Origin of the sequence: Phocaeicola sp. RTP21359st1_B8_RTP21360_211022 (assembly GCF_040911965.1) — a bacterium.
Lineage (GTDB): Bacteria > Bacteroidota > Bacteroidia > Bacteroidales > Bacteroidaceae > Phocaeicola > Phocaeicola vulgatus.
The window spans coordinates 1-115,343 of the sequence record NZ_JBDFXP010000010.1 but is presented as its reverse complement, the minus strand read 5'-3'; the positions used below and the strand labels follow the sequence as shown (position 1 = coordinate 115,343).

Annotated in this window: 81 protein-coding genes, 2 tRNA genes, 2 rRNA genes and 1 pseudogene (1 of these 86 running past the window's edge); 28 read left to right on the top strand and 58 right to left on the bottom strand. The window is 42.5% G+C overall.

The genetic code is table 11. The annotated features are described in order from the left end of the window. The 3 genes from AB5062_RS07415 to AB5062_RS07405 form a co-directional block, all read right to left on the bottom strand. Nucleotides 1-1,264, bottom strand: partial view of a DUF5060 domain-containing protein gene (locus tag AB5062_RS07415; protein ID WP_005852913.1) — the 5' portion only. It extends 341 nt beyond the left edge of the window; 1,264 of the gene's 1,605 nt are visible here — the first part of the coding sequence; the start codon lies at nucleotides 1,262-1,264; its stop codon lies off the left edge, out of view. 164 nt (nucleotides 1,265-1,428) lie between these two features. Next, nucleotides 1,429-5,751, bottom strand: coding sequence for a hybrid sensor histidine kinase/response regulator transcription factor (locus tag AB5062_RS07410; RefSeq protein WP_032952708.1), 4,323 nt, complete (start codon nucleotides 5,749-5,751; stop codon nucleotides 1,429-1,431). 213 nt (nucleotides 5,752-5,964) lie between these two features. After that, nucleotides 5,965-6,645, bottom strand: coding sequence for a zinc metallopeptidase (locus AB5062_RS07405; RefSeq protein WP_005842367.1), 681 nt, complete (start codon nucleotides 6,643-6,645; stop codon nucleotides 5,965-5,967). 211 nt (nucleotides 6,646-6,856) lie between these two features. Between AB5062_RS07405 and AB5062_RS07400 the strand changes: the two genes are divergently transcribed. Beyond that, nucleotides 6,857-7,759: a helix-turn-helix domain-containing protein gene (locus AB5062_RS07400; protein ID WP_005842369.1), complete on the top strand. Its 903-nt coding sequence runs from the start codon at nucleotides 6,857-6,859 to the stop codon at nucleotides 7,757-7,759. Between the two features lie 104 nt (nucleotides 7,760-7,863). Here AB5062_RS07400 and AB5062_RS07395 read toward each other — a convergent pair whose 3' ends face one another. From AB5062_RS07395 to AB5062_RS07385, 3 genes are all read right to left on the bottom strand, one after another. After that, nucleotides 7,864-8,775, bottom strand: coding sequence for a nucleotidyltransferase (locus tag AB5062_RS07395; RefSeq protein WP_005842371.1), 912 nt, complete (start codon nucleotides 8,773-8,775; stop codon nucleotides 7,864-7,866). A 134-nt stretch (nucleotides 8,776-8,909) separates the two neighbouring features. Next, on the bottom strand, nucleotides 8,910-11,267 hold the full coding sequence (locus AB5062_RS07390) for a BamA/TamA family outer membrane protein (RefSeq protein ID WP_032952698.1): 2,358 nt from the start codon (nucleotides 11,265-11,267) through the stop codon (nucleotides 8,910-8,912). After that, nucleotides 11,264-15,913, bottom strand: a complete 4,650-nt coding sequence (locus tag AB5062_RS07385; protein WP_032952699.1) for a translocation/assembly module TamB domain-containing protein — start codon at nucleotides 15,911-15,913, stop codon at nucleotides 11,264-11,266. The genes AB5062_RS07390 and AB5062_RS07385 overlap by 4 nt, the downstream gene beginning before the upstream one ends. 708 nt (nucleotides 15,914-16,621) lie before the next feature. Between AB5062_RS07385 and AB5062_RS07380 the strand changes: the two genes are divergently transcribed. The 6 genes from AB5062_RS07380 to AB5062_RS07355 all read left to right on the top strand — a co-directional run bounded on the left by AB5062_RS07380 (nucleotide 16,622) and on the right by AB5062_RS07355 (nucleotide 24,783). Then, nucleotides 16,622-17,467 (top strand): peptidylprolyl isomerase, encoded by an 846-nt coding sequence (locus AB5062_RS07380; RefSeq protein WP_032952700.1) that lies wholly within the window; start codon nucleotides 16,622-16,624, stop codon nucleotides 17,465-17,467. A 12-nt stretch (nucleotides 17,468-17,479) separates the two neighbouring features. Further along, nucleotides 17,480-18,724: a pitrilysin family protein gene (locus tag AB5062_RS07375; RefSeq protein ID WP_005852901.1), complete on the top strand. Its 1,245-nt coding sequence runs from the start codon at nucleotides 17,480-17,482 to the stop codon at nucleotides 18,722-18,724. A 93-nt stretch (nucleotides 18,725-18,817) separates the two neighbouring features. After that, a complete protein-coding gene (locus AB5062_RS07370) occupies nucleotides 18,818-20,128 on the top strand; it encodes an MATE family efflux transporter (RefSeq protein ID WP_022508662.1) in 1,311 nt (436 codons plus the stop codon). Nucleotides 20,129-20,141: 13 nt separating this feature from the next. Continuing rightward, nucleotides 20,142-22,709, top strand: a complete 2,568-nt coding sequence (locus AB5062_RS07365) for an ATP-binding protein (RefSeq protein WP_008667667.1) — start codon at nucleotides 20,142-20,144, stop codon at nucleotides 22,707-22,709. Between the two features lie 101 nt (nucleotides 22,710-22,810). Next, a complete protein-coding gene (locus AB5062_RS07360; protein ID WP_057280210.1) occupies nucleotides 22,811-24,193 on the top strand; it encodes a sigma-54 dependent transcriptional regulator in 1,383 nt (460 codons plus the stop codon). A gap of 284 nt (nucleotides 24,194-24,477) precedes the next feature. Further along, nucleotides 24,478-24,783 (top strand): hypothetical protein, encoded by a 306-nt coding sequence (locus AB5062_RS07355; protein ID WP_005852893.1) that lies wholly within the window; start codon nucleotides 24,478-24,480, stop codon nucleotides 24,781-24,783. A 64-nt stretch (nucleotides 24,784-24,847) separates the two neighbouring features. Here the strand turns inward: AB5062_RS07355 and AB5062_RS07350 are convergent, their stop codons facing one another. The 3 genes from AB5062_RS07350 to AB5062_RS07340 are packed head-to-tail and all read right to left on the bottom strand — an operon-like array spanning nucleotide 24,848 to nucleotide 26,898. After that, entirely contained in the window at nucleotides 24,848-25,519 is a 672-nt protein-coding gene (locus tag AB5062_RS07350) for an RluA family pseudouridine synthase (protein WP_005840104.1), read from the bottom strand. A 1-nt stretch (nucleotide 25,520) separates the two neighbouring features. Continuing rightward, nucleotides 25,521-26,267: a 3-oxoacyl-[acyl-carrier-protein] reductase gene (gene fabG / locus AB5062_RS07345; RefSeq protein ID WP_005840106.1), complete on the bottom strand. Its 747-nt coding sequence runs from the start codon at nucleotides 26,265-26,267 to the stop codon at nucleotides 25,521-25,523. Nucleotides 26,268-26,298: 31 nt separating this feature from the next. Then, nucleotides 26,299-26,898 (bottom strand): TetR/AcrR family transcriptional regulator, encoded by a 600-nt coding sequence (locus AB5062_RS07340; protein WP_005840108.1) that lies wholly within the window; start codon nucleotides 26,896-26,898, stop codon nucleotides 26,299-26,301. A gap of 231 nt (nucleotides 26,899-27,129) precedes the next feature. On the opposite strand from AB5062_RS07340, the gene AB5062_RS07335 reads away from it, so the two are divergent. The 11 genes and pseudogenes from AB5062_RS07335 to AB5062_RS07285 all read left to right on the top strand — a co-directional run. Next, nucleotides 27,130-27,202, top strand: a tRNA-Met gene (locus AB5062_RS07335). Between the two features lie 322 nt (nucleotides 27,203-27,524). Further along, nucleotides 27,525-28,115, top strand: coding sequence for an RNA polymerase sigma-70 factor (locus AB5062_RS07330; RefSeq protein WP_005840110.1), 591 nt, complete (start codon nucleotides 27,525-27,527; stop codon nucleotides 28,113-28,115). 54 nt (nucleotides 28,116-28,169) lie between these two features. After that, nucleotides 28,170-29,105, top strand: a complete 936-nt coding sequence (locus AB5062_RS07325) for a FecR family protein (protein WP_016271376.1) — start codon at nucleotides 28,170-28,172, stop codon at nucleotides 29,103-29,105. 152 nt (nucleotides 29,106-29,257) lie between these two features. After that, nucleotides 29,258-32,611: a TonB-dependent receptor gene (locus tag AB5062_RS07320; protein WP_080705364.1), complete on the top strand. Its 3,354-nt coding sequence runs from the start codon at nucleotides 29,258-29,260 to the stop codon at nucleotides 32,609-32,611. Nucleotides 32,612-32,624: 13 nt separating this feature from the next. After that, nucleotides 32,625-34,166 carry a RagB/SusD family nutrient uptake outer membrane protein gene (locus tag AB5062_RS07315; protein WP_005852886.1) on the top strand — a complete coding sequence of 514 codons (1,542 nt, stop codon included), beginning with the start codon at nucleotides 32,625-32,627 and terminating at the stop codon, nucleotides 34,164-34,166. Between the two features lie 98 nt (nucleotides 34,167-34,264). Then, nucleotides 34,265-36,712, top strand: a complete 2,448-nt coding sequence (locus tag AB5062_RS07310) for a sugar-binding domain-containing protein (protein ID WP_032953220.1) — start codon at nucleotides 34,265-34,267, stop codon at nucleotides 36,710-36,712. Beyond that, nucleotides 36,709-38,790 (top strand): family 20 glycosylhydrolase, encoded by a 2,082-nt coding sequence (locus AB5062_RS07305; RefSeq protein WP_005840122.1) that lies wholly within the window; start codon nucleotides 36,709-36,711, stop codon nucleotides 38,788-38,790. The genes AB5062_RS07310 and AB5062_RS07305 overlap by 4 nt, the downstream gene beginning before the upstream one ends. Nucleotides 38,791-38,852: 62 nt before the next feature. Further along, entirely contained in the window at nucleotides 38,853-41,531 is a 2,679-nt protein-coding gene (locus AB5062_RS07300; protein WP_008782044.1) for a glycoside hydrolase family 2 TIM barrel-domain containing protein, read from the top strand. 114 nt (nucleotides 41,532-41,645) lie between these two features. Next, the gene (locus tag AB5062_RS07295) at nucleotides 41,646-43,244 is read left to right on the top strand and encodes an arylsulfatase (RefSeq protein WP_195257387.1); all 1,599 of its coding nucleotides are present in this window, start codon (nucleotides 41,646-41,648) and stop codon (nucleotides 43,242-43,244) included. A gap of 282 nt (nucleotides 43,245-43,526) precedes the next feature. After that, nucleotides 43,527-45,077 (top strand): DUF1566 domain-containing protein, encoded by a 1,551-nt coding sequence (locus tag AB5062_RS07290; protein ID WP_005852876.1) that lies wholly within the window; start codon nucleotides 43,527-43,529, stop codon nucleotides 45,075-45,077. 251 nt (nucleotides 45,078-45,328) lie between these two features. After that, nucleotides 45,329-45,675, top strand: a pseudogene (locus AB5062_RS07285) (NAD(P)H-dependent oxidoreductase subunit E); the annotation flags it as partial. A gap of 447 nt (nucleotides 45,676-46,122) precedes the next feature. On the opposite strand, the gene AB5062_RS07280 reads toward AB5062_RS07285, so the two are convergent. The 3 genes from AB5062_RS07280 to AB5062_RS07270 all read right to left on the bottom strand — a co-directional run bounded on the left by AB5062_RS07280 (nucleotide 46,123) and on the right by AB5062_RS07270 (nucleotide 51,053). Beyond that, nucleotides 46,123-47,427, bottom strand: coding sequence for a DEAD/DEAH box helicase (locus AB5062_RS07280; RefSeq protein ID WP_005840136.1), 1,305 nt, complete (start codon nucleotides 47,425-47,427; stop codon nucleotides 46,123-46,125). A 203-nt stretch (nucleotides 47,428-47,630) separates the two neighbouring features. Continuing rightward, complete coding sequence (locus AB5062_RS07275) at nucleotides 47,631-50,087, bottom strand: PQQ-binding-like beta-propeller repeat protein (RefSeq protein WP_032953216.1); 2,457 nt, start codon at nucleotides 50,085-50,087, stop codon at nucleotides 47,631-47,633. Nucleotides 50,088-50,114: 27 nt separating this feature from the next. Beyond that, a complete protein-coding gene (locus AB5062_RS07270; RefSeq protein ID WP_117699665.1) occupies nucleotides 50,115-51,053 on the bottom strand; it encodes an endonuclease/exonuclease/phosphatase family protein in 939 nt (312 codons plus the stop codon). A gap of 145 nt (nucleotides 51,054-51,198) precedes the next feature. On the opposite strand from AB5062_RS07270, the gene cysK reads away from it, so the two are divergent. Further along, nucleotides 51,199-52,149: a cysteine synthase A gene (cysK, locus tag AB5062_RS07265; protein ID WP_217755185.1), complete on the top strand. Its 951-nt coding sequence runs from the start codon at nucleotides 51,199-51,201 to the stop codon at nucleotides 52,147-52,149. Nucleotides 52,150-52,155: 6 nt separating this feature from the next. Further along, on the top strand, nucleotides 52,156-53,220 hold the full coding sequence (mnmA, locus tag AB5062_RS07260) for a tRNA 2-thiouridine(34) synthase MnmA (RefSeq protein ID WP_005840146.1): 1,065 nt from the start codon (nucleotides 52,156-52,158) through the stop codon (nucleotides 53,218-53,220). Here mnmA and AB5062_RS07255 read toward each other — a convergent pair. The 3 genes from AB5062_RS07255 to trpS form a co-directional block, all read right to left on the bottom strand. Beyond that, the gene (locus AB5062_RS07255; protein WP_008667703.1) at nucleotides 53,217-53,861 is read right to left on the bottom strand and encodes a response regulator transcription factor; all 645 of its coding nucleotides are present in this window, start codon (nucleotides 53,859-53,861) and stop codon (nucleotides 53,217-53,219) included. The genes mnmA and AB5062_RS07255 overlap by 4 nt on opposite strands. Before the next feature lie 77 nt (nucleotides 53,862-53,938). Next, nucleotides 53,939-54,013: transfer RNA gene (locus AB5062_RS07250), tRNA-Val, on the bottom strand. 216 nt (nucleotides 54,014-54,229) lie between these two features. Further along, a complete protein-coding gene (gene trpS, locus AB5062_RS07245) occupies nucleotides 54,230-55,324 on the bottom strand; it encodes a tryptophan--tRNA ligase (protein WP_005840166.1) in 1,095 nt (364 codons plus the stop codon). A 103-nt stretch (nucleotides 55,325-55,427) separates the two neighbouring features. Between trpS and AB5062_RS07240 the strand changes: the two genes are divergently transcribed. Both AB5062_RS07240 and carB read left to right on the top strand, forming a co-directional pair. Then, on the top strand, nucleotides 55,428-56,219 hold the full coding sequence (locus AB5062_RS07240) for a hypothetical protein (RefSeq protein ID WP_005840169.1): 792 nt from the start codon (nucleotides 55,428-55,430) through the stop codon (nucleotides 56,217-56,219). Nucleotides 56,220-56,473: 254 nt separating this feature from the next. Next, nucleotides 56,474-59,695, top strand: a complete 3,222-nt coding sequence (carB, locus tag AB5062_RS07235) for a carbamoyl-phosphate synthase (glutamine-hydrolyzing) large subunit (protein WP_057280741.1) — start codon at nucleotides 56,474-56,476, stop codon at nucleotides 59,693-59,695. Nucleotides 59,696-59,760: 65 nt separating this feature from the next. Here carB and AB5062_RS07230 read toward each other — a convergent pair whose 3' ends face one another. Then, nucleotides 59,761-62,565 (bottom strand): TonB-dependent receptor, encoded by a 2,805-nt coding sequence (locus AB5062_RS07230; RefSeq protein WP_032953684.1) that lies wholly within the window; start codon nucleotides 62,563-62,565, stop codon nucleotides 59,761-59,763. 20 nt (nucleotides 62,566-62,585) lie between these two features. After that, the gene (locus AB5062_RS07225; RefSeq protein ID WP_005840175.1) at nucleotides 62,586-63,086 is read right to left on the bottom strand and encodes a TlpA disulfide reductase family protein; all 501 of its coding nucleotides are present in this window, start codon (nucleotides 63,084-63,086) and stop codon (nucleotides 62,586-62,588) included. A gap of 87 nt (nucleotides 63,087-63,173) precedes the next feature. Between AB5062_RS07225 and yaaA the strand changes: the two genes are divergently transcribed. Both yaaA and AB5062_RS07215 read left to right on the top strand, forming a co-directional pair. After that, on the top strand, nucleotides 63,174-63,941 hold the full coding sequence (gene yaaA, locus AB5062_RS07220; protein WP_032953683.1) for a peroxide stress protein YaaA: 768 nt from the start codon (nucleotides 63,174-63,176) through the stop codon (nucleotides 63,939-63,941). Between the two features lie 106 nt (nucleotides 63,942-64,047). Further along, entirely contained in the window at nucleotides 64,048-65,247 is a 1,200-nt protein-coding gene (locus AB5062_RS07215) for an OmpA family protein (RefSeq protein ID WP_005852854.1), read from the top strand. A 77-nt stretch (nucleotides 65,248-65,324) separates the two neighbouring features. On the opposite strand, the gene AB5062_RS07210 is transcribed toward AB5062_RS07215, so the two are convergent. The 14 genes from AB5062_RS07210 to guaB form a co-directional block, all read right to left on the bottom strand. Beyond that, entirely contained in the window at nucleotides 65,325-66,431 is a 1,107-nt protein-coding gene (locus tag AB5062_RS07210) for a sulfotransferase (protein WP_005852853.1), read from the bottom strand. 27 nt (nucleotides 66,432-66,458) lie between these two features. Next, nucleotides 66,459-67,916: a sulfate adenylyltransferase subunit CysN gene (gene cysN / locus AB5062_RS07205; protein WP_008667718.1), complete on the bottom strand. Its 1,458-nt coding sequence runs from the start codon at nucleotides 67,914-67,916 to the stop codon at nucleotides 66,459-66,461. Nucleotides 67,917-67,952: 36 nt separating this feature from the next. Further along, nucleotides 67,953-68,864 carry a sulfate adenylyltransferase subunit CysD gene (gene cysD / locus AB5062_RS07200; RefSeq protein WP_005840186.1) on the bottom strand — a complete coding sequence of 304 codons (912 nt, stop codon included), beginning with the start codon at nucleotides 68,862-68,864 and terminating at the stop codon, nucleotides 67,953-67,955. Nucleotides 68,865-68,875: 11 nt separating this feature from the next. Next, the gene (gene cysC, locus AB5062_RS07195; protein ID WP_005840188.1) at nucleotides 68,876-69,490 is read right to left on the bottom strand and encodes an adenylyl-sulfate kinase; all 615 of its coding nucleotides are present in this window, start codon (nucleotides 69,488-69,490) and stop codon (nucleotides 68,876-68,878) included. Nucleotides 69,491-69,519: 29 nt separating this feature from the next. Continuing rightward, entirely contained in the window at nucleotides 69,520-71,073 is a 1,554-nt protein-coding gene (locus AB5062_RS07190; RefSeq protein ID WP_032946080.1) for an SLC13 family permease, read from the bottom strand. A gap of 15 nt (nucleotides 71,074-71,088) precedes the next feature. Then, nucleotides 71,089-71,898, bottom strand: a complete 810-nt coding sequence (cysQ, locus tag AB5062_RS07185) for a 3'(2'),5'-bisphosphate nucleotidase CysQ (protein WP_005852847.1) — start codon at nucleotides 71,896-71,898, stop codon at nucleotides 71,089-71,091. A 14-nt stretch (nucleotides 71,899-71,912) separates the two neighbouring features. Further along, on the bottom strand, nucleotides 71,913-73,121 hold the full coding sequence (locus AB5062_RS07180; RefSeq protein ID WP_005840194.1) for a BamA/TamA family outer membrane protein: 1,209 nt from the start codon (nucleotides 73,119-73,121) through the stop codon (nucleotides 71,913-71,915). A gap of 228 nt (nucleotides 73,122-73,349) precedes the next feature. Further along, nucleotides 73,350-75,218 carry a DNA mismatch repair endonuclease MutL gene (gene mutL, locus AB5062_RS07175; protein WP_005840196.1) on the bottom strand — a complete coding sequence of 623 codons (1,869 nt, stop codon included), beginning with the start codon at nucleotides 75,216-75,218 and terminating at the stop codon, nucleotides 73,350-73,352. Between the two features lie 21 nt (nucleotides 75,219-75,239). Next, nucleotides 75,240-75,536 carry a hypothetical protein gene (locus tag AB5062_RS07170; protein ID WP_005840198.1) on the bottom strand — a complete coding sequence of 99 codons (297 nt, stop codon included), beginning with the start codon at nucleotides 75,534-75,536 and terminating at the stop codon, nucleotides 75,240-75,242. Nucleotides 75,537-75,538: 2 nt separating this feature from the next. Continuing rightward, nucleotides 75,539-77,206, bottom strand: a complete 1,668-nt coding sequence (locus AB5062_RS07165) for an OstA-like protein (RefSeq protein ID WP_005840200.1) — start codon at nucleotides 77,204-77,206, stop codon at nucleotides 75,539-75,541. A 17-nt stretch (nucleotides 77,207-77,223) separates the two neighbouring features. Next, nucleotides 77,224-78,582: a peptidylprolyl isomerase gene (locus tag AB5062_RS07160; protein ID WP_005840202.1), complete on the bottom strand. Its 1,359-nt coding sequence runs from the start codon at nucleotides 78,580-78,582 to the stop codon at nucleotides 77,224-77,226. Nucleotides 78,583-78,586: 4 nt separating this feature from the next. Next, nucleotides 78,587-79,459: a peptidyl-prolyl cis-trans isomerase gene (locus tag AB5062_RS07155; RefSeq protein ID WP_005852843.1), complete on the bottom strand. Its 873-nt coding sequence runs from the start codon at nucleotides 79,457-79,459 to the stop codon at nucleotides 78,587-78,589. A gap of 36 nt (nucleotides 79,460-79,495) precedes the next feature. Then, nucleotides 79,496-80,833 carry a peptidylprolyl isomerase gene (locus tag AB5062_RS07150; RefSeq protein WP_005852841.1) on the bottom strand — a complete coding sequence of 446 codons (1,338 nt, stop codon included), beginning with the start codon at nucleotides 80,831-80,833 and terminating at the stop codon, nucleotides 79,496-79,498. A 12-nt stretch (nucleotides 80,834-80,845) separates the two neighbouring features. Further along, entirely contained in the window at nucleotides 80,846-82,321 is a 1,476-nt protein-coding gene (guaB, locus tag AB5062_RS07145) for an IMP dehydrogenase (RefSeq protein ID WP_005840208.1), read from the bottom strand. A gap of 227 nt (nucleotides 82,322-82,548) precedes the next feature. On the opposite strand from guaB, the gene AB5062_RS07140 reads away from it, so the two are divergent. After that, nucleotides 82,549-83,007, top strand: a complete 459-nt coding sequence (locus AB5062_RS07140) for a DUF6078 family protein (protein ID WP_224205190.1) — start codon at nucleotides 82,549-82,551, stop codon at nucleotides 83,005-83,007. Between the two features lie 123 nt (nucleotides 83,008-83,130). On the opposite strand, the gene AB5062_RS07135 is transcribed toward AB5062_RS07140, so the two are convergent. From AB5062_RS07135 to tig, 19 genes are all read right to left on the bottom strand, one after another. Beyond that, nucleotides 83,131-85,227 carry a BT4734/BF3469 family protein gene (locus tag AB5062_RS07135; protein WP_005852835.1) on the bottom strand — a complete coding sequence of 699 codons (2,097 nt, stop codon included), beginning with the start codon at nucleotides 85,225-85,227 and terminating at the stop codon, nucleotides 83,131-83,133. A gap of 756 nt (nucleotides 85,228-85,983) precedes the next feature. Further along, nucleotides 85,984-86,415 (bottom strand): hypothetical protein, encoded by a 432-nt coding sequence (locus AB5062_RS07130; protein WP_005852833.1) that lies wholly within the window; start codon nucleotides 86,413-86,415, stop codon nucleotides 85,984-85,986. Nucleotides 86,416-87,457: 1,042 nt separating this feature from the next. Further along, on the bottom strand, nucleotides 87,458-87,610 hold the full coding sequence (locus AB5062_RS07125; RefSeq protein ID WP_155268267.1) for a hypothetical protein: 153 nt from the start codon (nucleotides 87,608-87,610) through the stop codon (nucleotides 87,458-87,460). Beyond that, a complete protein-coding gene (locus tag AB5062_RS07120) occupies nucleotides 87,582-89,090 on the bottom strand; it encodes a hypothetical protein (RefSeq protein WP_022508955.1) in 1,509 nt (502 codons plus the stop codon). The genes AB5062_RS07125 and AB5062_RS07120 overlap by 29 nt, the downstream gene beginning before the upstream one ends. An 11-nt stretch (nucleotides 89,091-89,101) precedes the next feature. Then, complete coding sequence (locus AB5062_RS07115) at nucleotides 89,102-89,692, bottom strand: hypothetical protein (protein WP_005852827.1); 591 nt, start codon at nucleotides 89,690-89,692, stop codon at nucleotides 89,102-89,104. 91 nt (nucleotides 89,693-89,783) lie between these two features. Continuing rightward, nucleotides 89,784-91,937, bottom strand: coding sequence for a peptidase domain-containing ABC transporter (locus AB5062_RS07110; RefSeq protein ID WP_216951252.1), 2,154 nt, complete (start codon nucleotides 91,935-91,937; stop codon nucleotides 89,784-89,786). A 26-nt stretch (nucleotides 91,938-91,963) separates the two neighbouring features. Beyond that, a complete protein-coding gene (locus tag AB5062_RS07105) occupies nucleotides 91,964-92,407 on the bottom strand; it encodes a thioredoxin fold domain-containing protein (protein ID WP_171030609.1) in 444 nt (147 codons plus the stop codon). A gap of 62 nt (nucleotides 92,408-92,469) precedes the next feature. After that, nucleotides 92,470-93,123 (bottom strand): hypothetical protein, encoded by a 654-nt coding sequence (locus AB5062_RS07100; RefSeq protein WP_005852820.1) that lies wholly within the window; start codon nucleotides 93,121-93,123, stop codon nucleotides 92,470-92,472. Between the two features lie 272 nt (nucleotides 93,124-93,395). Beyond that, nucleotides 93,396-93,617, bottom strand: a complete 222-nt coding sequence (locus AB5062_RS07095) for a hypothetical protein (RefSeq protein WP_005852816.1) — start codon at nucleotides 93,615-93,617, stop codon at nucleotides 93,396-93,398. 31 nt (nucleotides 93,618-93,648) lie between these two features. Further along, on the bottom strand, nucleotides 93,649-94,677 hold the full coding sequence (locus AB5062_RS07090) for a hypothetical protein (protein WP_005852814.1): 1,029 nt from the start codon (nucleotides 94,675-94,677) through the stop codon (nucleotides 93,649-93,651). Beyond that, entirely contained in the window at nucleotides 94,661-95,908 is a 1,248-nt protein-coding gene (locus tag AB5062_RS07085) for an O-antigen ligase (RefSeq protein WP_032952398.1), read from the bottom strand. Before AB5062_RS07085 ends, AB5062_RS07090 begins: the two co-directional genes overlap by 17 nt. 3 nt (nucleotides 95,909-95,911) lie before the next feature. Next, the gene (locus AB5062_RS07080; RefSeq protein ID WP_032952399.1) at nucleotides 95,912-96,985 is read right to left on the bottom strand and encodes an efflux RND transporter periplasmic adaptor subunit; all 1,074 of its coding nucleotides are present in this window, start codon (nucleotides 96,983-96,985) and stop codon (nucleotides 95,912-95,914) included. A gap of 1 nt (nucleotide 96,986) precedes the next feature. Then, on the bottom strand, nucleotides 96,987-98,213 hold the full coding sequence (locus tag AB5062_RS07075; protein ID WP_032952400.1) for an ABC transporter permease: 1,227 nt from the start codon (nucleotides 98,211-98,213) through the stop codon (nucleotides 96,987-96,989). Between the two features lie 15 nt (nucleotides 98,214-98,228). Further along, nucleotides 98,229-98,663: a DUF3244 domain-containing protein gene (locus tag AB5062_RS07070; protein WP_005852810.1), complete on the bottom strand. Its 435-nt coding sequence runs from the start codon at nucleotides 98,661-98,663 to the stop codon at nucleotides 98,229-98,231. Nucleotides 98,664-98,848: 185 nt separating this feature from the next. Beyond that, the gene (locus tag AB5062_RS07065) at nucleotides 98,849-100,612 is read right to left on the bottom strand and encodes a lipopolysaccharide assembly protein LapB (RefSeq protein WP_005852806.1); all 1,764 of its coding nucleotides are present in this window, start codon (nucleotides 100,610-100,612) and stop codon (nucleotides 98,849-98,851) included. Between the two features lie 138 nt (nucleotides 100,613-100,750). Then, a complete protein-coding gene (recQ, locus tag AB5062_RS07060) occupies nucleotides 100,751-102,931 on the bottom strand; it encodes a DNA helicase RecQ (RefSeq protein WP_005840213.1) in 2,181 nt (726 codons plus the stop codon). A gap of 157 nt (nucleotides 102,932-103,088) precedes the next feature. Then, nucleotides 103,089-104,339: an ATP-dependent Clp protease ATP-binding subunit ClpX gene (gene clpX, locus AB5062_RS07055; protein WP_005840215.1), complete on the bottom strand. Its 1,251-nt coding sequence runs from the start codon at nucleotides 104,337-104,339 to the stop codon at nucleotides 103,089-103,091. Between the two features lie 123 nt (nucleotides 104,340-104,462). Then, complete coding sequence (gene clpP / locus AB5062_RS07050; RefSeq protein ID WP_005840217.1) at nucleotides 104,463-105,134, bottom strand: ATP-dependent Clp endopeptidase proteolytic subunit ClpP; 672 nt, start codon at nucleotides 105,132-105,134, stop codon at nucleotides 104,463-104,465. A gap of 180 nt (nucleotides 105,135-105,314) precedes the next feature. Beyond that, on the bottom strand, nucleotides 105,315-106,670 hold the full coding sequence (gene tig / locus AB5062_RS07045; RefSeq protein WP_005840219.1) for a trigger factor: 1,356 nt from the start codon (nucleotides 106,668-106,670) through the stop codon (nucleotides 105,315-105,317). A 381-nt stretch (nucleotides 106,671-107,051) separates the two neighbouring features. Here tig and AB5062_RS07040 point away from each other — a divergent pair, with 381 nt between their 5' ends. Then, the gene (locus AB5062_RS07040; protein ID WP_005840220.1) at nucleotides 107,052-107,297 is read left to right on the top strand and encodes an RNA-binding protein; all 246 of its coding nucleotides are present in this window, start codon (nucleotides 107,052-107,054) and stop codon (nucleotides 107,295-107,297) included. A 74-nt stretch (nucleotides 107,298-107,371) separates the two neighbouring features. Here AB5062_RS07040 and lptB read toward each other — a convergent pair whose 3' ends face one another. Next, nucleotides 107,372-108,193 carry an LPS export ABC transporter ATP-binding protein gene (gene lptB, locus AB5062_RS07035; protein ID WP_005852797.1) on the bottom strand — a complete coding sequence of 274 codons (822 nt, stop codon included), beginning with the start codon at nucleotides 108,191-108,193 and terminating at the stop codon, nucleotides 107,372-107,374. A 128-nt stretch (nucleotides 108,194-108,321) separates the two neighbouring features. On the opposite strand from lptB, the gene AB5062_RS07030 reads away from it, so the two are divergent. Both AB5062_RS07030 and AB5062_RS07025 read left to right on the top strand, forming a co-directional pair. After that, nucleotides 108,322-109,065, top strand: a complete 744-nt coding sequence (locus AB5062_RS07030; protein WP_032935144.1) for an ABC transporter permease — start codon at nucleotides 108,322-108,324, stop codon at nucleotides 109,063-109,065. Continuing rightward, nucleotides 109,062-109,826, top strand: coding sequence for an ABC transporter ATP-binding protein (locus tag AB5062_RS07025; protein ID WP_032952402.1), 765 nt, complete (start codon nucleotides 109,062-109,064; stop codon nucleotides 109,824-109,826). The genes AB5062_RS07030 and AB5062_RS07025 overlap by 4 nt, the downstream gene beginning before the upstream one ends. A gap of 77 nt (nucleotides 109,827-109,903) precedes the next feature. Here AB5062_RS07025 and der read toward each other — a convergent pair whose 3' ends face one another. The 7 genes from der to AB5062_RS06990 all read right to left on the bottom strand — a co-directional run. Continuing rightward, nucleotides 109,904-111,217: a ribosome biogenesis GTPase Der gene (gene der, locus AB5062_RS07020; protein WP_005840228.1), complete on the bottom strand. Its 1,314-nt coding sequence runs from the start codon at nucleotides 111,215-111,217 to the stop codon at nucleotides 109,904-109,906. 33 nt (nucleotides 111,218-111,250) lie between these two features. Beyond that, the gene (gene era, locus AB5062_RS07015; protein ID WP_005840230.1) at nucleotides 111,251-112,132 is read right to left on the bottom strand and encodes a GTPase Era; all 882 of its coding nucleotides are present in this window, start codon (nucleotides 112,130-112,132) and stop codon (nucleotides 111,251-111,253) included. 82 nt (nucleotides 112,133-112,214) lie between these two features. Beyond that, nucleotides 112,215-113,219, bottom strand: coding sequence for a beta-ketoacyl-ACP synthase III (locus AB5062_RS07010; protein ID WP_008655190.1), 1,005 nt, complete (start codon nucleotides 113,217-113,219; stop codon nucleotides 112,215-112,217). A 104-nt stretch (nucleotides 113,220-113,323) separates the two neighbouring features. Then, entirely contained in the window at nucleotides 113,324-113,509 is a 186-nt protein-coding gene (gene rpmF, locus AB5062_RS07005) for a 50S ribosomal protein L32 (protein WP_002562387.1), read from the bottom strand. A gap of 11 nt (nucleotides 113,510-113,520) precedes the next feature. Next, complete coding sequence (locus tag AB5062_RS07000; protein WP_080510721.1) at nucleotides 113,521-114,054, bottom strand: DUF177 domain-containing protein; 534 nt, start codon at nucleotides 114,052-114,054, stop codon at nucleotides 113,521-113,523. Between the two features lie 575 nt (nucleotides 114,055-114,629). Next, nucleotides 114,630-114,740, bottom strand: a 5S ribosomal RNA gene (gene rrf, locus AB5062_RS06995). 78 nt (nucleotides 114,741-114,818) lie between these two features. Further along, nucleotides 114,819-115,343: ribosomal RNA gene (locus AB5062_RS06990) — 23S ribosomal RNA — on the bottom strand; the annotation flags it as partial.

Sequence of the window (115,343 nt, the reverse complement as noted above, 5' to 3'; positions counted from 1 at the left end):
TCGTTCTTAAAAATTTCACACGTTTCCAGCTTTCACCTTTTAAAGATCCCCCTTGCGCCCAAAAGATAGGTTCGTTCCCCTGCTGATAACATTCACCGTGAGTGACATAAATTCCACCCAACAAACCATTCAAAATAAAGCAAGTCATCTGCTGCGGACTTAACCTTCCCCAACGATAAGGTAGATTCCCTTCATACCCAACCTCATCACATATAACCGGTTTGCGATAAATTTTTCTTAAAGTAGCAGAAGCGGTAGAACTCAGTACCGGTGCCTCATCCTGTATGCTGACATGGGTAAATTCAGGCATCCAATAATCAAAATAAGTAGCCGTCGCTCCATGAATAGAACATAAATGGCGATAAGGATCATTCTCAACCACAGTTTTCGTCAACAGCTTCCAATCATCCACAGTTTTCGCTTTTACATAATCCCACTCGTTTGCCATAGACCACCATACATTTCTAAAAGAAGCCAAACGAGCAGTAATATATTTAATATAACGTACATTCACCTCATTCGACATAGCATCAAAGCCCCATCTTCCCTTATCATAAGGATGGAAAAGGATCAAATCCGCCTCAATCCCCAAACGGTTCAGTTGGTCTATCCGTTTCTCCAAATGCTGAAAAAAAGCCGGGTCAAATCTGTCAAAGTCCCATTCTTTCCTTTCATTTCCTTCCTTATCTTTTATCGTCTTCCTTATTTCAAAAGGATAAAGCGCAGGCTCGTCTTTCACTAAAGAATAGTTTTTAGGAAACACACACATCCTTACCTTATTAAAACCGGCTTCACCAAACGATTTCAAAGTAGCCTCCTGAGTCGTTTCCTTCATATGTGTCCATGCATAGGCCGTCGTACCCATCGGATAATAACGGGTACCGTCCGCATATTTAAAATTATGTTCTCCGTCCACCAATACCATGCCATGATTATCTTTTCCGGCAGGTATCACTGTGAATGTACCTTTCCGACCATTCATAGCCCCTATACTGGAAGATGTAACATACCTCCATTCCCCGGCGACAGCAGGCATAAACCGTATCCTATAAGTATTCTCACCATCATAAAACCCTTCCACCGTTTTCTTTTCCTTTCCACAAACGAAAGTAGCGGAAAGACGTGTATCAAAAGGATTCCCTTTGGTCACCTGTTTAAAACTCAACTCAAACCGGTCCCAACATTCCACTTTGTCTTGTGCATTTACTTTTACCACAAAACTTAACAGCGTCCAAACAGCTATTACATAAAATTTTGTACTCATCCTATCATGTTTTAAAAATTATACTCATAAAAGTTTTCCGGAACATTTTCATACTGTGTCAATGAGCACAAAGATAGATTTTACCCTTGAGAGCCAAAGGTAAAATCTTACGTCAATAAGGTATTTTCTTGCTATTTACCTTCATAAACAGCACAAAACGGAACTTAGTTATTATTTTTATACTCAGTCAAAGTCTGATTAAATGCTTTTTTAAACGCCTTGCCAAAGTAACCGGGATCAGAGAAGCCGACGGCAAAAGCGACCTCAGAGAAAGACATACCACTTTGTATAAAACTTTTCGCTTTATTCAACCTATAATTCTTTATATATTCTATCGGAGAAATCCCCATGATACCATTCACTTTCCGATTGAATACAGAGCGGCTCATATTCATGAACTCTGCCAGATCATTCACCCGCAGCCCCGGATTACTGTAATTCTCTTCCATAAATCCTACCAGCTTCTGCATAAACAACTCGTCCAAAGGAACAATTTGCGACACAGGATAAGCGACGGCTTCTAAAGGTTCTTTCTTCGGTTGAGCACCATACTTTGACAAAAAAGCCGACTGAAGCACTTTTCTTTGCCTGATCAAGTTCTCAATTCTCGATTTTAAATAATCGCTGCTGAAAGGTTTAGGTATATAATCATCAATCCCTAATTGTAAACATTGAATACGATCCTCAACAGACGATTTTGCAGAAAGGATAATAAGAGGGATATCACAGGTATTGACATTCTCCTTGATGTGCCTTATCAATTCAATACCATCCATACGCGGCATCATAATATCCGTAATAATAAAATCCGGAATTTCCTCTTCTATCTTTTCCAATGCCATCACCCCGTCGGCAACTCCAACAACACGGTAAGTGCCCGACAATATTTCACATATAAATTGACGCAACTCCGCATTATCCTCCACTACCATCACTTTTACTAAAGTTTCTTTTGTTGCCGGAGGCATGTCCGGCAAAGATATTTTATCATTTTGTTCCGGTTCCGCCAAGACCGTTTCCTGTTCTTCCGAAGTGTCGTTCAATATATATTCAACATTTTTATCCTGAGCATATATTTCTTTTCCTTTATGCAAAACCAGTTTGAATACACTTCCTTTCTTTACTTCACTTTCGACCTGAATTTCCCCATGCAGCATTTTAACCAACTCATTCACCAGCGAAAGCCCTATACCCGATGAAGGCTGCATGTCATTTTCCTTGGACACTGTAGTGAAACGTTCAAATATGGATGGCACTTTATCTTTAGAGATGCCAATACCTTCATCTTTTACAGCAATCGAAACAAACTGTCCGCTTTCCATCACAATCAAGGTAATCGACTTGTTATCAGGTGTATACTTAAAGGCATTGGAAAGCAAGTTAAAGATAATTTTCTCGAACTTATCACTATCTATCCACAAAAAAACAGAAGGCAACGTTGTCTGAAGAGAAAAATTTATATTTTTTTCTGTTGCCAACAACCGGAAATTATCCATTATATTATGAAGCATGATAATGATATCCCGGTATTCAATAGTCAAGCCCATTTTTTTATTCTGTATCTTTCTGAAATCCAATACTTGATTAATGAGCAATAACATACGATTGATATTTTTCTGAACCAATTGAAGATGATGCCGGGTCCGGGAAGTCAAAGGCTCCTGGGACAACACTTCGGATACCGGACCGGATATAAGGGTTAAAGGAGTACGTAGTTCATGTGAGATATCAATAAAAGAACGTACTTTTATTTCCGCCAATCTTTGTTCCATATTTACCTTATGCTTCAAATAGTAAATATAGAAAAAAATATATCCGATAGCTAAAGATATCACCAAGACAACAACTAGATAAAAAGCCTTAGCCCAACCGGTTTCCCAAAAGGTGGGTAATACCTGTAAAGTAACCGTTTTCACAGTGTTCATCCAAATACCATCCCCATTGGTCGCCTTTATCTGAAATTGATATTTTCCTGCCGGAAGACTTACAAAACTAACCGAGTTCTTCTTACCTATATAATACCATTGATTATCATCCAACTTATAAGCATACTCGATATCCAAGGAATTAGTATAATCCAACGCAGCAAATGAGATGGTAAAATTCCTCCGCCGGGTAGGGATCTCTAAATAATCCGCATCACTCAATACATGAGACAAATTATCCTCCGAATATTTTATACCTGTCACTACAATAGGAGCTTCATAAGTCTGCTTAACGATACTATCCGGAGAAAAGACAAGCATACCGCCTTCTGTACCCATTAAGATATCCCCTTGCCTGTCTGTAACCGGAAGACATTCACTATAATTAAAAGAGCGATTGAAAAAAGTTTCTCCAAAAGACTCAAAAGTCTGATCGTGCACATCAAACAGAGTGATATCCGTTTCCGAGCCGATCCATATATTATGATTTTTATCTTCAATCAAGGCTCTAGCCAACGGAGATGTCTCTTTGCCGAACGACCGGAACCGAAGTTCATCAGATAATAAATTTGACGAAACCAACTTACAAAGGCCACCTCCATAACAATAACAATAGATAGTTTCATCCGTCGCTCGTAAAACAGACATCACATCAGCACTACACAATCCGTCAGCCACCTGCGGACGAGGAAGGTTAAGATAAAAACGAATATTTTCGTAATCCGAAAAATCAGAAGAAAAAGTGATCAAACCTTCTATAGTACCCACCAGCATAGTATGACCGGGTCCCTCCACCATACAACGAATACTGTTGGTACGATTAATAGGAAAACCGGACAATTTATTCTCCGCATGAATAAAACGTATCGCCCCATCTTCCTTTTCCTCAACCAAATTCAATCCGCCACCGTAAGTACCAATCCAAATACGTCCGTTATGATCCTCATCAATGCATGATATTTTATTGTCACTGATGGAATAAGGATCCGACGGATTATTCATATAATGATATACCTCATAATGATAAGGACGATTCCGAGGAACAAGTCTGAACAATCCGTTTTCCTTACTGCCAAGCCATATTGTCTGCGCCTGATCCTTCAGCATGACATAGATTCCACCTTCTGCAAAAACTGTTTCCGTTTGAGCCAGTTCCCCATCAGGCGACAAATAACCCAACAAGTTTTTCTGTGAATCCATAATACGTATAATCCCTTTCTTTGTTGCAATCCATAAATGTTCGTCGCTATCAAACAGAAATGATTTTGTATCAAAATAATTGTCCAACTCCCTATAAGTATAGGGACTGGGCGGAAAGAACATTTTTATAAATGAGCGCTGGGATTTGATCCACAAATTATTTTGTTTGTCAACATAAGTTGTTTTAATAATAGGAGAATAAGGTATATGATTCCTTCCCGGTGTAAAATAGACTTTTAGCTCCCGGCTCTTTTCGTCATAATAACTGAATATACCTTTATAAGGAATAGTCCAAACCACTCCGTTAGGATCTTCATAAATAAAGAGTTCATTTTCCGGAGAAGAAGCCATGTATCCGGAAGGAGTATTCAAATATTGTTTCACTCCGGTTTCCGGATCAAGCCGGATAATTCCCGGCAATCCGGTAAATATCCATAGAAATCCTTTAGAATCCTGATAGACTTTTCTCACAGCCGCATCATCACGCCCCGGAAGAGAGAAATCATATTTCTCCATCGCCAGTTCAGGGAAACGGCATAGGTACAAACCTTTATCAGACAAAACAGCCAGCTGATTATCTTTCAACACTTTAATTCCGTTTATATGCTGAATCTTCTCTTGAAAAGGAACGATGTTGAATTGCATGGTATTTACATCATAATAGGCTAGCCTGCCATTCTGTGATGCAAGAAAAACAAGATTATCCATTGTTTCGAACATAGAAAAGGGATATGAACTAATGGTCCGCTTGCCAAATATGCTAACTCCCTTGTCACTAAATACCCATTCCTCTCCCTGTTTATCTTCAAAGACCCTACTGACTTTCCCCAGTTCCACATCATCAATAGCTGTAATATACTGAATCCCTGAAGAAACAGTACACTCTTTATCTGAAATTCTGAAACATCCTCCATTATTTAAAGTAACCCAAGTAATCCCTTTGGATAAAGGATACAAATTTTCTATTTGCAACGGAGTATTAAAATGTTGTTCATACTGTTTCAGAACATTGATCAGCTTATTTTCACGAATATCATATAAATACAGGCTATGACGATCGTATGCAATCATCCATAAATTGCCGTCGGCCGTATTCTCCAGCCGCTGCATGTGCTGGTTCAAAAGAGAATCAAACTGAAAAGTTTCGAAATCGCGTCCATCAAACCGGCTTACCCCATTCCAAGTACTGACCCATATAAAACCATTATGACTTTGAAGAATCTGCGCCGGATTACTTTGAATCAATCCGTCTCTCACTGTATATTGGCGTGCAACACAAATAGGCTGTGCTTTGACAAAACCCCAATGAAGAAGTAAAAACAAAGTACACCATATATATTTTAACTTTATTGTGTTTCTCATCATCAAATTATTCTAAATGACCAAGTATTTGATGGCTCCCAAATGTTTTTTCATAGGTATTATCTCATTTTGCTGACAGGGCAAAAATACAAATTAAAACGAAAAGAAAAAGAGATTAAAACAAAAATTATTTCGAAACTAATCAAAATATAACTAGAAAAGGCTGCCCGCAAGCAGCCTTCTATAATAAAAATATATTTCCCTTATAAGGTCTTAGTCACGACGTCCCATATAAATCATTATATAGTAAATCAGTGTAGCCAACGAACTAAGTGCCGCAACCACATACGTATAAGCAGCTGAACGCAGCGCATCCTCTGCCGCATGATGGTTATATGAATTTGTAATTCCGGCCTTGCTCAACCATACCAACGCACGCTGGCTGGCATTGATCTCAACAGGCAACGTAATAAAGCTGAAAAGAGTAGTCATGGCAAAAAGACAAATTCCTGCCAACAATAACTGCGGGAAAGTATTCACCATCAAAATACCTGCCAGTAACACCCAAGTCATAATAGAAGATGAGAACTGCACCACAGGCACCAAAGCCGAGCGCATCTTTAGCGGAGCGTATGCACGCGCATGTTGCACGGCGTGTCCGCATTCATGGGCGGCAACTGCCGCAGCAGCCACACTGTTGCTTCCATATACCCCTTCACTAAGGTTCACCGTTTTGTTTGCCGGATTATAATGATCGGTCAGCATACCCGGAGTGCTGGTTACACGCACGTCATAGATACCGTTATCATGCAACATTTTTTCAGCCACATCCTTTCCTGTCATACCGCTGGCCAAAGGCATCTTCGAGTATTTCTTAAACTTGCTTTGCAGACTATTCTGTACAATATAGCTGATTACCGCGATTCCAATAAATAAGATCCAATACATTGACATAGTTTTGTTCTTTATAATTCTGTTGTTAAATATACACGTTATTATGTACAAATAGTTTGCCAGCATCCCCCTTTTAAATAGAATTAAGAATTCCTGCCATCACACGCCTCCGAATTCACATCCGTCAATTTCAATTAAAAAATGATATTATGAAAAAAAAAGAGTGGATTATTGACTTTTGATTTATACATTTGAGGCAAAATTAAGAAATATGGAACATGAAATAGGAAATATATCCATAGCCCGTATCCGACAGATGAATCCCAGTCTAAAAGGGATTAACAATGATTTCGTAATGGATAGAAGCGAACATTACATCCCCGAGAATATGAACCCCATCTTTAAATACCCATTACGGCTGGATGGAATCATTATCTCTATCCGTGAAAAAGGCTCTGCCAAAGTCAATATCAATTTACGGGAATACGACATTGAGCAAAACGATCTGATTATTTGCGCTCCCGGCGATATTCTACAGTCCATGTTATCACCGGGCATTCATTTGTCACAAATGTTTTTAATATCATCTGATTTCTTAAAAGAGATGTATATCAACCTGAACAGTTTCATGCCATTTTTCATCTCATTGAAAGAGAATCCCAAATTTCATTTGATGGAAGAAGAGGTACAGGAACTGAAATCATTCTATGAACTGATAGAAGAAACCGTAAGCCGGAACGATAACTTCAGGACAGAAATCGTACGCAGACTAATGGGGGCCTATTTATATAAGATAGGTTCCATCCTTCATAGAAAACAACCGGAATTCCTTTCCGAGAATCCGAAATCACTGAAAAGGGAAGAGGTATTGTTCAACCAGTTCATCAACTTGCTGACCGAACATCACCGTAAAGAAAGACGCGTAGATTTTTATGCGGAGCAATTATTCCTGAGTCCCAAACATTTCTCCACCGTAGTAAAGAAAGTGAGCGGAAAAACTGCCGGAGAGTGGATTGACGAATATGTGATACTGGAAGCCAAAGCACTGTTGAAATACTCCGTCATGTCTATTCAGGAAGTAGCTTATTTTATGAACTTCCCGAACCCTTCCTTTTTTGGCAAATACTTCAAGCACCATACCGGGTTATCTCCCAGCGAATACAAGATGCAATAATGAAAACAGAAGATAAAAAATAGTAATCCAACGGGGGCTGTCCGAAAAAAAACGGACAGCCCCCGAAAGTAAATTATATAAGTGTGACTACACTACCTCTCATCTTAAAATAATTTTGCAGGATATTCACCGGCATCCACCAATGCCTGTATCTTGTCAACCACACTCTGACGGTCTTCAGGATAAGTTACTCCAAACCATTTGCTGGTAGTATCCAATACCTCAACGGTAGCAGTACCGTCATTAATCAGCTTGTCCACCATCAGCGGAATAAAGAATTCGCTCTTCAAGTTTTCCATATTTTTAGGATCGCTCAAGAATGCTTTAAAGAATTCCTTGCTGTAAGCAAAGTAATCAGGAGTAAAGCCCCAGAAGTTCATGCTCACCGGAGTTGTGTCAGGGGTAGCTGTCCATTCGCCATTGTCGTCAATATACTTCACTTCTCCGTCTATGCGCTGAATTTTGGTACGTTCTACCACGGAAGTCAACAAATGATCCGCATTGGTTCCACAGATGCCGCGGGATACCGTTCCACTCTCGCTCAATGTATTTCCTACACGGAAGCCCACCATAGCATACGTGTTTTTAGCACCTTCGGGCAATGCAGAAAGGAACTTGCCCATTACCTGGAACGAGTCACGGCCATAGAAGTCATCGCAATTGATCACCGCAAACGGTTCCTGTATCACATCAGCTCCCATCATGACAGCATGGTTAGTTCCCCAAGGTTTTGTACGCTCCGCAGGACAAGTAAAACCCTCCGGCAGATTGTCTAAAGCCTGGAATACCAGTTCGCAAGGAATATGACCTTCATATTTAGAAATAATCTTTTCACGAAAATCTTGTTCAAAATCTTTACGGATAACAAAGACCAGTTTTCCAAAGCCGGCGTTGATAGCGTCATAAATAGAATAATCCATAATAGTTTCGCCGTTAGGACCCAGACCATCCAATTGCTTCAATCCTCCGTAACGGCTGCCCATACCAGCCGCCAATAAAAATAAAGTTGGTTTCATAGTTTATTTATTTAAAATTGAATATTTGATGGTACAAAGCTACAAAATAATACGGAGGAAAAAAGCTACATTCCATTCAAATTCGAGCATAAATCAATCATTTCCCTCCTTTTGACGCAAATCAAGCCCTATTTCTAGAAAGGATAGCCGATGGCAAAGTGCAATCCCAGTCCATCCTTAAACTTAGGAATATTATAATATCCTTTCTTGCCGGTATCATACGGATCATGAAGAGCAATACCCAGATCCAGGCGGATTACCAGGAAAGTAAGGTCATAACGCAATCCCACCCCAGTACCCAAAGCTATACTTTTAGCAAAATTACGAAGAGTAAGCAAACCGCCGGGACGTATATTCTCACCTTCCTCATTCTTTTGTTCACGCAGCAGCCACACATTTCCCGCGTCCAGAAAAGCTGCCCCGTACAAATCACCCAGGATAGGGAAACGGTATTCCACATTCGCTTCCAGCTTCACATCTCCGGTTTCATCCAGATAACCATACTGTTTATCTTCGGGACGATAAGAACCGGGGCCGATAGAGCGCACTGTAAACGCACGGATACTGTTAGCTCCCCCAATATAGAACTGCTCGCTGTAAGGCGCTACAGTCTGGTTCCCATATGCATACAAAATTCCCCCCATCAAACGAGTGGCTATATGCTGTTTCTCTCCGACTTTAAACAAACAACGCACTTCGGATGTCATTTTCAGGAATTGCGCATAAGGACTGTTTAATAACTTCTTATCTGTTTCCTTGAATCCCTTCCCAAAAGCAGCATACACCAACGAAGTCAGATTACCTGCCGAAGTAAAGGAAGTTTCCCACCATAAATTATTGCGTTTCTTCAACGGGGCGTTATCATACGTAAACGTATAACTCATAGCTGGGATAAACTGATTTCCCAAACTGATTTTCAAGCTCCGGTTCTTGTCCACTATCGTATCAAAACGTGTAGTAGTATGCTGCAACGTATTAAATGCCAGTCTGAAAGGAGTCACAGTATGTTTCCATACTCGCGAAGGCTGGAAATCGTATGACACCGTTCCACCGAAAGAAAGCATTTTAAAGAAGCGGGCACGGTTCAACTGACTGGCATACAACTTGAATGAGGTATGCTGCGGAAATCGCGAGCTCATCATTTTTTTACTCATCCACGGCAACACCAAGCGAGGATACTCCAATGAAAAAGAAGTCCCCAACTCGTATGAGTTCAATTTAGAACTGTTCCCGTCCGCCGTAGAATTGGTCTGCCATTCGTATGACCCTTTCAACTGGAAAGAAAGCGTGGCAGCTGTACGCATGAAATTCTTCCGCGAGAGGCTGAAAATCGCTCCGGGACCAGTCTGATCCGTACTTTTGGTAGTCACATTGAATTCCAGTTCTCCGTCATACGGCAAATCGAATGTAGCATTCATCCGCACATTCAGCGTATCACACCCCGGCAATGTATCTTGCGGGGCATAGCGGAACTCGGCAAATTTGAAAATGCCCAAACGCGCCAAGGCTTCCTGCGTGAAATTCTGACGGGCCTGAGAATAAAGCTGCCCTTTCTGGTAAAAGAAGCGCTTAGCCAATACTCCGGGGCGGATACCGGGTTTCTTACCGCTATAGTGTAAAGTCATTCCCGGAAAGACGATGGAATCAGTAGGTTCCTCTCCTTTATATCCGGTAAGATAAACAGAAGTATTCCCTATATAATAAGGTCTTTTCGCATCGGCAGGCACTCCAGCTTTCGGAACAACCTGCAAACTGACCATTCCCGGTTTGCGCAAGGTATCCGCACGGAAAGTAATGAATTCGGGACGGAAATAATAATAACCATTGTTACGGAAAAGGGTACTCAGCCGCTGGCGCTCCTCCTCCAGTTTCAACACACTGAAATTATCTCCTTTATGCAATACCCTCTGGTCATAAGCAGCCCTGATCAGACTATCGGCGCGAGGAGGATATTTCAGATACATGACAGAGTCCAGATAATAAGGGTTCGCCATATCAATCTTATAACTTAACTTGGCTTTCCGAGGATTCTTCAACGAGTCTACAGAATAAGTCACAGCACCATTGAAAAAGCCATAATCATGCAACAGATTGGTGGCCACCTTCACACGGGTTTCCGGATTCACCGTAGACAAATACACCGGAGTAGACCCCAGCTTGTTGAAGATCCAATGCCCCACCCCCTTTTTATCCTGGTATTTCACAAAATCATTGTATATCCACAAACCGAAAGGAATGGGAAAACGCAAGGAGTTGCTTCCCAAAATGGCATTATTGGGAGGATAAGACAAAGCAGCCTCCACCTCTTCCAAGGTCTGGACACCGGCAGGGGTCTTGTCTTCATTCAGAATCTCCATATTTTTCACACCGACATATAGCGTTTCGTCTTCCGGCAAATTCCTGGTAGTAGAGCAGGAAACTGTCATCAGCAACAATACCGATAATAGAAACAGGTTTATGTTATGTTTTCTCTCCATATCTCCAACAATCATTTTTTCTTCTTAGACTTGAAAATAAACAGTTCGCCCAGGTGACTCATCTTCTTGCGAAGCACAATACCCACACCGGTTTCTATGATCTCACCTTCCAGCACACTCTCATAGTTCTTGTCGTGGAAGAGCTTGACATACCGGGTACCGCTGTTGTCCAAGCGGTATTCTATGGATACATTATCAATAAAGGTTTCATCCTGCTGTACCGTACTTCCGGTAGACACTTTACCGCCTACCACTATACGGAAGCGGTTATTCCAGAAACGTTTGGCGAACTGGAAATTATAATCCGTGCGTTTCCCGCCGCTATCGGCGTCATCCACCGTTTCCATGCCCACATTGATATCAAGTGCTTTCCCGGCAATATTCGAGATTTCGCTCTGCAGGAATGAGTTCAAGGCATTATTCACATTAAATCCTCCCGTAGAGTTTCCTTCAGCCATATACATTCCGGTCACCAGCATGGTGACAGCCAGTTTTCCCCGTTCCTCCACCGACATGGCATTCAGCTGGTCTTGCACAGACGCATCCTCGGGAGCCGAAAGGGTAAACGCCAGCCCCAGATTCTCCAGACTCTGGCTCAAAGCGATCCCTACATCAAACCCGACGATACGCGAAGTCTTTCCATCCTCGCCCACCGAAGCACGGACCCTTTCGGTCGCGGTAATGTTCAGTTGCGGATTCATGATATTTCCTGTCCACTCCACATAACTGCCATTTTGAATATTAAAAGTCTTCAGCGGAATAATCGGAATCTGGTATTTCATCTCCCCGCTCATCAAGGAATAACGCCCGGTCAGCAACATATCCCCCTGAGGAGTGTACTGGAATGACAAGTCTCCGCCTCCTTCCAGCAACATATAGTTGGAGCCGTCCGGCACCAGATCCACACGTGCCTGCACCGCCTGGTCTATATGCATAGTCATGGCCACATCCATCCCTCCCAAAGAGATTTGCTGGACAGAGGACTCCTCTACCGAAGTTGTGTCGTTGAAATTGACAAAAGTTACCATATCCCCCAAACGGTCGTTCACCGTCAAGGGAGAGTCTTTCAGGACATAGGTCACATTGGTCTTCCCCAATATGTTCATGTTCCCCCGCATCACCAGTTCCTCCACAGGACCGCGCAGCGTTGCGTTAAAATCCACATACATCTTGCCGTAAACCATAGCCCGCTTGGTACGGGGAGCATTCAGCAACTCATAATTCTCGGCATGCATTTTAAGGTTCACCGCCGTCCGTTCCAAATCCGAGAAGTCCACCTCGCCGTTAATGGTAAAAGGAGTCTTGCCTTTGGTGAATATATCGAACTCCTTGAACATCATCTTACTGTTCACCACCTGCACCGGTTCATTATCAAAACGGAACATGGCAGACATCTCCGGCATGAAGAAAGTCACGGAATCCAATGCCAGTTCCCCATTCAGCAAGGGTTTGGCCGGATCACCTTTCATGGACAATGTTCCATCAATATCCCCGTCCAGTTCCACCATGCGGTCGGGCACAAACGGATTGGCGACATTCAGCGGAAAATGTTCGAAGGCTATATCCGCGCTCAGGCTTCCCGTTCCTTCCTCCGCGGGCAGATAGATACCTCCCAAATGAGCTATCTCCTCACCATCATGGCGTATATAGGCATCCAGATGATGATCCTTTGCCTCACCGGGCAGATACACACCACCCAGTTCCCAATTTCCCAACGCACTGCCTTCATATTTGAATTCATCTATACGCAAATCACTGCTCACCATCATATACGGACCGGAATCTATATAATGCGCTTCTGCTCCGATCCATCCTTCCATATCAGGCATATAGGGAAGGATACGCCGGAATTCTTTCAGATTGATGCGTGAAAGCTCCACCGTCATATCCTGTTTGGCTATGGTATCTTCCCGATTGGTATAGAAACTGAGTCCGGTCCCCTGCTCGTCATGCAAATCCAGATTTGCATGAATCCGCCCGTTGTCAGCCAGATAAATATAGTTATTTTTATTCACGGTAAAAGGACGGTATACCAACGTGGGATGCTCCGGAAAAACCTTCATGCGTATGCCGTGGCGGCGCAGGTCGGCCATCACTCCCATATATACTCCCTGTTCTTTACGGGCATTCAGGTATTGAACCAACAACTGGGCGCTGTTGTTTCCCACATTTCCCTCCAGCGTCACATCAAACGCCTCCTGTCCCGGTTTGGGTCCGTTCACCACTCCGCTCAACATATTTATGCCATTCAGGTCCTGCTGTACATCCAGATAAATGGTATCCAAAGTCAGGCTGTCTGTACGCAATCCATATAAATAAGCCTCCCCGTTCAATCCCTCTGCCGGAGATGAATCCACATCCATAAACAGACGAGTGTATGACAACCCCATCATAGAAAGGTAATTGGCTATCGGATTATCGGGACCTGAAGATATCCTCAGGCAAAGCCCCGGAAGGAATTCCCGAAGTTCTTCCTGCTCAATATGTTTACTATTCCATTGTTCCGTCAGTTTCTTCATCAGCATCTCCGCCCTGCCGGAAATAGATTCAATGTGCCCTGCTCCTTCCAGGCTCAGATCAAGGTCACCTGCACGTAAATAAGCAGAAGTAGAATCTCTGGAAGTGCTGAATCCGACAAACAGGTCCTTGGAATGGGAAGTACGTTTGGCAGTGACAATCGTGGCATTTGTCATCTCGGCCTCTACGGCATACCTTTTTCTGAGATCACTGCTGAAGCGGACACCCAAGTGCTGGGAGGTCTGAAAACGGGTATCCATCAGATGAAGCGCCTGCCAATCCAAATGAGCCACATCCATTTTCAAGTCGCCCGAAACATCATGAGGTTTCAAGATACCATCCAAATGCGCCTTAATATCCATGGTCCAGTTTTTCACTGCCAGTGAAGCATGCACCTTCGATTTCTCCAGTCCGGCAGCCAATGAAATTCCTGTCAAATGATAACTGCCATAATGGAAACGGTCTATGCCGCCCTCCGCATTGAAATAAGTACGGGGAGAGAAAAAGTCAAAACCTTCCCCCTCCACTTTCAGACGGGTGGACAAGGCGTACAAAGAATCGGCAGGCATAAACTGGTGCAGGTCAAAATGATTGACAGCCAAGTCTGCCTCATACCTGTCACGCGACAAGTCGTATTTGGCAAACAGACGGGCTGCCCGTTCCATCTTGAAATCATCCGCTACGGAGATGCTGTCATTATAAACCGTTATAGGAATAGTATCGGCCGCAACCACCGCCTGGGCTTCGGGCTGCATCAGCAGCAGGTCCGTGCCCATTTTAGTGCCCGCCATCGTAAATTTGCCTTCCAAGCGCGTTCCGTATGGAATTTCTATTCCTTCAGCCAACGTGGAAACAAACTTCAAATCCTTGGTTTCAGCTTCCAAAGTGATATCCCCCCCGCGCAGCAGACTGTCTGTCAGATGGGTTAGCTCCCCCCGGGCGAACAATCCCAATGCACCGGGCAGCTCGGCAGTCAGCGTAGTCAGTTTCAGCTTGTTCAAATCACCGTCGATCCCTGTACGGATGCGCAAGGGTTCGGAAGGATACTGCCGGATAAACTTTTCATCCATACTTCCCATGAATCTCACCACATCCGGCTTTCCTATATCAGCCATCAGCCGTGCGGACACCAAGCCTTCATCCTTAAAATCCAAGGCATTCCAATCCATCGCAGCGTTCAGTTCCAGATAAGAATCCCGGGTTTCCAGTTTCAATGAAGGCACACGCAGCACCTTGTCATTGGAAACCATCCGCCCTGTGGCAGAAACGATTTCCACTCCCGAACGCTCTTTCAGCACAAACTGGCTGATTATGGCTTTCATATTCCTACCTCCGTAGTATAGGGAGTCCAGTTTCACACCGATATCCGTCAGTGCAATATGGGACGGGTCCAGTCCGGAGGGCAGGCTGTCGGCAGCCAGCGGCTTCCCGCTGTCGTAGCGCACACGTCCGTTCTTTATCCGGAACGTTTGCAGCGAATAGGCCGATTTATGCAAGTCTATCAGCCCGTCGCGCAGTATGGCATTATCCAGCGAAGCCGCCAATGACAGGCTGTCCAAAGGCATATCCAGCGCAAAGGACACATTCTGCAAATCAATATCCTGCAATATTATTTTCCAATAAGTGGTGTCGCTTGCAGCCGTATCGGCCGCAGCAGTGTCATTCAGGCAGAGAGATAAATCCGTATCTTTCAACAAGACTTTGTTAACGATGGCAGTTTCGGGGTCCAGTGCCACTCCATGACTGGAAATGAACAATTCCCCCAAAGTACCGTTCAACTTCATGCCATGTATCAAGTCATTAGAATTCACTGTGGCTCCTTGCAGGGATATGCCATCCACTTCCACCTGCTTTTTCAGCAGTGGCAGCAACTGCACATTCACTTGCAGGCGGCGTACACTGAGCAACGTATCATTATGCGGGGAAGCAGCATCTACATTGGTCACCACCAGATTCAACGGAAAAGACAAAGAGATACGTCCCACGGAGATATTCATACCAGTAGCTTCCGAGGCATATACAGCAGCTTTGTCCACCAGAAAATTCTGAATAGGTGGCAAATAAATCAATATACATAAAATGATGAACAGAATGAACGGAGATGCTATCGTCCACAATGTCCAACGAACATATTTTTTCTTCATCGAGTGTCTGTACAAGTATTCCTGCAAATTTAAACAATTTTATCGGCATAATGGTTGAAAGAACGCAGCTTTTATCTTTTGTTTCCCATAATTTATTAAAAAAGAACTTACGGACTACCTGTTGCCACTAGGAAAGATCTATAATCTTACCCCCGCAAAATTTAAATCTTTCAGCTCTCCCGTCTGTTCCCATAATATGAACAATACGGACAAGCCGACAGATTTCCAAGAAGACGGAAGCTACTTCCAACGTAGACGCAGTTCCTTTTTCTCACACACGTGCGCGCATATTATGATATGGTATAAATCCGGCATCCTTCATCAAAGACTTCCCTCTGAAACGATGGATGCCATACTACTATTCAATGCAAATTTCAATACTTATGCAAACCATGTTATTCAGAAACTTTTTTAATTTTCTTTTTTCAAGTCTTATCATCTTCCGGTTTTGCCGCCAGTCTTTTTATCTATTTTCTTTCGTCTTTTCTCTTTCCGGTGCTTCTCTTCCCCTCACTCTGCCCCATTTACTTTTCTTCTCTACAAATTATAAGAACACGCACGTTTGTGAGGAAAAAAGACCTGGATCTGCCGCGTCTACGTCTGAAGTATTCCTCCGCTCTCTCCCTTTTTTATCCTTCCTTTCTTCGCTTTTCCGCTCTTACTCTCAATTTTATTTCCTATCTTTGTCCGATAAATAAAAAATAGCTCATGACTTCAAACAAAATTTTACTAATATGCCTGGCCTTCATTGCATTGACTGCATGCAACGCCGGCTCGAAAAGACAAACAAATCATCATATGGAAAATGAAAAGCGTACCTTGGTAAAACTGGAAACCACCATGGGAAATATCACAGTGGCCCTGTATAATGAAACGCCGAAACATCGTGATAACTTTATCAAACTGGTAAAAGAAGGAGTATATGACAGTACATTGTTCCACCGGGTTATCAAACAATTCATGATCCAAGCTGGCGATCCGGACAGCAAAAACGCATCGGATACTGCCATGCTGGGCAGCGGTGATGTGGGTTACACCATTCCCGCTGAGTTCAATCCGAAATTCTTCCACAAGAAAGGAGTATTGGCGGCAGCACGCCAGGGTGATGATGTGAACCCCGAAAAGGCTTCATCGGGTTGCCAGTTCTATATTGTTACCGGACGCAAGTTCACCGAACCGCAATTGCTGGGCATGGAGAACAAAATAAACGAACAGCGTGAAGAGGCTCTGTTCGACAGTCTGGCACGCCAGCACATGAAGGAAATATACAAGATGCGCAAGGCAGGAGACAATGCCGGGTTACTGGAATTACAGGACACCTTGGAAGCCCAAGCCCGTGAGCTGGCGGACAAAGAAGAGAAATTCCGCTTCACCCCCGAACAGATCAAAGCATACAGCACCATAGGCGGCGCTCCCCACCTGGACGGTTCTTATACCGTATTCGGTGAAGTAACCGAAGGTATTGAAGTAGTGAACAATATTGAAATAGCAAAAACGAACCGCGCAGACCGCCCTATAGAGAATATCCGGATTCTCAAGGCAAGTATTCAGTAATTTGCAACTCAGATGATTAACATTAACCGATACACCTTGTCCAACGGGCTGCGTGTGATACACAATGAGGACAATACGACTCAGATGGTGGCATTGAACCTACTGTACGATGTGGGCGCACGCGATGAAGATCCTGATCATACCGGATTCGCCCATCTGTTTGAGCACCTGATGTTCGGAGGTTCCGTCCATGTGCCCGACTATGACACTCCGGTACAAAATGCCGGAGGCGAAAACAACGCATGGACAAATAATGACATAACCAATTATTACATCACCCTCCCTCGTCAGAATGTGGAAACCGGATTCTGGTTGGAGAGTGACCGTATGTTGTCCCTCGACTTTAACCCGCGCAGTCTGGAAGTGCAACGGCAAGTGGTAATCGAAGAGTTCAAACAGCGGAACCTGAACCAGCCATACGGAGACGCCTCACATCTGCTACGCGCCCTAGCTTATAAGGTGCATCCGTACCAGTGGCCTACCATCGGCAAAGAAATCAGCCACATAGCCAATGCCACCCTTGAAGAGGTGAAAGCCTTTTTCTTTAAATATTATGCACCGGACAACGCCATTCTGGCTGTAACGGGACATATTACTTTTGAAGAGACAGTGACATTGGCTGAAAAGTGGTTCGGCCCTATCCCGCGCCGCAACGTAGCCCCCCGCTCACTGCCGGCAGAACCCCGGCAAACGGAGGAACGCCGACTGACAGTAGAGCGGAACGTGCCTGTAGACGCGCTCTTTATGGCATTCCATATCTGTGAACGACGCCATCCCGACTACTATGCTTTTGATATGCTAAGCGACTTGCTGAGCAGCGGACGTTCCTGCCGTCTGGTGCAGCATCTGGTACAAGAGAAACAGGTATTCAACAGTATCGACGCCTATATATCGGGCAGCATTGACGAGGGATTGTTCCATATCACCGGCAAACCCGCCCCAGGCGTCACGCTGGAAGCTGCCGAAGCTGCCGTATGGCAGGAACTGAAGGCATTGACAGAAGAAAGTGTGGATGAAGACGAGCTGGAAAAAGTAAAGAACCGCTATGAAAGCGAACAGATATTCAATAACCTGAATTACCTGAATGTGGCTACCAATCTGGCTTATTTTGAACTGACCGGCAAAGCGGAAGATATTAACAATGAAGTAAACAAATATCGCTCGGTCACTGCCGGCCAGATAAAAGAAGCTGCACAAAAAACATTTGTGCGAGAAAATTGTTCCACACTCTACTATAAAAGTAATTTGCCGACCTGATAATATGCTAATTTGCCAACTGGCTGCGCCATGCGGAACACAGCACAGCCAGTTGGCAAATTAGCATATTGGCACATTAGCAATTTATTAACCATGCAACATTACAAAGCACTTTTCACTTTAGGTATCCCTATCGTTATCGGCCAGATAGGTGTCATCATTTTGGGTTTTGCCGATACATTGATGATAGGCCATCACAGCACGAATGAATTAGCCGCCGCCAGTTTTGTCAACAATATGTTTACTTTGGCCATTATTTTCGCTACCGGATTCTCATACGGGCTGACTCCTATCGTAGGGAGTCTGTTCGGACGGGGAGAAACCCATGTAGTGGGACGAATGCTGAAGAACAGCCTATTTGCCAACACACTGCTGGCCGTATTGCTCACACTCATCATGTGGATACTTTATCTGAATATCCACCGACTGGGGCAACCCGAAGAACTGCTGCCTTTAATGCGTCCCTACTTCATCGTTTTGCTGATATCCTTGTTGTTTGTACTGCTTTTCAACGGTTTCAAGCAATTTGCCGACGGCATAACCGATACCCGCGTTTCCATGTGGATCTTATTGACAGGAAATGTAATGAACATTATCGGCAACTACATTCTGATTTACGGTAAACTGGGAATGCCCGAAATGGGATTGCTGGGAGCGGGAATTTCCACATTGGCCTCCCGTATCATGATGGTGGTCGTGTTCGCCGTCATTTTTTTCTGTACCCGACGTTATCATATTTATAAAGAAGGATTTCTACACAATACGCTCAACCGGGCAGACTTCCTGCACCTGAACAAACTGGGATGGCCCATTGCCATGCAGATGGGAATGGAAACTGCTTCGTTCAGTCTCAGTGCCATTATGGTGGGATGGATCGGGACTACTGCTCTGGCGGCCCACCAAGTGATGCTCGCCATTTCCCAAATCTGCTTTATGATGTATTATGGCATGGGAGCAGCCGTTGCCGTGCGGGTTAGCAACTTCCGCGGACAGAATGACCGGATGAACGTCAGGCGCTCTGCATACGCCGGATTCCATATCATGCTGCTCATCGCACTGATAGGCGCCCTGCCCATCTTCCTGCTGCGTAACGAACTGGGAGGATGGTTCAGCGACAGTCCGGCGGTCAGCGTAATGGTAGCACAACTTATCATTCCGTTCATCATCTACCAGTTTGGTGATGGATTACAGATAAATTTCGCCAATGCCCTTCGTGGAATCGCAGATGTGAAACCCATGATGTATATCGCATTCATCGCCTATTTCCTTATCTCCCTGCCGGCCGGCTATTTTTTCGGTTTCATCATGGATTGGGGAATCATAGGAATATGGATGGCATTTCCTTTCGGACTGACTACAGCCGGAATACTCTATTACCTGCGCTTTAACCGTGATACGAAATAAAAATAAAACTACCATGAGCCTGCCCAACCGTTCCACCAAGCTGAAAGTTGCATTCGGCTATATTCTGCTGACTGCACTGCTCTTTATATCTATCGGATATATCTATCAAGAAATGAAGTCACTGTCCGGAACCGGTGATGATGAAGCCATCCTGAGCCAACGGCGCCATGTCACCAACCAAATTATCGGCCAGCTCTATCAGGCGGAAGTCATCGGACAATCGCTCAGTACGGGACAAATAGAACAATACTACCGATACCAACGAGCCATGAAACAAGCCACCACGGCACTTGACTCCCTACGCACGTTGCTGACAGACAGCATACAACTGGCGCGACTGGATACTGTAGGAATGCTTTTCATGGATAAAGAACGGAATATGCGCAACCTGCTGAAAGCAATTCAGGACGGTGGGACAGATATACTTTACAAACAGCATATAGACGAACTGATCGCCCAGCAAGATTCCTTGCTCAGCCTTCCCCATGTACGAAAAAAAGTAATCACACACACCAATTCTTATATTATTCGTAAAAAGCCCAAAAGCTTCTTCAAACGTTTGGGAGAAGTGTTCTCGCCCGGAAAAGCAGATTCCACACAGGTCAACAATGTGATTCAGGAAGAATATACCGATACGCTGACCGAGGCATACAGTCCGGCAGATACTGTGGTCACCATGTTGAAAAACATACAGAGCCGAGTAACCGATACCCAACAAGAACGTATGGAAATGGTCAATCGCCGCACCCAGTCCCTGCGCCTCAGCGGCTTGAAACTAAGTCAGAAAGTCAATCAGCTATTAAGTACTATAGAGGAGGAAGAGCAAGCTTTGGCCCAAAACAAACATATACAAGAGGAATATATTCGCCAAAGCTCTATCCGCACAGTGGCGGGAATCGCCATTGTCGCTGTGGTTCTGGCTATTTTCTTTCTGGTCCTGATATGGAGAGACATCACTCGCAGCAACCACTACCGCCGAGAACTGGAAAAAGCCAAACGTCGCGCCGAAGACTTATTGGCGGCGCGTGAAAAACTAATGCTGACCATCACCCACGATATCAAAGCTCCCGTGGGTTCCATCTTGGGCTATACCGACCTGCTGGAGCGGATCACTACCGAAGAACGCCAGCGTTTCTATCTGAACAATATGCAGAGTTCAGCCAATCACCTGCTCAGCCTGGTCAAATCCCTGCTGGATTACCACCGGCTGGATGCACATAAAATGGACGTCAACCAGGTATCGTTCAACCCCCATCAACTGTTCGACACCATTTATATTAGCTTCAAACCGATGGCAGACTCCAAACAGCTGGAACTGAACTATCATTGCAACGAATCATTGAACCGCGTATACATAGGAGACCCGTTCCGTATCCGCCAAATAGCGGAGAATCTGCTATCCAATGCACTGAAATTCACTAAAGAAGGAGGCATCACCCTGCGGGCAGCATTGGAAAACGGCCAATTGCATTTCAGTATCAGTGACACAGGATGCGGTATCAGCCAAGAAGAGCAACAACGTATCTTTCAGGAATTCACCCGGCTCCATAATGCACAAGGACAAGAAGGATTCGGCTTGGGACTGGCCATCACCCGTAAACTGGTGCTTCTGCTCGAAGGGGATATCAAGATAGAAAGCGAACAAGACAAAGGCAGCTGCTTCCATGTATATCTGCCTTTGCCTGAGGGTCCTTCCCATCCGGATGAAAATCTTTCCGGACCGGGAGCAGAACATACTCCTGCTTCCCCTGACGCAACCGGGATCCGGCAAACAGACACTCCACGCGAAGACAGTGAGCCGATTCACCTGATTTTAATTGACGACGACCGCATACAGTTACAGCTTACCACCGCCATGCTGGAACGCCCCGGAGTGACTGTGACCTGCTGCCATCATCCCGAAGAGCTCCTCAACCAATTGAAAGAAAAGCGCTTCGACGTCTTACTCACGGACATACAAATGCCTGCCATGAACGGATTCGACTTATTGAAAGCCATCCGCACGCTGGACACATCATGGGTGCAAACCCTGCCGGTGATCGCCCTGACCGCCCGTAGCGATATGGACGAAAATTATTTCTGTTCACATGGCTTTGCCGGTTGCCTGCACAAACCTTTCACCATAAACGAATTGTTTACAGCCATCTTCCAGGTCACAGGAAAGGATGTACCCGCCACAGGAAATCCGACTCCCCATATAGCACCGGCCAAAGAAAATCATCCCCAACAAGAGACGTTGGATTTCTCCGCCCTGACCGCCTTCTCGGAAGATGATCCGGAAGCAGCCTCAGAAATACTCCGTACCTTCATCAGCGAAACAAAAAAGAACCGAGAGTGTATGGAAGAAGCATTGGCGAAAAAGAATATGGAAGACATCACGGCAATAGCTCATAAACTGTTGCCACTGTTCACCATGCTGGGAGCTACCCGTTGCATTCCTGCACTGACATGGATGGAACAAAGACGAGGGACAACCGAAATCGGTGAAGAAGCGATAGAGAAAACAAACTTTATAATAGAAGAAATAGAAAAAGTAATTGATGAAGCAAAAAAGCAGATCGAAATACCGAATGAAGCATGAAGAATTAAGCCCTGTTAAGTTAAAAGGTATTAGAAATAGAGTCCGTGTTTCGGTACACCGTGAAAAAAGCTTATTTTTGCACGAATAAAAACCACATAAAGATGCCACATTCCATTCTGATAGTAGAAGATGACTTGACTTTTGCCACCATGTTGAAAACTTGGCTGGGTAAAAAAGGATTTTCGGTTGATACAGCAAGCAGTAATGCGCGCGCACGCAAACAACTGGATGCACAACCATACGATCTTGTTTTGTCTGATCTGCGCCTGCCTGATCAAGATGGTATCTTCTTGCTTTCATGGATGAAAGAACAGAAATATAACATCCCACTCATCATCATGACAGGCTATGCTGACATCCAAAGCGCTGTACAGGCTATAAAACATGGAGCCAGTGATTACATTTCAAAGCCGATACAACCGGATGAGTTGCTGAAGAAAATTAATGAGGCATTGCAAAACAAAGCTTTACCCACACCGGTAGGAATAGAAAAGAACACAGTCGCGCCCAAAGCATCTAAGAACAAAGCCGTTCCCCACAGTGCAACCGTTCCTTCCTCTAATTTTCTGGAGGGGGAAAGCGAGGCAGCGCGCCAACTCTACAATTATGTAGGTCTGGTAGCCCCCACCCCCATGTCCGTGCTGATAAACGGTGCTAGCGGAACAGGTAAAGAGTATGTGGCGCACCGTATTCATCAGCTAAGCAAACGGGCCGACAAGCCATTCATTGCCATAGACTGCGGTTCTATCCCCAAAGAGCTGGCAGCTTCCGAATTTTTCGGTCATGTCAAAGGCTCCTTCACAGGGGCGTTAAACGACAAAACAGGAGCATTCGTAGAAGCCAACGGAGGTACTTTGTTTCTGGATGAAATAGGCAACTTAAGTTATGAAGTACAGATACAGTTGCTCCGTGCCTTGCAGGAAAGACGTATCCGTCCGGTCGGCTCCAATAAAGAAATAGAGGTAGACGTGCGACTGGTCAGTGCTACCAATGAGAACCTGCAACAGGCCATTGAAAAAGGAAACTTCCGCGAAGATCTTTACCACCGCATCAATGAATTCACCCTTCGTATGCCGGCATTAAAAGAGCGGCAAGAAGATATCCTGCTATTCGCCAATTTCTTTTTGGATCAGGCAAACAGGGAACTGGACCGTCAGCTGATAGGGTTTGATACCGCTGCCAGCCAAGCTTTACAAACGTATTCATGGCCCGGAAACCTCCGGCAATTGAAAAATATAGTAAAACGTGCCACCCTATTGGCACAGAGCAACTTCATCACCCTTGCCGAATTAGGTTATGAGCTGCAGGAACCTATAAGGTCCGCCGGTCCGCAGACATTCAGCCTGCATGATGAAGCGACAGAAAAGAAACGTATCCTTGAGGCATTGAAGCAGACAGGAAATAATAAAAGTAAAGCCGCCATCTTATTAGGCATAGACCGGAAAACTTTATATAACAAATTGAAGCTGTACGATATTCAATAACTTTACCAACAAGAATCTACTGTACCGTAAGGCTGTTACCCCTGCTGTTCCAGTAGGGCACAATCTTACAGTATATACTCCATTCCCCCATCGGTCATGTGGAATAATTCCACAAGATATTCCCCATATTCCACACTTTTTCCCATCTTCCTTTCATCCCAATCGAAGGCAATTTACTAAATATCAACATTTTAAAGAATAATCCCGTTTTCTGGCACAGATATTGTTTTTCTGTTATCAGAGAAAACTAAACAACATAGTATTAACAGTAAAAACCTACAATTATGAAAAAGTTATTTGTTGCAGCAGCATTGGTAATGGGATTAGGAACATCAGCAGCATTCGCCGACAACTTTATGGTGGACTCTGTGACCGTAACTATGATAAATGATTTTACCCCTATTGAAGTGAAAGACCTTCCGGCTGCCGTGCAGGAAGCTATCACAAAGAACTATGCAGAATCTACTATCAAAGAAGCTGCCGTAGAAGCGAACGAAGATGGAACTAAAACTTACAAGGTTGTTTTAACTGATGAAGAGGGAACTGAAAGCACTGTACTTTTCAGCGAAAGCGGAGAAGTTTTGAAGTAAATGAAAGATGCCTAAAAGTAAGAAAAGGGAATGCTGTGAAGCATTCCCTTTTTGCTTTCTATCTTTAATCCATCTCAAAGCCGTTCCACAAATTACCTTCGGGTACCGGTGCAGTCAACTGGATCATTTCCTTCGACACAGGGTGAACGAACTGTACCGTCCGAGCATGCAGGCAAATACTGCCATCCGGATTGGAACGTGGAAAGCCATATTTCAAATCACCTTTAATGGGACATCCCATCTTGGCCAACTGGCAACGAATCTGATGATGCCTTCCGGTTTTCAGATCCACCTCCAATAAATAATAATTCTGAGAATGGCCGATAAGCTTATAATGCAGTACAGCTTTCTTGGAATTTTTTACTTCCTTATCGTATGCATAAGACTTATTCTGTTTCTCGTTACGTACCAGATAGTGTACCAGCTCACCCTCCGTTTCCTTGGGGCACTCTTTCACTATCGCCCAATAGGTCTTTTTCACCTCACCGTTACGGAACATCTCATTCAGCCTGGGCAATGCCTTGCTCGTTTTGGCAAACACCACCAATCCGCTGACGGGACGATCCAAGCGGTGGGTCACCCCAATGAAAACATTGCCCGGCTTATTATATTTCTCTTTCAGGTATTGTTTCACCATCTCCGACAAAGGAGTATCACCGGTCTTGTCTCCCTGAACGATTTCAGAAGAAGTCTTATTGACTACAATAATATGATTATCCTCGTAAACAACTATCATATTACATGTTCATACCGCCGTCAACCTGGATAACCTGTCCTGATACATACGAAGACATATCAGAAGCCAAGAAAGTAGCCACATCCGCCACATCTTCAGGAGTACCTCCACGACGCAAAGGAATCTTCTTAGCCCACTCAGCTTTTACTTCGTCAGACAATTTGGCTGTCATATCCGTAATGATGAATCCCGGAGCGATGGCATTGGCACGGATACCGCGAGAACCCAATTCCTGAGCGATGGATTTAGCCAAACCGATCATACCGGCTTTTGAAGCAGAATAGTTACATTGACCGGCATTTCCGTGAACACCCACTACAGAAGCCATGTTAATAATGCTCCCACTCTTCTGACGCATCATGATCGGAGTACATGCGTGGATAAAGTTAAAGGCAGACTTCAAGTTCACAGCGATTACCGCATCCCACTGTGCCTCACTCATACGCATCATCAAGCCATCTTTCGTGATCCCTGCATTGTTTACCAGAATATCAACAGAACCAAAATCATCCTTAATCTGATTAACCACTTTCTCAGTATCCTCAAAATTCGCAGCATTAGAAGCATAACCTTTCACCTTTACACCCAACGCAGCAATTTCTTTTTCTGTATTCTGACCGTTTTCATCAATTACCAAGTCTGTAAAAGCGATATTTGCTCCTTCGGCAGCAAACTTCAATGCAATCGCCTTACCAATACCACGAGCGGCACCTGTCACAATCGCAGTCTTTCCTGTTAATAATCCCATAATTTTTGATTTTATAATTATAAAGTTAATTTTATTCCTTATTCTGTTCTTTGCGTCCCAATGCGCCATACACAATTTTTGCCACGTATGCCCATCCTGTTTCATCGTCCAGCTCCTCACCTATCTGACCACGTATATAAGGCGCTTCAATTCCCTTCACGCAATAGTGCACAATATCCGCCACGATATTCACATTGTCTATATCAAAGATTCCCTTTTCCTTTCCTTCCGTCAACACCTGCCTGAACAGCTTTGTTTCCGTTCGGTCAAAATTCTTCCGCACTGCCTCCACTCTCCATATATCACGGAAAAAGCCGGCACGCAAAGTTCCGTTCCTGAACACCACCATCTTGATAGAGTCCAGATGTGTTTCTATCAGCCGCAGTATTTTCGTATCAGGAGCGATATCCTGTTCAGCCACTTTCTCCATAGCGCCCGACAGCATCTCTAACTCCGACTCCACCACTGCCATATAAATGTCTTCTTTGCTCTTGAAATACGTATAGAGCGTGCGTCTTCCTTTCTTGGAAGCCACCGCTATATCATTCATTGTCGTATCATCCACCCCATTCTTCGCAAAAAGCTGACGGGCGACGTCTACCAATTTAGCCCTAGTCTTTGATACTGCCATATAAGTTCAATTGCACATTACATATATATGTGAGCAAAATTACATTTTTTCTTTGTACCACACAAACAAATAAAGTATAATCTTAAAGTAAATGTTAATTAACATATTACATACACTCTATATATCAACACATTAGATAAAAAGATTATTTTATTTGAGAAAAAGATGCAGAAATAATTTGGAGATTAGAAAAAAAGCCGTACCTTTGCACCCGTAATCAAAACACAACATCGCGGAGTGGAGCAGTTGGTAGCTCGTTGGGCTCATAACCCAAAGGTCGTCTGTTCGAGTCAGGCCTCCGCAACTAAAAAGAGGATAAATGATTGAATCACAATCTTTTATCCTCTTTACTTTTAAAACAGTCGGACAAAAGTCGGACAAAAATAATTGAATTCATTAACGGTATACGTTTTCGGGCTCGAAAAACGTATAAAAAAATGTTTTCAGAAAGAAAAAGAAAAGGAACTTCAGGTCAGCGGAAAGCGTACCTTCTGATACAAAATAAGCATATCCCCCTACACTCTCCATATTTTTACAGGTGATTCATACGTTTCACATTCGAAAAATTGTAGTACTAATAAAAAAAATATATTTTTGTACTAATCATGAATCAAACAACGCATAAGATGACCGACCCCATCCAGATAAAGCACTATAAAGAAGACATTACCTCTTTTAACCAACTCTACAAGGAGTTTCAAAGACGTTTTGTACGCTTCGCCAATACTTATGTCAGAGATTTAACCACAGCAGAAGATATTACTATTGAGGCGATGATGTATTATTGGGAAAACAGGCAATCCTTAAGCGAAGATTCCAATATTCCAGCCTATATCTTAACAATTATAAAAAACAAATGCCTGAATTATCTGCGTCATCAGCAAATTCATGAAGAATACTCGGATAAAATAAAAGATTACTATGAATGGGAACTGAATACCCGGATCGCCACTTTACAAGCATGCGAACCTTATGAGCTTTTTATTTCCGAAATTCAAGAACTCGTCCAACAAACCCTCACCGACATGCCCGAAAAAACCCGTACTATCTTCATGTTGAGCCGATACGAAAACAAATCCTATAAGGAAATTGCAGTTCTCATGAATATCACCCCCAAAGGAGTAGATTTCCATATAAACAAGGCATTAAAGATGCTTCAGACTAACTTAAAAGATTATTTTCCACTCTTTCTCTATTTTTTTATGAAATGCCACTAGGAATTTTCCATTCTGAAGTGCTGTTTATATAGAAGCATAAAAGAATGCAATAAAATGGAAAAAGAGAAACTACATCGTTTTTTTGCCGGAACTACTTCTATACAAGAAGGCATGGACATAAGAGCATGGATGGAAGCATCCGAAGAGAACAAGCGCATTTTTTACAAAGAGCGTAAATTGTTCGATGCCCTCATGGTGCATGATGACCAAACTACAAATAACTGCATTTCCACCAAACGAATTCCCAAAATTATTCGTCAATGGCTGAAAATAGCTTCCGTCATCATACTGACGCTTACCATTAACTATTTATATCAGAAATATAAATCGGAAAATGAAGTCATTGCCATGAATACAGTATCTGTTCCGGCAGGACAACGTACCAATATTACTTTACCAGATGGAACTAATGTATGGCTGAATGCCCGTACCACTTTACAATATCCGGTCACTTTCAGCCAAAAGCAACGAACAGTTTTTTTAAAAGGAGAAGCTTATTTTGATGTAACCAAGAAGAAAAAAACTCCTTTTATTGTACGGACAGACAAATATGACATTGAAGTTTTGGGTACACAGTTTGATGTAGATGCTTATCCTGACCAAACGGCGTTTGAAACAACTTTAATGAAAGGTAGTGTAAAAGTTACCTCACAGCACTTTCCTGAACAGACAATAACCTTGAAGCCTCATCATAAAGCATATGTAAAAGACGGGCAGTTGGCAGTTACCAAAGTAAACGATTTCACTCCTTACCGCTGGAAAGAAGGTTTGATCTGTTTTAAAGATGAACCTTTCCAGACCATCATGGAAGATTTTGAAAAATATTATGGCATCCGGATCATCATCAATAACAAAAAGGTATTGAAATATTCCTATAATGGCAAGTTCCGTCAAGCAGACGGTATTGATTATGCACTAAGAGTGCTGCAAAGGGATATCCATTTTAAATATGAAAAAGCCAACGATGAAGAAATTATTTACATCAATTGACCAGACAATACTAACCTAAAAACAACAAGCCTATGAAGAAAAGCTCAAGTTAACCTTAAAAAGAAAAATGCCGATAAGTGTTGCCACACTTACCGGCATAGACTCAAAACAATTTTTCAAGTAAAAAAATCTATTTAAATCAACGCAAAGGTATGAAAAATAACACTTTGTCGGGGAGATATTGCTTCAAAAATCCCCGATTTAAACAAATCTTTAGAATTATGAGAATTTCCACTTTCCTATTGATGGTCTGTGTGTTCTGTTCGTATGCTGGGAATGCCCATTCTCAAAATGCAAAAGTCAGCATACATATGAATAATGTTAAACTGGATAAGATCCTGAATGAAATTGAAAACCAAACTGATTATCTTTTTATCTACAATAACCAAGTAGATATTAACAAAATTACTTCCGTAAAGGTCAAAAATGAAGCCGTAGCACAAGTACTGGACAGAATTCTGTCAGGGACCGGTATCAACTATGAACTGGAAGGTACACACATTATTTTAACTACAGAAGCTATTAAAGACTTGCATGCTCAACAACAAGCTAAAACAGTAACGGGAACGGTAACAGATGTCAGCGGAGAACCCATTATCGGAGCCAACATCCGTATAAAGGGAACCACAACAGGTACAATCACAGATATAGATGGCAACTTCAGTATTGAAGCCAAACCACAATCTGTTATCGAAGTTTCCTACATTGGTTACCTCACACAAGAAACGGTTATCAACAACCAAAAAAGTATCCGTTTTCTATTAAAAGAAGATACAAAAACTCTTGATGAAGTGGTAGTCATTGGATACGGTGTACAGAAAAAAGCAGACTTGACAGGATCTGTTGCAAACATTAACACAGAAAAACTAAATACACAAAGTAACGCCAACATCGGCCAGGCGCTGCAAGGCAAAATTGCAGGGGTAGACATCGTATCTCAAGGTGGTGCCCCAGGTTCGGGAACCCGTATCATGGTCCGCGGTATTGGTACGCTAAACAACGCCTCCCCTCTTTACATTGTCGATGGCATGTATATGAACAGTATTGATCATATCAACCCCAATGATATTGCCAGCATTGACGTATTGAAAGATGCCTCATCCGCAGCTATCTACGGTTCCCGTGCAGCCAACGGTGTTATCATTGTCACTACCAAAGAAGGAAGTAACACAGAAGGAAAACCTATCATTGATTTATCTGTCAACTTAGGTATATCAACTGCCAGCAAATTTCTTGATATGCTAGATGCCAAAGGATGGGCAGAAGTTACCACTATAGCCCGTCAAGCTATCGGCAAACCGGCATTAGACATGGCTACCGATCTGGCTAACAAACCAGACAATGACTGGCAAGACATCATGTTTCGCCCCGCACTGATGCAAAACTACAATTTGTCTGTAAAAGGTGGTGGAAAATATTCCACTTATTACACCGGCTTAGGTTATTTCAACCAAGACGGTATTGTAAAAGGTACCAATTACCAACGGTATAATATCCAATCCAAGAATGATTATAAAAGAGGGATATTCTCTGCTGGAACAAATCTCATTATTTCATTCAGTCATGACAAGCCCCTTCACCAGGAACTTCGAGGCGGCATGATTGGCACCATTCTGCAAAGTGTTCCTACTTTGGAAAAATATGATGATACTCGTGAAGGTGGATATGGTGGCACATATGGTGATGTGGTAAACATTCCTCACCCATTGGCCATTATTGATGACAACATCATGGACCGTTATAACGAAAATGTAAAAATATTCGCTAACTTGTATGCACAAATTGAACTTTTTAAAGGACTAAAATACAAACTGAATTTAACTCCAGACTTTTCTTTCGAAAGATATAAGAATTATCTCAATAAATATGATTTTGGATTAGCGACCAACAGCATCACCCAATTAACAGAAAGACAAAGAAGGAGACGTAATATACTTGTTGAAAATTTATTAACTTTCGACCGTACGTTCGGAGAGCATAAAATTTCAGCATTGGCAGGTTATACCTATCAAGACAGCAGATTCCGCCACATACAAGCCTATGGTGAAGGATTACCCCAGGGATTAGAAGAAATAGATGCAGCCACAACCAATCGCAGCAACGAAGGCAATTCATGGAGAAGTGTCCTTACCTCTATTCTCGGACGCGTATTCTATTCCTACCAAAATAAATACTTATTCACCGCCACTATCCGCCGGGACGGTTCCTCCAAATTCGGTAAGAACAATCGATATGGTTACTTCCCCTCTTTTTCATTAGGATGGAATGTGGCCGAAGAAAAGTTCATGGAAAACGTGCATTGGCTTGATCAGCTAAAGCTTCGTGGCGGATATGGCGTTTTAGGAAATCAAGAAATCGATAACTATCAATATTCCTCCACCATCACTACCGGCATCAATTATCCCGATGGCAACGGTGGTCTGCTTCAAGGAGCATTTCCTAAAAATTTTGCCAATCCGGATATAAAATGGGAAGAAACCGCTATGACTAATGTCGGCATTGATTTTATGGCTTTTAATAACCGACTAAGCTTAACAGCAGACTATTATGTGAAAAATACAAAAGATATCTTGCTGACCGTTCCTATTCCTATCTCTTCCGGTGGTGCCAATGACCCTATACGCAATGCGGGCAAGATACGTAACAATGGCTTTGAATTCAATTTAGGATGGATGGACCAACCCAATCCGGATATTTCGTATGGCATCAACTTAATTGGGTCTTTCAATAAAAACAAAGTAATAGCCATGGGAAGTGAAAGCGGATCTATCAAAGGCGGTTCTACCAACCAAAACATCACTACCAGTGAAACCAAAGCCGGATATCCTATTGGAGGTTATTGGCTTATCTCTACAGCCGGATATTTCAATAGTCAGGAAGAAGTAGACGCATATGCCAAAGACGGTAAAAAAATACAACCAGCCGCCGAACCGGGTGATATAAAATTTGTAGATGCCAACAACGATGGCGTTATCAATGACGACGACCGTGTATTTCAAGGCAGTCCTTTTCCCGATTTTACTTTCGCGCTGAATGGTAATATGAGATACAAAAATTTCGACTTATCAATCGGACTGCAAGGAGTGTTAGGAAATAAAATTTATAATGCAACCCGTCAGACATTAGAAGATGTAACCAAAGGTTCCAATTTTCTGGCAAGTTGCCTGGATTATTGGACTCCTGAAAACAAAAATGCCTCCCATCCACGTCTGACATGGGATGATCCTAACCGTAATACCCGTGCAGAATCCGACCGTTATCTTGAAAATGGTTCTTATTTGCGTCTCCGCAGTGTTCAATTAGGTTATACATTTCCTCAGACATGGTTTAAAGGTGCCATACAGCATGCCCGTGTGTATATTAACGCTGAAAACTTATTTACTATCACCAGTTACAGCGGATATTCACCGGATGTCAATGCAGACAATGCCAATTATCGGGGATTTGATAATTTTATTTACCCGACTAACCGTACTTTCATGTTAGGACTAAATGTAACATTCTAAAAATAAACATCTTATGAAAACATATATTAAAACGACATTGACCATATTGATTTCAGGCATGCTATTCAGTTCCTGCGAAGATCAATTAAACCAGGCCAATCCCAACCAAGCAACAGAAGATACTTTTTGGAAAGATGAAACCGATTTCAATCTGGCCTTGACCTCTTGCTATACTCCACTGAAGAATGCCCTAAACGGCGGTTATTATGGAACTCGCGGTGTAATGCTGAGAATAGCCCGAGCCGATGAAGTCGACTTCCGCAACGATATTTCGGATGTATATACAGTAAACCGTTTTACTAATAGTAATACAAACTCACTGACACAAGGCATGTTCTATCAATTTTACAATGCCTTGTACCGTACCAACTCCATTATGCAAAAACTGGAAGAAAAGAAAGAACAATTTTCTACCGATTTTCAAAATTCGGTAAAAGGAGAATGTCTTTTCATACGTGGCTTCTATTTATTCCAGTTAGCCAAAGAGTTTAAAGACGCCCCTCTCCGCCTGACAGCCTCCCAATCTCCCTCGACTTTCCCTTTAGCAAAATCATCACAAGCTGATATATGGGCACAAGCCAAAGAAGATTTAAAAACCGCTGCTTCCCTATTGCCCATAACGAATAAAATAGGAAAGCCTACACAAGGAGCCGCTTATGCCGCTTTGGGTAAAATATATGTCTATGAAGAAAATTGGCAAGAAGCGATAAACGTCCTCGAGCCTCTGACGCAGAATCCTTACACCTACAAACTAGTAGAGGACTTTAATTGGAATTTTGATGACACTCATGAAAACAATGCCGAAAGTATTTTCGAGTTATTGATAGAAGATGTGGGTGGAACAGATCTTTGGGGAGATGGAGAAAATATCAATTCCACCCAATCCAATACCCGCCCTAAAGAATATGCCGCTGCTGAAGTCGGAGGATGGTATGAAGCAAATCCTACCCAGCAAATTATGGATATCTTCTGGAAGGAAAAAGACAAAGACGGCAATTTTGATTATCGTGCCCGCTGTTCTGTGGCATGGGACTATGAGGGATGCACTTACTACCAAAGACCTTTCCGGGAAGTTTTTGCACAAGACAAGTGGAAAACATACTGGATTTTGAAATATCAGAACTGGAAGACTCAAAAAGATGAACCGGCACCTCCCAAGTCATTCATCAATGAAAGAGCCATCCGCTATGCCGATGTATTATTGATGCTGGCAGAAGCCTATATGAACAAAGGGGCTTTAGACACATCTATCGGATATATTAATCAAATCCGCCGACGCGCCAACCTGAATGACTATAGCGGCCCAATAACCAAAGAAGGGGTTTTTGAAGATCTGGTACACCAACGCGCCATTGAATTCTTTGTGGAAGGCGAACGTTTCTACGATTTACGCAGATGGGGATTGTTAGAGCAGACATTAAAAACTTGTGATGATACCCGCTATAAAAACTATCAGACTGGCAAATCCGGTAATATCAATAAGTTCAACTACTTCCCGATACCAGCCAAAGAACTTGACACCAATCCACTTTGTACGCCTAGTGAAGGATGGTAAATCAACAGGTATTAGCTTATATATAACATCAGTAAATTAGTTCTAGGGCTGATTGTTCTTCAAGCAACATTCAGCCTCTCTTTCTCTTCACACTAACCATGAAACGTATCCTTTTATTTGTTTGCATACAATTTTTCTTATTGGCATCTTTTGCCGGAGAAACCATAAATTTCTGTAAAAGCTGGAAATTCCATCTAGGAGATGCAGGCAAAGGAGCCTCTTCTTCCTCATATAACGATTCTCAATGGCGCATATTGAACATTCCTCATGACTGGAGCATAGAAGGCACTTATAAACAATTTGAAAACGGAACCGACTGGCAAAGCGGCTTCCTGCCTGCCGGAATAAGCTGGTATCGAAAAACTTTTACCATTCCTTCCAAATGGAAAAATAAAAAAGTACAAATCCTATTTGAGGGCGTATATCTGAACAGCGAAGTATGGATAAACGGTCATTGGCTGGGCAAACGTCCTAATGGGTATATCAGCTTTGTATATGATTTAACTCCATATTTGCAAGAAGGCAAGAACCAAATCGCTGTAAAAGTAGATCACAGCAAAGCATTAACCGGACGTTGGTATACAGGATCAGGAATATATCGTCCTGTATACCTGCTGGTCAGTAACCCCACCCACATTCCTTATTCCGGAATCCATTTCAGATCCAAGCTACAAAATAAGCAATCTGCCACCTACACCCTATCTATAGAAATTGAAACACAGGAGAAAAAGCCAATCAAAGTAAAAACATATCTACAAGCTCCCAACGGTAGCATAGCCGATACTTCTGAAAAAATATTTGTCTCATCTGCAGATTCTCTTTGCTTCCTGTCAGGGAGCATCAGGAAACCATTATTATGGTCGCCTGATTCTCCTAACGTCTATACACTTATATGCCAACTGACAAGAGATAACAAGATACTAGATGAATGTAGATTACCTGTAGGCTTCCGTCAATTAGAATTCAACCCGGTCAGCGGATTCCTGCTCAATGGCAAATCACTAAAGATAAAAGGAGTATGCGATCATCATACAGCCGGTGCTGTAGGAGCCGCCGTACCCGACGACCTACTTCATTATCGTCTCAAATTATTGAAAGATATGGGATGTAATGCGATACGCACCAGTCATAATCCCTTCTCTCCTGCTTTCTATAATTTATGCGATACGATGGGAATCATGGTACTAAACGAAGGATTGGACGGATGGAATCAACCTAAAGCCGCCGATGACTATGGAAATTACTTTGATGAATGGTGGCAAAAAGATATGACTGATTTCATAAAACGAGACCGTAACCATCCCTCTATCATTATGTGGAGTATCGGCAACGAAGTAACGGGAGCTACCCCCGAAATCCAACACAACCTGGTCAGCCTATTTCACCAACTGGACCCTGACCGCCCTGTCACTCAAGGAGGAACTGATCCTACTAGAGGTATGAAGACCGATTATCAAAAAAAATTCAACTATCTAGACATTATCGGCTTCAATGGAAATGGAGAAGAAATAGGAGAACTAGAACACTTCCACAAAAACTACCCAACACTTTGTGCCATTGCTACAGAGGTACCCCACACTTATCAAACCCGTGGCGTATACCGAAGCCAGACACAATGGAGAAGACGGGATTTCCCCGCTCCTTGGGAAAAAGGAAACATAAACTGGGAACAATTTAAACATCGGGTCTTTCCTATACCTGACCTGACGGAAAAAGAATGCTTCCCCGAAGAATCCGATTATCCCTATTATCAATCGTCCTACGACAATGCTTCTGTACGTATCAGCGCCCGTAAATCATGGCAACGCACCTGTTCTTTCCCTTGGTTAATGGGAGAATTCCGATGGGGCAGTTTTGACTATTTAGGTGAAGCCGAATGGCCTCAACGATGTGGCAATTTCGGTATTATCGACATAGCTGCCATTCCGAAAGACGCCTATTTCCTCTACCAAAGTTTATGGACCGACAAACCAATGGTACACCTTCTTCCGCATTGGACGCATCCGGGAAAAGAAGGAAAAACAATTCCCGTAGTCATTTATACCAACTGTGATGCAGTAGAGTTATTTATAAATAATGTATCTTTGGGCAGTAAACCTTATACAGGGGAGCAACTGATATGGTTAGTTCCTTATTCGCCCGGAAAAATAGAAGCCCGAGGCATAAAAAAAGGAAAAATCGTGGCAACAGACTGTTATCAAAGTGCAGAAGCACCTCATTCTGTCGCCCTTGCCAGTAACAAGTATTCTGTAAAAGCCGGTTCGGATGAAGTCATACGCATAGAGATCGACATAACAGATAAAAACGGAATTCCTTGTCCTTATGCCTCCAATGAACTCAGTTTCCACGTAAGTGGACCACTCCGGCTATTAGGGGTAGACAACGGAAACCCTACAGATATGTTTCCATACCAACAGCCCCACTGCCGTTGCTTTCGGGGAAAATGTGTAGTATTATTACAATCTGACGAAGAAAAAGGAAAAGGAACCCTGACTGTACAAGGAACAAAATTAGTAGAAAAAAAATTAATCATCGAAGTGATATGAAAAAAATTCTTTTATTACTCTGTTTATGCTTATTCATAGAAGAGGTTGCTTCTCGAGAATTAGACAAGACATTCCAGTTGCTTCCACAACCACAATCCATAGAACTGACTTCTGGAAAAGGAATCAATTATTGGGAGTTATCCTATATTCTGTCATCAGACACAACTTCCATCCCCATATTGGGAGATATGCTCAACAAACTTCCCCGTTGCCCACGAAAAGGGAAACCCATCCGGCTCCAACTCACCAGCCAGCATGTTCCTGCTTCTCCGGAAGGATACATGATGGAAATTAATGAAAAAGGAGTCTGTATATCAGCCAGAACCATGACAGGTATCTTCTACGGTTGCCAAACTTTAGAACAATTAATGGAAGACAGCCGGGATTTCAACATACTTATTCCAGCCATGCTAATCATCGATTATCCGGCCATTTCCTATCGGGCCGTGCACTTTGATGTAAAACATCATTTAGACCGCATGGAGTATTATTATCAGGAAATAGACAAACTGGCCCGATACAAAATAAACGCAGTTATTTGGGAGCTGGAAGATAAACTGCGTTATACCCGACGCCCCGAAATAGGTGCCCCCAATGCCATCAGCAAGCAGGAAATGCAAGCCTTATGCCGCTATGCCAAAGAACGGAATATTGAAATAACCCCCTTGGTCCAAGGTTTGGGACATGCCGGTTTTATTTTAAAACATCATTGGGAACTACGTGAAAACCCCGACAGCGACTGGGAGTTTTGCCCATCTGACCCTCGTACCTATGATTTGCAATTCGACCTTTACCGGGATGCTATCGAAGCCATGCCTTACAGCAAATACTTACATATAGGAGGAGATGAAATTACCGCCATAGGCATAGACCAACGCTGTAAAGCCACCGGAAAAACTCCATTTGAACTACAAATGATCTGGTTGAAAAAAGTATGCGATTTCGCAACAGCTCACAACCGCATTCCTATTTTCTGGGATGATATGCCATTAAAATACGGCGGTGTATGGGATTTGGTCAACAGTAATGAAACCCAGGATGAAATAGCAGCAAAATGGAACGATAAAAAATTGAATGAAAGCATCAAATTATTCCCCAAAGAATGTGTGTATATGCGATGGAACTACAAAGATGCCACCCAACCGGGGCATCAACGCATTTTACAATGGTATCATGACAAAGGACTGAAAGTAATGGGAGCTACCGCTGCTTCGTGTGGCAGTTCTCCATTTATACCGCGTGAAAATTCACTGGCCGGCTATATCAAAGGATTCAGCAAATTAGTTGCTCAAAATCAACTGGAAGGAATTTTGGCCACAGCATGGGATGATGGTTCCCCACACTCTGAAACGGTGTGGCGTGGATACATCGCACAGGGAGAATATGGCTGGAACCCAACAGCACGGACAGTCGAAGCCTTCAAAGCCGCACATGCCCAACGAGAATTTGGCTTTCATCCAAATGACAACCATATGGCTTTTCTGGATGAACTGGAACAAGAAGCATTTTTCTTTGATGATGCCCTGGTCAATTCGGGAAGGCGCAATCCGGCATGGGGAACTACTGATTTTACTTTAATCAGCCTACCGGATCCAGACGCACCGGGAGCATGGAGCCGTACCTACCAACAAAAAATAGCCCAAGCAAAGGTGGAACAAAAACGATATGAAAAAATATGCCAAGGCATAAAAGAGGCTAAACAACATGCTTTACGCAACCGCTATACATTAGAGGTATACGAACAGACAAATCACTTGTTCAACTTCCCTGTCCGTCTGATTCTAGCCTTGCACAACTATGATATCACTATACATGAACAAGACAAACAGACAGCATTGCAACAAATAAATGAAGTGTGCAATGACTTTCAGACCATGAGAAAACAATTGGAAGAGACCTATTCACAGACCCGTTTTATGGAACAACCTGACGGTTACATTGCTGACCAAAACCACCACAACCATCTTGCCGCCAAAACCAACAACAGCGACTGGTGGTATTATTATGAAATTCCAATGATAAGGAAGACAAGAACATGGATGAACTCTCAGACCGCCCGACAGAAAAACATTCCATAAGAAACAACGAATGAAACTTTAATATAAAAAATAATATGAACCTTATAATACAACACTACTTTATGAAACAACATTTTTTATCTTATCTCATCGCCCTGCTGCTATTTCCTCTCTATGAGATGCAAGCAGCCTACCAGCCTGAGTTTTCTACTGCCGGTTTCTATGAACTGGCAAACTCCGGACGTGAAGTATATTCCATGAATCCGGCATGGCGATTCCACAAAGGAACCGCTACAGGTGCGGAAACCACCGACTTTAATGACCAGGACTGGAAAGTGGTTTCCCTGCCCGACGGAATTGAATATGTACCGACTGAGGCCAGTGGATGTATCAACTATCAAGGTGAGGTATGGTACCGCAAACATTTCACTCCGGCAAATGAATTGAAAGGCAAAAAACTTTTCCTGCATTTCGAAGCTATCATGGGAAAAAGCAAAGTTTTTGTAAACGGCAATTTATTGACCGAACACTTTGGCGGATACCTGCCTGTAGTCATTGATGTCACCGATGCACTGAATTGGGGGACAGACAATGTGATAGCTGTATGGGCAGACAACAGCAATGACCCCAGTTATCCTCCCGGCAAAGCACAGGATGTACTGGATTATACTTATTTTGGCGGCATCTATCGTGACTGCTGGCTCATAGCCCATCGTCCGGTTTTCATCACCGATCCCAATTTCGAAAACGAAATGGCAGGCGGCGGGCTTTTCGTGGCATACGACAAAGTTTCCGACACTTCCGCAGAAATAATCCTGAAAGCCCATATACGTAATGACAGTAAAAAGAACTTCAAAGGAGTAGTAGAATATGAACTTCAGCAACCCGACGGCACACAAGCCGCATTTCTGAACGATGTCATTCAAGTACGTCCGGGCAAGGCAGTCACTTCAAAAGATAAAATAACGTTGAAGTCTCCTCTGCTTTGGAGCCCTGAAACGCCTACGTTATATAACCTGATTGTCCGTATCCGCGACAATGAAGGAAATGTAGTGGACGGCTACCGCCGCCGTATCGGTATCCGCAGCGTAGAATTCAAAGGCAAGGACGGATTCTGGCTGAACGGCAAACCTTATCCAAGCCCGCTGATTGGCGCCAACCGCCATCAGGATTTTGCCGTAGTAGGCAATGCCGTTGCCAACAGCATTCATTGGCGCGACGCTAAAAAGCTACGCGACACAGGTATGAAAGTTATCCGGAATGCTCACTGCCCTCAAGACCCCGCCTTTATGGATGCATGTGACGAACTGGGGCTGTTCGTCATTGTAAACACACCGGGATGGCAATTCTGGAATGACGCTCCTGAATTTGCACAACGGGTTTATAGCGATATCCGCAACCTGGTACGGCGTGACCGCAATCACCCTTGTGTATGGTTATGGGAACCTATCCTGAATGAAACCTGGTATCCGGCAGACTTCGCCAAAAATACCCTCGATATTGTCAATCAAGAATACCCTTATCCGTATTGCTATTCCGGTTGCGACAGCGAAGCACGGGGACATGAGGTATATCCGGTACTCTTCACTCATCCGGCCAATGCAGACAAGGACTGGGCCATCAAAAGCCTCGACCCTAAAATAACCTATTTCACCCGCGAGTGGGGAGATAATGTAGACGACTGGAACTCGCACAACTCCCCCAGCCGTGTGGCACGCAACTGGGGGGAACAGGCTATGCTCATCCAGGCACAGCATTATGCCGCCCCCCGTTATCCTTTCACCTGTTACGATGTACTCTGCCGTACTCCGCGCCAACACGTCGGCGGCTGTTTGTGGCACTCGTTCGACCACCAGCGCGGCTATCATCCCGATCCCTTCTATGGTGGTGTGATGGACGTATTCCGTCAACCCAAATATGCTTATTATATGTTCAAAGCCCAGCGCTCGCCCGAAAAGCAAGACCGTCTTTTCGAAACAGGACCGATGGTGTACATCGCCCATGAAATGACTCCCTTCTCACCCAAAGACGTTACTGTGTACTCCAATTGTGACGAGGTGCGGCTTACTTATAATAAAGGTGGCAAGACATGGACTTACACCAAGCCGGCAACAAAAGAAGGAATGCCCTCACCCGTTATTACATTCAAAGATATATACGACTTCATGATAGACAAAAACATGTCTATGAGAAAGAAGAAACAGGACGAGGTGTTCCTACTGGCCGAAGGCATCATAGATGGAAAAGTAGTTGCCACGCACGAAGTACGACCGGCCCGGCGTCCCGAGAAAGTGCTACTTTGGGTTGACAATGAAAACACCGACTTAAAAGCTGATGGCTCCGACTTTGTAACCGTAGTAGCCGCCATAGCCGATAAAAACGGGAACATCAAACGTCTGAACAACTATTATGTGAAATTCCATGTAGAAGGCGAAGGACGTATTTTGGGCGGAGCGAATATACTGGCCAATCCGGCTCCGGTAAAATGGGGAACAGCCCCCGTGCTGATACAATCCACCTTGAAGCCGGGTAAAATCAAAATCACTGCCAGCGTATTGTTCGAAGGCTCGCAAATGCCTGCCAGCGCAGTGTTGGAATTAGAAAGCAAGCCGGCGGCTCATCCTCTCATCTACACCGAAAGTGAAGCTGCGCTGATTTCCATGAACAGCGACTCACCTTTCGGGCAATCAGCCGCCAAATCGGCTTCCGAACTGGAACAGGAACGTTTGCTGAAAGAACGGAATGCACAAAAGCTGAAAGAAGTGGAAAAACAGCAAGCTGATTTCGGTGAAAAGAAGTAAACCTTTCCATCCGGTGTGGGGAAGAGGCAGAAAGAGAAAAGCAATTCAAAGCCTCTTCTACTCCATCCCCACAAGGGATGGAACAAAATGAAAAAACTAAAATACAAATCACCCATGACATATAAGTTAACCGTTACAACCTTGGCACTAACTGCCATAACCTCCACTGTAGCAGCTACTCACACCAAACCAGACACGGAACATTCCCATATCGTATTGATTTTATGCGATGATATGGGATTCTCTGATTTATCCTGCTACGGAGGAGAAATACATACCCCCAATATAGATTATCTGGCCGAACAAGGCATACGTTTCAGCCAATTTAAAAACACAGGACGAAGCTGCCCCAGCCGTGCCGCCTTACTCACCGGACATTATCAGCACGAAGCGGGAATGGGATGGATGACCGCGGTAGACGAACATCGTCCGGGGTATCGGGGACAGATTTCGGATCACCTGCCCACCCTTGCCGAAGTACTGCGCGACCAAGGCTATGCCACTTACATGAGTGGCAAATGGCATGTTACCTTAGATGCGGCCTTTGAAACCCCCAATGGAAGTTATCCAGTTCAACGGGGATTCGACAAATACTACGGCTGCCTGCATGGAGGGGGAAGCTATTACAAACCAGATCCCGTTTATCATAATCTGCAACGGATTACCGAGTTTCCGGATGATTATTACTATACCACCGCTATCACAGACTCTGCCGTTAGTTTTATCAAACAACATCCCACGCAGACTCCCATGTTCATGTACATAGCACATTACGCACCTCACTTGCCCCTACAAGCCCCCCAAGACAAGATAGATGCTTGCCGTGAGCGCTATAAAGCCGGCTACGATGTTCTACGCCAACAACGTTTCGAACGTCAAAAAGCCTTAGGGCTGATAACGCCGGAAATGGTTCTTCCAGTCTTCCAAAAAGAATTTCCGGACGGTAAACGACCCGCCTGGACCGAACTTACTCCACAGCAGCAAGAAAAATGGATAACCGATATGGCTACCTATGCCGCCATGATCGAAATCATGGACAGCGGCATAGGAAAGGTAATACAGACCTTAAAAGACAAAGGAATGTATGAACATACCCTGTTTCTGTTTATGAGCGACAACGGCTCTACCAGTGAAGGGGGATTCATCAAACAGCTGATGGCTGATTTAAGCAATACCCCCTATCGCAGTTACAAACAATGGGTATTCCAAGGAGGAACCAGTTCCCCTCTCATCCTTACAGACGGAAGAAGCAAAAGCCAGACAGAAAAAGGCAGTATCTGTCGGGAACCCAGTCATATCATTGATATTTTTCCCACCTGCCTGGATATTGCTTCCGCACATTACCCCGACACGTTTCACAATCAAAAAGTGAAATTGGCCGGAACCAGTCTCCTGCCGGCTATACGAAAACAAAAAATACAGCCGCGCGATCTTTTCTTTGAACATCAGACCTCATGCGCCATCCTGTCTGACGGTTGGAAACTAGTACGTGCCAACGGCAGACAGCCTTGGGAATTGATTCACCTCACCACCGATCCTTTTGAGACACAAGATCTTTCCGAACAATTTCCTTTAAAAGCAAAAGAATTAGAAAACAAATGGACACGATGGGCAGAGCAACAACACGTTTATCCTTTTGAATACCGTCCATGGACAGAACGAATCAATTATTACCAGTCACTATATCCCGATCAAAAAGGCAAAGAAAACTAAAAAGTTTCCATAAAAATCCCTGTTTAAATTTTCATTCATACAATTCCCTTCATTCAAAACAACAAAAAACTATGATTTTCAATGAGAATTTAAACAGGGAGACAATGCCCCCCCCCTGCCATCTCCTCAAATTTCCCCTTATTCCCCTAATTTATCGAAAAAAAATCAGCTTTCGCCGAATAGATTAGAAAAATCGGCCGAGAACATTTACCTTTGCTGTCTAAAATTAAATAATAAATACCATTCAAGTTTTAATCATAAAACAGCAAAACGAAAACGATGATGAAAAAGACAACAACTATTCTCTGTTTGGGCATCGCTCTATGCATGTTGGGGTGTAGCGATGACGACGATCAAGTTACGACAACCTCCACCGTTCCTTTTTCTCTCACAGCATCTCTGTCTCCCCGTTCTTCAGATGCAGAGGATACAGGCATCCTGCAAGGCAACTGGGACGCCAACAGCCAACTGGCCGTAATAAAAACCGGTTCCAGCGGCGTTCCCAAAAGCATTCTCACAAGAAAAACCGACTCTTCTGACACCTTTACGGGCAATCTTTCGACACTGGTAAAGAATGAGAATGAAATTGCCGTATTTTACCCGGCGGCAGCCATCACCGCGAACAGCAGTGACACCCTGACCCAAACCCTCAACCTGAGCGGACAGGACGGAACACTGGCAGGTATAACAAATTATGATTACTTATGGGCACAATGTAAAGCCGGCATGAACGAAACCACAGGCTCTTCCGCCTGCGAAATGACCAGTTTGGTCACTATCGGTAAATTCCAGTTCACCGTCAACGGTGGCAGTCCTTTGAACAACATCACAAGAATTACCATAACCGCCACTGCCGGAACCCTCTACTCCAGTGCCGTTATGAAACTAAAAAACGGAGAGTTCAGCAGTACCCAAACAGGAAATATCACTATTAAAAACAAAGCCGGTATTTCCGGAACCACCTACATCTCCTTCTTCCCTTCCGAAGCACAGTTGCATTTCACTCTTGTTACCACCACCGGTGAAGTGTATGAGGCAGCTACTTCGACAACCATCAAATTGGAGAAAGGCAAAGTATACGAAGCTCCGGCACTCACTTGCACTCTTTTACCTTCTGCCAAGGTAGGCGATTATTACTATAGCGACGCTACTTTCTCCAGCGAGAAGAATGAGAATAAAACCTGCATCGGTATTGTCTATGCCCTGGATGATGCGGACGGCAATCTCTCGCCCACCCTGTCCACTTCTCCATTCGGACGCATCGTGGCATTAGGCGACAACCAGTCCAGTACCAAATGGATCAGCAAAGCAGAAGATATAGAAGGCATCGAAAACTATACCACCGCCGACGGCACATTGACAAGCGGTGTCCTCCCTTATTATAACGGAACCGCCGATTCTTTCTTCTCCGATAAGGACGAGGAACGTATCAAGGGGGCAACCATTCATGTTGAAACCGGACAACCTGCCACCTGGGTGTCAGAAGGAGCCATCAGCGACTTCAATGGAAAGGCTCACACCGCCTACCTCGGTAAAAGTTCTTCCAGCTACCCGGCAGGAGGCTACTGCTACCAATACAGTACCAGCGGCAAATCGGCAGGTGAATGGTATTTACCGTCGGCAGGCGAGTTGACTTTGTTGTGGGAACTTCAAAAAGCCGGAATCATTTGCAAAGACAAACAAGATTGTTTCAATGATTTTGCACGCAAAGCGTACTGGTCTTCTTCCGAACACTCGGCAGAATCCGCCTGGCATCTGAATTTTGTAAGTGGTGCGATAGTTGCCAACAGTAAAGCCAGCAACTACGCCACACGCCCTGTCGCACAATTCTAAAGGTCCGATGGAGGCACAGCAGTTCCCATTGGCTATAAATGGTTGACAAATTGATTGTAAAGCCCGGTCCGTTCACCACCAAACGGACCGGGCTTCTTTTTTTTCATATTTTCCACTCTTCCTTTATCAACCCGGACATTTTCCGATCTTTGCAACACACTAATTCTTATGCCCATGAAAATACGCCCCACCTGTAAATTACAAGCAATCATGAAGAAAACGGAAAGATTGGCAATAAGCATGGGAACCAGCCTGAAGAGATGTAACGTATCATCGCCCGCAAACTGAACATGCCCGTATAGAAAGTGTATGGCATGGTTGCTTGCTATACGTTCTTTGTCATGATCCCCAAAGGAAAAACATCCCATCTCCGTATGCATGGGAACGGTCTGCCGTGTACGTGGTTCCGAAAAACTACCGGAAGAATTTAAACGGATATTGGGAATAGAAGCAGGAGAAACAACTCCCGATGGTAAGTTCTTTCCGGACTGTCTGTGGTGTGTAGGCGCCTATGGATTGCTCCCTGTAATAATGATAGAAAGTCTATGACCGACTGCAACCTGTGGATATGGAGAAGATTATTGAAGACTTGAAATGAAATGCAATCCTTTTTTCTTATTATTAAAATCTTTCTTTTTAATCATTAAGCGTTTTCTTCCTTTTATGTTCTATCTCCCAAGCTTGCGGAGTTAACTCCATAGCCTTTGGAGTTATCTCCATAAGCTTGGGAGATAACTCCAAAGGCTATGGAGATAGAACACATCCTTTCAAAAAGGCTTACTCTTACGGTCAAAAAGAATTAGCTATTCCTATACTATCACTAAACCCTACAATAAAGTTAAATGAGGAAAAGCCGCATAAACAACGAATAATGCAAAAGTTTGATAAACCGGTGAAAGAATACCACAAGATATCAGAAGAGTTCCCCGTTTTCCAAACAGATGGAAAGCGGGGAACTCTTCTGCATTAATAAATGCATTCAGTTTAAACAGGTTATAAAAACAAGTATAAACTATTTTATAATGAAACGCAGACAAGTTATTCTTTATCCTTGTCTGCCGGAAGCCTTTCTATCCGAACTCTGCCTGCCTTGCCCTTGTCTGCTTTGAGCCTGTTTCTTCCTGCGCCAATAATCACCATTGCTTTTGCTGCCCCGGTACACCTTATTGGCTTTTGCTTTTTCTTTCAGTTCTTCGGTCTTGCCGGCCTGCGCTTTTTCCCCTTCCACGGTCACCCAAGGATGGTCTTTCACAACAGGAATCTGTAGTCCTATCAGTTTTTGGATATCCTTTAAATAAGGCAATTCTTCCGATTCACAAAAAGAGATGGCTATTCCGTCGTGTCCGGCACGCCCGGTACGACCGATGCGGTGCACATAAGTTTCCGATATATTGGGCAGTTCATAGTTGATAACGTGAGAAAGCTGGTTCACATCAATGCCTCTGGCTGCAATATCTGTGGCTATCAGCACTCTTGTGGTATGATCCTTGAAGTTTGTCAACGCCCTTTGGCGTGCGTTCTGCGATTTGTTTCCATGAATAGCTTCCGCCCCGATCTCACTCTTGTTCAAAATCCTCGCCAATTTATCCGCACCATGCTTGGTACGGGTAAAAATCAACACTGACTCTATCTCAGGATTCTTCAGCAAATGCAGCAACAAGTCCTTCTTTTCCTTCTTCTCTACAAAATAAACACTCTGCCGGATAGTATCAACAGTAGATGAAACTGGAGTCACCTCTATCTTCTCCGGATTAGTCAACATGGAATCTGCCAGCTTCTCTATTTCAGAAGGCATGGTAGCCGAGAAAAACAAAGTCTGTCGCCGGGCAGGAATCAGTTTCAATACTTTCTTGATATCGTGTATGAAGCCCATATCAAGCATACGGTCTGCCTCATCCAATACAAAATACTCCAACCCCTTCAATGAAATACAGCCTTGCGACTGCAAATCAAGCAAACGTCCGGGAGTGGCAATCAATACCTGCACACCTCGTTTCAAAGCATCAACTTGCGCCTTTTGGGGCACTCCACCGAAAATGACGGCATGCTTCACTCCGGTATATCCGGCATATTGGTCAAAGTTCTCGCCTATCTGTATAGCAAGCTCACGCGTCGGGGTGAGTATCAATGCTTTGATACCTTTTTTATGGTCTGATTGATAAAGTCGTTGTATAAGGGGGATAGCAAACGCTGCTGTTTTTCCTGTTCCTGTCTGGGCGCATCCCAGCAAATCTTTACCTTTTAATAATACAGGAATTGCTTGTTCCTGAATGGGGGTCGGCGTTGTATAGCCGGTTTGTTGTAAAGCCTTCAAAATAGGCTCTATAAGATCTAATTCTTTAAATGTCATGTGAAATAATTAAATTGGGCCTCACGGCCTGTATCTATTTTATGGGAACAAAGGTACAGTAATGATTCTGCCCGAAAGTATTTCCGGGCAGACTTTATGGTTATTTAACTAGATAGTTCCTGTTTGATCCATTGAATAGTTCCATCATAAGAAAGAAGATGCTTCACACTTACCGCCCATATCATATCGTAATCTACGTAACTCTACTTACAGAACAAATAAACATTTCCACCAAAGTCCGAAACCACCAATGCATTACCCGACAGGGCTACCGACCCGAACATAGGAGCTCCTGTAGCATGTTTCCATACCACCTTGCCATCCTCTTTATTAATTCCGTATACCGTACCGTCCGAAGCGGCTACATAAACAATATCTCCCGCCCATACCGCACTGGTTTCAATCGTAGCGGAAGGCTGACGGCTATAAGGACAGGTATAAACCAAAGCATCCCCCACAGGACAAGTCCATTTTTCTTCCAATGTCTCACTATCCAAGGCTATCAGCCCTTTCTGTGCAGAACCAAAGATAATCTCCTTGTCAGTGAGTAAAGGAGTAGAAGTAACGTCCACATTATAAGGTAATGGTTTACGGACTATTACTTTTCCGGTAGCAGCCTCTAATATAAAGAAAGACTTATCTGAGATCAGATACAACAAGGCACCATGCATGGCAGGAGATGCTCCCCGATTACGCAAGCCGTTATCGCTGACCGCCCAAAGTTTCTCACCTGTTTTGGCATCATTGCCGTAAAGGGCATTCCATTGTGCACCGGCAACCAGCAGGTTGTTACCCAAAGTCAGCGTGCTCGTAGTCCCTTCTCCTTGTCCCCAGCCTTCATTTTTCCAAAGTTGTTTGCCCGTTCGGGCTTCAAAAGCACAAAGCCCCTTTCCGGTTCCCGCATAGACCACTCCTTCACCGGCCACCAGTCCGTCAATAAGGGCCGGCAAGCCATTTACGGGCAATTGCTTTTCCCAACACAATTTGCCGGTTTCGGTATCAATGGCATACAAAAAGCCTTGGGCATCCTGGGCAAACACGATGTCACTATCAACCGCAATGGAGTTTTTAATAGAATTACGAACAGGACAACTCCAAAGAATTGTACCGTCCTTCCCATTCAAAGCATACACATGGCCTACACCTTTCAGATCCTCATCCACAGAGGCAACAATTACTTTTCCCTTGTGTATCAGTGGAGAAGTCATATAAAGATTAGCTCCGACATTGTTAGTCCATGCCAGCTGCAAAGGCAAATTCAATGGAGCGGAAACGGGGGCGGAATGTTTCGCATTGCCTGACAGATTATCCCAGTCAGCAGAAAACAAAGGAACGGCCTTTTCAGTCCGGCAGATAAAATTACTTTCTGCTTCAGCTATCTCTCCGTTATTAAAACGGGCTGTTACCCGCAAAGTAAGTTCCTTACCCACATATTTATGAGACAAGGGAAGCTCCCCGTTCCATGACCAGTCAGTACTTTGCAGCAATCGCTTGTTTTTCAGCACAGGTTTCCCGTCGGCCAGACAAGTATAGAGCACTTCTCTCACCGGCGACACGGAAGAATACACATTGACAGCCACCGGAAGGACACCCGAAGCCATTACTCCTGCAGGCGAAGCGATACAGATATTCTTGTCCAAATAGGTATAACGGAGCTCGGAAGTGAAATCTCCTTTACTATCTACGTGCATCACACGAAAAGCAGTAGTGGAATGATCTATGCCTCCTTTATCCAATGAAGAGGTACAAACACTGTAAACATCTCCCTGTTTCTTCATATAGTTAATATGCCAATGACCATATACCCATGCTTTCAAGTTGTACTCATTCAGATTAATGCTTCCGGCATTCTTGCTCTTAAAAATAAAGGTATCTTCGTATGTCAGCAAATCATGATTGAAAACAACAACAGGAGTTCCGGGGCGGATATGAGCCAGGTCGTTCTTCAACCAACGACAGACGTCATCGGAAGTATAGCCTGGAGCATGGTCTCCTCCGGGCATCGGCGTAACAACATAGTGCACATTACCTGCATCAAAAGAATAATATACCGGCCCATAAATGCTTTCAAAAAGTTCTTCGCCATACTTCCCCTTTACCAAATCATGATTTCCGATACAATAAAAGACAGGACAGTCCATATTTTCCGTATTCATCAGTTTGATATGAGCCTTCAAGCCTTTTTCATAGCAGATATCCCCGGTATGAATGATAAAAGCCGCCTGTTCATTCCTGGCATAGTCACGCACATTATTCACCCAGTCTGCATGGTTTTCCGTATTAAATATCTCTGTATCAGCAATATGAATATACCTGTGGGAGCCGTTTTTACGAATCCGTCCACTGTAAGGGATCAAACCGAAATCATAACCGGACTGTTTCTTTTCTATTTTATGATAATGACGGTTAAATGTTTTATACCCCGAAGGAGTGGTAATGAAAATAAAACGTTCACGCTCATGACCGGGTAAAGTAAAACTACCGTCGGCAGCCGTTTCAACCACATTCAAGCCATCGGATACTTTGATGCCCGCCAGCGGTTTTTCACTTTGGTCAAATACGCCATTCTTGTTTTTATCTACATATACATGGCCCGTGTAAGCAGCCATCACCGGCATTGCGGCCAACATCAGGCACGATAATAAAAAGGTCTTTTTCATGAATATCTATTTTTATCAACTCTTATTTTAATCAAGTTCGAATTTCGAAAGGACAAAACCATGATCTGAAGGATAGAAAAAATCTTCTCCTTTAAAAGTAAAAGTTTTACCCAAACTATTGTCATAACACTCAGATGCTATCGCCTGAATGGTTTTTCCCTGATAATAAATAAAATCAATGCGGTCCATACGACACTCGGTTTCCAACGAATCCGCATCTGTCAGCCACGTTACTCCCAGATTGGCCACCGGATTGGGGTTCATCTCACGGAAACTATCTTTAAATCCCGCCTCTTCCATAGCAATGGAAACAGGCCAATCCACCACTGCACCACCATGAAGATACAGGTTACGGGTAGCTTCCGTCCAATCCAGATGAGAATGCACGTTAAAATCACCGCCCATTATAATTGGAATACTGTCGGCCTCTGCCAACAAGGGTTGAAGAACAGACAAAATCTTATGTATTTCCTCATCACGTGTTCCCTCCATCTCCCAAGCCAATATTTCTTCCTTGGATTTATCCGTCGGGACCAAACGCATATCAGGAAGATAATGCAACCAAGTATTAAAAACACGGACGGGTTTCCCATCCACATCTATCATCACTCCGCCAAAATTAAAGGTACTTATGCTGTCGGCAAAAGCATATTTCCGAATAATGGGATAACGGCTATAAATAGAAAGATTATCAGAAATGAGATTGTACGAATATCCCAATGAGTCGGCTACCATCGGGGCAGCTCCATAAGTTTCAATCATCAAGACCACATCAGCCTCACTTTTTTTCAGAATATCAATAGTTCCCTCACACCCTTTTCCGGAATAAGTTTTTGAATGACCGCCATGCCATACATTCCATGAAAGGACAGTCAGCGTCTTTTTCGACTCTTTTGAAGATGTGCAAGCTGCCAATGCACACAAGCAAAGGACTACTACCCCAATAAAATTTCTTGTTATCATCATAGATTAGACTTGTTAATTCCGGACAAAGATAGTGAATTATTCAGGAGACAACACTATAAAATATACCCTAAATAGGGTATTTCCGCCATGAACATCTTCCCCTATCTTTGCATTATAAAATCAGAACCCACTAAATGAAAAGATTATGGCAAGAATAAAAAAAGAATTGACCGAACTCATCGGAGGAACTCCCTTGTTGGAACTGTCACGCCTTAGTAAAAAACACGATGCGAAAGCGCAAATAATTGCCAAACTGGAATACTTCAATCCCGGAGGAAGTGTAAAAGACCGTATAGCCCTGGCAATGATAGAGGATGCAGAAGCCAAAGGAATCTTGAAACCCGGAGCGGTTATCATTGAACCAACCAGCGGCAACACCGGCGTAGGGTTAGCATGGGTTGCCAGCGTGAAAGGTTACAAAGCCATACTGACCATGCCCGAAACCATGAGCGAGGAACGCCAGAACCTGTTAAAAGCCATGGGAGCACAATTGGTACTGACCGAAGGTGCAAAAGGAATGAAAGGAGCCATAGAAAAAGCGGAGGAATTGCGTGACCGGACTCCGAGAGCCGTCATTCTGGGACAATTCGAAAACCCGGCGAATCCCGCCGCCCATGCACGTACCACTGCGCAGGAAATATGGAACGACACGGACGGAAAGGTAGACATCTTTGTTGCCGGAGTCGGTACAGGCGGCACTTTAAGCGGAGTAGCGGAAGGATTAAAAAAACAGAATCCCCATATACAGATTGTAGCTGTAGAGCCGGATAACTCCCCCGTCCTTTCGGGAGGAAATCCGGGACTGCACAAGATACAAGGTATCGGGGCCGGATTTATCCCTCATACCTACAATGAAAAATTAGTAGACAAGATAATCCGGGTGAAAGACGATGACGCCATCCGCACAGGACGCGAACTCTCTCTGACGGAAGGGTTATTGGTCGGAATATCTTCGGGAGCAGCTGCCTATGCCGCATTGGAACTGGCCAAACTCCCCGAAAATGAAGGAAAACAAATTGTAGTAATCTTGCCCGATACGGGGGAACGATATTTGTCTACCGTGCTTTATGCTTTTGAAGAATACCCATTATCATAAAATGAGATGAACATAGCTGCATTAATTTCAGGAGGAGTAGACAGCGCGGTTGTCGTACATCTCCTCTGCGAACAAGGATACAAACCGGATCTTTTCTATATTAAAATCGGAATGGACGGTGACGAAGATCTCACCTGCACGGCAGAAGAGGACATTGAACTATGTACCGCCACCGCCCGCAAATACGGTCTGAGCCTGAATATCATTGACCTGCACCGACAGTACTGGGATAATGTAGTGGCATACGCCATCGATAAAGTGAAACGCGGTCTTACTCCCAACCCGGATGTAATGTGCAACAAGCTCATCAAATTCGGATGTTTTGAGCAGGAAGCAGGGCATTTATATGACAAGACAGCTACCGGACATTACGCCAGTATTCTTGAAAAAGACGGGAAAATATGGCTGGGAACCGCACAAGACCCCGTCAAGGACCAAACAGATTTCCTGGCACAAATAGATTATCTGCAAATTTCAAAACTGATGTTCCCTTTGGGAGGTCTGATGAAGAATGAGGTCAGGGATATCGCCCGCATTGCCAAACTGCCCAGTGCACAACGCAAGGACAGTCAAGGTATCTGCTTTCTAGGAAAAATCAACTATAATGAGTTCCTCCGCCGTTTCTTGGGTGAAAAAGAAGGGGATATCATTGAAATGGAAACAGGAAAACGGATTGGCACTCACAAAGGATATTGGTTTCACACCATCGGACAGCGCAAAGGATTGGGACTAGGTGGAGGACCATGGTTTGTTATCCGCAAAGATATAGACGAGAATATCATTTATGTCTCACATGGTTATGATACAGACAAACAATATGGGACAGACTTTGCCTTGCATGATTTTCATTTCATCACAGAGGACTTATGGAAGGGAGCACCTTCCGCAGATGTTTCTTTCAAGATCCGGCATACAGACACTTTCATGAAAGGAATATTGACACGGGAAGATAACTTGTTCCGAATCCACAGCCACGTCCCCTTACAGGGTATAGCCCCCGGACAGTTCGGTGTGCTGTATGACAAGAATGCGGAAATCTGTGTGGGAAGCGGTGAAATCACTTTATCCTAAATATAATATTCCACCACATCCACAATCCCTGCACGAAGGGCATATTTTGTTGCTTCGTGCACATTGTTCACTTCCAGCTTGCGAAAGATATTTTTGCGGTGAGTCATTACCGTATATACACTTAGGAAACGCTCAGCCGCAATCTCTTTCGTAGTCTTGCCCAATGCCATCAGTTTCAGAATTTCACGCTCCGTGACCGTAAGCGGTGAAACTAACTTATCTTTTTTGTCTTCTTTATGCTGCAACAGCCAGACTGCACGCGTACACATGTATTGTAAATGCTGTTTTGCCTTCCGCAGCCCTTCCTCTATCTCTATCATCGGCGCATCTTTCATCACCACGCTGAATGAAGTTCCGCTAAAAACCATACGCCGGATGAAATCCTCACTCAGATTATCGCTGAACAGAACAAAATGTGCCTCCTTAAACCGTTCCTGCAATATAAGCAAATATTCAGCCGAAGTATCAAACAATGTATAGTCCAACACTGCAACGGCATTGGGATTATCGACAAGAAGTCCGGTTAATTCACTCTGACTGCCGGCTTCCTTTATTGCGGCGAACCCTCCTATCCGACCGGCCACCGTTTTCATACCTTCACGGGTAATATCCTGATTATCGATAAGTAGCAATGTTTTCATGCCCATACATTTTAACTAGGGAAACTTACTGAAACAAAAAAGCCTTGCATCATTGTGTGCAAGGCTTCATTCTTCGGTGGGCGTTGACGGATTCGAACCGCCGACCCTCTGCTTGTAAGGCAGATGCTCTGAACCAGCTGAGCTAAACGCCCGATAGCCTCTTGTTTCAAAAGCGTTGCAAAGATACGGCTATTTCCGATAACTGCAAATTTTATGCACACTATTTTTTTATTTATTTTTCAATCCAGCACTTAACACACTGAAATACAGAGGATAAATTACAAATCCTGTCTTATCATTCAAGAAACAAAAAAGGGAAACTATACCTTAATTATATATAGTTTCCCCTTTTTCCTTTTGAATTTATTTTATTCCTGCCCGAAACGCTTTGCCTGTTCGGCAATCAATTCCACATCATCAAAATAGTTAATCTTCATCGCCTTGCGTACTTCATCCAATGTAGCGGTTGCCGTAGCACGGGCTGTTTCGCATCCCTTACGTAACATATCGTAAATAGCCGGAATATCCTTTTCAAACTCTTTACGACGTTCGCGGATAGGCGTCAATTCTTCTTGCATAATAGCGGCAAGGAACTTCTTCACCTTCATGTCTCCCAATCCACCACGGGTGTAATGTGCCTTCAGTTCATCCAAATTAGGATAATCGGGCAAATAACGTCCAAAATGCTCAGGCTTACAAAAAGCATCCAGATAAGTGAATACTGTATTTCCTTCCAATTTACCCGGATCAGAAACTTTCAGGTGAGTAGGGTCGGTATACATGCTCTTCACTTTCTTTTCCACCTCGTCGGCTGTGTCCGACAAATAAATACAGTTACCCAATGATTTGCTCATCTTAGCCTTTCCATCCGTACCCGGCAGACGCAGACAAGCCGCATTGTCCGGCAACAGGATTTCGGGTTCTACCAACGTATCACCATAAATATGATTGAAACGACGTACAATTTCACGGGTCTGCTCAATCATCGGCTCCTGATCTTCACCCACCGGAACGGTAGTTGCTTTGAAAGCGGTAATATCAGCAGCCTGACTGATAGGATAAGTGAAGAACCCTACCGGGATGCTGGTTTCAAAATTACGCATCTGGATTTCGGTTTTCACTGTCGGGTTACGCTGCAAGCGTGACACTGTGACCAAATCCATATAATAGAAAGTCAATTCGCACAATTCGGGAATCTGAGACTGGATAAAGATGGTGGACTTCATCGGGTCCAGACCGACAGCCATATAATCAAGCGCCACCTCAATCACATTCTGACGCACCTTCTCGGGATTTTCTATATTATCGGTTAATGCCTGCGCATCGGCAATGAAAATAAAAGTCTTGTCATACAGTCCGGAATTCTGAAGTTCAACTCTGCGCTTCAACGAACCTACGTAATGACCGATATGCAATCTTCCCGTAGGACGGTCACCGGTCAGTATGATTTTTTCTTTTCCCATATCTCTTAAATATTATCTTATATTAAAAATTACGCAAAGATAGGAATATTCTGACACAAACACTTAACTTTGAACCGCTATTTCACATATAATAATTGTTTCGATGAATAAACTAAGACCGACCATTAAACTAGCTCTATTTATTTCTGTAGCAAGCCTGTTCTTTGCCGCATGTTCCGATGATGACGATAAAAGTATTCCCGTACCGGAACCTTCACGGATGATTACCGGAATTAAAGTGCATAAGATTTCGGATGTTATCACTTATCAGGGAATGATAAGCCTCACTTACGACAACAACAAACGGCTGACCCGCATTTATAGCAGTTCACCGTTAGCGGCAGTAAATTACACGTACAAAGAGAACTCTGAAGTCAGTTATACTTACTCTACGGAAAATTCTCCTTTGGTAGAAATAAGCACCTCGTTGGAAAACGGCAGAAGTTATGTATGCAAATTCTCCAACCGGGAAAATCCGGTAACCTATTCTTATGACAATGAAGGTTATCTGAAAAGCTGCAATAACAATGGAACCGTATTGGAATACAATTGGGAAAGCGGAAATCTATCTTCCATAACCACTACTCCAAGAGGAACTTACAACAGTGATTACAGAGTTTCCAATATCGCCAATGATTATAGTCTGGACTTGAACACACTGGCACAATGGATTGATGACCGCGAAAACTATACCACCGTAATGAACACTTTCGGACAGATGGCCGAAATTCTAGGGAAAAGAAGCGCCAATATTCTGGAAGACACTTATTATATATACGACTATAGTTTCCGGCAGGATGGAAGACTAAAAGATATGACCCTGATGGGCGGATCGGAAAATATAGGATATTCATTCCGCTTTTCGTATGCCGATGATACAGAAGTATCCGAATAAATATACAAAAAACAGAACATTCGGAGAGGATTTCAGACTTTTATTTTAATTTGTGTTGACAAAGATCTTGATTTATTTTGTTATCTTGGAAATAAGTCGTTACTTTGCACAAAATTTAGTAATGCTATGTATCCTACAGGAACAAAGATAATATAGACATACGAACAAATGCGTTAGTCCTCGTACGAGGATGGACGCATTTTTTTTAATATTTAGCGACATTAAAACAACTATTATAATAAAAGAAACTTTCAATGAAAAAGGATTTAAAGAAAGTCCTGGTATTGGGTTCGGGTGCACTCAAGATAGGCCAGGCAGGAGAGTTTGACTACTCAGGTTCACAAGCGCTGAAAGCATTGCGCGAAGAAGGCATTCATTCGGTGTTGGTAAATCCTAACATCGCGACTATCCAGACTTCGGAAGGCATAGCCGACAAGGTTTATTTTCTTCCTGTCACTCCCTTCTTTGTTGAAGAAATTATCAAAAAAGAACAACCGGACGGTATTTTATTGGCTTTCGGTGGACAAACTGCATTGAACTGCGGTACCGAACTTTACCTGAACGGTACACTGAAGAAATATGGTGTAGAAGTATTGGGTACTTCGGTAGAAGCCATCATGTACACTGAAGACCGTGATTTATTCGTAAAGAAGCTGGATGAAATTCCGATGAAAACCCCGAAGAGCCACGCCGTGGAAAGTATGGAAGAGGCTCTGAAAGCTGCCCGCGAAATCGGTTATCCGGTTATGGTACGCTCCGCATACGCACTAGGTGGTTTAGGCAGCGGTATCTGTCCGGATGAAGAAGCTTTCATCAAACTGGCTGAAAGTTCATTCGCATTCTCTAAACAGATCCTGGTTGAAGAGTCATTGAAAGGTTGGAAAGAAATAGAATTCGAAGTAATCCGCGATGCCAACGACCATTGTTTTACAGTGGCAAGCATGGAAAACTTCGACCCGCTGGGAATCCATACCGGTGAATCTATCGTGGTGGCCCCCACTTGCTCTCTGACAGAAGAACAAGTAACAATGTTGCAAGATTTGTCTACAAAATGTATCCGTCACTTGGGTATTGTGGGTGAATGTAATATCCAGTATGCTTTCAATGCAGAAACGAATGACTACCGTGTTATCGAAGTAAATGCACGCCTGAGCCGTTCTTCTGCCTTGGCTTCTAAAGCAACCGGATTCCCTCTGGCATTCGTTGCCGCCAAAATCGCTTTAGGCTACACACTAGACCAGATTGGCGAGATGGGTACTCCCAACTCAGCCTACGAAGCTCCCCAGTTGGATTACTTGATTTGTAAAATCCCCCGTTGGGACTTGACTAAATTCGCAGGTGTATCACGCCAGATTGGCTCCAGCATGAAGTCTGTGGGTGAAATCATGTCTATAGGCCGTTCTTTCGAAGAAATCATTCAGAAAGGTCTTCGTATGATAGGTCAGGGTATGCATGGTTTCGTAGGAAATGACCATACTAAATTTGAAAACCTGGATGAGGAACTGGCCAACCCGACAGACCTCCGTATTTTCTCCATCGCCTCGGCATTGGAAGAAGGATACAGCATTGAACGCATCCACGAACTGACCAAAATCGACCCGTGGTTCCTGGGTAAGTTGAAAAACATCGTTGACTATAAGGCCAAACTTTCGACTTATAATAAGATTGAGGATCTGCCCGAAGATGTGCTTCGCCAAGCTAAAGTATTAGGCTTCTCCGACTTCCAGATTGCACGCTTCGTATTGAAAGCCAGTGGCAATATGGAAAAGGAGAACTTGGCTGTACGCGCCCGTCGTAAAGCTTTGAATATCCTTCCGGCTGTCAAGCGTATCAATACCGTCGCATCTGAACATCCCGAATTGACCAATTACCTGTATATGACATACGCTACTACGGGTTATGACGTCAATTATTATAAAAACGAAAAATCGGTAGTTGTATTAGGTTCAGGCGCTTACCGCATCGGTTCATCCGTGGAATTCGACTGGTGCTCTGTAAATGCTGTCCAAACCGCACGCAAGTTGGGTTACAAATCCATCATGATTAACTATAACCCCGAAACAGTTTCTACCGACTATGATATGTGCGACCGTCTGTATTTTGACGAACTTTCATTTGAACGTGTACTTGACGTGATTGATCTGGAGCAGCCGGGTGGTGTCATTGTATCGGTAGGTGGACAAATACCTAATAACCTAGCAATGAAGCTTCACCGTCAGTCGGTACCTGTATTGGGAACTTCTCCGCTTTCTATCGACCGTGCGGAAAACCGTCATAAATTCTCGGCCATGCTTGACCAACTGGGTATTGACCAACCGGCATGGAAAGAATTGACCAGCCTGGAAGACATGGAAGAATTTGTAAACAAAGTAGGTTACCCGGTATTGGTCCGTCCTTCCTATGTACTCTCGGGCGCTGCCATGAACGTATGCTATAACGAAGATGAACTGAAGGAATTCTTGCAGATGGCTAAAGAAGTTTCTAAAGAATATCCGGTAGTCGTATCCCAATTCATGCAAGATACTAAAGAAATAGAATTCGACGCTGTAGCCCAAAACGGTGAAGTAGTGGAATATGCCATCTCCGAACACATTGAATATGCAGGTGTCCATTCAGGTGATGCCACATTAGTATTCCCGGCTCAGAAAATTTATTTCGAAACAGCACGCCGTATCAAGAAGATTGGTCGCCGTATCGCTAAAGAATTAAACATTTCCGGTCCGTTCAACATGCAGTTCCTGGCTAAGAACAATGAAGTGAAAGTGATTGAATGCAACCTGCGCGCATCACGTTCATTCCCGTTTGTTTCCAAAGTATTGAAACGCAACTTCATTGAAACCGCAACCCGCATCATGTTGGGTGCTCCATACAGCCAACCGGACAAGTCGGCATTCGATATTGACTGGATCGGTGTGAAAGCTTCCCAGTTCTCTTTCTCCCGTCTGCACAAGGCAGACCCTGTATTGGGTGTAGATATGTCTTCAACAGGTGAAGTGGGTTGTATCGGTGATGACTTCCATGAAGCTTTGCTGAACTCTATGATTGCTGTCGGTTTCAAGATTCCTACAAAATCTGTCATGTTCTCGTCAGGTGCCACCAAATCCAAAGTAGATTTGCTGGAAGCAAGCCGTATGCTGGCAGAAAAAGGATATGAGATCTATGCAACTGCCGGAACCGCAACTTTCTTGAATGCACACGGAGTAAATACCACACCGGTTTACTGGCCGGATGAAAAGCCCGATGCAGAAAACAATGTCATGAAGATGATTGCCGAACATAAATTCGACCTGATAGTCAACATTCCGAAAAACCATACCAAACGTGAGCTGACTAATGGTTACAAAATTCGTCGTGGAGCAATCGACCACAATATTCCTTTGATTACCAACGCCCGTTTGGCAAGTGCTTTCATTGAAGCATTCTGTGAAATGAGTGAAAAGGATATTCAGATAAAGAGCTGGCAAGATTACAAATAATCTTTCTTAGGGATATTCAAAAAGGAGCTGATTCGTTTTTCCTGAATCAGCTCCTTTTTTATCTCCTAACGGGAAAGATCATTAAAACGATAAGTAAAAGTAGCCATCGCATAACGTCCCAATCCCCAAGTCCAAGTTTCTCCCTGTCCGGTATCATTCATCCAACGATTGACAAAATCCCGTTGTTGCAGAATATCAACAACCTGAAATTTAAGCAACCCTCTTTTCCCTTTCAGAAAACTGTAAGTCAGCTCACCGTTCCAAAGCCACTGCGTCGTATTGGAGGCCTCATCCTTATATCCCCTGCGATTCATACTTCTCACAACGGTATAAAGATTCAAGTTGAGAGGTAACTTCAGTCGACACTCCGCGCCATAATAAAAGTCATACGTCCTGTAATCCGAATTGTTTGTATAACTGTTATCGGCTTGCTGATAAGTGATTGCTCCATTTATCTTAAACTCATGCTCTTCCAATTTATAGGCAAACTCCACATCCTGCATCAAGGAAAGCATTTGGGAGGTGTTACGATCATTCTCATTGGCTTCTCCCATTATCTGCACATACGAAACCCTCCGGTTATAATTTGCATTAGTAGCAAGACGAGCGAAAATTTTCTTGAATAATTTATTCGTATAATATATATTCCCGCCAATGCCCCAATTACCATTTATATTCTCGGGCCGACTGGTATATACCCCACTCTTCTCATCATAGGTTCTTTTCCGGCTTATATCATTTATCGTATTATTATATCTCAAACCACAATATAACATTTCCTGCTTTTCCATATTTCCTCCTCTGTAATTCACAGATATACTTTGCCCGAAAGCGGGTTTCAGCCCCGGATTCCCCATTGTTATGTTCAGAGGATTAGTATAATCGGGCACAGACAACAAATCATAAATGGAAGGCTGCCGGGTGTATCCGCTATAATACACACTCATATTATGGTTATTGCCCAAATCATAATCAAAATGCAGTTCGGGCACTATGTTCAACACGGTAATGGTCGTATCTATCTTCACTTTTCCCCTGTTGCTTTTCGTCGTAGACTTCTGAGGCGACAGCCCAAACCGGATATTCAACCTCACTTTTCTCCAATTAAGTGTGGTACGCAGTCCGAATTCATTGGAATGAAGATCATTACGAGTATAATCACTTAAACTATCCACCCTTCCTGCCTCATAACCAGATGGAAGACTTCCCCACAAAGCATCCTCATCCAAATTGTACGTAACCGCATTATTACTCTGCCGTTGATACTCATGCCGATAATAAACCTGAAGCATTTGTTTTCCTATTGGCTCCGTATAGCTGACCTCCCCCGCCAATAATAAATTTCTGGCAGGTGACTCCCGGTATTGATTTCTATATAAAACCGAATCTGCCCCCAGGTCATTCTTCAATTGATAATAAGTAATAGACGATTGCTGATAATTACCACTCGCCTGATTACTATAATCATTTCTTAACTCTATGGAGAGTTTCCGGCCGATATCATTCAAATTATGAGTGAGCAAAAGATTATTGCCTATCATCAGATTGTTCGTCTTATTTTGAGAATTTCCCGTATTTTTATTTATCCTGAACTCAGGAGGAATCATTGCATCGTCCCTCCAAGGCTCTGAAACATAGTCCAAAGGATTGGTACTGAAAGTCGCCGAAATATTTTCTGATACCGAATTTAACCGGCTATGATTGATGTTATGCCTGAAATTAATTTCCGTCCGGTCACTCAAACTTCCCGTCAGATATATATTCTCCCAAAAAGAACTATTCCTACCCGTACTCAAGCCTTTATTATAGGCATATTGGCTACCGTTAGGCAGATATTCTTCTGACTGGCTTCGCGATTCATCCGCGCTTTTATTATTATTATATGAAGCACTGACATTGAGGTTGAGCTTCTTTATTTCCGTTCCCAAGCTAAAACCAATATCCTTCATTTGAGCAGGATTATCGGCCATATCACTGATAAAATTACCATATCTGGGGAGTTTTCCTAAATCACCATACAAGGACATCCGCCATTTTCCGACAAATTTATTCAAACTCATTTTCGCTCCATACATATCCCCCGAACCTTTCAAAGCTGAAACGTCCCCCATTAATCCATCTGTCAAATCCTTCTTGGTCTTCACATCCATCACCGTTTTCTTCTTACCGTCTGACACCCCTGTCATTTGCTCTTTATCCGACTGCTGCTCGTATACCTTTACCTCTTTCAAAGCATCTACCGGCATATTGTTCAAAGCAACTTTGCTATCTGCAAAAAACTCCTTTCCATTTAATAAGATCTGAGTGATTTCCTTTCCATGAAAATTCATCTTGCCGGATTTCTCGTCTAATTCCAATCCGGGAAGCTGCCTCACCAAATCCTGCAGAACAGCTCCTTCCGATGTCTTAAAGGCTCCGGTATTATATACTAATGTATCTCCGGACATCTTCATTTTCTGCAGTTCGGCCTTTATAACCGTTTCATCCAATACAATACTGGAAGGTTTCATCATCAGAGCACCTCCATAAACTTCTTTCCGATAAGCAGGAATATTCACTTTTTTTTCAATGGTTTCATATCCTAAAAAAGAAGCCCTTATTAAATAATTACCGGGATTCATAGGGTACAAACGGAAAACACCCTTCTTATCGCTCACCGTACCTTCTATAAAACTCGTATCAGGCAAAGAATAAAGTTGGATATTTACATCCGGCAAAGGATCGGGATAAGGGCGTTCTCCCTGTTCTCTGACAGAACCCGTCAAATGATAAGCTTTTTCTTTTCTTGCTTTATCTGAATCAAGCTTTTCCTGTCCACTAACCGGGAGAACAAAAGACAATATAATAAACAACGAGAACAGTTTAGTCATCTTGAAATATCAACAGGGTCCTATTTCAATGCTTCCGCAATGGCATTCATCAGATATCCAAATTCTTCTTTCTCATACCCGATGGAAGTATAAACGGCTTCTCCTTCTTTATTGAAAAGATAGGCGCGAGGAATTGACTTTTCAGCAAATAAAGAGAACACCTCACGTTTAGGATCGGGATATAACGGGAAAGTGAATTTCTTCCGTTCATTATAAGCCCTCAACTGTTCATCCGTATGCTCACGACCAATTACTAATAATACGAAGTCCTTGTTATCTTTATATTCAGGCCACAAAGTCTTCTCTATTTCAGCCAGTTCCAGCTGACATGGCCCGCACCAAGTGGCAAATAAGCTCACCAAAACGACCTTACCTTTCAATTCAGCCGAAGAAACATCTCCATATACCGCAGATTTTAGATGAAAATCAGGTAATTTATCTCCTTTTTTCAATTCTTGAGCATTTACGGCAAATACCATGCAAAGCATCATGAACAATAATCCTAACTTTTTCATTTTCATAGTTCTCAATATTTAATTATGGAATAACAAAGACAAATATATCTGTTTTTCTTATATTTGCCGCCAGAAAATATTATTTTTTAGCCTATGATGACTTTTATTTCATGTGCCAAAACAATGACCGGACGGAGCAAAATACAAACTCCTGTTACCAGCACACCACAATTCCAAACCGAAGCAATACAGAATGCACTTGATATGTCCCAATTCTCTGCTGAAGAACTGGAACGACTTTTACGTGTGAACAGCAAAATAGCAGCGGAGAACTATATGCGATTTCAAGATTTCTGTTCGGACTCTCCCTCGGCTTTAGCTGCCTTACTGGCTTATACCGGTATAGTATATAAACGTATCCATCCACAGGACTTTACTCCTGAAGATTTTCAATATGCACAGGATCACTTGCGGATCACTTCTTTTCTTTACGGATTACTCCGCCCGTTAGACCAGATCAAGAATTACAGAATGGAAGGAGATATCAAACTGCCCGAACGTGGAGGAATATCCATGTTTGACTATTGGAAGCCGATTCTGACCGACACCTTTATCAAAGAAATTAAAGCAAGAGGAGGAATACTAATCAATCTGGCAAGTGGGGAGATGAAAGATTTATTCGACTGGAAACGCGTGGAGCAGGAAGTACAAGTGATCACGCCGGAATTTCAGGTATGGAAAAAAGGGAAATTAACCACCGTTGTGGTTTATGCAAAAATGTGCCGTGGAGAATTGACACGCTTCATCATTAAAAACCGGATAGAGAATCCTGGGGATTTCAAAGGATTCAAATGGGAAGGATTCAGTTTTGATGCCGGACACAGCACAGATACCCACTATCTTTTTAGCCTTCTTTCATAAAAAAATATTAAATAGTCAACCTACTCAAACTTTTTATCAGCACTCATGTTATTTAGTTGAATTTGGGAAGATAAACCTGGACAATAATTAACTAATAGAAATGAGTATGAAAAAATTAATGTTTTTGCTGGCTGCGGCCAGTTTAAGTTCTGTAGCGTTTGCGCAACAGAAAAGCAATTCACAAAACGTCCTTGTAGGCGAGAGTGTAGATGTAATGGAGGTACCTGTGGATAAGTACAAGGTAGAGACCAATCACTTCTTCGATAATTGGTTCTTCTCTGTTGGTGGAGGTGCACAAGTACTGTTCGGCGATCAGTCCGATCTTGGTAAATTCAAGAAACGTATTGCTCCCGCTCTTCAAATATCAATCGGCAAATGGTTTACTCCCGGCTTAGGATTACGTTTGCAATATAGTGGTTTGCAGTCGAAGAGTTTTTCCAGTGAACCTTCCGCATATTCCAAACCTCACATGTTAAGCGAAGGATACTATCAGGATAAGTTCAACTACATGAATTTGCATGGTGACATCTTATTTAATGTCAGTAACATGATAGCCGGATATAATGAAGACCGCATATACGACTTCGTGCCATTCGTAGGTTTCGGTTTTGCCCACTCATATGATGCTCCACGTCGTAATTCACTGGCATTCAATTTCGGTATCATCAATACATTCCATCTGGCCAGTGCCTGGGACTTGAATCTGGAACTTTACGGAATGGGTACAGAAAACAAATTTGATGGAAAAACCACCAGTAAAGGCCCTGATTTTATGGCAGGTGCTACAGTGGGTATCACTTATAAATTTCCACAAAGAGGATTCAAACCTGCTCCGGATGTAGATGCTATCATGGCACTTACCTCTTCACAAATGGATGCCATCAATACCGCTTTGGCTCAACAGATAGAACAAAACCGTCAATTAAAGGCCCAACTTGCCAACCAACCCACTGAAGTGGTTACAGAACAAGTGACAGTGAACCAAATTGCTCCGGCTCCTCAATCTGTATTTTTCCAGATCGGTTCAGCGGTTCTTCCTACCAACTCTACTGTAAATTTGCAACAAATCGCAGATCTGGTAAAAGACAACCCGGGACTAAAATTGAAAGTAACCGGTTATGCTGATAGTGATACAGGTAGCGCTGCATGGAACAAGCAGTTAAGTGAAGACCGTGCCAACAACGTGGCTAATGAACTGGTTAAATTGGGTGTCAACAAAAACAATCTGATTATCAGCGGAATGGGTGGTGTCAACACCTTAACTCCTCCGGCATTCAACCGTCGTGTAATTATCGAAGCCCAATAATATACACTGATTTCTGTCAGCAGAAGATAATCATGCCCGCAATTCCTTATAAAAACAGTATTGCGGGCATTTATTTTTTAGATGGAATAGCCCCACTGATCCAGTGCAAACTTCCAATTCTCTTCCACTAACCGGACCGTACGGTCGTCATACTTATACTTATTCTTCTTATATCCCTTCTTTCCGCCTATATATTGGCTGATAGCCGGAGCAGCTGCTTCGAATCCGGGAATAGAAAGAGATTTATAGATATGCTCGGTCATAGCCATTGCATCCGCTTCAAAATCCTCGAACTTCACTTCCATCAAATTTCCTTCAGGAATGAATTGTTTATCCGCCTCATATTTATGATACAGCTTGGCATAAATGGAAAGCACATTCTGTTCCAACGCCTCTGGAGAAATATCCTCCAGTTTCAACGGCTGGATTGTATTGGTGAAGAAATTCCTTGTAGATTCGAATACCGTATACGGATTACGCATCAAATAGATGAATTTGGCATTCGGAAACATCTTGACCAACTCTTTTACACGGCCTGTATGAGGCGGATTCTTACTTAAGAATTGTGTTCCGCCTGTATTCCAAAGAGAAATTTTAATAAGTTTGGTGAATATATCCTCAAACACTTTCAATTCCTCATCACTGATATCATTGAATAACAAATATTTATCAGCATATTCCTGTTGGTACTTAGGCAGGAACCAAAAGTTATAATAGGTATAGGGCATCATATTGGCCAATGCAAACTCTTCCTCCTGAGGCAAGTCTACAGCCAGTTCCATATTATCCGTCGGACGCTTGTCGGGCATCAGCCAACTCATATTCTTCTTGAAAAAAGGCTGTCCCCACATCATCAGGTGAGGAAACACCGTCTGATAAGTAGTATTATATCCGAAATGTTTGTCACAAGAGAACACATTATGCATAAAGGTAGTCCCGCTACGCCAATGTCCGAGGATAAAGACCGGATCGTGTTCCAAAGGCTTGTCGGCCAACAGTTTCCTGTATCGCTTTTCCTGCAATGGAGCCAAGGTGGAAAGCAAACGGCATACTGCTTTCGTCAAACGGTATTTTCCTCTATATGCCGGATCAATTTCCCTTCCCGCAGTAATCGCCTTGAACGTTTTCCAATCGGCGCCTACCAATGTATTAATCGGCAGCTTGTTGAATTCAAGTAATCCCATTACTTTTCTTTTTTTAATTGTACGCTGTTATTTTTCTATCTTGACTGAAATGCCTTGACGGTCCAATTCTTTCACCACCTTTTCTATGGCTTCATAATGTTCCTCACCAATACCCATAGCTGCCAGATTCAAAGTAGGAACTTCCATGGCATTCAGCATATCTTTGGCTTCCACTCTGTCTATAATCATCCCCACCGCACTGGTGTTATTGGTAATGGGGTCAATCAGAATAAAAGAACCGCAAGCTTTATTCTTTTGATAAGAATCAAAGAAAAGCGGCTTGGCGGTAGTAAATGTCACACGGGCAATCTGATTCAATTGCAAAGGCAGATCCTCCTTTTTCAATTTACCGTTTTCAACAGACAGATGCTCCATCGTATTCACATCCACTTTATACTTAATGCTATCTATACGGGTACGTCCTGTATTGGTGGTATGCTTGATAAAGAAAGATTTGTCAAGGTCCATCGCCTCCTCATCCATCCATACCAACATGGCTTCAAAGTTACGATCTATCACAGGCACATTATCGGCATGCACCAACATATCTCCGCGAGACACGTCAATCTCATCCTCCAAAGTCAATGTCACTGCTTGCGGCGGGAAAGCATACTCTAACTCACCATCATAAGTAACAATACTCTTGATATGAGATTTCTTGCCGGAAGGCAAAGCCATCACCTCATCTCCTTTATGGATGACACCGGAAGCAACCTTTCCACAGAAACCGCGGAAATCCAGATTCGGTCTTAATACATACTGAACCGGGAAACGGAAATCAGTCAGATTATGGTCATTCTCGATGGAAACCGTTTCAAGCAATTCCAATAAAGAAGTACCTTTGTACCATGGCGTACGTTCAGATTTCTGCACCACATTGTCACCGTCAAGTGCCGAAAGAGGAATACAAGTCACATCCGGGATTCCCAATGGCTCTACAAATTTCTTATATTCGGTCACGATTTCGTTGAAACGCTCCTCCGAAAACCCGACAAGGTCCATCTTGTTCACCGCCAGCACCACATGCTTTATTCCCAATAAAGATACCAGAAAAGTATGGCGGCAGGTCTGCGTAATCACACCCAAGCGAGCATCTACCAAGATTATGGCAAGATTGGCAGTAGAACCTCCGGTAATCATATTGCGGGTATATTGTTCATGTCCCGGAGTATCGGCTATGATAAATTTACGGTTGTTCGTTGAAAAATAACGGTAAGCTACATCAATCGTAATACCCTGCTCGCGCTCTGCTTTCAACCCGTCGCACAACAAAGCGTAATCTATATGGTCACCTGCATTCCCCACACGTTTGCTGTCACGTTCCAAAGCGGCAAGCTGGTCCTCGTACAACTTCTTGCTGTCAAACAACAGACGTCCTATCAGGGTAGACTTTCCATCGTCTACCGAACCGGCTGTCAACAGGCGTAGCAAGTCTTTCTGTTCATCCTTATCTAAATATTCCTTTATATTCAGTTTATTCTCCATCACCCATTCCTTCATTTTAAATTCCTACTTATCCATTTAAAAATATCCTTCACGTTTCTTCTGCTCCATACTGGCATCCTGGTCGAAATCAATGACACGGGTAGTACGCTCGCTTTTGGTAGTGGTCATCATTTCCTCTACAATTTTCTCAATCGTATCGGCATCACTCTCTACGGCCCCGGTCAAAGGCCAACACCCCAAAGTACGGAAACGCACTTTCTTCATTTCAATACGGTCCCGATATTCTTCGGGCAGTCGGTCATCATCAGCCATAATCAGATTTCCATCTATATTCACCACAGGACGTTCCTTGGCAAAATAGAGCGGCACGATAGGAATATTTTCCAAACGGATGTACTGCCAGATATCCAGCTCAGTCCAGTTGCTTAATGGAAACACACGGATACTTTCCCCTTTATGAATCTTAGCATTATAAATATCCCACAACTCAGGACGCTGGTTTTTAGGATCCCACTGATGAAAACGGTCACGAAAAGAGAATATACGTTCTTTGGCACGTGACTTTTCCTCATCACGACGTGCTCCACCAAAGGCGGCATCAAACCTGTATTTATCCAACCCGTGAAGCAACGCCTGTGTCTTCATTAAATCGGTATGCACTTTGCTGCCATGCGTAAAAGGCCCTACTCCGGCATTAAAAGCCTCCATATTACTTTCCACTATCAAATTCCATCCATGTTCTTTGGCGTATTGATCACGGAACTCTATCATTTCCCTGAATTTCCATTTAGAATCGATATGCATCAAAGGGAAAGGCACTTTTCCCGGATAGAAAGCCTTCTCTGCCAAACGTACCATGACAGACGAATCTTTACCAATACTATAAAGCATAACAGGATTCTCAAATTCAGCTGCCACTTCACGAATGATATGGATAGACTCCGCTTCCAGTTCCCTTAAGTGGCTCAATTTATAATTTTCTTCCATTTTATAATGAATTATATTTTTTCTCCTTTTTTACCAACAATGGGGAGCACCAACTCCAACAAAGTATTGACCGACTCTTCCAAACTCAGCTTAGAAGTATCCAAAGATAAGGCAGGATGCTCCGGAGCTTCAAAAGGGGCGGAAATTCCGGTAAAGTTCTTGATTTCACCCCGACGTGCTTTGGCATAAAGTCCTTTCACATCACGTTTCTCACACTCTACCAAAGGAGTGCTGACATAGATTTCCAGGAAATCCTCTATCCCGATAATACGGGCAGCCATCTGCCGAAGCTCATTGCCGGGACTGATGAAAGCGGCAATGGTAATGATTCCCGTATCAACAAACAACTTGCCTATTTCGGCTATGCGACGGATGTTTTCCACACGATCCTCTGCCGAAAAGCCCAAATTATTATTGATGCCACTACGAATATTATCCCCGTCCAATATACGGCAGAGCAAACCACGTTTATGTAATTCACGTTCCAAAGCTATGGCAATAGTACTCTTACCGGAACCGCTAAGTCCCGTCAGCCACAGCATAACTCCCCGTTGTCCCAGCAGTTCTTCTTTATCTTTCCGGGAAAGCATACGGTCAAAGATAGGATATATATTTTCCTCTTCCATTCTCTATTTTCATTTTGTCTTTAACTTCATCAAAAAGGCCATATCAGCGGTATCAGAATAACCGAAATTATAAATGTCAATATATTCAACGGCAAACCGATACGTACAAAATCCGTAAACTTATAGTTTCCGATACCCTGCACAATCAAATTAGTCTGATAACCGATAGGAGTGGAAAAACTGGCAGATGCAGCGATGCAAATGACAACAAAAAAGGGCATCGGACTTACCCCCAACTGATTGGATAAGGAAAGGGCAAGCGGAAAAGCCAATGCGGCGGCGGCATTATTGGTTATCAGTTCGGTAAACAGATTTGTAATGATAAACAAAACAGCCAGCAACACATGCGGACTGTAGTCATCACTCATATCAATGATTCCATGCGCAATGATATCCGCCACTCCGGAATTTACCATGGCGCGACTTATAGCAAACGCACAGGCAATGGTTATCAAGATATCCCATGATATATATTTTGTATATTTACGTGCCGGAAAAAGTTTGGTCCATGCCATTATCACAGTCGTTACAGCTGCAAAAAAGAACATATCAAGATCAATACCGGGAAGTAATTCTTCCATAAAAGGCAACTCTCCTACTGTTGCCCCCACAATCATCAGCACCAATAAAGTCAATGCAAACCAACGTTTCTTTCTCCCGGCTTTCGGCTCGGTATCTTTGCCATTGGCCAATAACACGAATACAGAAGAATCTCCCCATGTAGAGATAAATGAATCATCCGCCCATAGCACCAAAGTATCTCCCTCATGAAACTTCACCCGTGACAGATTATCTACAATACTAACTCCGCTTCGTTTTATTTCTTTTACTTCAGCACCATAATGACGGACAAAATTAAAATCCCCCACCCTTTTATTGATACCCGGGAAACGAGCACCTATCACCGCCTCAACACGATGAAAAGAAGACGCATCCGCTTCCCCATGTTCGTCGCCTACCGTGTCTTTCCGAACCTCCGGCAATAACCTGGAAGAAAAAAACAACAAATAAACAATTCCTGCCAAAGCAATGAAAATACCCACCCGGCCTAATTCAAACATACCAAAGCCCTTATATCCGGCATCTAAAATCATACCATCCACCACCAGATTAGTAGAAGTCCCGATAAGCGTACACATTCCCCCCAGTATGGTAGCATATGAAAGAGGGATCAAGAATTTAGTTGCCGGAATGCGGACAGATTCCGCCCAACGTTTAATAATAGGAGCAAAAATCACAACCACCGGCGTATTATTGAGAAAAGCAGAAACAAAAGAAATAGCGGGCAGCATACGTGCCTGCGCCTTCATGACCGTTGTCTTCTCTTGAGGCAGAAGTTTCTTTATCAACTGTCCCAACGCTCCCGATTGCCGGACTCCTTCACTGATCAGGAAAAGCAACGCTACGGTAATCATCCCTTTATTACTGAATCCCTCCAACATCTCTTTCGGAGTCAATATACCGAAACAAAGAAAGAGTACAGTAACAGAGAACAGAATCATTCCGGGGCGCATTTTATCAAGGACTAATGCAGTCACCATCCCTATTAATCCCAAAAACACAATAATCATTTCGAATGTCAGCATCGTTTCCGGATATTAATTTCGTTTAACGACAAACCAAGGATTCAGCAAGTCCGGCTTGTTATATTTCAACGGTTCTTCTTTTCCCGCCTGATATATTTCTGCTCCGGATGCCTTGGCTATGGCATGACCGGCAGCCGTATCCCACTCCATGGTAGGAGCAAAACGGGGATATTCATCGGCCAGTCCCTCACATACTTTGCAAATCTTGATGGAACTGCCTACAGACACCAACTCCACATGAGGGTATATCTTTCGCTTTTCCTCAATATACTCTTCCGTTTCGGCCGACAGATGGGAACGGGAAGCAACAATGACAAAAACTTCATTTGTTTCGGCACAGGGCATACGAAATGCCGATGCCTTCATTTCTTCCAGTGAACGGCCTGCACGTCCGGTCACTCCTTCCATTTTATAAGCGCCGGTTGCCACTTCACCCCAATAAAGCGTTTCTTTGACAGGAACATAAATCACTCCAAAAACAGGAACTCCTTCTTTTACCAAAGCAATATTGACAGTAAATTCCCCATTCCGTTTTATAAATTCCTTTGTTCCATCCAAGGGATCGACTATCCACAACGTATCCCATTGCGCCCGTTTCTCGTAAGGCAAATGCTTTCCTTCCTCACTCAATACCGGATAGTCTGTTTCCTGCAAATAAGTCATAATGGTTTCATGCGCCTTACGGTCTGCAAGAGTCAGTGGAGAATTATCGGCTTTCCTTTCAACCTGAAAATCAGAAGAAGGATCATTATAAACGTTCAGAATTTCCTTACCGGCGGCTAAAGCCGCATCCATCGCTTTTAATATATATTCAGTCTGCATAGTGTTTACTTCCATTAAAATGCTTCTGTCATATTGAAATAGAACAAACTTTGATCATTGGCAAAATTACGTCCGAAATCCAGACGTACATTCATACGCGGCTGCACCTCGATACGAAGTCCCACACCGGCATTGGGAAGCACTCCTTCAATCTTACCCATGGTAGGCCCCATAAAACCGCACCCTCCCCATGCAACAAAACCCAAATGATGCAACATACGCTTTACCCATGTACTTTTATCCGTATTGAACATCTGACGATATTCGGCAAGCACCACATGAGAGGATTTATCACGATACTGCCCCATATAATATCCACGAAGATCAAAAGGAGTGCCACTTAAAGCATATTGGTTCATAGGAACATCCCCAAACACATTCTTGGTTTGGGCAGTCCAAGCTATAACTTTTCTATTTCCTACCTTTTTGTATTGGCGGTAGTCCACTTCCAAGCGGTAGAAGTTATTATCTCCTCCCAAAAACTTCTGGTACATCAGCCCACGAAAATCCAGATAAATACCTTTATAAGCATTGGCAGGAATATCCCGGCTGTCATAAGTCAGCAGAAATCCCACTCCCGAACTGAAATTGGAATATCCGTGAGCAGTGCCTCCCAACCTTTTGTAATCAGGCTGATCTACCAAATACTTGGCAGGCTCGGATATTTTATCATAACTCAAGTCAATCTGGGGACCGGCAAAGAAATTACTTTTACCCAAACGGAATAAAAACCACGGATTAATCTGGAAACCGCTATAACGATATTCACTGGTAGAGTCACTGCGCTCATAATGCTTATTGGTAGCATAGCCGATACCATAAAAATTCTCCAATGTATTCTTGTAAGTGAATTTTCCAAAAATACGGAATTTATCATTTTTGAAAAACAACTGAGGCTTCACCATCAGATTCAAGCCCCCCTCGAACATTACCGCAACAGCCATCGGCAACACAGAACGTTTCTGCAAGGTATCCGACGGATTCATACGAAATGTAACAAGAGCACTACCTCCTATTAACGCACCAAAGTCCGGAGTATAACTCGGTCCTCCCAATATATTATAATGTATATTGCGCTTAGCCACCTTCCGGCGTCTTAATTCTTTTTTTGAAAGTTGATGAATGGTGGTATCCTCAGGATTACTACCTATGTCACTTCCTTGTGCCGCCATATTCAAAGAACAAAGCAGGCACAGGACCAAGCTAAGTAATGTTATTTTCATATAATAGTTTATTGTCTGCCCAAAGTCCTTACTCAAAAAAACTTTCTACGGCAAATGAGTTTTCAAAAGTACAAAAGTCCTGCCAAAGAATAACGGTGTGTTGAATTTGTTTTTATTTAGTTCAAGAATCTTCACGTTCTTTATAATGTAACAATGTGTCAATATGCCAATGTGTCAATTACCATGCGGACATAGAGCAGCACATTGGCAAACCAGCACATTGGCAAATTATTTAAACAGTTTTTCCAAATCATCCTCATTAATCACGGAAAGAACCGTTTTACCATCCGGAGTATAATTAGGAGTAGCCACAGCAAATAAGCCATCCACCAAACCTGTCATTTCCTCATTCGTCAACACTTGTCCGGGAACAATTGCCGCCGCTTTAGCCAAAGTCAATGCCAGAATACTCTGCACCTCTTCTTTTACCTTGCCACCTTTTTCCATAGCTGTATGCACCATATTTTGGATCAAGTCTATCGGGTTAAGGCCTTCAATACCTGCAGGAACACCGTTTATGGCATAACTTCCTCCTCCCAAATCAGTCAGTTCAAATCCCAGGAAAGACAAGTCTTCCATAATTTCCTGCAAAATAGCCACTTCGGAAAGCGGAAACTGCACAATATCCGGAAACAGCATTCCTTGAGAAACACCTTGACGACGACTTATCTGGTCTATATACTTGTCATATAAAATACGGATATGGGCACGCTGCTGATCAATGATCATTAAGCCGGACTTTACAGAAGTCAAAATAAAACGTCCTTTAAACTGATAATGCTGGCCGGATTTCTCACTGACTGAAGAGTCCTCCACATGATCATACAATCCGGGATTTTCCTCCGCAGGAGAAGCCTCTTCCGCCCTATAATCATTCTCGTCAGGATGAAAGTTTTGAGAAGAAGCATGACGTTCCAGCCCCGCATACAGTTGTTCCCAGTCCTTACTAGGCTTTGAATAAGAAGAGGGAGGAGCAGCCGAAACATTAAAAGGATTATAATCAGGATTATAAGTCGTCTTTGGTGGCTGTATACCAGTGTATGGAGATGCATCAAAGGCTGGAATATCCGGCATTCCCTCCGTATCAAAATCAATGGAAGGTACCGCATTGAACTTACCTAGAGTTTCTTTCACGGCAGCTGCCAATATCTGCCAGATGGCTTGCTCGTTCTCAAACTTTATCTCTGTTTTAGTAGGATGTATGTTCACATCAATATTAGCAGGATCCACCTCAAAATAAATGAAATAAGACACTTGCTCACCCACGGGAACCAACTGCTCGTATGCATCCATGATAGCCTTATGAAAATAAGGATGGCGCATATATCGCCCGTTTACAAAGAAATATTGGCGGGCTCCTTTCTTACGGGCTGTTTCAGGTTTTCCTACAAACCCGGAAACACGGACCATTGTAGTATCTACATCCAGCGATAACAACTCCTGATTTATTTTCTTTCCGAAAACTCCCATGATACGCTGGCGCAACTGAAGTGCAGGAAGATTGAACAGTTCCGCCCCATTATGATGCAAAGTGAAAGACACCTCCGGATTAACCAATACAATCCGTTCAAACTCCGTCAATATATTACTCAGTTCCGTCTGGTTCGACTTCAGGAACTTACGACGCGCCGGCACATTAAAGAATAAATTCTTCACACTGAAGCTACTGCCTTTCGGGCAAGAAACCGCCTCCTGTCCCTCTACCTTGGAGCCGGATATCGTCAACATCGTTCCCAATTCCTCCCCTTCCATACGAGTACGAAGCTCCACCTGAGCCACAGCAGCAATAGAAGCCAAAGCCTCTCCACGAAATCCCATGGTATGCAAAGCAAACAAATCAGCAGCTTCACGAATTTTAGAAGTCGCATGGCGCTCAAAAGACAAACGTGCATCTGTTTCCGACATACCTTTTCCATCATCAATCACCTGAATGGAAGTCTTTCCTGCATCCACTACCAACACGTCAACGTGCTGAGCACCTGCGTCGATAGCATTCTCCACCAATTCTTTAATCACTGATGCAGGACGCTGAATCACCTCTCCCGCTGCTATCTGATTGGCAACGGAATCCGGCAGCAAACGGATAATATCGCTCATATATCTTATAAACTTACGTAATTAAAAAGTAAACTCACCGGTCACCAGGTAATGCAGAATATACAACAAAACCAAAATGGCCACAAACAAAGCTCCATAAGTCATCGGCTTACGCCCGCTTTCTTTTCTGCGTTTTAAATGCTTGGTACCTTGAACGAACTTTCCACGGATATCTTCCGGAGAAAATTCTTTGGGAGGAAGCATACCCAACTCGCGTTTGGCTTTCTCCTCCAGTTTTTGCAGCTTCTCCTTCCGTTCATCCACATAAATATATTGATGGTTGAAACGGCGGGGCTTTTCCATCTTAAACATTCCCATAGCTATTTCTTTTTATTAAATAAATTATGATTGGGCAAAGGAACAGCGCTCCGGTTACTCTTCTTCAACCCCTGACCGGCTTTCTTTCCACGCCACTTAAAGATATCCTCTTTATCAAGCGGACGGATATAGTCAAACCACACAAAGTTATCCAACTTCATCTTCTCCGGCGGACGTTGGAGCATAGGATAAAGAGTACCGTTCGATTTCGGACTCATAATCATTTTTTTCATCTTCCGGTTTTCCAGAAACATATTCAGCAGACTGGTTTCAGAAACATTCATTCCAATCAGTGTACTGTCGCTTTCCATCGGATAATATACCAGACGAACCGAACCGATCACATCTACTTTGCGCATCTCACCGCCTTGAAACCAAGCCTTCATCTCTTTTCCTGTCACCTGATTATAACTAGTAGAATCCAGTTGTTCTACAGACAAAGCCTGATTCTGAATATGTGCCCAGTCTATCGTACTGTCATTCATATAAATCATGATTTTCTCTCCCAGCAACTGCTGGTTGTTATTCCACAGTATAGGGTCATAATACATGGTCAGGCAGCTATCCTTGGAGGAAAAGACCAACGAATCGCATACCCCCTGCACATCCGTGCGATACATACGTACTTTATGATACGCCCGCGTTTCCCGGAACATAGAATCAGTATTCAAATAGTAGGTATACATTTGCAATGTATCGGCATGCATAAACAAGCTGTCACCTTGTGAATAATCCACTGCCACCGCTTTTTTAGTAGCAAAAGCATACTTGGTCAATTCATTATAATAACAATAATCACCAGTCAGCATATTCTTGTTTACAGTATCTGTCATGATCACATTATCAAACGCCTCCCCGTATCCTTTTACACGATCATAAAACAGACTGTCTCCAGTCAAACGCTTCCCCTCATTGGTCAGCACGGACCGGTCCAACAATTCCGCCTGCCCTATCTGAGTATTATAAAAGCCCAATTCCGAATAAATATGGTTAGCATCACTGACAATATCGGACGGACCAAGGATATTGGCTATTTTGGTTGCTGTGCTGTATCGTAATGTATCGGAAGTCAAAGTAAACTTAGGATTGACCAACTTCACATCATAATTGAACACAGATATTTTGGTAGCCGGACTATATTCCCCCCATTCCGAAGTCAATACATTCTCCTCGTCCATCAATGTCCCGCCATCAAAGTAATATCCCAAATTATAAATACGATCGTAGTTCAGGCTATCCGTCAACAAAGTCGTATTCTTGTTTTCCATGCGTACATTATAGCGTACCTGGGCAATCTGGGTATTTCCGTCATAAAACAAATAGTCCCCATACAGAAACAAGGTATCCCCCTGCACCATCTTCACATTGTCAAAAGCTTCCAGCGAATTCGTTTTCTCATAGAAACAGGCACTGTCACAATACATATATACACTGTCGTGACGGAACGCAACGTTTCCAATCAGAATCTGTGCATCCGGGTCCGGATTCAACGGACTTTTCTTCAACACATCCGAATGCAACAGATACACCTTGCTTTTAGCCGGTTTCTGTTCCCCTTTTTTAGCCGGTCTCACCTGAGCCAGCAAGCAAAAGCCGAACAGGCACAGGACACTTACCACAAGTATCCTATGCCTGCCCGAAGAGTATTTATTCTTTCTTTTTCCAAGCATATACTTTATACACTACATTATTTCTTTACCCAACCCGGATATTTGAAATCGCATTTCTGCCACTTCTCATTAATACGCACGTAGGTATGTTTTTGTTTATCCCTGATCCACTTATCAAGTTTTTCTTCGCTGCGTTTTTCCATCACGATGCCTTTCAGCCGTTGGTAGTCTTCCGTTATGGTTGCCTTATGCCCGTTCAAGCGGGTTTTCAATTTCACGATAGCGCAAATTTCCTTTCCTTTTGCATTAATCATGGTAAAAGGTTTGGAAATTTCCCCCACATTCATGCCTTCCACCATCTTTGCAGCCTCTTGTGACACCTGTGCCAATTGTTGCATTTCAAAACGCGCCGTACCAGTCTGCGGATTCGCCATCAAACCATGGTTATTACGCGTGTCCTTATCGTGAGAGATATAAGTAGCGGCATCATCAAAAGTAAATTTCTCATTACGGATATCATTGGCAATAGAATCCAGACGTAACAAGGCTGCTTCCAGATCTTTTTCATCCACTTTCGGTTTTAACAAGATATGGCGGGTATTGATACGGTCACCACGTTTTTCGATCAACTGGATAATATGGAAGCCGAATTCAGACTCCACAATCTTGGATACCTTGTTAGGATCTTGCAGATTGAATGCCACATTCGCATATTCAGGTACCAGCTCAGCCCTGCCCATAAAGCCGAGTTCACCACCACGGCGGCGCGAACCTTCATCTTCCGAATACAGACGTGCCAAAGTGGAGAAAGCTATTTCACCGGAAGTAACACGTTCCGTATAGTCACGCAAAGTCTTCTTCACACGCTCAATTTCTTCCTGCGGAATCTTAGGTTCCATAGTAATGATCTGCACTTCTACCTGAGTAGGAATAAAAGGAATACTGTCTTGAGGAAGATCCTTGAAATAACGACGGACTTCGGCCGGAGTAATCTTGATATCCCCCACAATCTGCTGCTGCATTTTCTGCACCGTTTTTCCATCACGTATATTCTCGCGGAGCATTTCGCGTATTTGTGTAGAAGTCTTATTATAATATTCTTCTACTTTTTCCTTAGAACCAATCTGATCAATCAGCCAATTTGTACGTCTTTCCACATCACTGATAATTTCCTGTTCGGAAACCTCAATACTATCAATAGCAGCCTGATGAAGAAACAATTTCTGGATGGCAAGCTGCTCCGGAATAATACAATACGGATCACCGTCAAACTTGCGGCCTTCATACTGGGCATTCAGACGTTCATTCTCCACGTCCGATTTTAGAATGGCCTCATCACCTACTACCCATACAACCTCGTCTATCACATTGTCTTGCCCGTATACTGAAACAACGGCAAACAGCATCAGCATCAGTGCATAAACTTTGGTACACATCAATTTATTCATTTGAATTCAAATAATAGTAATTAATCTTGTTCCTGTCCGAAGCGTGTCGGTATAACTCTTCTTTGACTTTATTTATAAATTCAACCCGCTTCAGGTTTATTAAAATCTCCTTAATTTCCGTCTTTGCAAAATCCAGCGGCCTCTGTTGGTCCTTACCCAAGAATTCCTCTACATGCAGGAAATAACAAAACGCCGTGTCTTTTACCTCTATATTCCGGTTCTTGTCCAAATAGTTCTCATCCGTATCAAGCGCTTTCAAAGGTATTTTGACAGCAATATCGGACAATGGCATCCAACGGTCATAAAAATAATCATAGCTCACCGCATTGCGCAAACTGTATTTTTCCAGGCTCTCAATAGCATCCCGGTTATTTTTTTTATACCATTTGCGTACACTTGCCAAATCCTGAGAATGAAGAGGAACTTTTATAAACAGCCCTTTCACAAAAGGATGTTCTGTATGAAACAACTCCTTGTTTTTCTCATAATAAGCGCTGATTTCCTCATCACTTATCTCATTGGCCAGTTTCTGATTAACCAGTTCCTCCTGATACGTATGCATGATCAATGCCCTGCGATAGTTCTCCACTAACTTGGCAATCTTTGCATTATCAGGAATATTTCCTTCCGCTTTATCAAAAAGCAGCACATCCTCCACCCAGTTTTTTATATAGTGCTCGGCAAACAAGACACTATCGTCTTTTGAAATATGGAAAGGCAACGCCGCCTGCAAATCTTCTTTATAGAGATATTCACCAGCAACTTCCACTAAAGGAGTCCTCCCCTTATGGTCGTGCTCCTGGCCGCATCCCGACAAAGCACCTGCTATAACAAGTAACACCCCCCAGTTTTTCACGATATTCATATAACATTAAAATAGTGAACGAAGATACTGCAATAATTAATTACTTCCGTTATTATTAACTGTTTTTAAAACCTCTTGGTTAATTTCAACCTTATATTTCCGCTTCAAATCTTTCAACCAGGCATCCTCATAGACAGTCAGATAATCCTTGACAACCGCTTCTCTTACATCCTCATAACTTTCAGGACCTTTCTTTAACTTCTTTCCCATCACAAAAGTATAAGGTAAATCCGGCTCAGGCTGAAAGCTACCGCATTTAAAGACCAATTTATCAATATACCTGTTGGTCCCTATCTGAAAGACACCTGCTTCCATACGAACTTTGGAGGAAGCATCATCTCCAGTCAGTGTATGTAATATATCTTTCCACTGGGATACCGGTTTTTTTTTCAATTGTTTCTTAATAGCTGAAGCCGTTTTTCTATCTTTACAATGAATCACTGCTCCCCGATAATGCGGCAATTCCCAGGCATAGTCTGATTTATGTTGCTTGAAGAAGCGTTCCAGGTCATCCTCATTCCAGGCTTCATCACCCGATTGATATTTTTGCGACAAATAAGCCGCAAGCAAACCATCCTGCAATTCCTGCACCCGGAACTCCAGTTCTTCCTTCTGTTCTGCAGAAAGCTCCTTCCATGTACAATTGCCATTCTTCTCCAGATAATTCAATAACTGTTCCCGTTTTTCTTCAAAACTGACACCCTGCCTGCGGTCTATCCATTTCACTATATGAATGCCCATAGGTGAATAAAAAGGAGCTGAAATCTTATTTCTTTCCAAAGATTCCAGTTTGTCTATCCATTCCTGCATATTCTTGTTCACAGGCATCCACGGCAACACTCCTCCCACATTTTTACAAGCTTCATCATCCGAGTACCGGCGGGCCAGCGTTGCAAAATCCGCGCCTTCCCGCAATGCTTCATAAACCGAATCCATTTGCTGCCGCACCCTCATTTCCTCCTGACGGCTTGCATTCTGGGATAAATATTTGCTAATATGGGCAATTTTGATCCAATCATTTGCCTGCAAACGTTGTTCACCTTGCAGGTATAACCGGCGGGCAGCCTGTTCCTCCTTTTCTGCATCTGCCAAATAAGTTCTTAAAAGTTTGCCCCGATACCAGTCCACCTGCCTGCGGAAAACAGACAACGTATCTATTCCCATATCATGTGCATAGCGTACTTTTAATTTATAGTTGATAAAAGAAGGTAGAAAAGAAAGCGGGGTCCGATGAGAAGATTTACGAAAATAATATTCAAACTCGGAACGTTTTACAGGTTCACCGTCAATAGATAACACAACTTCTCCTTGCGCCCGCATTTCCAACGCGAACACAAGGAGAAGTGACAGAATACCGACCATTCTATGCGGCATCATTCATACATTTTATTGAGGACGGCTGTAGTTAGGAGCCTCGCTGGTTATGGCCACATCATGCGGATGACTTTCCAATACACCTGCGTTAGTAATACGGGTGAATTTGGCATCATGCAATTGTTCTATATTAGCAGCGCCACAATATCCCATTCCCGCACGAAGACCACCTACCAGCTGGTAAATCACTTCATACAAAGTACCTTTATAAGGTACACGGGCTGCAATACCTTCCGGAACCAGTTTCTTCACATCGGCAGTTCCGCTCTGGAAATAACGATCCTTCGAGCCGTTCTCCATCGCTTCCAAAGATCCCATTCCACGATAAGATTTGAATTTACGTCCGTTAAAGATAATCGTATCACCCGGTGACTCTTCCGTTCCGGCAACCAATGAACCGATCATTACACTATAACCGCCGGCAGCCAAAGCTTTTACCACATCCCCCGAATAACGCAAGCCACCATCAGCAATCAAGGGTATACCTGTACCTTTCAGCGCCTTGGCAACATCATAAACGGCAGAAAGCTGGGGAACACCCACACCGGCAACCACACGGGTAGTACAGATAGAACCCGGACCGATACCGACCTTCACACCATCCGCACCGGCTTCCACCAACATTTTGGCAGCTTCGCCCGTAGCGATATTACCTACCACAATATCAATATTCGGGAAACGTTTCTTAGCTTCTTTCAATTTTTCGATCACATACATGGAGTGGCCATGAGCCGTATCAATAACGATTGCATCCGCACCGGCATCAACCAAGGCCTGCATACGGTCCAGCGTATCGGCAGTAACCCCTACACCGGCAGCCACACGCAAACGTCCTTTGGCATCCTTGCAAGCCATCGGTTTATCTTTCGCTTTTGTAATATCTTTATAAGTAATAAGACCTACCAGTTTACCTTCCTTATCCACCACCGGCAACTTTTCAATCTTATGCTCTTGCAGAATCCGTGAGGCAGCCTCCATGTCAGTGGACTGGTTGGTAGTGACAATATTCTCCTTCGTCATTACCTCATCAATACGTTTGTCCATATCCTTCTCAAAACGAAGGTCACGGTTCGTCACAATACCTACCAAATATCTTTCATCGTCTACTACAGGGATACCGCCGATTCTATATTCAGACATCAACGCAAGTGCATCTCTCACAGTAGATCCTCTCTTGATAGTCACAGGATCATAAATCATACCGTTTTCCGCACGTTTCACTATGGCTACCTGACGTGCCTGCTCTTCGATAGACATGTTTTTGTGAATCACACCGATTCCCCCTTCACGGGCAATGGCAATGGCCATTTTCGCTTCTGTAACCGTATCCATAGCGGCAGTCACAAAAGGGACTTTCAACTCGATGTTGCGTGAGAACTTAGTCGTGAGTTCGACTGTTTTTGGTAAAACTTCAGAATAGGCGGGGATCAACAATACATCGTCGTAGGTTAATCCGTCCATTACGATTTTATCTGCAATAAATGACATAGGGCTTTATGCGTTTAGATTTTATTGCGTGCAAATATACGCATTTTATTCAATATGGGAAAACGATAGAATATTTTTTTGCTAAGAGAATACGAAATTTTGCAGAAATAAAAAGAATCAGTCCCCCAAATGGCTCACATAAAACAATTACAAAAAAACAGGGAGTTCATGAAACAAATGAAGCGCTTTTATTCTTCAGGTCCAGTGTTTTTCATTAAATTTGTACTTTGAACAAAAGAAACAAAAGAAACATGGAAAAACAACCGCAATTTCCCTTTGCGCCCAAAGACTTCGCACGCTGCCTTAACGCCACATGCCCCCGTTCCCAAAACTGCCTGAGACGAACTGCCGCCCTGCAGGATACGGATGAACATCTATTTCTCAAAGTGGTAAACCCGCTCCGTTATCCCAAGGAGGGTGAAGAATGTGAACTGTTCCGTTCCACCGACAAAGTGCGGATGGCATGGGGAGTCACCCACCTGCTGGACAATGTGCCCTACAAAGAAGGCAGCCTGCTGCGCAATATGATCATCAACCACCTGGGCAGAAGCCAGTATTACCGGTGCTTCCGCAAGGAACGCCCTTTTGCGCCACAAGACCAACAGACCATTCGCATGCTGTTCCGCCAGAGAGGCATCAGCGAAGAGCCGTCATTCGACTACTACACAAATGAATTTAACTGGTAATATCCGTCACACTGTCACAGCCGCATGCAACACATTGTACGACAATAGTTTACCACTATGACAGATGGTGTAACGGATGGTGTGACGGACTTTTATCTGTCACACCGCCGCCTCCGGATCTCATCATGCCCTTACCAGCTGATACACAGTGCCTTTACGTGTATGCCGTGAAGGAATACCCTGTTTCCTCAAAATTCGTCCGAATGCCGCCACCCTCTTGGCGTTCAATGGAATATCCACTTCCTGATGCAATATCTTCAATATTTCGGCAGGCGCCATCCACTCGCCCTCTTCCCCCGCTTCCGCCATGCGGAAATAACGGAAAAGGAACTGCTCTTCAGGAGAATATTGCTGAAATTCGCGGTTCGCCTCCGTCATGACATACTCGTCCGCATCATTAAACCAGTAACGCTCGCCGTGCGCCAGCTCGTGCATGGCCTGTGCATACAACTGATCGTAGTCTATGGGACGCGAGGTATCAATCACCCCCTTCACCTCAATGCAGATGAAGCGGCGGCTGCCCGAAGGATCGGTCAGCAAATCCTTGTGGTTACTGGTGGCAATGAACGAAGCATAGCGGCGCATCTCCACCACCGATGTGCCGTAAGGCCGGCGCGCATTCACCACCGGCTTTTGCAGGATGTGCTTCAAGAATCCCTGTTGTGTGGCGCTCACCTGGTCGAACTCGTCAATGTTGATCAGCGCGAAGCGATTCAGGCTTAGTTCGACATCTTTCTTGCGTGAGAAATCGAGGCTGTCCGTATAGTAGGAACATTCGGAAGGCGGCATGATGCTGCGGCAAAAGGTGGACTTGCGCGTTCCCTGCGCTCCCACCAGCAGGGGCGAAACACTGTTGGCATAGCGCTTGTCCATCCCCCGCCAATGAGCCACCATGTTCAGAAACCAGCGATGGAACAATTCGGGCCAATGCGGATTGTCACAAGGTACGGTCTGCGCCAGCGGACGGATGCGGTCGCGTCCGTCCCACTCCGGAAGGTTGAACAGAAAATCCTCCAGCGGATTATACACCGGCACACGATTGGAATACACATAGCGGCTGATATCCCTGTCCCACAGGGGGATACCTTCGGCCTGTGCATCCAGGGCGATGCTGTTCAGCGCACGCTTGTCCACCGGCTGAAAGCGGAAGCAGAAGAAATGCCGCTCGCGGAACTCCGCCTCGCCGGTCTGCACGTTAAAGCGAAATTCATAACGTCTTTTCATAAACTCGGCAATGAGGACCGACAATTGCTGCTCACGGCTCAAAGCGCATTTGCTTCCGAAATCCTGACGCCGGCTGTACACATTCCGCACCACCTGACGCACCAGTTCCAACGGTTTGCGTGCAAAATGACGGAAACGCGCCCTGCTGACCACCGCTTCCTCCGGAATGCCCGACCGGAAACAGTTCAACGCCAGTTGCGAAAGAAGGGTATCCCAGCTATAGGAGGACTTTTCATCGGCCGGATCGGGCTTATCCAAATCAATGTAAGCCTGCCTCAAGGCCGCCTCGAACAGCATGGAGAGCGCATCTGCCGTTTCATAACTCCCCAAGGCACGTTCCAAAGGACGCTGGCCGGAGACAGCAGGTTCGGTATGCAAGGCCATTTCATCGGGCATCCCCATAGGCTGTGACAGGTAGAACTGCACGGAGTCCGGCCGGTAAAGCACATCGGGGTCATAGGAAAGGCGTGAATATTGTTCCAGGAAAGGTTCCTTGGGACGGATATCGAATGACAACTGGGGCTGGTAGCACTTCACCGCCATGATGTAGGCATGAGCATGAAACGCTTCCGCCTCCGCACGGGTAAGGGGCAGCGTATTGTCGGGTCGGGTGAAAGCCACCAGGATTTTCACCGAATGTCCGCTGGCGCCCATAAAGGCGCACCGCGTCTGCGGCAACTTCCATGCCTCCCGTTTCACCTGCTCCACTTCCGCCCTGCCCGCCAAGGGGCCTACGGTCAATTCCACCAATCCGTTATAAGCCTTCATGCACTGTCCGCCCTCCGTCTTGCGGAACTCGGCGGCAGGCATCATCTTGGGCAGTTTGTCCGCCGCCTCGCAATGGTCGCCGGGGAGGAAATGGCGCAACTGGCTTCTGAACATGGTGACGGGACAGGTTTTCACCTCCTCTTTCATTCTTTCTACCCATGCATCCAGTGTAAGAGTGCTCTGGGTTACATGGTTTCCGCCGTCGCGTACCTGGGTAATCTTTATCATTTATCGTGTATTTATTCGTTTTTTCCAATCTATAAAGATACGGATAAAATCGGGAAACAAAGCAATATACAGGAAGGTTTCTTTCAAAAAAAAGGACGCGAAGGGCACAGGAATTTCCGATAGGGAGGTGAAGCGGAAAGATATTGAAGGAATGCATTCGCGACAGGTATAATCCAGACCATTATATGCTATGATACAATGTATTGCACCATTTGGAACAATGAGTTTTTCTAATAGAAACCATTAATTCTAGCGCATGGTACAACCTGTCTTTACATATAGGAATAAGTTGTTCCACTGATAGGAATAATTTGTTCCATTAGCATGAAACTATTTGTTCCACTGGACGGAACAAACTGTTCCAACAAGTGGAACAACCCACATCATGCATGTAAAAAGAGGCTGTAGCATATGTGCAAGATTAACAAAAGTCTGTCACCGTATCCGTCACGCTATCCGTCACCATCGCAACACGTTGTGATTCAAGTGTATAAGTTACCATGTGACAGATGTGACGGATGTGACAGTTTATTTTCTTTTTTATATGAGGATTGCATACTATCCACGGGATTGTACTAACTCAATAACCATGTTGTTAAAGGAGCTACAGGGGTGCAAAGTAAATTCAGCTATTATTTTGCTTGTAGGGGCGAGGTTTGCTCGCCCGAAAATAGTCTACGTTGCATATTACTCCCAAGATCGTGACCGTTGGTTCGGGCAGGCAAGCCCCACAACCGTCAAGCTAAGGAAAAACATCTACCGTAAAGCATATCCTAATGCCTCACCAAGTTCTTCCAACGGATATCTGCCCGACTGCAATTCTAGTTCCTTGGCGTATCTGGAAGGGTCACCGCTTTCATTCCTGTACAAAATAATCAATCGTCTATCCTTTACCTTCATGCTTATTATATCTTCCTTCCAGAGTACCATATCCTTGTATATCTCATGACAACTCGTACTAAAAATTATAACAACAGGACATACAAATACCCAAAGAGGATAGATGCTAAAACGATGTTCTATAAAACTAGGAGAGAGAACTAAAAAAAGAACTACCACTACTATCTTAACACTAAAGAATCTGCGAAGTTTTATTCCTAAAGGCCGCTTCTTGACCTTTTTGAACTCATATCTGTCACCGGTTATGTATAATGTATCATACCGGAAGTATAATTCTTGGTCTTTCATAATTATATTTTTTTTAAGATTCATACAATCAACTCAACCTTATAACTTTTCATGATTATCCGCATATATATCACCGGATGATAAATGGGAATTTATGTGCCGGTATATTTCTCGGTACGGATGACGCTTCCACCGTAGGGGCAGACCCATGTGTCTGCTCGAAAGCATAAAGTGAATGTTATCAGGCGGACACACGGGTCCGCCCCTACGGTGAAAGCATCTATAAATTAGCATTTGGTGGTATGATTGCGGATAATCATTAACTTTCTTGGCTCTTCAAGCCTGCTTTTAATTATCTGACATTCTCCTCTTTTATACATCGAACATATCTTATGCGTCATTAAGCAACGAATAACGTCGCAATATTTGCGGCAAAAATACTTAATGATTATCGTATCACCAAGCGAAGTCTTATAATGTCTCAAAGAATGCGATGATTTTGGACAAAAAACGTCTGATTAGCTTGATTTGCATCTGCATTTTCGAATCAAATTAGGGATTGTGCATTTGCAATGTCTGCAATTAGTCCCTAATTATCAAATGTTTTATTGAGTTTTTATTTATCATACAATACAATAGGCTGATTAAAGAAGTCATAAACGACATAATATCCTATTAATCAGCCTATAAAAGCGAGTTTCCAATTACATTTTTTTATTCTTTCCGATAACGAATCTCAGTAAAATAAAAAAAAACAGTAAAATAGCAGCAACTAATATTGCAGCAACTTCTCCCCCCTTATTTTGCGGTATCACATACCACAACAGACAATAAGCTATGACTGCACCAATCAACAGAGGAAACAATTTAATCCATTTTTTCCGCATTTGCTCTTTTCATTTTATAACACACAATCGGATATTCTATGATCCATTTCATTCATACAATACCAATTTGGTTTTCATGACTACATTATTCATTAGTTTGACATCGGTAAAATTAGGAATAATACAATGAACCACCTAAAAAGTAAGATAGACAAATAGCAGGCTAAAAAAACATTTTATAAACAATTAGATACCAATAAATTACAAATAGAAGTTCATACAAACGGAGCGTCATCTATAGACAAGAACATCAACGGACACGCATCACAAATAGAGCGTGCCGTATCATTTGCCATAAATTCCTGCATTTTTTTCTTCATCCGGACTATCCACCCCATATTACCACCAAATCTGCTTTCCGTTTTCATACGTAAAAATCCGCTCTTCCTTTCCCTGCGTATGATTATGCAGCCAAAGCAATGCATTCTTGGGTACTTCCACATATACCAATGTGTCGTGTCCGGCTGTTTTTCTACCGAGACTGCACCATTCGTCATTCCAATAGAAAAGTTCATAGTCATCACCAGGTATCACCTCATTACTGTCGTGAACATCAGAAGCTATTTTATTATACTTGGGGTATTTGCGATGTAAGGTGACAGATTCCGTATCGGATAAAATAGGGCGGAGAGAGCGGACTTCGCCTCCTTCATATAAAATGACCGGAGCGGCGAAAGGTTTCAATATTCCCCGTTCGTGAACGACCGGAAGATATGCAATGCCTTTCCCTTCTTCCCTGTAACCGTCTATCTTGTTATCTCCCCAAAGAAGTCCCCTCCCCAGGTTCCGGAAAGTCACGTTCCCATTCCCCGAACTTGCCAAGGCCACCGGTATCCACTGGCTATTATTAAATGTACACAAGTACGCCTGTTTGTTCTTACCGTCCAATGGGAAACTGACATCGGACAAAGGCATATCATATCCTTGTGTCACATCTTCCTCACCGGGAGACCGGTACTGCATTCTATACACTTTAGAAACTTTATAGACCACAAAGTTCTTCCCGTCCGGTCCGTAACCGATATCAACAAAATGTCCGGCAGTGTCTTTCACTACATTCCAACAATGTGCAGAACTCCTGTTGGCCCACGCCTTGACGACATCCGTTGCCGCAGGTATGCCGATAGCACGCAAGGACAAAGTGAGGAAAGCGGTCATGTCATCACAAGTCCCCCATTGCAAACTGTCCATTTCTTCATAACTCATGATATACGGATATTTGGTCATGCCTGCATTATAACGCACCGGATAACGCATGGCAATACTACGGGCTACCTCCTGCGGAGCATTCAACGAATCCAGCCAGTGACCATAACGCTGCAAGGCAGTCCTCCGCCAGTGAGACAGAGGTTCATGAGCCACCCGATAAGGCAATACATAACTACAGAAATCATCAAATGAATAATGCTTTGCCACCCCCCTCCGATTCCATACCTTAAACGCCGATTCTATGTTCTCTATTAAATAGTCACTTGTCATTACTTCTATATCCCTGACTATTTTAATCCGGGATTCGGGTTGGATTTTTGAAATAGAATCGAATACAGCGGCCACAAGCGAACGGGATATTTCCCAACTGACGGGATCCTCCTTATCCAAAGACAACAAAGCCCGTGCGTATGTGTCCGTGGAATCCAATGGTAACACAGCATATTGATCCGGCATATTTTCAATAAGGAAACAAGCTGCCTGATATTTCAACGTATCATCCCGATAGTATGCCAGCACTTTTTCCAGCTCCATCCGATTATCGCCTGCCTCACGCAAAGCACGTTCCAAGGCGGTCTTTTCCGGTAAGCAAGAAAAGAATGCGCTGACGAGAAACAGAAAAGATAAAAGCCTCAACATTTCATATCCGATTAAGGAAACGTAACTCCTTCGGGTACCAAAAACTTCATGGCCGGGACTTCTGCATTCTCCTGAATTTCCGTTGCCTGCTCGGTAACGATAACCATTCCATTGGATGAAGTCTCGTTCTTCAGCGGAATACCTTTCCATATCCATACCGTGGAATAGGTGGTTTGTCCTCCATACACTACCTCCAAAGTGTACTTGGTACACTTCCTGCCCAGTATTTCTTCTGTTCCCACTTCCTTTATCTTGTGCAGTTCACGTACTTCGTCTGTCAGATTCAAATAGTTGACCGGCTTGACGGGCAAAGTTGCTTTATTGGCCACCTTCATATCGAGGTCAATAGAGATAATCTTATCTCCATCGGCTATCGTCCGGATATGTTTCTCCACATTTGCCACGCCTCCCACTTTCATTGTAAGTTCGGACGCCTCCTTTCTGCCGTAATCGTCAAAATACTGCACGCCTTGCACTTTCTGCCCCATAGTGACCGCCTCTTTCTTGAGGATGGCAGACTTGATTCCATACTTCGCCTCTTGGGCGAATGCTGTTGCTGTAGCCGATAGCAACAGAACAGCCAATAAACATTTTACTTTCATTATCGTTTCTTTTTTAAAATAACACTATTTTATAACTTCATTTTTGCTTTTGCCATAAATCCTCCGCTCAGACCAGCATAGTTTCTTCATTTCACATAAATGCCCTCCAATAATCAGCATACATATTCTCTCCTTCCATCATTTCCTCATGCGTACCATAATGACTGACCCTTCCATTCTCAATCAAATAAATATAATCCGCATATTTTTTTAATATGTGTAGCCTATGGGATATGAACAATATGATTTTATCTCTTTTCAGCCGTGATAACAGATCCATAACAAACATTTCCAAATCTCTATCCATAGCAGAAGTCGACTCGTCAAGTATAAGCACAGAGGGATTCTTAACCAAGATGCGCGCAAAAGCTATCAATTGTTTCTGACCACCCGATAAATTTATCCCCTCTTCTCCCACAACCGTATGATAACCTTGAGGCAATCGGGCAATATATTTGTCCACTCCATAGCGGGAACAAACATCTATAATATATTGTGGAGACGTATCCACGCCACTGAGTAACAGATTATCCATCACTGTACCATTAAAAATAAAAACATCTTGCGGAACAACACCTATATTCTCCCTCCATTTTTCTATGGCAGTCCCCCTCAAATCATCCTTCCCATTTAATAAAATTTCCCCTGTCTCCAACTCATATGCTCTCTCCATGATCTTGCAAAATGTCGATTTACCACAACCGCTTTCGCCAATAATAAAAATCATTTTATCCTTAAAAGCCGCAAGAGAAATATTGTCTAAAATTCTTTTCCGTCCTGGAAAACGGAAAGAAATATTCTTAACTTGAATGCTATCCACCCTTCCCGGGGAAAAATCTCCTTCTTTCTTTTCAGAAGGAATACCCACAAACTCAAACATCCGATTAAAAGCAACTTTTGCCTCATTCAATGATACGGACACTAAAGCCAAATTAACAATTGCCGGTGCAATGGATGCCACCAGACTTATCGCAGCCATCAATTCCCCTAATTTCAACCGCCCGGACAAGACAAAGAAACTCCCTATCCCTATCGCCCCTACAATCAGTACAATACTAATAATACCATAAACAACCGATAATTTTATATTCAGCCTTCCTAAATCAAACACCTTGTTTTGAAAGAAACCATATATTGCCTGATTCAGTGCTCCAAACTCATGTTGTCTATTGAAATTCTTTATGGTATCTATTCCCTGCATCGTATTTATAAAATTACTTTCACTGTGCGCATAACTCATCATCACATTACGCTGAGCCTCAACCAACGGAGCATTATATATGCTCACTATCCAAATAAATAGCGGAATACTTATAACCAGCAATAAAGCTATGGGCCAAGAATAATAAAACAACATACTTAAAGTTACAATAGTAACTAAAAAGTCAATAACAATGCTTCCTGCAATGATACTGACTACAGATTGAATGCGGCGTGTATCATTAAGACGTGCTACTAATTCGCCTATTCTGCGCGTATCAAAAAAGAATTTAGGCAAACGTAACAGATGATTATAAAAGAAAGCGATCAGTCTATTATTAAAATCACGGCTCTGGAGAAACAACATATACTGACGGATCGTTCCTAAACCTAATCGTGCCAGCAGCAAGAATGAAACCAGAACTAATCCCAGCCATAAACGTTTATAATCTTTATCAGGGATGATGACATCAATCAATTTTTGAGAAAAAACAGCTGTAGTCATCCCCAAAACAGACATGAGTAATCCTACAAGGATACTTACTCCCAATATGGCATAATCATCTCTCAATAGATGGATGAGCCAAGCTCTTTTCTGTGCTTTAATGTCTTTCTGTAGTATAAAATTGTTTGTACACACAAGAGTAAGACAAGCGTGAGATTTCCATACTTGTTCCAGTTCTTCTGCGGTATAAGTGATTATTCCTTTGGCAGGATCCCCCATAATAAAATATCCATCCTTAAAACCATAACAAACCATATAATGCTCAAATTTTCCATCTAGTACAAGATGAAGGATTACAGGACTTCCATGTTCTTTTAATGAAAGTATATCAGTCTCACAACCTTTTGCATCAAAGCCGACTTGCCCGGCAGCCTGATAAAGCCCAAGCAAAGTAGTGCCTTGTTTTGTCGTACCGCTCAGCTCCCTCAAATATTGCAATGTTGTGCTGCCACCATAATATCGTATTATAGATAGTAAACACGCTACGCCACAATCGGATGCATCATGTTGTAAAACAAATGTTTTATTCAGTTCTTTCATTCTCATAACCATGTATCTATCAGATCTCAATATAAATATTTTACTATCTTTTTTATAGTCACTGCTCCACGAAATATTTTTTTAAGCTTCCCTTTCTTGTCGTATATAATAATAGTAGGAGGTGCCTTTATTTTGAATCTTTCGGCAAATTCACCATGAATGTCTATTGCTATAGTGGCGTTTTTCAATTTATCTATAGGATATTGTAACAAGAAATCTTGCACTTCACTTTCTAATGCATTAGTTATAAAAAGTGCATTAAAATTTTCAATCCTTTTTATTTCTAACATTTCAGACATTTCCATGCTACAAAAATAGCATTCTGGATGGAAATAAATTATTAATAATGGCTTTGAATCTGTATAATACTTCTCCATTGTAAATTTTTCATTATCAATCGTAGATAACTTAATGTCTTTTTCTTGCTTCAAAGAATGTGCTGTAGAATATTTAATTACACCAACAACCACACATATAAACAATATCACAATAAAACATAGCAGCATCGTTCGCAAGCATTTTATATAATTATTCATTCTACTATACATAATACTATAAATACAACAATGATAATGTATAAAATCAATCCTGTACAATACGTTGAAGTAACAAAATTCATGCTATCACGATAGGTTCGATTTGTAGCTACAGACAACAGCATTGATACAAACAAGAAATATAAAAATTCAAATATATTAAAAAGACTTATCGGAATGACCATCCATGCATCTAAACTATCTACATCAAAAAAATATAATAAAGAAGTTTTTTGCATTATGTTCGCAGCAAAATCCGTTCCTGCATACAGAATCAGGCAACAATTTAGAAGTGGAGCCAAAATCAATGCAAAGTCCGCCTTTAAAGAGACATGAAAATAAGTCTTCCAAGTAGTGGTTTTATGGACTCTTTCTAATAGTATATTCCCAATATAAAAACATATACTAACTAAATAGATACGCAAAAGTATCACTAATGGTGTCAAGACAAAAGAAGCAAAACGGTATTCACCAAACTTTGAAAGCAGCCATTCCTTCGTTTTAATATCAACGGCCAACATATTATGTATTTGAGGAACAATAATATATTCTTGTTGTACATACACTATCAGGCAAGAAATTCCCAATATGATTAAAACATAACATTTTACATTCCAGTTAAGGTAATATTGAAGTAGATTACTTTTCATTATCTTTTATAATTTATACACAGCAAAAAAGGAAGAATAAAGCAATTCTAGATTTCAAGATTCTTCCTTCTATTCATGATTTCTTACTTCTTGTAATACTGATTAAATATAAGCAATATTGCTACAACTAAAAGTAATATTGCATTCATATACTGCATTGAAAAGAAAGTTCCATATATTACTATGTAATAGCATAAATTCATGATACACCCAATCAAATAAATCACAAGTATAAGAAATAGATATTGTTTTTTCATAAACCGTTTGTTTTACTAAAAACAACTTCCAATCGTTTGAATTCCACTAAATGATGTGCCAGCTAATGATAATCCATAAGATAATCCAGAAACCCATCCTACAGGTCCAGATCCTAATGAAGCAGCCGACAACACAACTCCTGCAACTCCCATTCCTAAACTTACCAATGCTCCTTTGCAATCACTTTCCAGACCACCATTGACAGATTCCATCTGTTTCAAATTTAGTTCTTTCATAAATAATAATATTAAAAAAAATCCTACTCTATTATGGCTTTTCGGATGCCGCCTTTTTATGTATACTAAGGGTATCCATTAAAATAATTCTTTTATCTATCAAAGATGTATTATATGTATTTTCATATATATTAATTATGTCTAAAGCTTTGCTCTTTAATGAATATTCTGTCAATTCATTCTTGTTTATTAAATTTCTTCTATCAGATAGAGTAATTGGACTATCTAAAGACATTCCTCGTTTATAAAATATATAAGCTTTTATACTATCTCCCTTATTCTCAGCCAACTGTCCTAAAGCATACCAAGGACGGCTTAAACCACACATAACTTCCAATGATTCAATAAATAATTTTTCAGCTTCAATTTTATCTCCCTTGTATAATAATACACTTCCTAATTTAGCCATATTTATAGGATCACCCTTCCTAACAGACAAGATCTTCACCACATTTTCCACTATCTCTATCCAATAACAATAATTATGTTTCTCTAATTTAGCATATATATCCGTCTCTAATAAATAAGGTGCTATTATTAGTGCTTTCACAAACGCCCTTTTTGCTTCAACAAATTGTTTATGGCTCTCACAAAATAAGGCCCATAATAAAACATTTTCTTCCTCATCGGAATTTTCCACTGCTTTTTCAAAGAAACTTTTAGCTTTTAAATATTTCCCATTTAGGGCATATAATAGACCAAGATTAAGACTGAACAAACGATTTTTAGGAGCCATGTTGTTTGCCAAGTGAAAATAAGCTAAAGATTTATCCAATGCTTCTGAAGATACTTTACTCAAAGCCATATAATTACGTAAATTAATAGCCGTATCCGTAGCAGCATAAAGCAATCCCATATTGGCATAATAAACAGGATTCATAGGATTTAACTTTATAGCTTTTTCTATAGTCCGCATCGCCTTCTCAGAATCCGCCATTGTACAAGCCTTATTGTTAAGCTTATTAGCATACGAATAACGAATATGCCAAAAGCCCAACAGCAAAATCATGCAACCAAGCACGCCCTGTACAGCAATTTTATGTTTACTTGAACAACTCATAATTATCTTCTAACGGTTGAACCAAACTAACCATTATCAGGAAACAAAGTATCATCATATTCTCTTTCTGAAAAAAAGAAGAGAATGTAACTTCCCTTACGCCTAATGCCAGCAAAATAGAGAAAAATACAATTGATCTCAATTCTCCTTTTTTCATTTGGTGTATTCCAATGTATATAAGCGACAAAACCAATGCGCCATATACTATAACTCCGACAATGCCTTTTTCAGCCGCGACCTGCAAATAGGTATTGGTAGCATAGGATGTAAATAGTCCTTGCCTTTCCTGTCTATAAGTATCCGAAGCAAGGGCATAGTTACCACCTCCAACTCCTGTTGCCGGAAAAAGTCCGAATATATTAATGGCTTCTTTCCATTTAACAAAACGCCCTGCCGTACTGCGTTGCTGTGAAACGGTATGATTCATAAAACAAGTAATAAGAACAGACTTCCTTTCTGGTAACATACACAACAAAGTGGGCAACCAAACACACAAACAAATAGCCAAGGCCTTTTTCAGCATATCACGTTTATAAATGCAAAAGAAAGTTATCAGCATAGCAAAAAATACGAATAAAGCAATATATGCCCCACGTGAGAAACTGACCAATATAGCAACCAACATTAAAATTTCCATACAGATATAGCATATCTGCTCTTTTCTATAACCCGACTCCAAGATAGATATAATAGGAAAAGGTACTAGGCACAACAACATAGTAGCCCAATTATTGGACAATTGCCCAAAAGGCCGATAATGGCTCCTAAAGTCAGTAAGATTCTCAAAACCTACACTATAAAACCGATCACGATGAAGCAAGAAAAAGAATAACGTAATCAATGATAAAATGCCTGCTACTATGGAAAGTACTTTATACAAAAAAGCGAACTGACTACGAAAACGAATAAAAGTTCGAATAAAAAAGTAAAATGCTATTGATAAAAGAATCTTCAGAGTCGCAGTAATACTATTAGGAATATAAACAGAAGTCAGGCAACAGAGTAACTCTACGGCACATACTGTATACAGAATGTAATCAAAGCAAGATATTTCCCCACTTGTCAAATACACAGCCCCATGTCTAATATCATAAACATAAAAACACACAACAACAGGAAGCATAATAAATATCCATGAAAAGATATCGATAAACCCTATCAGCAAGAATAACCCCATTGACAAAAATGCCAATAAATTAAACTTTTTGTTATGTATCAAACCTCCATTCATAAACTATTCTACATTTATATTTTTTATTAAGGACGTACTATCCACTCCCTCAATTATCTCAGTATATATTCCATCCGAGATACCTGTTTTCAGAAACCGTTTTTCATATTTACTTTTATCAGCTACTATTTCTACAAAAACAGAATCATAGTTAAACTGAAAATATTTCTCTTCCAAAGCCAGCACGTGCTTTTTCCGCTCCACCACTATTTCTGCATTAGCCGTACAACCGGCTTTTATCATTTGCTTATATTCTTCAGGTATAAACAAACCGGCAGTTATTTCAAAACGCGCGACTCCATCCTGCACAATTCCCTTGGGGGCGACAAGACTTAATGCTCCGTCAATAGTTATATTCTTATCCATAAGAACCGATAATGACAGTTCCATCCCTACAGCAAGTTTCAATATATCAGATTCCAATACGTTTCCTTTAAATACTAACGATTGCAGATCTGCCACTCTAGCCACGGTTGTTCCTTCATTCAATGTACCTCTTGCCATCACAGACCCACCCTCTTTTATCGGAAGCTCCAATATAGTACCTGCGTCAGTCGCCGTTATAATATTGGATATTCCCTTTTGATTATATTGCCCTTTCAACATATCCAACTCCGATTCTACGGATTCATATTCGGACAGAAGAACAGCCAAATTACTTTTCTCGCCCTCATACATCTCTTGCGCTATCAACTTTTTTACATATAAGTTTTCCGTCCTCTCAAAACTAGCTTCAGCAGTCAAATACCTGGTTTCCGCTATTTCCAATTCCTTTAATAACCGCCTGTATTCCAACGGATCTTTTACATATCGTATTTGCGCCAATGGCTGTCCTCCCACCACTTCATCTCCAACCTGCACCAACAATTTTTCCAACACACCGGAGATAGTCGATTTTATATCTATTTCTTTTGAGGGCTGTATCACCCCCGGAATAGTAAGTTTGCTCTCAATATCCCGATACTCGGCACGGATAGTAGAAGCGGGTATCTTTCTACCTCCCTTTGCCGCCCGGTAAATGACAAATGCCAAGAATACCAGGATCAAGGATAATATAACAGTTCTTACTACTTTCATTTCAATTTTCTTCTTTTAGAGCTTCTATAGGGTTCAGTTCCGCCGCATATATCGCCGGCCTCAGCCCGGCCAATGTTCCCGCTATCACTAAGATAAATATGGCGGCAACAGCTGTCGGAAAATCCAGTCCCGGTTTTTCCATCATCGGAGTGTCTTCTGAAATGAAGAGTGCTACAACCTTCAGTATCCCCCATCCCAAAACCAACCCTACATATCCGGCTAAAGAAGTAAGAGCTATGGATTCCCATAAAAACATAGCCTTTATCTGCTGTGCCTTGGCACCTACAGACTTGCGGATACCTATTTCACGGGTACGTTCCTTTGCCGACGAATACATGATATTGCCTACTCCTATTACGCCACTGACCAAAGTGCTGATTCCCATAAACCACAGGAACTTGCGAATCATGACAAACAAGTCAGTAAATGCCTTTACCTGTTCCTCCATGCTATTAAAGTAAAAGACTTTATCATCACTTGGGGCAAATTGATATTTTCTGGCCATCACATTCCGCACATGGGTATTCACCTCCTTTATTTTGGCTCCTTTCACTGTAGAGAATACAACTGTGCCAAACCGCCCGGCAGTGGCATCAACTTGTTCATAGACCGAGTAAGGCATATAAATGACTCTTGCCTCATACGAATTAAGCATCGTATTCTTTATTGTTCCAATCACCCGGAACATCTCCTGCCCCATACGGATATACTTGCCAATGGGATTTTCTTTTCTGAAAAGCATATCCACCACATTTTCACCTATCAATACCACTTTTCGAGCTTCATTCATATCCAAGGCATTCAACATTCTACCATGCTCCACCTCCAACAATTTTATCAAGAAGTAATCAGGATATACCCCTCGCACCTCAAACCAGCCATTCTTCGTGCCGGCATAGACAGCGTTCCAACGCCCCGTTTCGGGCGACAGATGGGTTATCTCGGGTATTCTTGATTTCAACATATTCAAATCTTCTTTTTGAAATTGTATTTTTCTTCCACTAGCCGCTCCTTTATATCCCATTGATGTTTCTGACGCATATACATAAGTCGTGCTTTTAGAGAATCCATTGAAGAGTTTGAACACTCCCCGTTCAAAACCTAAACCTATTCCAACCAAGACTATCAGGATAAAAATCCCCCATGATATGCCTATACCGGTCAGAATAGTACGTGAAGGCTTTCTTTTTACAGACTCGTATATTTCACACCAAAAATCAATGAACATACAAGATAGCATTTATTATAAAGAGAGCGTATCGGATGCTACGTACTCAAAATAACCATACCAATGTTCGCCGGATGCTGTAACAATTTCCAATGTATAGCTCCCCATTTCCAAATAATCAATAGGTATATTCATCTCACTACCTCGCTGATATCGAGATATGGGGATACGCAACATTTCACTATTTGCACTATTATAGAGGATGATTTCCGCATCCTCTGATAGGGAATGAAAGGAAAAAATTAAAGAAGATTCCAGCAACGCAACTGAACAAGGAGGGATAAGAATACTTCTTGTTTTTCTACTAACTTTTTTTGTTAATGGTATTTGCTCTGATACAGATTCATTTTTCAAAGAGAATCTCTCATTAACCTTAGCCCATACAGTTACAGGATAGATACAACTTGCAACAAGGCTTACCAATAAATACAATACTAATTTGTTTTTCATAGCTACATTATTCGTTTGGTTTACATCAACAAAATTAGGAATAATGCAATTAACCACAAAAAAAGCAAAATAGACAAATAGTGACTTGATACATATTTTACAAACAGCTGCATATCAATATATTACAAGCCATAATTCATCTAGTTCCGACCACTGATATAGACAAGAACATCAACAAGTATACATCACAAATAAAGTTTATCCGCATCATTCGCCATAAATTCCTGTATCTTTTTCTTCATTCTGAGTTTGGCTCTTGAAACAGATTGAGGAGTTATGCACAGAAAAGTGGCAATTGAAGCATGAGGAAAGCCCAACTGTAACAAGCACCACAACTTCCGTTCGGTGGCACTCAGACCCACAGCCTCGACACGGCTTTGAAACATGGGACCGAACAAACGGATGACAAAATACTCTATAGCATCCAATTCCTTTGGAGTTAATGCATGAGCTGTATCGGGATTATCTAAAAGTTGAATAATGAAAGTAACGGTTTCATAATGCCTTCCACTCTCGGTCTTTATATCCTTGTATTTCTTCAGTTCGTCCAGCAAAATCTTATTTTTATCCGCCAACTTGAGATTCTCTTCCTTATTCTTCTGTTGCAATTCCAGCAGATGCCGCCTCATTACCTCATTTTCCACAGACAGACTTTCATTGTTTTGCGCATAGCGGAAAGACAAGTCCTCTATCTCTTTATTCCGCTTGATATAATCGTGCTGCAAGGTGGTCAAAACGTTTTCATTCTCCTGTATCTGCTGTTGCAGCAACAGAATACGCCGCTCTTTCTTCACTCTCTCACGCTTGTAGACCGACAGGAGGTAGAGCAAGAGCAGAACGACAAGCAATATAGCACCCACCAGCCGCCATTCATTGCGCTGCTTGTTTATGGCAAGCAGTTCCTTTTCGTGGGCAAGTTCTTGATTGTTGTATTTCACCTGGATTTCTTCCAGTTTCACCGTTTGCGTATGCTCATGTATACTGTCAGCATATAGGTCATATTTCTCTCTATAAGCCAAAGCTTTCTTCCAATCCTCACGTTTTTTTGCCACTTCATACAAAGAAAGATAAGCACTGGCCTGCCCATACAAATCGCTATCATTCTTGATTATATATTCTGCATAATATATAGCGGAATCATATTGTTCTTGTTGTACATATACGTTAGACAAAGAATAAAAATAAGAATAATCATCCTTCTCTATATTATCTTTTATCGATAATAATAGTCCCAAGGCTTTTTGATATTCTTTCCGCTCCGAATAGATAATGCCCAAATTACGGACAGCAGTCTGCTTCTCCTCCTTTGAATCAATCAACTCAGCCATTCGTAATCCTTGCAGGGTATAGTGTTCCGCACTATCAAGTTTTGCCAGCAATAAAAAACTATATCCGGCATCCAATAAAGATATGGCATAATTGGTACTGTCCTTTATTTCCTCAAAAGTGCGGACGGCATCTTTATAATACCTCAAACCCTTGGCATACAAGCCTTGTCTGAAATTGGCATTTCCTAGATGCGAATAGCACAAGGCCTTGTATTTAGGCTCATCCAGTTGCTTCATAGCCGTCAGCGCACACAGATAGCAACGAACAGCCGCGTCATATTCTTTCGCCTCACTATATTGCCTCCCCTGATAGAAGAAGGCTTTTGCTTTTTTCAATGAGTCTTCACTATGCCGATAGAATGCCAAAGCCGATGTGATAGGAGCATCGGTTATAGAACGATACGTTTTATCCAAAGCCTGCGTCAGCAAAAGGTTGTAGTATGCTTTCTGCTCCCTGTCTCTGCAATCATCGACAGAAAATTGCTGTAAAAAAAGTAAAGCACTATCAGGATGTCTCTCCATATACGCCTCAGCCTCTCTTAAATAGTCCTGATGAATGGAATGCCGGTTGACACAAGAAACCGATAAGAATAATCCAACAAATAAAATTAGATTTCTCATAATACAAAATTTAAGGTTTATGCAAATATAACGGAATATTTTTTCCCGAAACAAGAATATGCTATAAAAACATATGAAAAGCCGGACAAACATCTCTGTCGCCCGGCTTTCTTAATTATCAAAACAATCAAAGAAGCATCAATTTGCCATTTCAGAAATAAACTTGATGCGGACCAACCGGATTTCATCCTCCGTATAGTCATCACCCAATTCATCCATCGCGTCATCTATTTTGTCTGTTGTAGACTCCTTGAAGTAATCATAAATATCGTTCAAATGGTCTTCATCCATAATTTCCTCCAGGAAGTAATCAATATTCAGCTTGGTTCCTGAATAAACAATAGCCTCCACTTCATCCAATAATTCACCGAACTCCAACCCCTTTGACACTGCAATGTCGTCCAAGGCCACCTTCCGGTCAATAGCCTGAATGATGGATACCTTCAGTTTGGATTTATTGGCCACCGTACGGACACGCAAATCCTCCGGACGCTCTATTTCATTTTCCTCACAATGCTTCTTTATCAATACACAGAACTCCTGGCCATAACGTTTTGCCTTTCCGGCACCTACGCCCGGAATATTCTGCAATTCTTCCAAAGTCACCGGATAAATGGTAGCCATCGCCTCCAAAGAAGGATCCTGGAAAATAACATACGGCGGCACATCCAGTTTCTTGGACAGCTTCTTACGCAAATCCTTCAACATAGAGTAAAGCACGGGGTCTACTGCACAAGAGGCACCTCCCCGAACCGGAGTTTCTTCTTCCTCCTCCTCAAAATCATTGTCTTCAACAATCTTGAAGGATTTCGGTTTTTTCAAGAATTTATGTCCTTCGGGGGTAACCTTCAACAGACCGTAATTCTCTACGTCTTTACTTAAATAACCCGCTATCAAAGCCTGACGGATGACAGCATTCCACATTTTTTCTTCTTCTCCCATGCCTGAACCGAATACTTCCAGTTCTTCATGTTTATGAGCAAGTACTTCTGACGTTTCCTTACCCAAAAGAATATCAATTATATAATCTGCTTTAAAGTTTTCTTTCACTGCTATGATTGCTTCAATCACAGCGCATAATGAATCCTGAGCCTCCACTTGCTTTTTAGGATTTAAACAGTTATCACAATTTCCACAATTCTCCTCTGTATATTCTTCCCCAAAATAATGTAACAATGATTTACGACGGCATATAGAAGACTCTGCGTATGCAGCTGTTTCCAACAGCAACTGTTTGCCGATTTCCTGCTCTGCCACGGGCTTTCCCTGCATAAACTTCTCCAGCTTCTGCAAGTCCTTGTTGGAATAGAACGTAATACACTGACCTTCCCCTCCGTCACGACCGGCTCTCCCCGTTTCCTGATAATAACCTTCCAGACTTTTCGGAATATCATAATGTATCACAAAGCGCACATCGGGCTTATCAATTCCCATTCCAAAAGCGATGGTAGCTACAATCACATCTATATCCTCTTTCAGAAACCCGTCTTGATTGGCTGTGCGTGTAGCAGAATCCATGCCGGCATGATAAGCACGCGCATTGATTCCGTTAGCTTGAAGCACTTCGGCCAATTCTTCCACCTTCTTACGGCTCAAACAGTAGATAATACCTGATTTACCAGGATTAGCCTTGATAAACTTGATAATATCCCTGTCAATATTATTTGTCTTCGAGCGCACTTCGTAATACAGGTTCGGGCGATTGAAAGAGGACTTGAACTCCTGCGCATCCTGCATACCCAGATTTTTTTGAATATCCATACGCACTTTCGGAGTTGCTGTAGCAGTAAGGGCAATCACCGGCGCCTTTCCTATTTCATTAATAATAGGACGGATGCGACGGTACTCCGGACGGAAGTCATGCCCCCATTCCGAAATACAGTGTGCTTCATCCACCGCATAAAATGAGATCTTCACTCCTTTCAGGAAATCTACATTCTCCTCCTTTGTCAAGGATTCGGGAGCTACGTAGAGCAATTTGGTTTTGCCGCTCAGGATATCCGATTTAACCTGGTCTATAGCTGATTTGTTCAATGACGAATTTATAAAGTGTGCTACTCCGTCTTCCTCACTGAAATTACGCATGGCATCCACCTGGTTCTTCATCAATGCAATTAAAGGAGATATAACGATTGCTGTTCCATCCATGATAAGGGATGGCAACTGATAGCATAACGATTTACCACCGCCCGTAGGCATCAAAACAAATGTATCATTTCCGGCAAGCAGATTACGGATAATCGCTTCCTGATTACCTTTGAAAGTATCAAATCCAAAATACTTTTTTAATGCGTCCGTTAAATTTATATTCTCCGTCATTGTATCAATAGTTTTTCACGGTTTTCCCGATTTCTTGTTTTACATCTTTTGTTGCCTAACAAAGTTATAAACAAGTTCTCAAATTACACGAATATTTCGGGTAATATTTTTCAGAAGAATTGCATTTTTTCTTTCTCTCTCCCTTTATATCTTGATACTAAGCTGTTTGCATTCGCGAAATATTTGCCTTTCCCATCTGCTGTTTTGCAAAATCAAGTGTCACTTCGTACTTTTTCGCTTTCTGAGAGGGAATTTCAAACATAACGTCCATCATGATCGTTTCCACAATGGAACGTAATCCGCGTGCTCCTAACTTATACTCAATAGCTTTGTCTACAATATACTCGAATACTTCGGGTTGAAACTCCAGCTTGACCCCATCCATCTCAAATAATTTAACATACTGTTTGATAATGGAATTCTTCGGTTCCGTCAAGATATTGCGCAAAGCGGTTCTATCCAACGGATTCAGATAAGTCAAGATGGGCAGACGGCCTATGATTTCAGGAATCAGCCCGAATGATTTCAAATCCTGAGGGGCAATATATTGCATCAAGTTGCCGCGATCTATCTTCACCACGTCCTTTGCCGCGCTATAACCTACCACATGCGTATTCAAACGTTGCGCAATTTTGCGTTCAATACCATCAAATGCCCCACCACAAATAAACAGAATGTTTTTCGTATTGACCGGAATCATTTTCTGGTCGGGGTGTTTACGTCCTCCCTGAGGTGGCACATTCACGATAGATCCTTCCAGCAGTTTCAACAGACCTTGTTGTACACCTTCACCACTTACATCACGAGTAATGGAGGGGTTATCTCCTTTACGGGCAATCTTGTCAATCTCATCAATAAATACGATGCCTCTTTCAGCTTCCGCCACATTATAATCCGCTACTTGAAGCAGACGGGTTAAAAGACTCTCAATATCTTCACCCACATATCCGGCCTCTGTCAGCACGGTGGCGTCAACAATGGTAAACGGCACATGCAATAATTTGGCAATAGTGCGTGCCAGCAAGGTTTTTCCCGTTCCCGTACTACCTACCATAATGATATTGGACTTTTCAATCTCTATATCATCCTTATCCACTTTTTGGAGCAGACGCTTGTAATGATTGTAAACGGCAACGGAAAGATAGCGTTTGGCGTCATCCTGACCAATAATGTATTGGTCAAGAAATTCCTTGATTTCCTTTGGCTTCGGAAGTTCCTTCAAGTTCAACTCACCCGGTGCACCTTTTTTTTGATGCATGGCTTCCTGCATAATTTCATATGCCTGCTCCGAGCAACTGTCACAAATGCAGCCGTTCATTCCGGTTATCAGAAATCCGACTTCATTTTCCGAACGTCCGCAGAAACTACATTTCCTTCTACTGTTTCTAGGTGTTTTATTATCTTCCAATGTTTATTCCTTTAAATATCCAAGTTTCCTAATGCGTCTTTAAGAAAGAAGCCTGCATGAAATGATAGCGGGAACCTGGGTTGTTTTTAGTACTGTTATTCTTATCGAATGGAAATAAATACATTATAGAGCAGCCGGTTTGCGTGACAGCACCTCATCAATCATACCATATTCCTTAGCTTCCTGAGCTGTCATCCAGTAGTCACGGTCAGAGTCTGCCCATACTTTATCAAAATCCGTATGAGAGTGGTCTGCAATAATGGTATACAGTTCTTTCTTCAACTTTTGGATTTCACGGGCCGTGATCTCAATATCCGAAGCTTGTCCTTGCGCGCCTCCCATCGGCTGATGAATCATCACACGTGAATGAGTCAACGCAGAACGTTTACCTTCTGTTCCCGCAACCAACAGCACGGCTGCCATCGAAGCGGCCATACCTGTACAGATCGTGGCAACATCACTATTAATGAACTGCATGGTATCATAAATACCTAATCCGGCGTAAACAGATCCTCCGGGAGAATTGATATAAATAGATATATCTTTACCAGACTCTACTGAGTCCAAATATAAAAGCTGCGCCTGGAGTGTATTGGCTGTATAATCATCAATCTGTGTACCCAGAAAAATAATTCTGTCCATCATCAGTCGGGAAAACACATCCAACTGAGTCACATTCAACTGACGCTCCTCCAAAATGTAAGGATTCAGATATCCTTGCGACTTGATGACATCATCCAGCACCATACTGTTCATCCCCAAATGCTTGGTAGCAAATTTTCTAAAATCATCCATAATCTAATGGTTTAGTTATTAGTAACAAAAAAGGGTTTTCAACCTCTATTTTTCAAACAAACAAAAGTACAAAAAAATACGGTTAACGTATCCAATACTCTTATCTATAACGAAAATTTATGGTCAAAAACCCCTTTTTTAGAAAGTTTTAGCAATCACTTACTTCGACTTACTAAGTTATTATTCAAACATTTTGTTGAATTCTTCCATAGAAACCGTTTTGTGGTTTAAAGTAGCCTTAGCTTTCAATGCGGCAGAAAGTTTGCTTTCAGCAGCACGGTTTACCAAACCTTCTACAGATTCCTGCTTCTTCAACATTTCTTTTGCATAGTTCTCTAGAACTTCTTCAGGGATATTCAACATTCCGTATTGAGCAAACTGAATGCGAGTTGCTTCCTTGGCCATATTCATCACATCGGCTTGTTCCACTTTAATCTCATTATTCTTGAGCAATTGCTCTTTAATCAGATGCCAAGTCAGTTCTTCGATACTCTTGTCATAGTTTTCAGCGACAAAAGCTTCACCCTTCTCTTCATTATTCAGCAACATGATACGCTTCAGTAACGCATCGGGGAATTCCAACTTACCAATCTTATTAACCAAATATTCACGAACATCGATCAAGAATTTATAATCGCTATCTGATTCGAACTGCTTTGCAATTCCTTCTTTGATCTTAGCGCGGAATTCTTCCTCACTGCTTACAGTGCCTTCGCCAAATACATTGTCGAACAATTCCTGGTTCAACTCAGCGGGAACCATACGGGTGATCTCTTCCACCTGGAAGCTGAAGTTACCTTTCACACCGGCAACTTCCTCTTTCTTTATCTTCAATAAAGAAGAAAGTTCAGCTTCATTATTATCAAATGCTACAGCAGGATTAAATACCAGCACATCATTTACTTTAGCACCGTTAAATATAGCCTTTTGCTCATCATTCTTCATATAAGCCGGCATCATTACCGCACCTTCTACCTGAATACCGCCTTCTTTAGTATTTCCATTTTCATCCAATTCAGCCAACAGACCTTTAATCATGTCTTTGTCTTCATACTGCTCTACTTTATCATATTTTGCAGCACGCTGAGTATACATTTTAACCTGCTGTTCTATCAGTTCGTCTGAAACTTCGATAGTATAGTAATCCACTGTATCCGCAGCTGAGATTTCAGCTGTAAATTCAGGAGCCAAAGCGATGTCGAACACAAATTCAAAATCTTCTTGCGTATCGAAATCGATAGGTTTCATCTTTTCTTCATTAGGCAACGGCATACCCAACATATTCACTTTGTTGTCGCGGATATATTCGTTTACCTTTTCCTGCATCATTTTATCAACCTCTTCTACAAGGACAGACTTGCCAAATTGTTTTTTAATCAAACTCATAGGCACCATACCCGGACGGAATCCCGGAATATTAGCTTTCTGACGGTAAGTCTTCAGTGTCTTTTCTACTCTTGCCTGATAATCAGCTTTTTCCAGTTTTAAAGTAAGCAATGCACTCACTTTGTCAACGTTTTGCAATGAAATATTCATTCTGAACTTTATTTATTTAATTATTACTTCTTTCTGTTTTTCACCAAAGAGGTTGCAAAATTAGTGTTTAATCTTTCAATAACCAAATACACAGACTAAAAAATACTAATTGACAGCAGAAAGTATCCATTTAAAATGACTGACTAAGAAACCGATTCAAAAAAAAGAAAAAAAAGTTGTTTTTCTTCTTGCAAATTCAAAATTTATGCGTTCCTTTGTGCCCGACTGGTGATACTAATTATAGCTAGTGATTTTTATTACAAGGTTTTACTTTTGTACGAATAGCACTTACGTAAACTCTCTGTCGTTCGAATCCCCTACTTCATTAATAATCACCACTCAGAGAGTATTTTTTATTTTAATTATTTTTATTTTTTCACTATGAACATGTATGTTGGAAACCTTAACTACCGTGTTAAGGAAGGAGATTTGGAACAAGCAATGGCGGCTTATGGAGTTGTTACTTCTGTAAAAGTTATCAAAGACCGCGAAACAGGTAAATCTAAAGGATTTGCATTTGTTGAAATGGAAAATGACGCAGAAGCAGCCCAGGCCATGAATGAACTGAACGGCTCGGAATTCATGGGACGCCAATTGGTAATCAAGGAAGCAAGACCTAGAGACTAATTACTTATCTGATACAATCAAAAAAAAAGCTCTGAGCAAATTCAGAGCTTTTTTTATATCCCACATCTCCGGTTTTATACATTTTTTCCCTGCCTGTCCTTTTCCGCCAATTGAAAATCCTTACGGCGAAGCACAAAATTAGTGCCTAGATATTTCTCACGGACAACAGGATTTTCCGCTAGTTCTTCAGGGGTTCCCTGAAACAGAATTTTTCCTTCAAACAACAGATACGCACGGTCGGTCAAGCGCAACGTTTCCAATGCATTATGGTCGGTAATTAAAATACCGATATTTTTATCTTTCAATTTCCATACAATATGCTGGATATCCTCTACGGCAATAGGATCTACTCCTGCAAACGGTTCATCCAACATAATAAACTTAGGGTCGATAGCCAGACAACGCGCAATCTCCGTACGACGACGCTCGCCTCCTGAAAGCTGGTCTCCCAAATTCTTACGTACTTTCTGCAAACGGAACTCGGCAATCAAGCTTTCCAGTTTGTCCTTTTGATATTCCGGAGTAGTATTAGTCAACTCCAGCACAGAGGCAATATTATCCTCCACGCTCATCTTACGAAAAACTGAAGCCTCCTGTGCTAAATATCCAATGCCATTCTGAGCACGCTTATATACAGGATAACTGGTAATATCCAAGTCATTTAGGAATATATGCCCCTCATTCGGCACGATAAGTCCCGTAGTCATATAAAACGAAGTAGTCTTACCGGCACCATTCGGTCCCAATAACCCAACAATCTCTCCCTGCTTCACATCAAAAGAAACATGACTTACTACCGTACGCTTGCCGTATTTCTTCACCAGATTTTCTGTACGAAGTATCATACGGTTGTCATCGGTCACTGTATTTTGTTGTTCTATTTCCTGCTCTGACATATCCATGTATTTTGCGACAAAAATACTAAAAAAGTTTAGGAAACGCATAACAGAACAGAAAATCAGAACTTCTTTTGCATTTATATAGACAAAAAAGGCTACTTTTGCAGGAAATTGTGAAAACTATGATGATAAGACCCATAACAACCGTAGGGAAATATATCATGCTGATGGGGCGTACTTTTGCTCGTCCGGAACGTATGCATATGTTTTTCAAGCAATATCTCAATGAGATGGTACAGTTGGGAGTAAATTCCATCGGTATTGTACTGCTTATTTCTTTTTTCATTGGTGCCGTAATTACCATTCAAATCAAATTAAACATCGAAAGCCCGTGGATGCCCCGTTTTGTGGTAGGCTACACCACCCGCGAAATCATGTTGCTGGAATTCTCCTCCTCCATCATGTGCTTGATCCTGTCAGGAAAGGTAGGTTCTAATATTGCCTCCGAAATAGGAACCATGCGTGTAACCCAACAGATTGATGCATTGGAAATCATGGGGGTCAATTCCGCCGGATACCTTATTCTTCCTAAAATTATAGCTTTGATGACAATGATTCCTTTTTTGGTTATTTTCAGCATATCCTCGGGGATTATTGGTGCCTTTTGCACCTGTTGGTTCGGAGGAGTCATGAATGCCGAGGATCTGGCCTATGGTCTGCAATATAGTTTTCAGGAATGGTTTGTATGGTGCAGTTTTATTAAATCTATCTTTTTCGCTTTCATCATTTCCAGTGTATCTGCTTATTTCGGTTACACGGTAGAAGGAGGTTCTATTGCAGTAGGTAAAGCCAGTACAGATTCTGTAGTAATGAGCAGTGTACTCATTCTATTTTCCGATTTAGTATTAACACAACTTTTAATGGGATGATACAAGTTAAATCATTATATAAATCATTCGAGGGAAAAGACGTATTGGTGGATATCAATGCTACTTTTAACAATGGTAAGACCAATCTGATTATCGGTCAGAGCGGTTCCGGGAAGACGGTATTAATGAAGTGTATCGTCGGTTTGCTGACTCCTGAGAAGGGCGAGATTCTGTATGACGGACGCAACTTCCTCAACATGAATAAAAAAGAAAAAAAGACATTGCGCCGCGAAATGGGAATGATTTTCCAAAGTGCCGCCTTGTTCGACTCTCTTACCGTACTAGAGAATGTAATGTTTCCATTGGATATGTTCTCAAACGATACGTATCGTGACCGCGTAAAACGCGCCCAATTCTGCCTGGACCGTGTGAACCTGGTTGAGGCACAAAGCAAATATCCGGGAGAAATCAGTGGTGGTATGCAAAAGCGTGTAGCAATTGCACGTGCCATAGCTTTAAATCCCCAGTATTTGTTTTGTGATGAACCTAATTCCGGCCTGGACCCTAAAACCTCCCTGGTAATTGATGAACTGATTCATGACATAACTACAGAGTATAATATGACCACTATTATCAATACTCACGATATGAATTCCGTTATGGGAATCGGCGACAGTATTCTCTATATTTATCAAGGACATAAGGAATGGGAAGGAACAAAAGATGATGTGTTCACTGCTACCAATGAACGGCTGAATAATTTTATCTTTGCATCTGATCTGCTCCGCAAGGTGAGAGAAGTGGAAGAACATAGAAAATAATGATAAAATGATTAGTGGTTAATAACCAGCGGATATCACGGTGAAAACCATTAACCACTAATCATTAACCACTATTCTTATTTCTGTCTGATAAAGATATTTATCGGCGTTCCTGACAAATTCCATTTCTCACGTATCTTGTTTTCAAGGAAACGCTTATAAGGCTCTTTCACGTATTGCGGCAAATTAGCAAAGAACACAAAAGAAGGAACCTGTGTGTTTGGCAACTGCGTACAATATTTAATCTTGATATACTTACCTTTATTTGAAGGAGGCGGATAAGCCTCGATCAACGGAAGCATTTCTTCATTCAGACGAGCTGTCGGAATACGGGTAGTACGTGCCTGATATACTTCTTTTGCAGTTTCCAGCACCTTGAAAATACGTTGTTTTGTCAAAGCGGAAGCAAAGATGATAGGAAAATCAACAAACGGTGCCAGACGGGAACGAATGGCTTCCTCATAAGTTTTCATCACTTTGGCATTCTTGTTCTCTACCAAGTCCCATTTGTTCACCACTACCACCAAACCTTTCTGATTACGTTGAATGAGAGAGAAGATATTCAAATCCTGTCCTTCAATGCCGCGGGTGGCATCCAGCATAAGAATACACACATCCGAATTCTCAATAGAACGGATAGAGCGAATGACAGAATAATATTCCAAATCCTCGCTTACCTTATTCTTCTTACGGATACCGGCAGTATCTACCAGATAAAAGTCAAAACCAAACTTTTCATAACGGGTATAAATAGAATCGCGGGTAGTACCTGCAATCTCTGTTACAATATTACGGTCCTCCCCGATAAAGGCATTGATGATAGAAGATTTTCCGGCATTCGGACGTCCTACTACTGCAAAACGAGGGATATCCTCATCCAGCAGTTCTTCACCCTCCTTACTGAATTTACCTACCACCAGATCCAACAATTCCCCTGTACCGCTTCCGCTTAATGCAGAAATACAATAGGGATCACCCAGCCCCAATTTATAAAATTCGGCAGCATTATATTGCAGTTCATTATTATCAGTCTTGTTAGCTACCATAATAACAGGTTTCTTTGTACGCCGCAAAATAGAGGCTACAGCCATATCCAAATCGGTAACCCCGTTCACTACATCCACAACAAACAAGATTACATCCGCTTCATCTATGGCAAGACTTACCTGTTTACGGATCTCTTCCTCAAAAACATCATCCGAGTTTACTACCCATCCACCGGTATCAACGACAGAAAACTCATGTCCCACCCATTCCGACTTGCCATACTGACGGTCGCGGGTAGTTCCTGCCTGCTCGTTTACAATTGCCTGACGCGTTTTGGTCAGACGATTAAAAAGTGTAGACTTTCCCACATTGGGGCGTCCTACGATTGCTACTAAATTTCCCATTTTCTTTCTTGTTTACGGCTATCACAGTCGATTTTAATCCATTTGATACCCAAAGTTCTTTAATTCTTTGTCCGAGCTTCTCCAATCCTTATCAACTTTCACAAAGGTTTCCAGATAAATAGACTTTTGGAAAAAATGTTCCAACGTTTTACGAGCCTCTGTAGCCACCTTCTTCAATGCCCTGCCCTGCTTACCTATAATAATACCTTTTTGCGATTCACGTTCCACATAAATCACAGCATTGATATGGATACTCTTAGCATCTTCCTTAAATTGCTCCACTACCACTTCTACAGAATAAGGAATCTCCTTATCATAATAAAGCAAAATCTTCTCGCGGATAATCTCGGTGACAAAGAAACGCGCCGGTTTGTCTGTCCACTGATCCTTACCGAAATAGGGGGGTGAATCGGGCAGCAATTCCTTGATACGCTTCATTACCGTATCCACATTGAATTTAGAAGTAGCGGAAATCGGAATAATTTCAGCTTGAGGAAGCTGTTCGTGCCATGCTTCCACCAACTTGACCAAATCTTCCTGATTGGTCAAATCTATTTTATTAATTAACAATAAGACAGGAACCTTGACATTACGGACTTTTTCTATAAAGTCCGCATTTTTATCCGTTTTCTCCACCACATCTGTCACATACAGCAATATATCCGCGTCCACCAATGCCGACTCTGAGAAGTTCAACATAGATTCCTGTAACTTGTAGTTTGGCTTCACTACTCCCGGAGTGTCCGAGAATACAATCTGCATATCGTCCGTATTCAAGATTCCCATGATACGATGACGAGTTGTCTGCGACTTGAACGTTGCAATAGAAATACGTTCCCCCACCAGCAAATTCATCAGTGTCGACTTGCCTACGTTGGGGTTTCCTACTATGTTTACAAATCCTGCCTTATGCATAATTCTTTCATTTTATTGGTTACAGACAAAAAAACGCATCGGAATACGGATGCGTTCATTTGTATTTGTAGTTTAATGATTATTATCTCTTACTACCATCGTAACCCCATTTCACATAAACGGCTCCATAGGTAAAACCTGCGCCGAAAGCTGTAAATATCAGGTTATCTCCTTTCTTCAGCTGCTTTTCGTAATCCCAAAGACACAACGGAAGTGTAGCACCACTGGTATTACCATATCGCTGAATATTAATCATTACCTTTTCCAAGGGAACTTCCAAGCGAGAGGCTACCGCATCAATAATACGCAGATTAGCCTGATGAGGAATTACCCAGTCGATATTATCTTTATTCAAACCATTCTTTTCGGCAATAGTCGCTGTAATATCCGACATATTGGAAACAGCATATTTAAATACTGTTCTTCCTTCCTGATAAAGATAATGCATCTTATGATCAACAGTGAAATAAGAAGGAGGACATACAGAACCACCGGCTTTCATGTGAAGAAAAGGAAGTCCCTTACCATCTGTACGAAGAATAGAATCCATAATACCATAATCTTCTGTAGTAGCTTCCACCATACATGCTGCTGCACCATCACCAAAGATAGGGCAAGTTGCACGATCCTGGTAGTTTACCATAGATGACATCTTATCTGCACCGACAATAATAATCTTTTTATGTCTTCCCGATGCGATAAGTGAAGCAGCAGTTTCCATTAAATACAAAAAGCCGCAGCAGGCAGCCTGCAAATCAAATGCAAATGCATTTTTCAATCCCAGCTTATCACACAGGATAGAAGCAGTGGAAGGGAAATGATAGTCAGGAGTAGTAGTTGCTACGATTACTGCATCAATGTCATCCGGATTAGAAGCTGTTTTCTGCATCAGTTGTTTGGCAGCCTTACGCGCCATATACGATGTACCTAATCCTTCTTCATTCAGAATACGTCTTTCTTTAACTCCGATTCGAGTCATAATCCATTCATCATTGGTATCTACCATTCTTGAAATCTCTTCGTTAGTCAAGACATAATCTGGTACATATCCACCGACTCCTGTTATTACTGCATTTATTTTTTCCATCATTCCAATTTAATTAGTTTATACCCTTACAAAAAAGTAGCCGACAGAGCCGAAGCTCGCCGGCTTTATTTTATAAAACGTACAAACGTGTTTAAAGCTACTGATTAGACAGCAGCTTCTTTTTCGATTGCTAACTTACCTCTATAATAACCGCAAGCTCCACATACAGTGTGGTAAACATGCCATTCGCCGCAGTTAGGACAGATAGCTAAAGTAGGAGCAACTGCTTTATCATGAGTTCTTCTCTTTGCAGTTCTCGTTTTTGATTGTCTTCTTTTAGGATGTGCCATTTTTCTAAACTTTAATTATTATCTAATATTTTCTTTAATTCATTCCATCTCGGATCTATTTCCTGGGGCCCTTCGCTGATATCTCCTTCGGGTAACTCCACCGCTATGTCATCATCATCTTCATCATCCGCCGAAATGCGCAAATGCTTACTCAGCTTGCCAACCATGCCTTTGTTGCATTTCCCAGGCGCATGTACATGCTTCATGGGAATATTCAAGGCTATAAACTCATACAAAAACCATGCGATGTTAATATACCCATCTTCTTCAGGTACTACAACTATGTCGCCCTCTTCCGCAAATGAAGAACCTAACTTTACTTTCAGTTTATCTGAAGTTGAAACAGGTAATTCCATTTCATCCAAGCAACGGTCACACGGTACAATGACAAAGCCTTCAGTTTGAAAATCCAACAGAAAAACACCGGATGTCTTTTTCACATTCAGTTCTACTGCCAGTTTCCCTTTCTGTACTTCCGGTCCATCCAGATCTACAAAGAATTGATTATCCAGCGTAAACTCATACTTAGCAGAGTCCGCTTTCATATTCTTCAATTCAATCTTATATTTATCAAACTTTCCCAAAGCAATACTATATAAATCGGGCGACAAAGATACGAATAATATTCCAATATGTATAATATAAGTGCGTATTTTTCAAATATAAATTAGACATATATTATTTTTAGCGCATAATTTAGCGTTTTTTTGAAGTGTGTTTGCCTTTCATATCTCATATCAGTGATTTTCATTGTACACTTCTTCCCTTTATACTCCACTATCCCTTTTCGGCTCATGCAGCTTGCATAAAGGCCCTATTATCATCTCCCGGTTCTCTATCAGGGCAGGTCTTCAGACCTGCCTGTTCTATTTCCAGTCCCTATTCCAAGGCATAAGTACCCGGCGAGGGTTTCCGGAACCGCTTCCGCCGGAGAAAGGACATGGCGGAGCCTTCCGGACAGTTCCGTGGGAAACGTATCCACACCCACGGGAAAGATAAGGCTTTTAACTAATTCCCCCAAGTTTTCAAACTGAGCCGAAAAAACGGTAGAGGTCACATTTCACACGTGCGGATACAAAAAAAGCCTCCGGAACTTCTTCAAGTCCGGAGGCTTCAATCAAAACGGCGGCTACCTACTCTCCCACTGTGACGCAGTACCATCGGCGTGACAAGGCTTAACTTCTCTGTTCGGAATGGGAAGAGGTGGAACCCTTGTGCTATAGCCACCTGAATAAGGTTGACATATTGTTGAGCTGTTATCGTAATTTCATTCTGTAGTAAAAACCAAAGGTATACACCATCCGACATATAAGGAAAGTGAACGGGCAATTAGTAATGCTCGGCTTTGATGTCTCCATCTTTACACCTGCATCCTATCAACGTCGTAGTCTACAACGACCCTGAGAAATCTAATCTTGTGGCCGGCTTCGTACTTAGATGCTTTCAGCACTTATCCGATCCAGACTTAGATACCCGGCAATGCACCTGGCGGCACAACCGGCAAACCAGAGGTCTGTCCAACACGGTCCTCTCGTACTAGTGTCAGAGCCACGCAAATTTCATACGCCCACGATAGATAGAGACCGAACTGTCTCACGACGTTCTGAACCCAGCTCGCGTGCCACTTTAATGGGCGAACAGCCCAACCCTTGGGACCTTCTCCAGCCCCAGGATGTGACGAGCCGACATCGAGGTGCCAAACCACTCCGTCGATATGAGCTCTTGGGAGGGATCAGCCTGTTATCCCCGGAGTACCTTTTATCCTTTGAGCGATGTCCCTTCCATACGGAAACACCGGATCACTATGCTCTAGTTTCCTACCTGATCGACTTGT

Coding starts and splice junctions, on each gene's coding strand:
- AB5062_RS07300 (WP_008782044.1), top strand. CDS start 38,853: ATGAAACAACATTTTTTATCTTATCTCATCGCCCTGCTGCTATTTCCT.
- AB5062_RS07330 (WP_005840110.1), top strand. CDS start 27,525: ATGACCGACCCCATCCAGATAAAGCACTATAAAGAAGACATTACCTCT.
- AB5062_RS07255 (WP_008667703.1), bottom strand. CDS start 53,861: ATGAAAACATTGCTACTTATCGATAATCAGGATATTACCCGTGAAGGT.
- AB5062_RS07030 (WP_032935144.1), top strand. CDS start 108,322: ATGATAAGACCCATAACAACCGTAGGGAAATATATCATGCTGATGGGG.
- AB5062_RS07150 (WP_005852841.1), bottom strand. CDS start 80,833: ATGCCGCATAGAATGGTCGGTATTCTGTCACTTCTCCTTGTGTTCGCG.
- AB5062_RS07160 (WP_005840202.1), bottom strand. CDS start 78,582: ATGTGTACCAAAGTTTATGCACTGATGCTGATGCTGTTTGCCGTTGTT.
- AB5062_RS07270 (WP_117699665.1), bottom strand. CDS start 51,053: ATGATGATAACAAGAAATTTTATTGGGGTAGTAGTCCTTTGCTTGTGT.
- AB5062_RS07125 (WP_155268267.1), bottom strand. CDS start 87,610: ATGAAAACGGAAAGCAGATTTGGTGGTAATATGGGGTGGATAGTCCGG.
- AB5062_RS07325 (WP_016271376.1), top strand. CDS start 28,170: ATGGAAAAAGAGAAACTACATCGTTTTTTTGCCGGAACTACTTCTATA.
- AB5062_RS07240 (WP_005840169.1), top strand. CDS start 55,428: ATGAATAAACTAAGACCGACCATTAAACTAGCTCTATTTATTTCTGTA.
- AB5062_RS07390 (WP_032952698.1), bottom strand. CDS start 11,267: ATGATTGTTGGAGATATGGAGAGAAAACATAACATAAACCTGTTTCTA.
- recQ (WP_005840213.1), bottom strand. CDS start 102,931: ATGACGGAGAATATAAATTTAACGGACGCATTAAAAAAGTATTTTGGA.
- AB5062_RS07350 (WP_005840104.1), bottom strand. CDS start 25,519: ATGATAGTTGTTTACGAGGATAATCATATTATTGTAGTCAATAAGACT.
- trpS (WP_005840166.1), bottom strand. CDS start 55,324: ATGGGAAAAGAAAAAATCATACTGACCGGTGACCGTCCTACGGGAAGA.
- cysN (WP_008667718.1), bottom strand. CDS start 67,916: ATGGAGAATAAACTGAATATAAAGGAATATTTAGATAAGGATGAACAG.
- AB5062_RS07215 (WP_005852854.1), top strand. CDS start 64,048: ATGAAAAAATTAATGTTTTTGCTGGCTGCGGCCAGTTTAAGTTCTGTA.
- lptB (WP_005852797.1), bottom strand. CDS start 108,193: ATGTCAGAGCAGGAAATAGAACAACAAAATACAGTGACCGATGACAAC.
- AB5062_RS07155 (WP_005852843.1), bottom strand. CDS start 79,459: ATGAATATCGTGAAAAACTGGGGGGTGTTACTTGTTATAGCAGGTGCT.
- AB5062_RS07165 (WP_005840200.1), bottom strand. CDS start 77,206: ATGCTTGGAAAAAGAAAGAATAAATACTCTTCGGGCAGGCATAGGATA.
- clpP (WP_005840217.1), bottom strand. CDS start 105,134: ATGGATGATTTTAGAAAATTTGCTACCAAGCATTTGGGGATGAACAGT.
- AB5062_RS07095 (WP_005852816.1), bottom strand. CDS start 93,617: ATGAAAGAACTAAATTTGAAACAGATGGAATCTGTCAATGGTGGTCTG.
- AB5062_RS07370 (WP_022508662.1), top strand. CDS start 18,818: ATGCAACATTACAAAGCACTTTTCACTTTAGGTATCCCTATCGTTATC.
- AB5062_RS07365 (WP_008667667.1), top strand. CDS start 20,142: ATGAGCCTGCCCAACCGTTCCACCAAGCTGAAAGTTGCATTCGGCTAT.
- AB5062_RS07040 (WP_005840220.1), top strand. CDS start 107,052: ATGAACATGTATGTTGGAAACCTTAACTACCGTGTTAAGGAAGGAGAT.
- yaaA (WP_032953683.1), top strand. CDS start 63,174: ATGATGACTTTTATTTCATGTGCCAAAACAATGACCGGACGGAGCAAA.
- cysC (WP_005840188.1), bottom strand. CDS start 69,490: ATGGAAGAGGAAAATATATATCCTATCTTTGACCGTATGCTTTCCCGG.
- AB5062_RS07080 (WP_032952399.1), bottom strand. CDS start 96,985: ATGAAAGTAGTAAGAACTGTTATATTATCCTTGATCCTGGTATTCTTG.
- cysD (WP_005840186.1), bottom strand. CDS start 68,864: ATGGAAGAAAATTATAAATTGAGCCACTTAAGGGAACTGGAAGCGGAG.
- guaB (WP_005840208.1), bottom strand. CDS start 82,321: ATGTCATTTATTGCAGATAAAATCGTAATGGACGGATTAACCTACGAC.
- der (WP_005840228.1), bottom strand. CDS start 111,217: ATGGGAAATTTAGTAGCAATCGTAGGACGCCCCAATGTGGGAAAGTCT.
- AB5062_RS07275 (WP_032953216.1), bottom strand. CDS start 50,087: ATGAAAAAGACCTTTTTATTATCGTGCCTGATGTTGGCCGCAATGCCG.
- tig (WP_005840219.1), bottom strand. CDS start 106,670: ATGAATATTTCATTGCAAAACGTTGACAAAGTGAGTGCATTGCTTACT.
- cysQ (WP_005852847.1), bottom strand. CDS start 71,898: ATGCAGACTGAATATATATTAAAAGCGATGGATGCGGCTTTAGCCGCC.
- AB5062_RS07085 (WP_032952398.1), bottom strand. CDS start 95,908: ATGAATGGAGGTTTGATACATAACAAAAAGTTTAATTTATTGGCATTT.
- AB5062_RS07405 (WP_005842367.1), bottom strand. CDS start 6,645: ATGTCAATGTATTGGATCTTATTTATTGGAATCGCGGTAATCAGCTAT.
- AB5062_RS07135 (WP_005852835.1), bottom strand. CDS start 85,227: ATGATAAAGATTACCCAGGTACGCGACGGCGGAAACCATGTAACCCAG.
- AB5062_RS07320 (WP_080705364.1), top strand. CDS start 29,258: ATGAAAAATAACACTTTGTCGGGGAGATATTGCTTCAAAAATCCCCGA.
- AB5062_RS07090 (WP_005852814.1), bottom strand. CDS start 94,677: ATGAGTTGTTCAAGTAAACATAAAATTGCTGTACAGGGCGTGCTTGGT.
- AB5062_RS07360 (WP_057280210.1), top strand. CDS start 22,811: ATGCCACATTCCATTCTGATAGTAGAAGATGACTTGACTTTTGCCACC.
- carB (WP_057280741.1), top strand. CDS start 56,474: ATGAAAAAGGATTTAAAGAAAGTCCTGGTATTGGGTTCGGGTGCACTC.
- AB5062_RS07170 (WP_005840198.1), bottom strand. CDS start 75,536: ATGGGAATGTTTAAGATGGAAAAGCCCCGCCGTTTCAACCATCAATAT.
- AB5062_RS07075 (WP_032952400.1), bottom strand. CDS start 98,213: ATGTTCATTGATTTTTGGTGTGAAATATACGAGTCTGTAAAAAGAAAG.
- AB5062_RS07100 (WP_005852820.1), bottom strand. CDS start 93,123: ATGAAAAGTAATCTACTTCAATATTACCTTAACTGGAATGTAAAATGT.
- AB5062_RS07290 (WP_005852876.1), top strand. CDS start 43,527: ATGAAAAAGACAACAACTATTCTCTGTTTGGGCATCGCTCTATGCATG.
- AB5062_RS07225 (WP_005840175.1), bottom strand. CDS start 63,086: ATGAAAATGAAAAAGTTAGGATTATTGTTCATGATGCTTTGCATGGTA.
- AB5062_RS07375 (WP_005852901.1), top strand. CDS start 17,480: ATGATTAACATTAACCGATACACCTTGTCCAACGGGCTGCGTGTGATA.
- AB5062_RS07380 (WP_032952700.1), top strand. CDS start 16,622: ATGACTTCAAACAAAATTTTACTAATATGCCTGGCCTTCATTGCATTG.
- AB5062_RS07280 (WP_005840136.1), bottom strand. CDS start 47,427: ATGACATTTAAAGAATTAGATCTTATAGAGCCTATTTTGAAGGCTTTA.
- AB5062_RS07065 (WP_005852806.1), bottom strand. CDS start 100,612: ATGAGAAATCTAATTTTATTTGTTGGATTATTCTTATCGGTTTCTTGT.
- AB5062_RS07295 (WP_195257387.1), top strand. CDS start 41,646: ATGACATATAAGTTAACCGTTACAACCTTGGCACTAACTGCCATAACC.
- AB5062_RS07310 (WP_032953220.1), top strand. CDS start 34,265: ATGAAACGTATCCTTTTATTTGTTTGCATACAATTTTTCTTATTGGCA.
- mnmA (WP_005840146.1), top strand. CDS start 52,156: ATGAACATAGCTGCATTAATTTCAGGAGGAGTAGACAGCGCGGTTGTC.
- AB5062_RS07110 (WP_216951252.1), bottom strand. CDS start 91,937: ATGAAAGAACTGAATAAAACATTTGTTTTACAACATGATGCATCCGAT.
- AB5062_RS07395 (WP_005842371.1), bottom strand. CDS start 8,775: ATGAAACCAACTTTATTTTTATTGGCGGCTGGTATGGGCAGCCGTTAC.
- AB5062_RS07230 (WP_032953684.1), bottom strand. CDS start 62,565: ATGACTAAACTGTTCTCGTTGTTTATTATATTGTCTTTTGTTCTCCCG.
- AB5062_RS07120 (WP_022508955.1), bottom strand. CDS start 89,090: ATGTTGAGGCTTTTATCTTTTCTGTTTCTCGTCAGCGCATTCTTTTCT.
- AB5062_RS07410 (WP_032952708.1), bottom strand. CDS start 5,751: ATGAGAAACACAATAAAGTTAAAATATATATGGTGTACTTTGTTTTTA.
- AB5062_RS07315 (WP_005852886.1), top strand. CDS start 32,625: ATGAAAACATATATTAAAACGACATTGACCATATTGATTTCAGGCATG.
- rpmF (WP_002562387.1), bottom strand. CDS start 113,509: ATGGCACATCCTAAAAGAAGACAATCAAAAACGAGAACTGCAAAGAGA.
- AB5062_RS07000 (WP_080510721.1), bottom strand. CDS start 114,054: ATGAAAGCGGACTCTGCTAAGTATGAGTTTACGCTGGATAATCAATTC.
- AB5062_RS07305 (WP_005840122.1), top strand. CDS start 36,709: ATGAAAAAAATTCTTTTATTACTCTGTTTATGCTTATTCATAGAAGAG.
- AB5062_RS07385 (WP_032952699.1), bottom strand. CDS start 15,913: ATGAAGAAAAAATATGTTCGTTGGACATTGTGGACGATAGCATCTCCG.
- AB5062_RS07340 (WP_005840108.1), bottom strand. CDS start 26,898: ATGGCAGTATCAAAGACTAGGGCTAAATTGGTAGACGTCGCCCGTCAG.
- mutL (WP_005840196.1), bottom strand. CDS start 75,218: ATGAGCGATATTATCCGTTTGCTGCCGGATTCCGTTGCCAATCAGATA.
- cysK (WP_217755185.1), top strand. CDS start 51,199: ATGGCAAGAATAAAAAAAGAATTGACCGAACTCATCGGAGGAACTCCC.
- AB5062_RS07210 (WP_005852853.1), bottom strand. CDS start 66,431: ATGGGATTACTTGAATTCAACAAGCTGCCGATTAATACATTGGTAGGC.
- fabG (WP_005840106.1), bottom strand. CDS start 26,267: ATGGGATTATTAACAGGAAAGACTGCGATTGTGACAGGTGCCGCTCGT.
- era (WP_005840230.1), bottom strand. CDS start 112,132: ATGCATAAGGCAGGATTTGTAAACATAGTAGGAAACCCCAACGTAGGC.
- AB5062_RS07355 (WP_005852893.1), top strand. CDS start 24,478: ATGAAAAAGTTATTTGTTGCAGCAGCATTGGTAATGGGATTAGGAACA.
- AB5062_RS07400 (WP_005842369.1), top strand. CDS start 6,857: ATGGAACATGAAATAGGAAATATATCCATAGCCCGTATCCGACAGATG.
- AB5062_RS07025 (WP_032952402.1), top strand. CDS start 109,062: ATGATACAAGTTAAATCATTATATAAATCATTCGAGGGAAAAGACGTA.
- AB5062_RS07180 (WP_005840194.1), bottom strand. CDS start 73,121: ATGAAAATAACATTACTTAGCTTGGTCCTGTGCCTGCTTTGTTCTTTG.
- AB5062_RS07070 (WP_005852810.1), bottom strand. CDS start 98,663: ATGAAAAACAAATTAGTATTGTATTTATTGGTAAGCCTTGTTGCAAGT.
- AB5062_RS07115 (WP_005852827.1), bottom strand. CDS start 89,692: ATGAAAGTAAAATGTTTATTGGCTGTTCTGTTGCTATCGGCTACAGCA.
- AB5062_RS07130 (WP_005852833.1), bottom strand. CDS start 86,415: ATGAAAGACCAAGAATTATACTTCCGGTATGATACATTATACATAACC.
- AB5062_RS07010 (WP_008655190.1), bottom strand. CDS start 113,219: ATGGAAAAAATAAATGCAGTAATAACAGGAGTCGGTGGATATGTACCA.